We start from the raw sequence: 107192 nt of genomic DNA, 5'->3' as shown, positions 1-107192 counted from the left end.
GGGTCGCGGTCGCGGGTGAGCGCGCTTACTCCTGCGGTCTGAGTTAGGTGGGCGAGGCCGACCAATCTGTTTCGACGACGCGGCAGGTCGCTATGCTGCGGGACCGGTCCGTACAGTGATCGAGTCCGCGACGCGGTCACGATCATGTACCGACCAGTAGGAATGTCTATTCTCTGTGAACGCGACGGTGCTCGTCCTCCAGCGTTTCCCTACAAAAATCACGAAACATTCCTCACCCTCCGTCCTGCCGGATATGTTCCGGATTTCACCGGTCTGGATCTAAGATGTTCGTTAAACCGGAAGCGGCTTACCCCTGTCGTCCCGGGCTCGACACGGGATCCATGGTGCCGCGAGAGCCGCCGGTGTTGCTCTCGCGAAAGAATGGATCCCGGGTGAAGCCTGTCCTGAGCGACGCGCAGGCGGCGTCGAAGGGGCGGGGATGACGGTGAGGGAAGAGAAGGAAGCCTCTCTCCCCGAACCGTACCACCAGTGAAAAGCGGCACGAGATCAGACGCCCGAAGGTGCAAGCCGCCTTATGGGTCCGGACCCACCTTTCCCGCGAAACCCACGCCTTGAAGGTGCGGCGGCACAGTAGATCGCCAACGTCGCTCTCCTGAGCTTATCGGACTGTCCGGGGTGACGGAAAAGATTCACCGAGAGATGCTGTTCAGGCCATGATGTTGGCGGCGCCGGCATTGTCGATCGAGAGCAGCGCATCGAGCGGGTAGTTGGCGCCGTTGACCGTGACGATGGCCCGGCCGTCGAGCATCATCGCCGACGTGATCGTTCCGGCCGCTGTGATAGCGCCGTTGATCGTCGCGCCGTTGACGTCCTTGGCGACGAGCGAGAGCGTGTAATTGCCCTCGGTTGCCTTGCTGCCGAGCGCGCTCGTGCCGTCCCACACGATCTTGCCCTTGGTGGCGGGGCTAAGCGCCATCGTCTTCATGACCGAGCCTCTACTGTCCTTGATCTCCGCCAGCAGCGTCGCCGGCATCTGGCTATATTGGTACGACCAGTTCGCCGGCTTGTCCGCGGTCAGTCCCGCGACCTGCGTGTCGAAGCGCGCCTCGCGCCCGATGTAGGAAGACGCCTGCGCCAGCTCCTGCGAGGTCAGCTTGGCGAGGATCGTCTTGAGCGTGCTGTTCTGCTGGATCGACTGCTCGGTCTGCGCGAACTGCACCAGCTGGTTGGTGAATTGCGCCGTGTCCATTGGGCTGAGCGGATTCTGGTTCTGGATCTGTGACGTCAGCAGCTTCAGGAACATGTTGAAGTCGGCGCTGATCACCGGCTTGCTCTCAGGTGCGGCCGTCGCATCGCCGATCTTGTCGAGCGCGGCGCGGTCGACCGCTGCCTTCTGCGCGGCGGCTTTCTGCGCGGCGACTTTCTCGGCGACGCTGCTCGCGTCGGACGTGCTGATCGGGGCGGTCATGGTGGTAACTCCTCAGGCGAAGACGTCGATCAGGCCGCTCGAACGCAGCCGGCGGGGAGTGGGAGCGGCGCTGGGTCGCTCGGCGGTGAGGTCGGTGGGCGCGGCATATCGTTGGCCGCGCGCGACCGGCGCGTCCCACCGCTGACTGCCACCTGATTGCCGCTCGGAAAAATGGAACGACTGCGCGTCCGCGCGTACGCCCGCGTCGGTGAGCGCGCGCTGCAATTGATCGAGGTCACGGCGCAGCAGGTCGAGAGCGGCGCGATTGTCGCTCGCGACGATGGCGCGAAGCCCGCCATCCTGGCCGAAGCTCAACTGCACGTCGATCCGGCCGAGGTCGGGCGGGTCTAGGCGGATCGCGACATGGTCACGCCCGTCCGCGACGCCGCGCGCGAGCGCCACGCCCGTGTCCTGCCCGATGGTGCCGAGTCGAGCGAACGTACCGGCGCTCCCGCTCGGCGTCGGGCCGTCGTGCGGTGCGTACAGCCGCTCGACATGGCGTAGCGCGGCGACATCCGTATCCGCCACGCCGGGTCGCCAGACGGTTTGAGACAGAGGCACGGCGCCTGCCGCTACTGGGTTGATGCCGAGTGGAAGAGCGTCGAGGGGGATCGCGGGAGGGGAGCGGTGAGCGCCCGCACTCGCCGGCATGTTGACCGTGACGTCGAAGGACCGCGCCCTGTCGCCCAGCTCGCCCTTCGCTTGTCCCGCTTCCTCGTGGAGCGCGTCGGCCGCTTCGATCAGATCGTACGCGCTGACGGACGCGCTTGCCACCGGCGAGGCGGAGACCAGCCTGCCGGCCGCGACGCTCGTCTCGGCCTGCATCGAGCCGACCGGCTTGCTCGCATGCGTCGCGTCGACCAGCGCTGCGTTCACGCTTCCGGCCGGATCCTCGACGCCCGCGTCGTCCGCGGCGGAGCTGTCGAGATCGGCGGCAACGGTGTCCTCCTCGATGGACACTATGTTGCGTCGGGACACACTTCTGCCGCCGTCGCTCGCTGGTGCGGGCGCATCTTCGTCCGCGACCAGCGTCAGCCCGTCGGTCACCGGTGCGCCGAGGACCGGACCGCTGCCGAGGCTAATCGTGGCAGCCGAGGGCGTTGTGTGCGGTGGGACCATCGCGTTCGACGAAGTGGCGTGGACGGCAGCCGGCGGGGCGTGCTCGGCAGCGGTCGCGACGACCGCGTCACCGTCGCCGCTGAGCGCGACGATCGCGTCATCGGCCGCACTCACCTTCGCTGGAACGGGTAGCGCCGCTCGCTCGGTGACAAGATGCCTTGCGGACGGTGAACCGAGCCGGGCGGCGTCGCTGCCGGGCTCGACGACGCTCGCGTCCGAGGCGACCTCGGCGTGACCGGACGCTGTATCAGCGGCTGCCCCCTTGTCGCGGGAAGCCGACGCCTCATCCTGGGCGGACATCTCACTCGCGAGCAGATGATCGAAGCGACTTGTGGTCGAGCCGTCACCCTCCCCGTACGCCTTGAAGGAAGGAGCGCGCTGGCCGCTGGTCGCGGCGGAATGGACGTTGATCACCGGCACGCTCGCTCCACAATCCAAGGTTCACGTCGTATCCTCATAGGATGTCGCGCGCTCAGGCAGCGGCGGCCGTCGCGGAATCATCGTCGAGCGTGCCCAGCGCGCGCACCCGAACGCGCGGGTGGATCTCGCTCTGCGACAGCACTACGGTCGCAGGACGCGCGCGCTCGATGACCGAGCGAACGAAGGGTCGCAGCGCCGGGCTGGTGAGCAGGCACGGTATTTCGCCGCGCTCGGCCCAGCGATCGAGCGCGCGCGCCACCGTGTCGATGAAGCGCTGTACCAGGTCGGGTGCCATCGCCAGCTGCCGCTCGTCGCCTAATCCCACGATCGCCTCGGAGAAGGCCTCGTCCCAGCGCGCGCCGAGCAGCAGGACGGGGATCGCGCCGTCGCGCGTGTGCTGCGCCGAGATCTGGCGGGCGAGGCGCGCGCGCACGTGCTCGGCGATGAAGCGGATCGACTGGGTGAAGCTCACCGCCTCCGCGATCCCCTCGAGGATCGTCGGAATATCGCGGATCGAGATCTCCTCTGCCAGCAGCGTCTGCAGGACGCGCTGCACCGCCGACACCGTGATCTTGGACGGGATGATCTCCGCCACCAACTTCTCGACGTCGCGGTGCACCTCGGTGAGCAGCTTCTGCGTCTCGGTATAGGTGAGCAGGTCCGGCAGGTTGGCCTTGACCACCTCGGTGAGATGCGTCGTTACCACCGTGCCGCAGGTCACCGTGGTGAGGCCTCGCAGCGCCGCCTCGTCGCGTAGGCTGCGGTCGATCCATAAAGCGGGCAGACCGAACACCGGCTCGCGCGCCGTCTCGCCCGCGAGGCCCAGCGGCGCGCCGCCCGGGTTGATCACCAGCAGCTTGTCGATGCGGATCTCGCCGCGCGCCGCCTCGGTGCCCCGCACGAACACGAGATATTGGTGCGGCGGCAGAGTCATATTGTCGAGGATGCGCACCGCGGGCAGCACGAAGCCGTAATCCGCGGCGAGCTGGCGGCGCAGCGCGCGAACCTGATCGTCCAGCCGCGGCTCGCTGTTCGAATCGTTGATCAGCGGCAGCAGCGCGTAGCCAAGCTCGATCCGCACCGCGTCGATCGCGAGCGTCTCGGCGATCGGCTCGGCGGCCTCGGCCGCGCTCTTCTCCGCCTCGATGATCGAGACCGCGAGTTCGTCAGCGCGTCGACGTGCGGCGGTCTGGCCGAGCGTCCAGCTCAGCCATCCGCAGCCCGCCGCGAGCAGCGCGAACGGCAGGAACGGCAGGCCCGGCGCGAGTGCGAGCGCGGCGAGCAGCGCGCCGACGATGGCGAACGCCTGAGGATAGCGCCCGAGCTGCTCGCTCAGCGCCACCCCGGTCTTGCCGCGCGCGCCGCCCTTGGAGACGAGCAGACCCGCCGCGGTGGAGACGATCAGCGCGGGGATCTGGCTGACCAGACCCTCGCCCGCGGTGAGGATCGTATAGGTGCGGAACGCCTCGCCGAACGGCAGGCCGTGCAGCGCCACGCCGATCGTCAGCCCGACCATGATGTTGATCCCGGTGATCACGACGCTGGCGATCGCGTCGCCCTTCACGAACTTGGAGGCGCCGTCCATCGCGCCGTAGAAGCCGCTCTCGGCCTCCAGCTCGGCACGCTTGGCGCGCGCCTGCTCCTCGGTGATCATGCCGGCGGACAGATCGGCGTCGATCGCCATCTGCTTGCCGGGCATGCTGATTTGGCTGATCGCGACGCCCGACAAGGGAAGGCTCAAAGGCCTCGCACAATATTTCTCCACCTCCGTGACGACGATGGCACCGGCGGCGCAGGCCGACCAGCCCGAGCTGGAACCGGGCACTGGCGGTCGGTTACGACGCGCACAGGGCGACCAGATGCAAGCCAACGGCATTCTGAGCGCCGAGGCGGGCACCGCCGGCGCGTCGCACGGCGGGACCGCGAACATCCCGGCGGCGAGCCGCCGCGCGCTCGCCGACGAGCTGCGTGTCGCGCTCGAACTCGCACCCAATGCGACGCAGGGACTGCGCGCGGTGCAGGTCGAGCGGGAGCATGACGGCGTTCGGATCACGCTGATGGACACCGCGCAGCAGAGCATCTTCGCCGGGCCTACCGCCGAGTTGAACGCGTATGGCCGCACGCTCCTCGCGCAGGTCGCGCGCCGGCTCCAGCATGTCGACGCGCAGCTGGCGGTCGAGGGGCATACCAGCGCCGAGGGCGGTGCGCAGAGCGCGGCGAACTGGCGGCTCTCGGGCGCCCGCGCCGAGGCCGCGCGCGATACCCTGGTGGCGGACGGGCTCTCGCCCGATCGCTTCGCGCAGATCGTCGCGCGCGCCGGCACGCAGCCGGTCTATCCGGACCAGCCGAGCCGCGCCGAGAACCGGCGGATCGCGATCATCGTGCTGTCCGAACCTTCCGTGCTGCCGCGCGACGGCAGCCTTCGTTTCTGAGCTTCAAGGATCATCGCGGTGCCACCCTTCGCGCGTCGTCTTCTTGTCCTGCTCTGCGGCATCGCCGTCGGCAGCCTGAGTGCCTTGGAGGTCAGCCACCTCGTCGGGGGTGACAATATGTTCGCCGCCGCGCCGCGGCGCGAGTTCATGCCGATCGGTACGCTGACCGCTCCGCTCGTCGGGTCGGACGGTCATCTGCTCGGCTATCTCAGTTTCGACGCTCAGATCGAGGTGCCGGTGCGGCGCGAGCGAGAGATACGGTCGGGCCTGCCCTTGCTCGCAGACGCGGTCAACCGCACCAGCTTCGCCGCGCCGATCGCGGGCCCGGCCGAGGGCTATGTGCCGCAGCTGCAGGTGCTGCGTGAACTCGTCCATGCCGCTGCGCTGAAGACCTATGGCGCGGACGCGGTCTCCCGAACGGTGATCACGCGCGCCAACCTGACCTGAGCGGCGGATCCAGCGAGCGCTTAATGCGCGACGGCGCGCCAACATCGCGAGACGTTCCGAGGAGGAGTGCGCGTCGCCCGGAAGCTCAATGAAGGGGCGGGCAGTCGCATACCTAGCGGATGGTCAGCCGGTCAGCGCAGTTGGACGGCCGATATGATCGTCGCCACCAATGGCTCCTCGCTGCTGCTCAGTTTCGCGCGAGGGCTTCGACGCGCCTCTTCGCCCGCTTGGCTATGCCTCCGGGTCGGACAGCGTCACGTCGCAAGCGCATAAGATTCCGCTGCCGCGACCTGCGCCTCGGTCGGGCGCACCCCGGTGTAAAGGACGAATTGTTCGAGCGCCTGAAGCTTGGCGATCTCGGCGCCGGTCACCACCGGCTTGCCCAGCGCGCGCGCCAGCCGCAGCAGCGGCGTCTCGACCGGCTTAGCGACGACGTCGATCACCGCCTCGGCGGCTTCCACCTGCGTCCGCGTGAAGGCGAGCGCCTCGGCGTCCGCGCCGGTCATCCCGAGCGGGGTGACGTTGACCAGCATCGGTGCCGTCAGCGCCTCAGCCTCGGCCTGCCAGCCGCAGCCCAGCGCCGTCGCCAAGCTGCGTCCCTTCGCCTCGTTGCGCGCGACGATCACGCCCTCGACGAAGCCGGCGTCGACCAGTGCGGTTGCGGTCGCCTTGGCCATGCCGCCGCTGCCGCGGAGCAGGAACGGCGCGCGGGCGAGCGGCTCCACCAGGGTGCGCACCGCGCTGTAATCGGTGTTGTAGCCGAGCAGCGTGCCCTCGTCGTTGACGATGGTGTTGACGCTGTCGATCGCCGCGGCGGAGTCGCGCAGCCCGTCGAGCAGCGGGATCACGTCTTCCTTGAACGGCATCGACACCGCGCAGCCGCGGATGCCGAGCGCGCGGATGCCGCGCACCGCACCCTCCAGGTCCGTCGTGGTAAATGCCTTGTAGACGAAGTCGAGGCCGAGTGCGTCGTAGAGATGGTTGTGGAAGCGCGAGCCGAAGGTGCCCGGGCGCGCGGCGAGCGACATGCATAGGCGGGTGGTCGGGCCGATCGGTGGCTTCATCGGTGATTCTCCTCGTCTGACGGCGCGATAGCCGATGCTCGGCGAGTGGCCGAGTCGAGGCGTGCTGCGCGGGGCGCCCGCACGCGATGACGCGACGACGCGAGGGATTGGGTGTGCGCGGAGGCGTGGAATGTGCTCCTACGAACGCAGGAGCCCGGAGCCCTGGGCGGAGACCCGCGTGTTCCTGTCCCTCCGCTTCCGCAGGAGCACGGTGAGGTTCGGGATCGGTGTCGGGTGGCGCGCCGCATGACCGGTCACAGCAGCGGCAGCGCCGCCTGTGCGGGCGCCTCGTCGCGCTGCAACCCCGAGAGCGTCAGCCCCAGCAGCCTGATCCCGCCCTCGACCGGCAGCAGCGGCGCTAGCAGCGCACGGCCGATCGCCACCATCTGCGCGCGATCCTCGATCGGCGTCGTCAGCGAGCGCGCGCGCGTGATCGTGGCGAAGTCGGCGCGGCGCAGCTTAAGCGTCACGGTACGGCCGCGCGCCGCGGCGCGCTCGATCCGCGCCCAGGCGGCGTCGGCGACGCGCTCGAGCGCCTCCTCGATCGCGGCGCGCTCGGCGAGGTTCGTCTCGAAGGTGCGCTCGGCACCGACTGACTTGGCCTCGCGGTGCGCGCGCACCGGTCGCTCGTCGATCCCGCGCGCGGCGCCGTGGAGATAGTCGGCGTGGCTGCCGAAATGCGCGCGCAGGAAGGCGATGTCGCGGTCGCGCAGGTCCGCGCCGGTCTCGATCCCGAGCCGCGCCATCTTGGCCGCAGTCACCGGGCCGACGCCGTGGAAACGCTTGACCGGCAGCGAGGCGACGAAGGCCGCGCCCCGCCCCGGCGGGATGACACAGAGGCCGTTCGGCTTGTTATGGTCCGAGGCCAGCTTGGCGATGAACTTGTTGTAGCTCACCCCGGCGGAGGCGGTGAGCCGGGTCTCGGCGGCGATGCGCGCGCGGATCTGCTCCGCGATCGCGCTGGCCGAGCCGAGCCCGCGCACGTCCTCGGTGACGTCGAGATAGGCCTCGTCGAGCGAGAGCGGCTCGATCAGCTCGGTGTAGTCGGTGAAGATCGCATGAATCTGCTGGCTCACCGCGCGATAGACGTCGAAGCGCGGCGGCACGAACACCAGCTCGGGGCAGCGCCGCAGCGCGGTGACCGAGGGCATCGCCGAGCGTACACCGAAGGCACGCGCCTCGTAGCTCGCCGCCGCCACCACGCCGCGTGCACGTGCGCCACCGACCGCGACCGGGCGCCCGCGCAGCTCGGGCGCGTCGCGCTGCTCGACCGACGCGTAGAAGGCGTCCATGTCGATATGGATGATCTTGCGGGTCGCGGGTGCGCTCACGCGCGCGATATAGGGTGCCAGGTGGCCGCGATGCGATGACTTTCGCGCGGGGATCGGCTAGGGGGCGCGGCATGACCAGCGACCTCCAGCGACCCATCCTCACGCCCCCCGACGGTGCCCAGAAGGTGCTGCTCCACTCCTGCTGCGCGCCCTGCTCGGGCGAGGTGATGGAAGCGATGACCGCGAGCGGGATCGACTATACGATCTTCTTCTACAATCCGAACATCCACCCGAAGGAGGAATATCTGCTCCGCAAGGAGGAGAATATCCGCTTCGCCGAGGCGCATGACGTTCCGTTCGTCGACGCCGATTATGACACCGCCAATTGGTTCAAGCGCGCGCGCGGAATGGAGCAGGAGCCCGAGCGCGGCATCCGCTGCACGATGTGCTTCGACATGCGCTTCGAACGCACCGCGCTGTACGCGCACGAGCACGGGTTCCCGGTGATCACTTCCTCGCTCGGCATCTCGCGCTGGAAGAACATGGCGCAGATCAACGATTGCGGCGAGCGAGCGGCGGCACATTACCCGGGCATCAGCTATTGGACGTTCAACTGGCGCAAGGGGGGCGGCGCGGCGCGGATGATCGAGATCTCCAAGCGCGAGCATTTCTATCAGCAGGAATATTGCGGCTGCGTCTACTCGCTGCGCGACACCAATGCGCACCGCGTCTCGCAGGGGCGCGAGGAGATCCGCATCGGTGAGCTATACTACGGCGACGAGCCGAAGGGGTGAGTCAATCCTCCTCGCATGGCGGGGATGGGGACCGCCCGGCGTAGCCGGAGGTGGCGGCGGGGGCTGTCCACAAGGCCCCACGTCCGCGTGAGGCTCGGTTGCCGTTGCGAGTGGTGGAGCGCGCGCGCCTTTGAGCAGCACGCCGCCCGCGGAAGCACCCCTCCACCAGCCTGCGGCTGATCCCCCTCCCCGCGCCGGGGAGGATCTAGGGCGCTACCTCAACCGGTTCGCGGTCATCATTAACGCTTCGTCCACCCCGCGCTGGCATGCCCTGCCACGTAACAACGGGGGGCAGAGCGGCGACATGCGCGTACTCGCGATGGCATCGCAGAAGGGCGGATCGGGCAAGACCACGCTCTCGGGGCATCTGGCGGTGCAGGCGCAGCTCGTCGGCGCCGGACCGGTCGTGCTGATCGACATCGACCCGCAGGGCTCGTTGGCGGACTGGTGGAACGAGCGGGAGGCCGAGCTCCCCGCCTTCGCGCAGACCAGCGTGTCGCGCCTCGCCGCCGACCTCGACGCGCTGCGCGCTCAGGGCTTCAAACTGGCGGTGATCGACACGCCGCCCGCGATCACCATGGCGATCCAGAGCGTCGTCCAGGTCGCCGAGCTGATCGTGATCCCGACTCGGCCGAGCCCGCACGACCTGCGCGCGGTCGGCGCCACGGTCGATCTCTGCGAGCGCTCGGGCAAGCCGCTGCTCTTCGTCGTCAACGCCGCCACGCCGAAGGCGCGGATCACCTCGGACGCCACGATCGCGCTGTCGCAGCACGGTACGGTGGCGCCGATCACGGTGCATCAGCGCACCGACTTCGCCGCGTCGATGATCGACGGGCGCACGGTGATGGAGGTCGACCCCAAGGGGCGCTCCGCCGCCGAGATCGCCGAATTGTGGAGCTATGTCTCCGACCGGCTCGAGAAGAACTTTCGGCGCACCGTCTTCGCCGCGCCCAAGCCGGGCACGACGCCAGCGCGACCACAGGGGGCGGGCTTCGGCCGCCGCGTGGTGGCATGATGTTCGGGACCAAGCCGACGGCCGCGTTCAGCGCGGGGCTGCTCGCGCGCAAGGGCCAGGCGCGCCCGGCGATGCGGCGCGCCGACACGTTCAGCGCGCTGGCGCGGGCGGGCGACGAGCTCGGCTGGAACGACATGGGAGAGGGGTCACCTGCGGCGCTGCCGCCCGTCCTCGCCGCACGTGAGCTGCTCGTGGCGGAGCTCGGTGCGGCGACGGACGCGCGCGCGATGGCGCTGTCGACGGGCAAGCGGGTCGCCTTCACGCTCCGGCTCGACGGCGAGCGCCACCAATGGTTGCGCCAGGCGGCGGCAGCGCGCGGCGTCTCGGCACAGACGCTACTCACCGCGGCGCTCGACCGGCTCGCGGCGGACGCGGCATGAGGCGCGTCGCGATGGTCGGCGCACTCAGTCTGGCGCTGCTCGGCGCCGGCTTGGCCGAGGTGGTCGCGCCCGCGGCGGCGACGAGCGATGGCCGCGTGCGCGCTGCCGATGCGGCTCATCACGCCGAGCGCGCGCGCAAGGCGCTCGTCAAGCGCCGCTGGGGCCGCGCCGTGCACGAGAGCGAGATCGCGGTGGCCGACGCTCCCGAAAATGGCGAGCATCGTCGCCTGCTCGGCGTCGCCTATCTGCGCGCGGGCCGCTTCGTTTCGGCGGCGCGCGCGTTCGAGGACGCGCTGACGCTCCGCCACGACGATCACGCCGCCGCCCTCAACCTCGCGCTCACCCAGGTCGCGGTCGGCCAGTGGGACCGCGCGCGCGCCACGCTCGCCGCGCATGCCGGCGGGATCGCTGCGCCCGACCGCGGGCTGGCGCTCGCGCTCGCGGGTGACCTGCCGGGCGCGCTGCAGGTGCTGATGCCCGCCGCGCGCCTGCCCGAGGCCGATGCGAAGACACGGCAGAACCTCGCCTTCACGCTCGCGCTGACGGGCCAGTGGCCGCAGGCCCGCGCGCTCGCCGCCTATGACCTGCCCGCCGACGCGGTCGACCGCCGGCTCGCCACCTGGGCGGCGCTGGCGCAGCCGCGTGCGGCGTCGGATCAGGTCGCCGCCTTGCTCGGCATCACGCCGGCGGGCGACCCCGGCCTTCCCGTCTCGCTCGCGCTCGTCGCGCCGGCCCCGGTGGCGACGCCGATCGCGGTCGCCGCCCCGCCGCCGCCCACCTTCGTGTCGCAGATCGTCCCGCCGGCGGCGCCCCCGCTGGTGTCGCGTCCGGTACCGCCCGCCGCGCTCGTTCCGACCGCACGGCCGGTCGTCGCGTCGCGCTCACGGCCGCTCACCCCCGGCGGCTATTATCTCCAGCTCGGCGCCTATGAGAATGCCGCGGTGGCGCGCGACGGCTGGCGCGGCGCGCTGCGGCGCTGGCCCGTGCTCGGCCGGCTGCGCCCTACTGGCATCGCCGCGGACCGGAGCAGCTCGCTGTACCGGCTGTCGGTCGGCGGCGTCGCGCGCGGCGACGCGATCCAGCTGTGCCGCGGCTATCGCCTGCGCGGCGGGCGCTGCTTCGTCCGGCTCGCCGCGGGCGATCGGCCGGCACCGTGGCGAGCCGGATCACGCTTCGCGGCTAAGTAGATGGAACACCTTCTATAATCGTTCGTTGGCGTAACGAACGGGTGAAGGGGAACGGATGCCATCTGCCGGGGAGGGGCTGCGCGAGCGGGTCGACGCGCTCGCGCCATGGTTTCACAACATTGATCTTGGCGGCGGGCTGACCACCGCGCCCGATCACTTCCTCGGCGACTATCCGCGCGAGAAGTTCGCCGCCTTCGCCGGCTGCGTGCCCGACGATCTCACCGGCAAGTCGGTGCTCGACATCGGCTGCAACGCGGGGTTCTACTCGGTCGAGATGAAGCGTCGCGGGGCGGCGCGCGTAGTCGGGATCGACTGGGACGAGCGCTATCTCGCCCAGGCGCGGCTCGCCACCGAGACGCTCGGCTACGGTGACAGCGTCGAGTTCCGGCAGCTGTCGGTCTACGATGTGGCCAAGCTGGGCGAGCGTTTCGATCTCGTGATCTTCATGGGCGTGCTCTATCACCTGCGTCACCCGCTGCTCGCGCTCGACCTCATCCGCGAGCATGTCGCGCGCGACCTGATGCTGTTCCAGACGATGCAACAGGGCTCGACCGGCCTCAGCGACGTGCCGGAGGACCATCCCTTCTTCGTGCCCGGCACCTATACGCCGCCGCCCTATTTCGACGATCCGGCCTATCCGAAGATGCACTTCATCGAGCGCCGGTTCGCGGGCGACTGGACCAATTGGTGGGCGCCCAACCGCGCCTGTTCGGAGGCGATGCTGCGCGCCTCGGGCTTCACCGCGGTGGCGCACCCGCAGGACGACGTCTATCTCTGCCGCGTCGCCGACGTGCCCTATGCGCAGCATGGGCCCGCCGCCGTCTATCCGGCCCAGCCGCGTGCATAAGGCAGCCATGAGCTCGAGGGGAATGAACGCGTGATCGAAGCCGCGATGATCTGGAACGAGCCCAACAACAAGTCGCACTGGGACCCCGAGGTCGACCCCGACTGGAGCCTCTTCGCCGACACCGTGTCGCGCGCCGGCGCGGCGATCGCGTCGGTCAACCCCGACGTCACCCGCGTGCTCGGCGGCATGTCGCCGATCGATCCCTTGTGGGTGAAGCGGCTCGAGGCGCATGGCTGCCTCGACGCGGTCGACGTGCTCGCCGTGCACGGTTTCCCGCTCGACTGGAACCTGTGGTCGATCCACGACTGGCCCGCCAAGGTGGCCGAGATCGAGGCGGTCACCGACAAGCCGGTGTGGGTCACCGAGGTGGGCGTCGGCTCCTTCGGCGCGGAAGAGGTGCAGGTGTTCGGCGTCGAGAAGACTGCCGAGCTGCTTATCGGGCGGGTGCCGCGGATCTACTGGTACTCGCTGTTCGACCTGCCGCAGGAATGGGGCGCCACCACGCGCCATCGCGAGGCCGAGGGGTCGAGCTACTACCGCCACTTCTACATGGGGCTGATCCGCGCCGACGGCACGCCCAAGCCCTCGCTCGACAGCTACGCCAAGGTGGCGGGCGAGATGGGGCTGATGCAATGGTTCCACTTCGAGGACCCGCGGCTGGATGATGCGGTGAAGTGGATGAAGCGGCTGGGGACGAGGAAGCTGCGTACCGGGCTGAGCTGGGCCGATAGTTTTCGCCCCAACGCGGTCGACTGGTTCGACCGGCAGATGGAGGCGCTCGCCGACTTCGACACCACGGTCACCTTCTGCTTCACGCCCGAGCATCTCGGCATCCAGCCGCATCACACCAGCGCGGCGCGCGACCCGCAGGCGTTCGCGGACTTCTGCGCTTGGATGATCGACCGCTACGCGCCCGCCGACGTCACGCGCCAGGCGGCGCTGGCGTAACTCGGTCGAGCGTGTCGAGCACGTCCTCGGCGCGCACGTCGCGCTCGATCTCGGCGGTATCCTCCGGCGGCTCGACCCCGACCCGCTCGGCGATCCGCCGGACCAGCGCGGTAAGCCGCGACAGTTCGTGCTCGGCGAGCAGGTTGATGTGGAGGTCGAGGTCGGCGCGCGCCTGCGCCTGCGCGGCCATGCGGTTCTGGCTGATGAGGACGAAGGTGGACAGGAAGATCGCCTCCACCGACGCGATCATCGCCAGCACGACGAAGGTCGGGTCGAACTTGGGCGACAGCCACAGGTTCCACACGATCCAGCCGCCGAAGAAGGTCAGGTGCAGCGCGACGAACGTCATCGATCCGGTGAAGGCGGTGATCCGCCCCGCGAGCCGGTCCGACCATGGCGCCTCCGCCTCTACCCGGCGCTGGCGTTCGGCGAGGCGGTGGATGTTGTCGGCGAGCGCGCCGTTGAGATCACGCGGTTCATTCATGGAAAGTCCAACGATTGTCGTACGATAATGGAAGCATGATGCACGCTGCGGTGTTGGTGGCGCCGCGGCGGTTCGAGCTGCGCGAGGCACCGCTGCCGCAGCCGGGCGCGGGCGAGGTGCGCGTGCGGCTCGAAGGCTGCGGCGTGTGCGCGTCGAACGTCGAGCCGTGGGAGGGGCAGCCGTGGTCGACCTATCCTAGCGAGCCCGGTGGCATGGGGCATGAGGGCTGGGGCGTCGTCGACGCGCTGGGCGAGGGCGTCGGCGACGTCGCGCTCGGCGAGCGGGTGACGATGCTGTCGGGGCACAGCTTCGCGCCGTACGACGTGGCGGCGGTCGAACAGCTGGTGCGGCTCCCGGCCGCGCTCGACCGGCGCGCCTTCCCGGGCGAGCCGCTGGCGTGCGCGATGAACATCTTCCGTCGCAGCGCGATCGAGCCCGGCCAGACCGTGGCGATCGTCGGGATCGGATTCCTCGGCGCGGTGCTGACGAAGCTGGCGAGCGACGCCGGCGCGCGGGTGATCGCGATCTCGCGCCGGCCTGAGTCGCTCGCGCTGGCGACCCGCTACGGCGCCGCCGAAACAATCGCGATGGACGATCACTGGGCCATCATCGAGCGCGTCAAACAGCTCACCGGCGAGGCGCTGTGCGCGCGCGTGATCGAGGCGGTCGGCAAGCAATGGCCGCTCGACCTCGCCTCGGCCATCATCGGCTTCGGCGGGCGCCTGATCGTGGCCGGCTACCATCAGGACGGGCCGCGCCAGGTCAACATGCAGGACTGGAACTGGAAAGGGATCGATGTGATCAACGCGCACGAGCGCGACCCGCGCGTCAACCGGCGCGGGCTGGAGGAAGCGGTCGAGGCGGTAGCTAGCGGGCGTATCGATCTCGCGCCGCTGCTGACGCACCATTACCCGCTGGGCGACCTCGATGCCGCAATCGCGGCGACCCGGGACAAGCCGCACGGCTTCGTCAAGGCGGTGATCGACCTTGGGTAGGGCGGCCAAGCCCCGCGTCGGCTTCCTCGGGACCGGCTGGATCGGGCGCCACCGCATGGCGGCTATGGTCGCGAGCGGCTGCATCGAGCCGGTCGCGGTGTGCGAGCCCGGCGCGGACAATCTGCGCGAGGCGCTGGCGCTCGCGCCGGGGCTGCGCGCGGTGGCGTCGCTGGACGAGCTGCTCGCGCTCGATCTCGACGGCGTGGTGATCGCGACGCCCAGCGCGCTCCACGCCGTCCAGTCGATCGAGGCGCTCGAGGCAGGCGCGGCGGTGTTCTGCCAGAAGCCGCTCGGGCGCGACGTGGGCGAGGCGGCGGCGGTGGTCGCGGCGGCGCGCGCGGCCGACCGCCTGCTCGGGCTCGACCTGTCGTATCGCTTCACCGAGGGCGTGCGCCAGATCGGCGAGCTGCTGTCGCGCGCCGCGCTCGGCCGGCTGTTCGCGATCGATCTTACCTTCCACAATGCTTATGGTCCCGACAAGCCGTGGTTCTATGACAAGGCCCAGGCGGGCGGCGGCTGCGTGATGGACCTCGGCATTCATCTCGCCGACCTGGCATTGTGGCTCACCGGGTTCCCCGAAGCCGAGGTGACCGACGCCGCGCTCTACGCCGGCGGTGCGCCCTTAACCGAGGGCGCCGTGGAGGATTATGCCGTCGCGACGGTGCGGCTCGGCGACGGCGTGACATTGCGGCTGGCCTGTTCCTGGCGGCTGCACGCCGGGCAGGACGCGGTAATCGAGGCGGCCTTCTACGGGGCGGAGGGCGGCGCGGCGCTGCGCAACGTCGGTGGTTCCTTCTACGACTTCACCGCCGAGCATTTCCGCGGCACCGCGCGTGAGACGCTCGCGCTGCCGCCCGACGACTGGGGCGGGCGCGCCGCGGTCGACTGGGCCGAGCGGCTCGCGGCGGGCGCGCGCTTCGACGAAAGCGCCGAGCATTTCGTACGCACCGCCGCGCTGCTCGACTCGATCTACGCGCGGGCGCGGGGCGCGTAGCGGGGCGGACCATACCGCCCCGCGCGCCGTTCAGCTCTCCGCGCTGCCCTCGACGTCGAACAGTGAGCGATACTGCCGCGGCTGCGAGCGCAGGTACTGGTCGGGCGCCTTGACGCGCCCGCCGAGATGCGCGGCGGCGTGCCACGGCCAGCGCGGATCGTAGAGGATCGTCCGCGCCAGCGCGATCAGATCGGCGTCGCCGGTGCCGACGATCGCCTCGGCCTGCTCATAGTCGGTGATCAGCCCGACCGCGACGACCGGGATCGACACCGCCTGCTTCACCGCGCGCGCCAGCGGCACCTGGTAGCTCGGTCCGACCGGGATGTCCTGGCGCGGGTCAAGGCCGCCGCTGGAGACGTGGATCGCCGCGCAACCGCGCGCCTCCAGTGCCTGGGCGAAGGCGATCGTCTGCTCGGCGTCCCAGCCGCCCTCGACCCAGTCGCTGCCCGAGACGCGCATCGTCACCGCGCGATCGGCGGGGAAGGCGGCGCGCACCGCGTCGAACACCTCGAGCGGGAAGCGCAGCCGGTTCTCCAGGCTGCCGCCATATTCGTCTTCGCGACGGTTCGACAGCGGCGAGAGGAACTGGTGGAGCAGATAGCCGTGGGCGCCGTGCAGCTGCACCGCGTCGATCCCGAGCCGCGCCGCGCGCCGCGTCGCCGCGACGAAGGCGTCGCGCACCCGCGCCAACCCGTCACGGTCGAGCGCGGCGGGCGGGTTCTCACCCTCGGCGAAGGTCAACGGGGAAGGGGCGACCGTCTGCCAGCCGTTGCCATGGTCGGGCGCGAGCTGCTTGCCGCCCTGCCACGGCAGGTCGGTCGAGGCCTTGCGTCCGGCGTGTGCCAGCTGAATGGCGATCGGCATGTCCGAGTGGCGCCGCACCGACTCGAGCACGCGCGCCATCGCCGCCTCGGTGGCATCGTCCCACAGGCCGACATCGGCGTAGGTGATGCGGCCTTCGGGCTCGACCGCGGTGGCCTCGATCGTCAGCAAGGCTGCACCGGAAAGCGCGAGCTGGCCGAGATGAATCAGGTGCCAGTCGGTCATGCAACCGTCCTCGGCCGAATATTGGCACATCGGCGCGATGACGATCCGGTTCGCCAATGACAGGCCGCCGACCTCGAACGTTTCGAATAGCTTGGGTCCGCTCACGCGAGCCTCCTCGATGGGTGAGGGGTGAGTACGCATCAGCCGGGCATCGGTGCCGCGCGCACTGGTGAGAGAAAATTTACCCTGTCGTGGGATTAACTGTGTCGACGCACCCGGGTGCAACGGAGGGACGCGGGATGATCATCGCTGCCGGCTATGCGATCGGTTTCGGCTTCACGCTCACCGTGGTGGCGCGCACCTGCTGGCGGATGCGACGCCGCCCCGCGCGCGCCGTGGCCTGACGCGACACGGCCGCGCCACCACTTGGGATGACGCGGCCGCGATGACGTGGCGGGATCGGACGCTCAGGCGCGTGCGCTCACCGCGCGCTCGAGCATCGCCGCCTCGACCGGCGTCAGACCGGCGCGCGGATCGTCGTTGATACGCTTGGTCGTGCTAGCGGCGGGCTTGGTGCGGAATAGGCTCAGCGTCGTGCTCTTCATGGCTAACCTCATAACGGGACAGGGCATCTGCCGCTCGTCGTGGGGAGCACAACCGGTTCGCCCCCGCTTTGTTCCCGTTGCCGTCAGCCCGGCGTTGTGGAGCATGGTAGCACGTCAGCGCTCAGCTCGGATGCGCCTCAGCCTCCTGCACGTCGGCCGATCGCTCCACCGGCACCATCTCGTCCGGCGAGTCGACGGAGCGGGCGGCGGGTCGGTTCACGTCGGTTGGCTGCGGCTCTGCCTGGCGTCGGTCGTCCATCGCTGTCCTCCTGCGTATGCGGGGAGAACGCTCGGCACCGGGAAACGTCGCGCGCCGTGCCAAGATCGCGCGACCCACCCGTTCAAGCTGGATTTTGGCTGATCTCACAAGGAGATGATTGGTCGGGGAAAGAGGATTCGAACCTCCGGCCCCTGCGTCCCGAACACAGTGCTCTACCAGGCTGAGCTATTCCCCGACCAGGGTGCCGTCCGGCGCGAGCCGGCGACAGGGCGCGGCTTATATCAGCGGTTCGTCGGCGCGCAAGCGGCTATTCGCACGCCCACGACGATTGCTGCACGTGGAGGTGCGCAAGCCTCTTGGCGGCGCCGCGCCGGCGTGGAAAGACCGTGCCATGTCGCTGATCGAGTGGGACGCCACGCTGCTGGGAATCGCCTGTGTCGCGCTCGCGGCGCGGCGCAGCGTGTGGACCTTTCCAACCGCGATCGGTTCGGTGACGCTGCTGGGCGCGGTGGTGTTCGAGCAGCGGCTCTACTCGGACGCGCTGCTCCAGGGCTTCTTCGTTGTCGCCAACCTTTACGGCTGGGCGACGTGGCGGCGCGAGCGACGGCGCGCGGGCGAGGTGACGGTGGAGCGGCTCGGCGCACCGGCGTGGTTTGGCTGGGCCGGCGCGATCGTCGCGGCGGCATTGCTGTGGGGCGCGGCGATGCACCGGCTCACCGACGCGAGCTATCCCTGGTGGGACGCGGGCATCGCCGCGGCCAGCGTCGCGGCACAGCTGCTGATGGCGCGGCGCAAGATCGAGAATTGGTGGCTGTGGATCGCGGTCGATCTCGCCTCGGTGCCGCTCTACCTGGCCAAGCAGCTGTACCTCTTCGCCGCGCTCTACCTGGTGTATCTCGCGCTCGCGGTGATCGGGCTGATCGAGTGGCGCCGGGCCCGCCACCCCGGGCCGGCGCTGGCGGTTCCGGCGTGACGCTGCGCACGATCTGCCTGCACGGGCCGGAGAGCACGGGCAAATCGACGATGGCGCCGCGGCTCGCCAAGCAGTTCGACTCGGTCTGCGTCGCCGAGTTCGGGCGAACTTACTGCGAGCGCTACGGCACGGATCTCACCATGGCCGACCTGGTGGTGATCGCGCACACGCAGGACATGAAGGCGCGCAAGGCGGTCGACGCAGGCGCGCACCCGGTGATCCTCGACACCGATCCGCTGATGAGCGCGGTCTGGGCCGACATGATGTTCGGCCGCCGCGATCCCTGGTTCGCGCGCTGGGACAATGTGGCAGACCTGTACCTGCTGTTCGACATCGACCTGCCGTGGCAGCCCGACGGCACGCGGCTGTTCGGCAATCGCGCGGCGCGGCAGCGCTTCTTCGATCTGTCGAAGCGCGAGCTGGAGCGCCGCGGCGTGCGCTGGGCGCTGGTGAGCGGCGAGGGGAGCCGCCGCTACCTCAACGCGCTCGACGCGATCCACGCCGCGGGCTGAGACGAGTCATGCCCGCCGAATGGCTGGCGCGGCCGGTCACGCTGCGCTAGGCACCCGCGGATCATGGCCACCCCGCTCGACACGATCCGCAATTTCTCGATCATCGCCCATATCGACCACGGCAAGTCGACCCTCGCCGACCGGCTGATCCAGGCCACCGGCGGGCTCACCGATCGCGAGATGAGCGAGCAGGTGCTCGACAACATGGAGATCGAGAAGGAGCGCGGGATCACGATCAAGGCGCAGACCGTGCGCCTGTCGTACAAGGCGCAGGACGGCGCGACCTATACGCTCAACCTGATGGACACGCCGGGCCACGTCGACTTCGCCTATGAGGTCAGCCGCAGCCTCGCCGCCTGCGAGGGCGCGCTGCTGGTGGTCGACGCGGCGCAGGGGGTCGAGGCGCAGACGCTCGCCAACGTCTATCAGTCGATCGAGCACGACCATGAGATCGTGCCCGTGATCAACAAGATCGACCTGCCCGCCGCCGAGCCCGAGAAGGTGCGGGCCGAGATCGAGGACGTGATCGGCCTCGACGCCTCCGAGGCGGTGCTCGCCAGCGCCAAGTCGGGGATCGGCATCGCCGACATCCTTGAGGCGATCGTCCGCAAGATCCCGCCGCCCAAGGGTGATGCCGACGCGCCGCTCAAGGCGATGCTGGTCGACAGCTGGTACGACCCGTATCTCGGCGTCGTCATCCTCGTGCGCGTGATCGACGGCACGCTGCGCAAGGGCCAGCAGGTCACCTTCATGCAGGCGGGGACGCAGCATCTGGTCGACCGCGTCGGCTGTTTCCGCCCCAAGATCGAGCAGCTCACCGATCTCGGCCCGGGCGAGATCGGCTTCATCACCGCGCAGATCAAGGACGTGGCGATGGCGCGCGTCGGCGACACGCTGACCGACGCCAAGCGTCCCGCGGCGGCCGCGCTGCCGGGCTTCAAGGAAGTCCAGCCGGTCGTCTTCTGCGGGCTGTTCCCGGTCGACGCCAACGACTTCGAGAAGCTCCGCGAGAGCATCTCCAAGCTGCGACTCAACGACGCCTCGTTCAGCTTCGAGATGGAGACCAGCGCCGCGCTCGGCTTCGGCTTCCGCTGCGGATTCCTCGGGCTGCTGCACCTCGAGATCATCCAGGAGCGGCTGACGCGCGAGTACGACCTCGACCTGATCACCACCGCGCCCTCGGTGGTCTATCAGATCGAGCTGACCCATGGTGGCGGGCATGTCGAGCTGCACAACCCGGCGGACATGCCCGACCCCAACAAGATCGAGAGCATCAGCGAGCCCTGGATCGAGGCGGTGATCTACGTCCCCGATGAATATCTCGGCTCGATCCTGAAACTGTGCCAGGACCGCCGCGGTATCCAGAAGAACCTGACCTATGTCGGCGGGCGCGCGCAGGCGACGTACGAGCTGCCGCTCAACGAGGTGGTGTTCGACTTCTACGACCGGCTCAAGTCGCTGTCGAAGGGCTATGCCAGCTTCGACTATCACCAGATCGGCTATCGCGAGGGCGACCTCGTCAAGATGTCGATCCTGGTCAACGAGGAGCCGGTCGACGCGCTCAGCATGATCGTCCACCGCGGCACCGCCGAGGTGCGCGGGCGCGGCATGTGCGAGCGGCTCAAGGAGCTGATCCCACGCCATCTGTTCAAGATCCCGATCCAGGCGGCGATCGGCGGCAAGGTGATCGCGCGCGAGACGATCAGCGCGATGCGCAAGGACGTCACCGCCAAATGCTACGGCGGCGACGCGACACGTAAGCGCAAGCTGCTGGAAAAGCAGAAGAAGGGCAAGCTGAAGATGCGCGAATACGGCAGCGTCAGCATCCCGCAGGAAGCGTTCATCGCGGCGCTACGCATGGGCGACGAGGGCTGAGGGGAGGGCGGCGCTGGCTGGACGCGTAAGAACGGCGCCGCTACTCTGGGGATCGTCTCCGCCGCGCGGCGATGCTTCAGTGTCTATCGCCGTCCTCACGTACGATCCGCCCCTCACGTCCGTCATCCCGGACTTGGTCCGGGATCCACCCTCCCGCGAGAGCAACGCGCGCTGAGTAAGCGGCACGGTGGATCCCGGACCAAGTCCGGGACGACGGCGGTGGGTGAGGGCGCGCCCGAACCAACCCGGCGCGCAGCTCATCCAGAGAGCGCGGGAACGACCGCCAATCTCGGTGCAACGCCCACACCTCCCCGCGCCGCGTTCGCTACTACCGATCGAGCCCGCTTATTGTATCCGCACGGATACGGTGCGATGGCATCCCCATGCGTGTCCTTCTCTCGCTGTTCCTGCTGCTGCTCGCCACTCCCGCGCTGGCGCAGGAGCGCGTCGCGCCGCTCGTCCTCGCCGCCGCCAGCCTACAGGAGGCAATGAACGACGCCGCCGACGCCTGGGTCGCGCGGGGGCACCCGCGGCCGGTGCTCTCCTTCGCGGCTTCCTCGGCCCTGGCGCGGCAGATCACCGCGGGGGGCCGCGCCGACCTGTTCGCCTCGGCCGACATCGACTGGATGGACGAGGTCGAGCGCCGCGGCCGGGTCGTGCCCGGTACGCGCGCGGTGCTCGCGCGCAACCGGCTCGTCGTGGTGGCGCGCCCCGGCACGCCCGACGTGAGCGCGACTCGCGGCCCCGCGCTCGCCCGCCGGCTCGGTGCCGCGCCGCTGGCGATGGCCGACCCGGCGGCGGTGCCCGCGGGCAAGTACGGCGAGGCCGCGCTGCGCGCGCTCGGCGCCTGGGACGCGGTGAGCGGGCGCATCGTTCGTGCGGAGAACGTCCGCGCCGCGCTGGCGCTGGTGGAGCGCGGGGCGGCGCCCTACGGCATCGTCTACGCGACCGACGCGCGTGCCTCTGCGAAGGTGCGCGTCGCGGGCGTCTTCCCCGCGGCGAGCCACCCGGCGATCGTCTACCCCATGGCGCGCCTCACCGACGGCCCGGAACCGCGCGAGGCCGAGGGCTTTCGCCACTTCCTTCTGTCGCGCGCCGGGCAGGCAATCCTCGCGCGCCGCGGCTTCGCGCCGCGGTGAGCGACCTCGCCGCGATCGTGCGGCTGACCTTGCTGGTCGGTGGCACCGCGACGCTGGCGACGCTGCCGCTCGCCTTCGCGCTCGCCTGGATGCTGGCGCGTTGGCACTTCCCGGGCAAGGTGTTGCTCGACGGGCTGATCCACCTGCCGCTGGTAGTGCCGCCGGTGGTGACCGGCTGGCTGCTGCTGCTCGCTTTCGCGCCCGCCGGCCCGGTCGGCGGCGCACTCCAACGCTGGTTCGGGGTCTCGGTGCTGTTCCGTTGGAGCGGCGCGGCGATCGCGGCGGGGGTGATGGCGTTGCCGCTGATGGTGCGCGCGATCCGGCTGTCGCTCGAGGCGGTCGACCGGCGGCTCGAGCAGGCAGCGCGCACGCTCGGCGCGGGGCGGTGGCGCAGCTATGCGACGGTGACGCTGCCGCTCGCCGCACCGGGGATCGCGGCGGGGGCGGTGCTCGGCTTCGCGCGCTCAATCGGCGAGTTCGGCGCCACCATCACGTTCGTCTCCAACGTGCCGGGCGAGACGCAGACATTGCCGCTTGCGATCTACGCGGCGCTGCAGACGCCGGGCGGCGAGGCGGCGGTGTGGCGGCTCGCCGCCGCGTCGGTCGCGCTGTCGCTCGCTGCGCTGGTGACGGCGGAATGGCTGGTACGGCGCGCGGGGCGGGGCGTCCGTGTCCTTTGACATCGACGTCACCGCGGCAAGGGGCGACACCCTTGTCGGCGCTCGCTTCGCGGTGGGGGAGGGGCTCACGGTGCTCGTCGGTCCGTCGGGCGTGGGCAAGACCAGCGTGCTGGAGATGATCGCCGGGCTGCTGGGGCCGGTGCGCGGGCATGTTCGGGTCGGCGGGCGGACGCTGTATGACTCCGCCGCCGGGATCGAGCTCCCGCCCGAGCGGCGTCGCGTGGGCTATGTCTTTCAGGACATGCGCCTGTTCCCACACCGGCGAGTGCGCGCCAATCTCCTGTACGGAGCGCGCGACGCGGCGCGGCTGGCCGAGGTGGCGGCGATGCTCGACGTGGGTCACCTGCTAGACCGTTGGCCGCGCACCTTATCGGGCGGGGAGGCACGCCGAGTGGCGATCGGGCGCGCGCTGCTAAGCGATTCCGCCTTCCTGCTGCTAGACGAGCCACTGTCCTCGCTCGATCCGGTGCGGCGCGAGGAAGCGGCGCGCGCGATCGAGCGGGTGCGCGACACGCGCGCGGTGCCGATCCTGATGGTCACGCACGACCGCGGTGAGGCCGAGCGGCTCGGCGATCGCGTGATCGCGATCGGTTAGGATCCGATCCTCGCCGCCCCCGTCAGGCCGCGGCCGCTTGCTGCTCGAGCGTCGCCAGGGTCGAGCGGAGGCGGTCGACCATGTCTTGCAGGGTCACCGCGCCGAGGTCGGCGTCCGACGCGCCCTCGACGCGGAGCAGTGTCGCGACCGCGAGCTGGATCTGCGTGACATAGTCGATCCGCTGGATGCTCGCCATGTGGCGGCGCAGGGTCTCGCCGTTGCTGCCGAGATCATAAGCGAGCTCGTTGAGTTCGTTCGAGGCGAACACCAGCTCCTCGGCCAGCGCCAGCGCGAGCGGTCGTGAGATCGCTCCCGCGCTCATTTCGAACACATCTTGAGCACGCTCGTGACCAGCGCGTCGTTCGCGACCGGCTGCGACACCATCCCGCGCGCCAGCGTGTAGCCGCCCTCGTCCGACGGCGAGAAGGCGTAGCCGCCCGCCGCGTTGAGCGCCTTGAGCCCGCCGGCGCCGTCCTCGTTGGAATCGAGCAGCAGCACGCCCACCGCGTTGCTCGCCGCCGCCTTGGCGGCAGAGGCGAACAAGAGCGAGATCGAGGGGCGCTCGCCGGCGACCGGGTCACGCGGCAGCAGCCGCAGCGTGCCGTTGGGCCAGCTGTCGATCACCAGATGCGCGTCGCCGTGCGGGGCGAGATAGATCGTGCCCTGCTCGGGCTTCATCCCGTCGGCAGCGACCACGACCTTGGGCGCGACCTGCTCGGCGAGCTTCTCCGCCATGCTCTCCACCAGCCCCGGGCCGAGATGCTGCACCACCACCGTCGGCGGGCAATTGGCGGGAAAGGTCGAGAAGAGATCGAAAATCGACTTGGTGCTCGATGCATCGCCGCCGACCAGCAGCAGGCGGCCGTTCCAGTCGATTGGGGGCGCCTTGGCGGTCTTCGGCGGCGCCTTGGGCTTGATGTCGGCCTTCTTCGCGGCCTTGAGCCGCTTGGCGAGCTTGGCGATGATCGCGTCCAGCTCGGCCGGGGCGGCGACGCGCGGCTTGGGGAAGCAGTCGATGGCGCCGAGGCGAAGCGCCTCGATCGACTCGGCGGCGCCGTCCTGGGTGCGCGTAGAGAACATGATCACCGGCATTGGCTTGGTGTCCATGATCTCGGCGAGATATTCGAGGCCGCTCATCCCCGGCATCTCGACGTCGAGCGTCATCACGTCGGGCCAGGTCGAGGCGACCAACTCGCGCGCCTCGGCCGCGCCATCGGCCATGCCGACCACCTCCACGCCCGGGATCCGCTCCAGCGCGCCCGAGATTAGCGCGCGCATGGTCAACGAATCGTCGACCACCAATACTTTCGTTCCAGCCATGACCTCGTCCTAGGCGAAAAGCGTAAACGTAACTTTTATCACTTCGATCAGGCGGCGTCCGCCATCACGCTGCGCTCCACCAGCCGCTCGAGCGCGAGCACCAGGATCAGCCGCTGGTCGATCGTCGCCAGCCCGTCGAGGAACTGCGCCGCGGCCGCGTCGCCCATGTCGGGCAGTGGCTGCATGTCCTCGGTCTGTACCGTGACGATGTCGTTCACCGCGTCGACGATGATGCCCTGGAGCTGCTCGCCGATCCGCACCACGATGATGACGTGGCGCGCGGTCGGGTCGGTCACGCCCCAGCCGAGCCGGTGGCGCAGGTCGAGCACCGGCAGCACCACGCCGCGCAGGTTGACGACGCCGCGCACGTGGCTGGGCACGTTGGGCAGCGGCGTGGCGGGCGACCAGGCACGGATCTCGCGGATCGCCATGATGTCGACGCCCAGATGCTGGTCGCCGAGCTGGAAGGTGATGAGCTGACGGGACATGGATGGCTCCTCGGATATGCTGGAGATCAGTGCAGCACGCGCCGGATCGCGGCGGCGAGCTTCTCGGGGTGGAAGGGCTTGACGATCCAGCCGGTGGCGCCGGCGTCGCGCGCGCGCTGCTTCTTCTCCTCCGAGCTCTCGGTAGTGAGCACCAGGATCGGCAGCGAGCGGCGACCGTCGGCGCGGACCTGCTCGATCAGCCCGAAACCGTCCATGCGCGGCATGTTGATGTCGGTGATCAGCAGGTCGGGCTCTTCCTCGGGCTCGAAATTCTGCAGGGTCTCGAGCGCGTGTACCCCGTCCTCGGCCTCGACGACATTGTAGCCGAGATCGGTCAGCGCCGCGCGCAGCAGCATCCGCATGCTGGGCGAGTCGTCCACGGTCATGATCGTCTTGGTCACGGGAAAGGGCTCCTGGGCAATTCGGGAAATCAGAAGAACTCGACGTCGCCGACATGGGCGATCGCGGAAACGGGGGCGGGGGCGACTCGCAGCAGCGGCGGTGGCGCGCCCTCGGTGACGACGCGACAGCGCGCGAGACCCAGTGCGGCGCGGAACTCGACCCGTCGCGCGCCATTGCCGCCGACGTCCTCGCCGACCAGCGGGATCTTCTCGTCGCGCAGGAAGCGCCGCGCGAAGGCGATGTTGTCGCCGCCGATGTCGCGGAAGCCCGAGCGCATCGTCGCGCCGCCGAAGATGCGCGCCTTCATGCGCGACCGTACCGCGCCCATCGAGAGCATGGCGTTGATCAGCACTTCCATGGCGTAGACACCGTAGCGCTGCATCGAGGCGGGATCGGACACATTGCCTTCGGCTAACAGGTAATGGTTAAGGCCTCCCACCTTCGCGACCGGATCGTAGAAGCAGGCGGCGACGCAGCTACCCAGAACGGTGGTCAGCACCACGTCCTCGCGGTCGCTGACCTTGGTCTCGCCCTGCGCCACGGTGAGGCGACGGAAGCCGTCGCGGAGGGTGATGCTGTTCATGCGCGGCACTCTTGCAGCAGCCGCGGCGCGATGCGGCGCAGCGGCAGCTGCTGAACCACCGCGCCGATCCGATGCGCCACCGCGGGCATGCCGTAGACGACGCTGGTGGCCTCGTCCTGTCCGATCGTGACCGATCCGGTCGTGCGCATCGCCAGCATGCCCTCGGCCCCGTCGGCCCCCATGCCGGTGAGCAGCGCGCCCACCGCGTCCGACCCGGCGCAGCGTGCGACCGAGTGGAACAAGGTATCGACCGAGGGCTGATGCCCGCTCACCTTGGGGCCCTGGAGCAGGCGGCAGTGGCGCTTGCCGCCGCTGCCCGCGACCTCGAGGTGACGGTCACCGCCCGGCGCGAGATAGACCTTGCCGACCTGGAGCGGTGCGCCCGCGCGCGCCTCCTCCACGCTCGGGCGGCACAGCCGGTCGAGCCGCGCGGCGAAGCTGGCGGTGAAGCTCGCCGGCATGTGCTGGACGATCACCGTCGGCGGACAATTGGCCGGGAAGCCGGTGAGCAGCTCGATCAGCGCCTCGACCCCGCCGGTCGACGCGCCGACCGCGATCAGCGCATTGTCGCGCGGCCGATAGTCGCCGTCGAGCGGCTCGCTCTTGGGCGGCAGGGGCGCGAGCCGACGGCGCGTGCCCGAGGCCGCGCGCACCAGCGCGGGCAGGCGGATCGCCTCATTTTCGCGACGGAGGGCGAGCTTGTCGAAACACTCGAAGGCACCCAGCTCGAGCGCGGCGATGCTCGCCTCCGCCCCGTCCGAGGTGAGCGTCGACAGCATGACCACCGGGGTCGGACGCAGCCGCATCAGTCGCTCGAGAAAGTCGAGCCCGTTCATGCCCGGCATCTCGATGTCGAGCGTGACGACGTCGGGGTCGAGCTCCTTGATCTTGGCGCGCGCCTCCTCGGCGCTCGCGGCGGTGCCGACGACCTCGATCGCCGGGTCGACCGACAGCGTGCGCCGGATCAGCGCCTGCATCGTGAGCGAGTCGTCGACGACGAGGGTACGGACGCTCATGCCGCCACCTTCAGATAGGCGGTGCGCCCGACGCTCTCGAAGCGGTGCGCCACCTCGTCGGCGAGCCGCTCGGAATGGCCGATGTAGAGCATGCCCCCCGTCTCCAGATGGTCAGCGAGCCGTGCTTGCAGCCGCGCTTTCGTTGGTTCGTCGAAGTAGATCATCACGTTGCGGCAGCAGATCGCGTCGAAGCGGCCGCGCATCGGCCAGTTGCCGAGCAGGTTGAGCGGGCGGAACGCGATCGCGTCGCGCAGCATCGGATCGACCGTCTGGCGCTCGCTCGGACCGCTCAGCCAGGTGCTGCGCAGTGCCGGCGGCACGGTGCGCAGCGTCGCCGCCGGGTAGGTGCCGGCGCGCGCGGTGGCGAGCACGCTCGGCGAGACGTCGGTGGCGAGCAGCTTGAAGTCGGCACGCAGCACGCGCTGCGCCAGCCCGCGATCGGTGCCGAAGCTCGCCATCAGCCAGCTGTACGGCTCCTCGCCGCTGGAGCAGGCCGCCGACCACAGCCGCACGCGCCCGCCGCCGAGGACGCGCTGCGACAGCTTGGGCCACAGCCGCTCGACGAAGTCCTCGAAATGATGTGCCTCGCGGAAGAAGGCGGTGTGGTTCGTCGTGATCGCGTCGAACATGCGCAGCCGCTCGTCCGCGTCCTGCTCGATCAGCTTGATGTAAGCGCCGACGCTGTCGAGCCTGCACGCGCGCACGCGCGGCGCGACGCGGCCATAGACCAGCTGCGCCTTGCCGTCGGGCAGCAGGATGCCGAGCTCGTCATAGACCATCCGCGCGATCGCCTGATGGTCCGCCGGCACGAAGTGGAACTCGCGCTTGAGCGACGACTCGCTGGGCAGGGCAATCGCGGGGATCATGCCGCGTGCGCCAGCACCGGTCGCGGCGTGCGGACGCGATGCGCCGTCAGCGCGTCGACGTCGATGATCAGCGCGACGCGACCGTCGCCAAGGATGGTCGCGCCGGCGAGGCCGTCGATCGCCTGGTAATTGGCTTCCAGGCTCTTCACCACGACCTGGCGCTGGTCCTGGATCGAGTCGACCAGCAGCGCTGCTTGGCCGTGATCGGCCTCTACCACGATCAGCACCGCGTTGGCGGGGTCACGCTCGCCGCCGCCGAGGCCGAGCTGCTCGGCCACCGGGTAGATCGGCACGTAGGAGCCGCGCACGTCGAGCACCGCGCCGTCGACGCCGATCGCGGTGACCGCGCCGTCGGTCGGGCGCAGGCTCTCGACGATATGGCTGAGCGGGATCACGAAGGTCTGGTCGCCGACGGTGACGATCATGCCGTCGACCACCGCGAGCGTCAGCGGCAGGCTGAGCGAGAAGCTCGATCCCGAACCGAACTTGGACTGGATGCCGATCCGGCCGCCGAGCGCCTGAACGTTCTTGCGCACTACGTCCATGCCGACGCCGCGGCCCGAGATGTTCGAGACGGTCGCCGCGGTGGAGAAGCCCGGTGCGAAGATCAGGTTGTCGACTTCCTCGTCGCTCAGCACCGCGTCGGGCAGGATGATCCCGCGCTCGATCGCCTTGGCGCGGACGCGCGCGCGGTCGATGCCGCGGCCATCGTCGCTGACGGTGATGACGATGCGGCCCGAATGGTGCGCCGCCGACAGCGTGACCACGCCCTCGGCCGGCTTGCCCGCCGCGACCCGCTCCTCGGGCGTCTCCAGCCCATGGTCGACCGCATTGCGGATGAGGTGCGTCAGCGGCTCGCCGATCCGCTCGACCACGGTCTTGTCGACCTCGGTCATCTCGCCCTCGATGTCGAGGCGGACGCGCTTGCCGGTCTCGCCCTCGAGCTCGCGGATGATGCGCGGCACGCGGCTGAACACGGTCTTCATTGGCTGAGCGCGGATCGCCATGGTCGACTCCTGCAGCTCGCGCGTCAGGTGATCTAGGTCGGTGAGCTCGGAGATGCCGGCCATGTTGTTCTCGGACAGGCGCTGCGCCAGCATCGCCTGGGTGATCACCAGCTCGCCGACGAGGTTGACGAGCCGGTCCAGCTTGTCGAGGTCCACCCGGATCGTCTGCGCCACCGCGGTCGGCGCGGGCGCAACGACCGAGGCGACGACGGGCGCGGGCGGCGCCGGCTTCGGCGCGGACGGCGCGACGACGGGCGCCGCCGTGGCGGCAGGCGAGGGCGTCGGCGCGGCGATCGCGACGGGCGCGGGGGCGGCCGTTGCGGCGGAGGGAGCGACGGCGGTCTCAAGTTCGTCGGTCGTGGTCTCCGCGGCGGCGCCGCGCGACAGCGTCACCGCGCAGCCGTCGGTGAACTCGAAGACCGAGCGGATATCGTCCTCGTCGACGTTCGCCGGCACTGCGATCGACCAGGCGAGATAGGAGACCTCGGGATCGATCGAGGCGAGCGGCGGCAGCGCCGACACGTCGCACGACAGCACGCGCCCGCCCATGCGGACCAGCTCGCGCAGCAGCAGCAGCGGCTCGCCGCCGTTGTCGAGCGCGTTGGGAGTGGGCTTGAAGGTGACCAGCCAGTCCTGCGGTCCGGCGACCGTAGACGCGTCGTCCGCGTTCGACTCTGCCGCCGGAGCGACATCGCCCAGCATCGCCATCAGGTCGTCGAAGTCGTCGCCCAGGCTGATCGGGGCGGGGGTGAAGGAGATCTCGTCCTCGGCCACGGGCGACGCGGCGGGCGCGGCCGAGGCAGCGATCTCGGCGGCTTCGTCGCCGCTCGCGGCCGCGATAAGCCGCGCCAGCATCACCGCGTCGTCGGGCGCCTCGCCCGAGTCGCGCGCCGCGGCGACATGGTCCGCCAGCATGTCGAAGGCGGCGACGATCAGGTTGGTGAGCGCCGGGGTGAGCGTCAGCGCGCCGCTGCGGAGGAGGTCGAGCAGCGTCTCATATTGATGCGTATAGGCCTGGAGCCGCTCGTGCCCGAACGCGCCGGCACCGCCCTTGATCGAGTGAACCGCGCGGAAGATGCCGTTGATCGTCTCGGCGTCGTAATTTTCGGCACGCAGCGCGGCGAACGCGCCTTCCATGCCGGCCAGGCCTTCCTCGCACTCCTGGAAGAAGATCTGCTGGATTGCGTCGAGATCCAAGACGTCTGCTCCTGTGAACCGGGCGGCGCGCGCTTAGGCGGCGGAGAGGTCGACCGCGGCGAGCGCGGCGGCGTCGGCGAAGGGGATGCTGACCGCGGTCAGGGCGAAGCTCTGCCCCTCGGCGACCGCGGCAGCGCGCGCGGCGATCAGGACCTGGAGGCAGGCCTGCCCGATCTGCTCCACCGCGCTGCCGTCGATCGTGAGCGACTGCGCCTGCTCGACCAGCTTCTTCAAGGCGACGCGGAGCGGCGGCGCGGCCGCGGTGTCGAGACGGGGAGGCAGCACGTACGCCATCGCGAGTTCCTGGTCAGTCGGGCGGGCGGCCGCGTCGGACCGATCGCTCGCCGCGGCGAGGACCAGCCGACACCTGTCCCATCCCCCAATATAGCGCGGCGGACGACCGGGTTGGTCCCGGGCGGTGCCGCTGCGCCGACTTCCTCATGGACGTGTCGTCCTAAAATGACGTTAAACACGGTTCCGGCGAGAACGATTGCGCGAACGGGGCCGAGCTGGCACGGCCGGGAGCGGTCGGGCAAGAGATCGGCGCGATTAAGTGGATGGAAAGCACTTTCCAGCACTGTTTGGATCCGCGCGCGGCGCTGTCGCTCCAGTGGATAGACTGACGGGTGTTTGAGCAACTTCTTGATTTCGAGCCCGACGCTGGAGAGCTGCGGCGTCAGGCGCAGGTGGCGCGGGCGATCGGCTCCCCTATGGTCGCGATGATACTCGAGTCGGGCGCGCGCCAGCTGGCGCGGGCGCCCCTCACCGCGGCGGTCTTCGCGCGCTGGCCGGGCGACCGTGCCGCCGCGGCGCTGGCGATGCGCTTCAACGCCGCGCTGCACGCGCTGGCGCGGCGCGACACGCCGGCGCGGCTCGGCGCGCTGTACCGCGGCGAGCACCGCGACGTCGACGGCGCGATCGGCGAGGCGCTCGCCGCGCACGACGCTTTCATCGCCGAGTGGATGCAGCACACGCCGCAGACCAACGAGGTCGGGCGCGCGGCGGCGATCCTCGCCGCGCTCAAGGTCGTGCGCACGCGCTTCGACCTGCCGGTCGAGCTGCTCGAGATCGGCGCGAGCGCCGGGCTCAACCTCAACCTGCATCGCTACGCCTACGACCTCGGCGGAGTCGCGGCGGGCGACCGCGCCTCGCTTGTCCGGATCGCGCCCGATTGGATCGGGCCGCCGCCCCCCGACGCCCCGGTCGAGCTGGTCGCGGCGCGCGGCGTCGACCTGGCGCCGCTCGATCCGGCGGATGCCGCCACGTGCGAGCGGCTGATGGCGTTCGTCTTCGTCGATCAGTCGGCACGGTCGCGGCGGCTCGAGGGCGCGTTGGCGCTGGCACGACGGTGGCCGCCGCGGGTGGAGCGCGGCGACGCCGTGGCATGGCTGGGCGACCGTCTCGTCGAGCCGGCGCTGCCGGGCCGCTGTCGCGCGATCGTGCACTCGATGGTGACGCAATATCTGGGCGCGCCGGCGCGCGCCGAGCTCGACGCGGTGATCGCCACCGCCGGTGCGGCGGCGACGCGCGAGCGACCGCTGGTGCGCATCGGCTTCGAGTGGACCGAGGATCGCGCCGCGGTGTTGCTGACGCTCACCAGCTTCCCTGGCGGCGAGGCGCAGGTGCTGGCGGCGTGTCATCCTTATGGCGCCGCGATCACGTGGCGCGATCGTTACGTGGTTCGTTAAGCACGTACTGCGACGTATCATGATGAAATGGAAGAGTAAGGTCGCATGATCTAGGCAGAACGGGTAAGTTGCTCGCGGTCAATCCAAGATGCGAACTCGCCGTCCGTCTATCTCTCCTTTGTCGCCACCGATGCGCGAAGCGCCACGGTGCTGCGGTTCAGGGAGAAGAGATAGTGAGGATCATTCGGTTTTTATTTCTCACGACAGCCGCTTCGGCGCTGATGGTGCCGGCGTTGGTGACCGCCGAGGCGCCGCCGAGCGCGCCCAGCAACGATACGGTGAGCACCGGCGTGGCGCGCGCGCGCGACCCGCTGGACAGCGCTACCTCGACCAGCGTGCTCCACGAGGAGGATATCGAGCGGCTCGGCGCGCGCGGCGTGGGCGATCTGCTCCGCGACGTGCCCGGCCTGCGCTCCGACGCGGCCGGCGGCGAGGGCAATGGGACGCTGACGGTACGCGGCCTGCCCGCCGCCTCGAGCGGCGCAAAGTTCATCCAGGTACAGGAGGACGGCCTTCCCGTCCTGGAGTTCGGTGACATCTTCGGCGCCGCCGGGATCGATCTCGTGCGCACCGACCTGACCCTGTCGCAGGTCGAGGTGATCCGCGGCGGCTCGGCCTCCACCTTCGCGTCGAACTCGCCCGGCGGCGTGATCAATTTCATCTCGAAGACAGGCGAGGTGCAGGGCGGCGCGGTCGCGCTCAGCAGCGGTCTCGACTATCGCTCGTCGCGCGCGGACGTCACCTATGGCGGTCCGCTCGGTGACGGCTGGCGCTTCCAGGCCGGCGGCTTCTTCCGCCAGGGTCAGGGACCGCGCCGCACCGGCTATGATGCGCAGAGAGGGGGGCAGTTCAAGGTCAACGTCACCCATGATCTGGGCAGCGGTCACGTGCGCCTCTACGGCAAATATCTGAACGATCGCACGCCGTTCTACGACGTCGTGCCGTTCTTCTACGGCGGCACGGAGGACCGGCCGAAGCTGACCCGGATCAAGGGCTTCGACGCGCTGCACGACGCGCTCGCGTCGCGCTATCTGCGCGATTTCCTGCTGCTGGACCGACGCAACAATGTGATTTCCGCCGACCTGCGCGACGGGCAGCACCTGCGCGAGCGCGCCGTCGGCGTCGAGGCGCAGTTCGATCTCGGCGGCTGGCTGGTGCAGGAACGGCTGCGCTACTCGGGCGTGGACGGGGTCGTCACGGTGCCGTTCACCAGCGCCTATAGCGAGATCAACGACGGGGTCGACGAGATCACCAAGGCGTTCGATCGATCCGTCGGTGGCAGAGCCGTCTATGCCTCCGGTCCACTCAGCGGCCGGACGATCGTCTCGAGCCGTGCGAACCCGCTGAACGGCAACGGGCTCAGCGCCGCTGTCGTCATGCTCTACCTGCCGATCCACAGCTATGACGACGTGACCAATGAAGTGCGGATCAGCCGGCTCCTGGATGTCGGCACCGGCGAGCTGACGGTGACGGGCGGCCTCTACACCGCACGCCAGACGATCGATCGCGACTCAGCATGGGTGACGATGCTCACCGATCTGCGCGGCCACGGCAACTCGGCATTGACTGATGTCGTAGCGAACAGCGGAAGGCGCCTCACCGATCATGGCGTGCTCCTCTATCTGAACGCCTTCGATCCGCCGCTGCGCCGCTCCGTGCAGACGGACAATGCGATCAACGCGCCGTTCGCCTCGCTCAACTACCAGGTCGGCAAAATCTCGATCGGCGGCAGCGTCCGTTACGATCGAGGGAGTGCGGTCGGGCGAACCTGGGGGCCGGACGGCGCCGGGCGCTTGCCCGAGATCCCACTCGACATCAATCGCGACGGCAAAGTGTCGACGCCGGAGGAGAGGGTGCAGTCGACCGATGTCCTGGCGCCGGCGCCGGTCAACTATCGCTACCATTATCTCTCCTACTCGAGCGGCATCACCTATCGCGTGATCGAGCCGCTGGCCGTGTTCGCGCGCTACAGCCGTGGCGCGCGCACCCCCGCCACGCGCCTGCTGTTCCATGGCGAGCTCTACGCCGACGGTTCCCTGCGCGACGGATCGGCCGCGGTGAATAGTGTCCGCCAGGCCGAAGCAGGCGCGAAGTATCGCGGCGAGACAGTCGCGCTCAACGTCACCGGATTCTGGGCGACGACCTTCGACGACAATTATGACCAGATACGGGATCGGCCGATACAGCGTGACTATGTGGCAAAGGGGCTCGAACTGGAAGGCTCGTTGCACGTCGGCGTGATCGGTCTGCGCGGCGGAGCTACCTATACCGATGCCAAGATCGACAAGGACTATCTCAACCCGAGATTGAACGGCCACGTGCCGCGGGCGCAGCCCAAACTGCTATTCCAGGCCTCGCCCGAGATCGACCTGTCGCGAGTCGCATTCGGCGCCACCTTCATCGGCGCGACCAAGAGCTTCGCGCAGGAGGAGAACCGGCTGATCATACCGGCCTTCGTCACCACCAACGCGTTCCTGGAGGTGCGGCCCGCCGGTCGACTGCGCGTGATCGTCAATGCCAGCAACCTCTTCGACACCGTCGCGCTGGGCGGCCTCGACGCACCGTCGTCACCGTCCGCGGACAGCCAGGGCGTCGAAGGTACCCCGCTGGTCGGGGCGCGCCCGCTGACCGGGCGGACGATTTCGGCGACCGTGCGTCTCGATTTTTAACCAATTTGGGTCATCCCGCCGTCACGCGCGGGATGACCCCCGCCTCGCATCATAAAAAGGGGACGACCGAGTGAGGCAGCACGGCCGAGCGGACGAAGGGATCCTATGATGATCAGGGGAATGAGCATCCCCCGCAAGCTGGCGGTGTCGTTCTTCGTCATCATCGGCACCGCGGCGGTGATGCTCGCGGTGTTCTTCGCGAACGTCTGGATGATCCGCGACGCGACCGAGGACAACAACCGCGCGCAGACGATCTACGCCAAGGCGCTGACGCTCGAGACCTCGCTGCTGCGCGAGAACAGCCAGCTGCGCGGCTATCTGGTCACCGGCGAGAAGAGCTACCTCAAATCCTACGACGAGGCGCGCACGGAATATGATCGCGCTGCGGCCGAGCTCGGCCCGATGCTCACCGACCCGACCGAGCACCGCCTGTTCGAGACCGGGCGCGGCGAGGCGATGAAATGGCGTCGTGACTGGAGCGACCGGCTGGTCGCGATGGTCAAGGCCGGGAAGCGTGAGGCGGCCGAACAGGTGGTGCGCGACGCCGGCAAGGCGGTGCTGACCAGCGCGGCTATCCTGCCGCTGCGCGACGTGCGCGATCGCGAGACCGAGGCGATGCAGCGCAACGCCGCGCGGCAGGCGAACGCGCTCGGCCGCGCGACCGTGGCGCTGGTGATCGGCGGACTGGTGCTGATCGCGGTCGCGGTGGTGCTGGCGGTGATGCTCAGCCGCAGCATCGCGCGCCCGATCAGCGCGCTCACCAGACGGATGGCCGATCTGGCGAATGGCAAACTCGACGTCAGCGTGCCCGCCCATCGGCGCGACGAGCTGGGTGACATGGCGCGCGCCGTGATCGTCTTCCGCGACGCGGCGCGTGCCAAGCTGACCGCGGATACCGAGCGGGAGCAGGCGATGACCGCGATCGGCGAGGGTCTGCGCCGGCTGGCCCAGGCCGATCTGACCGCGCGGCTCACCGACGTGCCGCGCTCGTTCGAGCAGATCGCACACGACTTCAACGACGCTGTCGGCAAGCTGTCCGACCTCACCAAGAACGTGCGCGGCAGCGTCCACACGATCAAGCGCAACGCCGACGAGATCAGCCAATCGGCGCGCGCGCTCTCCGGGCGGAGCGAGCAGCAGGCCGCCAGCCTGCGCGAGACCGCCGCGGCGATGGACGAGATCACCGCGACCGTGCGCACCGGCGCGACCAACGCCGCCAACGCGAACAGTGCAATGGCCGAGGCGCGCAGCGAGGCGGAGCAGGGCGGGGCGGTGGTGCGCCAGTCGGTGCGGGCGATGAACGGAATCGATCAGGCGAGCCGCGAGATCGCCGACATCATCAGCGTGATCGACGGCATCGCCTTCCAGACCAACCTGCTGGCGCTGAATGCGGGAGTCGAGGCGGCGCGCGCGGGTGACGCCGGCAGGGGCTTCGCGGTCGTCGCGTCCGAGGTCCGCGCGCTGGCACAGCGATCCGCCGACGCTGCCTCGGACGTGAAGTCGCGCATCCTCTCGGCGATCGAGCACGTCCAGTCGGGGGTCGAACTGGTCGACGCCACCGGCAAGGCGCTCGATCGCATCATCGAGCGTGTGGTCAGCGTCAGTACGATCATGGGAACGATCGCGCGCTCGGCCGACGATCAGGCGCAGAGCCTCGGCCAGGTCAATATCGCCATCGCCGAGATGGACTCGGTGACCCAGCAGAACGCCGCCATGGTGGAGGAATCGACCGCGGCGTCGCAGATGCTCGCGCATGAGGCCGAGCAGCTGGCGGGTGCGGTCGCGATCTTCACGATCGAGCAGGCGGCCGCGCCGGGGCCGACGCGCGTCGCGCGAACGGCGAGCGCGCCGGCGCGCGAAACACGCCCCGTCGCCGCTTCGCGGCCGCCACGCGGTCCGATCCGTCTGGTGGCGAAGAGCGGGCCAATGCTGAAGGAGGACGATTGGTCGTCCTTCTGAGCGCGGTCGTCTGAGCGTGACGCGGCAGCACCGTCGCGAGTGGTGCGGTGCGTTGTTCCGGACGCGCCGGGGCGACGCGAAGCTGTGCGCCGCAGCATGTGAGGAGACAAAGGCGGCTCGCGCGTCAGTGCGCGTCCGCGTCCGGCAAGCCAAGCGGCCGGTCCGCTCTTGCTGCATGGTTCTTCCGGAGGGCGGGACCGTTCCCGGTCGGGCGCGTGCAGCGATGCTCGGAGATGGCACGCCGCTCGCTCGATGATGGTGACGTGCGGGGAGGAGGCAGATCCTCGACTGGTCGCGCTCGCCGGATTGTCACTCCGCCAGGATCGAACGCGCGGCGGACGGTGCGTGCCGACGTCTCGCCGGTGAGCGGCGCCAAGACCTTTCCCCAACACCACGTCGCGGCGCGCTCGCGGCGATCCCGATCGCGTCGGCGTCGGCTTCGTCACTCTGCGGCTCGCCCTCGGAGGCGCGACATCGCAGGCGAACCATGCCGGTGAGATGATGGATCGCAGTGGCAGAGCGCACCGACGGCGGTCGAACCAAGTGGATGGTGGAGCGGCGGGCGGCGGAGAGGGCTTCGTCGATTGCTATCGACCGTCGCTGCGCTCAGCGCCGCTCGGGCGTCGCTCCATGGATCATCGTCCCGCGACCGATGCGGCCGAGCGGCCGAGCGTCGCCGCGACCGCGCCTCCCGCAGCGGTGCCGACCCGCGATCAGGCCGCGCGGCGCTGGCTCGCCGCCGGCTGCGGCTGCCGCTCGACGGTTACCGACGCGCCCTCGTCCAGCCGGAAGGTCGAGACGCGACGGGTCAGTGCTTCCGCCTCCTCCGCCAGCCCGCGCGCGGCGGCGGTCGCCTGCTCGACCATCGCGGCGTTCTGCTGAGTCACACCGTCCATCTCGGCGACGGCCGTGTTGACCTGTTGCAACCCGATCGCCTGATGCTCGGCCGAGGTCGCGATCGCGCCGACCAGCGCGCTGATCTCGGCGATCCGAGCGATGATCCGCTCGAGCGCCTGACCGGTCTCGCTGACGAGCCCGACACCGGCATCGACCTGATCGGTGGAGGCGGTGATCTTGGTCTTGACGTCGCGCGCCGCGTCGGCCGAGCGCTGCGCGAGCGCGCGAACCTCGGAGGCGACCACGGCGAAGCCCTTACCGGCGTCGCCCGCGCGTGCCGCCTCGACGCCCGCGTTGAGCGCGAGCAGGTTGGTCTGGAAGGCGATGCCATCGATCACGCTGATGATGTCGCTGATCTCGTGCGAGGCGCGTTCGATCCCGCCCATCGCCTCGACCGCACGGCGCACCACGTCGCCCGACTGCTCGGCCTCGGCGCGCGTGTCGCGCACCACCGTGTTGGCGCGAGTCGCGCCGCTCGCCGTCTCGCGCACGGTGGCGGTGATCTGCTCCATCGCCGCCGCGGTCTCTTCCAGGCTGGCCGCCTGCTGCTCGGTGCGGCGCGACAGGTCGTCGGAGGCGAGGTTGATCTCACCCGAGCCGGTGGCGATGCGGCCCGCCGCTCCGGTCACCTCCACCAACGTGGCGCAGACGCGCCGCCGCATCGCCTCGAAGTCGCTCGCGAGTGCCTGATAGTCACCCGGCAGCGCGGCCAGCGGGGTGGCGAAGTCGCCGCGCGCGAGCGAGTCGAGTGCCCGACCGAGCTTGTCGGTCACGTCCTTGCGCGCGGCCTGCTCGGCCTGGAAGTAGGCTGCCAGTGCGACGTCCATGTCGAGCAAGGCGGTGCGCACCAGCAGCGCCGCGGCGGCGCGGCGGCGCGCGAACGGGCGCAGCGGCGACCAGCGCAGCAGCCGCGGTAGCAGATGATCGAGCACGCGGGCGTAGCTGCTGATATACCAGGTGGGCGATAGGCCGATCCGCGCGTGGACATGGCCGATCTGCGTGGCACGCGCCTCATAAAGCGTGTCAGGCTCGCCGCCGAACAACGCCTGCCAATGCTCGAGCTGCTTGGCGCGGGCGTGGTCCATCATGGCCTGCGAGCCGAACATCGCGGCGGCGGCCGGGTCGGCGCGGATCCTATCGTACAGCTGATCCAAGGCGGCGGGGGCGTGCGCGTCGATCGCGCGCCGGATCGCGGGGAAAAGCCGGTAGTGGGCGCGCGTGAAGCCGAAACGCGCGAGCTTGTCGGAGAAGGTAGGAACGGACATCGGGCCTCCGGGAAGTCTGCTGCCCGTCCCTAGCGATCTCGGGTTAACGATCTTTTGAGCATGGCGTTCGACCTGAGTCGAATCAGAACTCCGACCAGTCGTCCTGCGCGACCGCGAGCGCGGTACCGTTGGTGCCGGTCACGCTGCGCTGACGCGCGCCGCGCGCGATCTCGCGCCCGGCGCTGGCCGCGCGTGATTGCAGCTCATGGACCGGTGAGGCCGCGGCAACGATCGCGGTGGCAGGGCGGGTCTTGGTCAAGCGGAAGCGTGCCACCTGAGCCGCGAGCTGAGTGGCCTCGTCGGCCAGGCTACGCGCCGCCGCGGTGGCTTCCTCGACCATCGCGGCGTTCTGCTGGGTCACCCCGTCCATCTCGCTGACCGCGGTGTTGATCTGCTGTAGCCCGGTAGCCTGGTGCTTGGCCGAGTTGGCGATCGTCGCCACCAGCGTGCTGATCTCGCCGATACGCGCGATGATCCGCTCCAGCGCGCTGCCGGTCTCGCTGACGAGGCCGACTCCCGCGTCGACCTGCTCGGTTGAGGCGGTGATCTTGGCCTTGACGTCACGGGCGGCGTCGGCCGAGCGCTGCGCGAGCGCGCGCACCTCGCTTGCCACCACCGCGAAGCCCTTCCCCGCGTCACCCGCCCGCGCGGCCTCGACGCCGGCGTTGAGCGCCAGCAGGTTGGTCTGAAAGGCGATACCATCGATGACGCTGATGATCTCGCTGATCTCGTTGGAGGCGCGCTCGATCCCGCCCATCGCCTCGACCGCGCGACGGACGACGCCGCCGGAATGCTCGGCCTCCTCGCGCGCGCCGGTGACGGCACGATGCGCGCGATCGGCGCCGTCCGCGGTCTCGCGCACGGTGGAGGTGATCTCCTCCATCGCCGCGGCGGTTTCTTCCAGGCTGGCGGCCTGCTGCTCGGTGCGCTGCGAGAGCTCGTCCGACGCGCTGCGAATGTCCGCCGCGCCATTGTCGATGCCCTGGCTGGCCGCGGTCACCGCGCCGAGAACGTCCGACATCGCCTCCATCGCGCGATTGTAGTCGAGGCGGAGCCGATCGTAGTCGGCGTAGAAGGCGGTCTCGATACGATAGGTCAGATCGTTCGCGGCGAGCCGCTCGAGCCCTGTGCCGAGCGAGGTGACGACGACGCGCTGCGCCGCCGAGGACTCCTCGAGCGCGACGCCGTTGCGGCGAAACACATCCATCGCCTTTGTCATGCGGCCGACACAGTCGCCGTGATCGGTGTAGCGGATCGGCGTCGTGAAATCGCCCTTGGCGAGACCCTCCATGCGCACGACCGTGTCGACGTACGGATCACAGATCAGTTTGCGCGCGACGAGCGTCACGATCACGATAGCGGCCCAGGCTGCCCCCGCGACGCCGAGCAGACGCGTGTCCGCCGTTGCCCATGCCGTGGTCGCCACGGGGAGGGCGGCCAGCGCGCCGTAGGCGAGCAGCAGCGTGGTGAATTTCGTCCGGATCGGCGCCTGCGCCTTGAACCACTGAATCATAGGGCTTCCTTCCCACCTTTCCGGGTCGAACCGCGTGGCGGACCAACTTCTCCAAGCTGCCGGTATACCGAATCAACTAAACTTGGGTAAATGTTTCGCCTGATGGAACGAGGGCTCGATGAGCAAGATAAAGGCGGTGGGCCAGACCAAATATAGTTGGTCCGTGCTGACCCAAAGTGGCCACGCCGACAAGAATCCCCGGTGCTATTCCAAAAAATACGTAGGAACTCGGGGTTATCTTGATACAGGCTAAGCGTAGCAAATGTCGAAGTTAGTGAATGTGCGGGTAACCACGGCAACTCACTAAAGTTGATCAAGAAACCGGAAGGTGGCGCGCCCGGAGGGATTCGAACCCCCGACCAAGGAGGTAGAAGCTCCTTGCTCTATCCAACTGAGCTACGGGCGCCCGCCGTCCCGCCTAGCGCGGATTGAAGGCGGAAGGAATGGCCGGCATGATCGCGCTCATGGCCGAGCCCTCGCGCACTCCGCCGCCGACCGACGCCGCGCGCGTCGCCGCGGCGCATTTCCGCTACTATGACCTGGTGATGGCGGCGTTCGTCGCGATCCTGCTGCTGTCGAACGTGCTCGGCGCAGGCAAGGTCGCGCGGGTGGCGCTGCCCGGGATCGGCGACTGGCCGTTCGGCGCGGGGATCCTGTTCTTTCCGGTGAGCTATATCATCGGCGACGTGCTGACCGAGGTGTACGGCTATGCGCATGCGCGGCGCGTGATCTGGGTCGGCTTCGCGGCCACCGTCTTCATGGCGGCGATGGCCTGGGTGGTGGTGGCGCTGCCGCCCGCGCCCGACTGGGGCAACCAGGCCGCCTATGAGGCGGTGTTCGGCCAGGTGCCGCGGATCGTCTTCGCCAGCATGTGCGCCTTCTGGGCGGGCGAGTTCGTCAATTCCTACGTGCTCGCGCGAATGAAGGTGATGACCGAGGGGCGCCACCTCTGGATGCGCACGATCGGCTCGACGATCGCGGGGCAGGGGGTGGACAGCCTGATCTTCTACCCGCTCGCCTTCCTCGGCGCGCCGGGTTGGACGCCGCACCTGGTGGTGGTCGTGCTGTTCACGCAATGGGCGCTGAAGACGGGCTGGGAGGCGGCACTGACGCCGGTGACCTATCTGGTGGTCGGCTGGCTCAAGCGCGTCGAAGGCGTCGACGTCTACGACCGCGACACGAACTTCACGCCCTTCCGCGCACGGGTGTAAGCCGGCTCACCCGCCGGCGAGCGGTGCGGCTCAGGCGCCGACCGCCTCCAGCAGCCCCTCGAACAGCCGCCGCCCGTCGTCGCCGCCGTGCGCCGGCTCGACCCGACGCTCGGGGTGCGGCATCAGGCCGAGCACGTTGCCCTGCGCGCTGAGCACGCCCGCGATGTCGCGCGCGCTGCCGTTGACCGGCTCGGCATAGCGGAAGGCGACTCGCCCCTCGCCCTCGAGCCGGTCGAGCGTGTCGGCGTCGGCGACGTAATTGCCGTCGTGGTGCGCCACCGGGAAGACGACGCGCTCGCCCGCGGCGTAGCGGCTGGTGAAGGCGCTCTGCGCATTGTCGACTGCGAGGGTCACGTCGCGACAGACGAAGTTGAGCCCGGCGTTGCGCATCAGCGCGCCCGGCAGCAGCCCCGCCTCGGTGAGCACCTGGAAGCCGTTGCACACGCCCAGCACCGGCAGGCCGCGCTCGGCGCCGCTCGCCACCGCGCGCATGATCGGTGAGCGCGCCGCCATCGCGCCCGAGCGCAGATAATCGCCGTAGGAGAAGCCACCCGGCACCGCGACCAGGCCGACGCCCTCGGGCAGCTCGGTGTCGCGATGCCACACCATCGCCGGCGCGCGCCCGGTCACCCGCTCCAGCGCGACCGCGATGTCGCGATCGCAGTTCGAGCCCGGGAAGACGATGACCGCGGTCTTCACGCGCGCTCGATCCGGTAGTTCTCGATCACGGTGTTGGCGAGCAGCTGGCGGCACATCGAGTCGACGTCCGCGTCGGACGTGCCCTCGGCGACGTCGAGCTCGATCAGCTTGCCGACGCGCGCGCCGGCGACGCCCTGGAAGCCGAGGCCCGCGAGCGCGTGCTCGATCGCCTTGCCCTGGGGGTCGAGCACGCCGGGCTTGAGTGTGACATGGATGCGCAGTTTCATGGTCGCGCGCTATGCCGCGGTGCGCCGCGCGGGGCAACCTCCGACCGCGGCGCGGACGCGATCACTTGCCGCGTCGCTTGCGATGGCTCTCCATGTCGAGCACCGCGGTCTCGCCGCCCTCGGGGAACAGGCCGAGCCGGCGCGCGACCTCCTGATAGGCCTCGACCTCGCCGCCGAGGTCGCGGCGGAAGCGATCCTTGTCGAGCTTCTCGTTCGACTCCATGTCCCACAGCCGGCAGCCATCGGGGCTGATCTCGTCCGCCAGAATGATGCGGCTGTAATCATTGTCCCAGATGCGGCCGAACTCCAGCTTGAAGTCGACCAGCCGGATGCCAACCCCGGCAAACAGGCCGCTGAGGAAGTCGTTCACGCGGATCGCCAGGTCGGCGATGTCGTGCATCTCATCCTGGCTGGCCCAGCCAAAGGCGGCGATATGCTCGTCCGAGATCATCGGATCGCCGAGCGCGTCGTCCTTGTAATAATATTCGAGGATCGTGCGCGGCAGCTTGACGCCCTCCTCGATCCCGAGCCGCTTCGAGAGCGAGCCCGCGGCGACGTTGCGCACCACCACCTCGATCGGGACGATCTCGACCTGGCGGATCAGTTGCTCGCGCATGTTGAGGCGGCGGATGAAGTGGGTCGGCACGCCGATATGGTCGAGCAACGTGAAGATGTGCTCGCTGATGCGGTTGTTGAGCACGCCCTTGCCGTTGATCGTGCCCTTCTTCTGGGCGTTGAACGCGGTGGCGTCGTCCTTGAAATATTGGATCAGCGTGCCGGGCTCGGGACCCTCGTAGAGGATCTTCGCCTTGCCCTCGTAGATCTGCCGCCGCCGTGCCATCGCTCACCCTCGGAAAAGGAGCGCCCCGGCGGAGCAGGTCGCGCGGCCGGGGCGGGAATCATGCGGCCTATAGGGGAAGGGCGGGGTGGCTGCAAATCGCCTTAGCGGGCGAAGGCGCGCGCGAGCAGCCGCTTGGTCTCGGCCCAGGCGGGGGTGTCGGGTGCGACCAGCTCGACATGGCCCGTCGCCGGTACGGTGTGGAGCGTGGCTCGATCCCCCGCCGCCATGGCGCGTGCGACATAGTCGGTGGCGAGTCGATAGGGGATGATGCGGTCCTCGCGCCCGTTGACGAGGTCCTGCGCCACGCCGAGCGGCAGCAGACGCGGCACCGACGTGTCGGCATAGAGATCGGCGCGGCCGCCGCCGACCAGCCGCGTGACCACCTCGGTGCCGCAGCCATTGTCGGGGCTGGCGGCGGTCGCCTCCAGGTCGGGCAGGCCGCCGAGGCTGATGACGTGCGCGATCGGCAACGGGTCGGCGCGGCGCAGCGGGCTGTCCGCGGGAAGGCGGGTGCGCCCCGCCAGCCACAGCGCGAGATGGCCGCCGGCGGAATGACCGAGCGCGACGACATGGCGCAGGTCGAGCCCGAGCGCCGGTCCTTCGGCGCGCAGCAGGTCGGTCGCCGCGGCGGCGTCGGCGAAGGTGCCGGGATAGCCGCCGCCGGCACGGTCGACGCCGCGATAGTCGATGTTCCACACCGCATAGCCCGCGCGGCGCAGGTCGTCGGCGACCCAGTCCATTAGCCGCCGGTCGGCGATCCCGGTCTGCCAGCAGCCGCCGTGGACCATCAGCACGGTGCGATACGGCCGCGCGCCGCCGCTCGGCAGCCATACGTCCACCTTCTGCATCGCGTCGTCGCCGTAAGAGAGCGTGCGGTCGGGCGACGGGCGCGGTCGCGCGGTCAGGTCGGCCCAGGTGAGCATTCGGTGCGGTGCGATCGGGGCGGTCATGGGCGCAGAGCATGACGCGAGCAGCAGCGCGGCGGCAAGCGCCGCGCGCGTCACGACGAGGCCTCGCTCGGGGTCCGGGTCGGCGCGGAGGCGGGGCGCTTGCCGCGCTCGCGCCACAGCGCGGGCAGGGTGAGCAGCGCCACCCCCGCCACCGCGCAGAGCGTTCGCGCCCAGACCGGGAAGGGGCCGTAGCGCTGGTCGACGTAATAGACCCCGTAGACGATCGCGACGTGCCACACATAGACGTAGAGCGAGTGGCGCCCGAGCAGCCGCAGGAAGGGCAGCGAGAACAGCCCGCGCACAACGCCGGCGACCTGCCGTACCCAGGCGCGCGCGTGCTGCGGGCCGGCGATCATCAGCCACGCCAGCCCGATCGCCACCGCGGCGAAATTGACGAGGTAGACGAGGCTGAAATCGGCGCGCACCTCGAGCAGCTCGATCCGCTTGATCACCGTGTCGGAAAGGATGCCGCGCGCGGTGAGCAGCCGGATCGGCAGGAAGAACAGGCACACCGCCAGCGCGATCTTGGCGACGCCGCTCGCCTGTGGGCGGAGCAGCCGGTGCCACTCGATCCGGCCCGAGGCGGTCAGCGCCCCTGCGATCATCCCGGAGAAGAACACGATCTGCCAGCCGAGCAGGTTGAAGCCGGCGCGCAGCCCCTGATCGTCCGAGGCGGTGAACCAGCGCCCGAGCGGATCGGTCAGCGCGTGCTGGAAGCCTAGCTGCCCGGCGAGCCACAGCAATCCCGAGACGGTCGCCACCAGCGCGACACGCCCGTCGAGGCACAGTCTCAGAATCGGCGGCGCCACCAGCATGTACAGGACGTACTGTGGCAGGATGTCCATCACCGTCGGCTGGAACACGAAAGTGGCGATCGCGAACAGCCGCAGCGGTTCGCCGGTGAGGCTGGTATGGCCGAGCCAATTGCCCCACAGCCGGGACGCGTCGGGCAGCACCAGCCGCGCGAGCAGCACCGCGATCACGATTCCCATCGCGTAGCGGTACAGCTCGAAGGCGCGCGCCCAGACCAGCCGGCTCGCCGCGGGGGCGCCGAGCTTGAGCATCTTGCGGCCATAGACCAGCCCGATCATCAGCCCGGACAGGAAGACGAAGCCCTGCGCGTCCTCGACATAGGCGAACTGATTGTGATTGATCCGCTGCAACCACAGCTCGCCCTGGAAGACGAGATGGTTGATCAGCATGAAGACGAGGAAGAAACCGCGCAGGCCGTCGATCATCCCGTAGCGTGGCAAACAGCGGCTCCCGTGCGTGGCGTGGGTGCGCGACGGCCCGAGGCCTGCCGGCGCACCCGCGTGTAGCGCACGACCCGCGCCGATCGATCCCGCCGAGCCTCCGCTCGTCCCGGAAAGCGCGGCAATGATCGCTCAGCGCGCGCGCTTCGGGGCCGCCCGCCAAGGAGCGGCGAAGCGTCGGCGCTGCAAGGCGGCGATCCCCGCGATCAGTGATTCGACGAACGTGTGGACACCGCCGGACAGCGTCTCGTGGTGGCGGGCAAAGGCTTCGCTCTCGAAATCCATGTTCATGACCGTCCTCCATCTCTGGAGCTTCTCAGATACGCTTCGCGGATGCAGCATGCCAACAAAGAGCTGGCCCGAGTTGATAAGTGACGCTTATGCTACAAACATGCGCCAGCTCCCGCCGCTCGCCGCCGTCCGCGTCTTCGAGGCCGCTGCGCGCCACGAGAATTTCACCGCCGCCGCGGGCGAGCTGGGGATGACCCAGGCCGCGGTGAGCTACCAGATCCGGCTGCTCGAGCAGCGACTCGGCGTGCCCCTGTTCCGCCGTGAGCGCCGCCGCGTGATGCTCACCGAGGCGGGTCGCCGTGCCGGGGCGCAGCTCGCCGCGGCGTTCGACTCGATCGACGCCGCCTTCGCCGGGCTGCGCGCCGAGGACGAGGCGGTGCTCACCGTCTCGGTCACCAACACCTTCGCCAATACCTGGCTGGCGTGGCGGCTCGGCGGCTTTCACCTCGCGCACCCGTCGACCGCGGTGCGGCTGTGGACCAGCAACACGCTCGCCGACTTCGCCGCCGACGAGGTGGACGTCGCGATCCGCTCCGGGCCGGGCGGCTGGCCGGGGCTGGCGCAGCACGAATTGCTGCCGCTCGACTTCACGCCGATGTGCTCGCCCGGCTTCCTCGCCGAGCAGGGCGGGCGGCTCGATCCGGTCGACCTGCTCCAGCTGTCGCTGATCAGCGCGCAGGACCCGTGGTGGGCGCAGTGGCTGCGTGAGGCCGGGCTCGACGTGGTCGAGGCGCGGCGGACCGGCATGCGACTCGACTCGCAGGCGCACGAGGGACACGCCGCGATCGCGGGGCAGGGGGTGGCGATGCTGACGCCCTTCTTCTGGCACAACGACCTCGTCGCCGGCCGGCTGGTGCGGCCCTTCGCGCAGCTCTCGTCGATGGGGGAGGCCTATTGGCTGGTCTACCCGGAGGCGCGCGCCAAGGTGCTCAAGATCCGGCGCTTTCGCGAGTGGCTGATCGAGGCGCTGGACCGCGACCGCGCCGCCGCGGGCGGCTGAGCCGACCCGCCACCGACGCGGAACGGTTGTGGAACGGCCCCGCGCGCTGCTAGCAGCCTGTTCCATGGCGACCGACGCGACCGCTCTTCCCCCGGACAACCCGCCCGTCGGCGTGCTCGACGCGCCCTTCGACAGCGCCCTGTCCGAACGCTACCTCGTCTACGCGCTCTCGACGATCACCGCGCGCTCGCTGCCCGACGTGCGCGACGGGCTCAAGCCGGTCCATCGCCGGCTGCTGTGGGCGATGCGGCTGCTGCGGCTCGATCCGGCCGCCGGTTACAAGAAGTGCGCGCGCGTCGTCGGCGACGTGATCGGCAAGTACCACCCGCACGGCGACCAGTCGGTCTATGACGCGATGGTGCGGCTCGCGCAGGATTTCGCGCTGCGTTATCCGCTGGTCGACGGGCAGGGCAATTTCGGCAACATCGACGGCGATAACGCCGCGGCCTATCGCTACACCGAGGCGCGGCTGACCCAGGTCGCGATCGACCTGATGGACGGGCTCGACGAGGACGCCGCCGAGTTCCGCCCGACCTACAACGGCGAGGAGCAGGAGCCCGAGCTCTTTCCCGGCGCCTTCCCGAACCTGCTCGCCAACGGCGCGGCCGGGATCGCGGTCGGCATGGCGACCAGCGTGCCGCCGCACAATGCCGCCGAGCTGCTCGAGGCCGCCATCCTGCTGGTCGACAAGCCCGACGCCGACGACGCCGCGATCCTCGCGCACGTCCAAGGCCCCGACTTTCCGACCGGCGGCCTGCTGGTCGACTCACCCGCGATCATCGCCGAGGCCTACGCCACCGGACGCGGTGCGTTCCGCGTGCGCGCGCGCTGGGCGGTCGAGCGCGAGAAGGGCGGCGGCTGGACCATCGTCGTCAGCGAGATCCCGTACGGCGTGCAGAAGGGCAAATTGATCGAGCAGATCGCCGCGCTGATCAACGACCGCAAGCTGCCGATCCTCGCCGACGTGCGCGACGAGAGCGACGCCGAGATCCGGCTGGTGCTCGAGCCGCGCAGCCGCACCGTCGACCCGCAGGTGCTGATGGACGGGCTGTTCCGCCTCTCCGACCTGGAGACGCGCATCCCGCTCAACCTCAACGTGCTCGACAAGGACCGCACGCCGCGCGTCATGTCGCTGCGCGAGGCGCTGGCGGCCTGGGTCGAGCATCAGTTCGTCGTGCTGCGCCGGCGCACCGAGCACCGGCTCGGCAAGATCGCCGACCGGCTCGAGCTGCTCGGCGGCTATATCATCGCCTTCCTCAATCTCGACCGCGTGATCGAGATCATCCGCACCGAGGACGAGCCCAAGGCGGTGATGATGGCGGAGTTCGCGCTCACCGACCGCCAGGCCGAGGCCATCCTCAACATGCGGCTGCGCTCGCTGCGCCGGCTGGAGGAGATGGAGCTGCGCCGCGAGCGCGACGCGCTGGAGAAGGAGCAGGACACGCTCACCCAGCTGCTCGGCTCGGAGGCGCGCCAGCGCACCCGGCTCAAGCGCGACTTCGCCAAGGTACGCGACCGCTACGGCAGCGAGACCAAGCTCGGCGCGCGCCGCACCACGATCGAGGAACAGGCGGCGGCGCGCGAGATCCCGCTCGAGGCGATGATCGAGCGCGAGCCGATCTCGGTGATCCTGTCCGAGCGCGGCTGGATCCGCGCGATGAAGGGTCACGTCGACCTATCCGCGCCCGAGACGATGAAGTTCAAGGAAGGCGACGGCCCCGCCTTCGCCTTTCACGCGCACACCACCGACAAATTGCTGCTGGCCGCGGGCAACGGGCGCTTCTTCACGCTGGCGGCGGACAAGCTACCGGGCGGGCGCGGCTTCGGCGATCCGGTGCGCGCCTCGATCGACCTCGACGGCAGCGTGCCGATCGTGGCGCTGTTGCGCGCGGGCGCGGCCGAGCGGCTGCTGGTGGCGGCGAGCGACGGCCGCGGCTTTCTCGTGCCGAGCGCCGAGGTGATCGCCGAGACGCGCAAGGGCAAGACGGTGATGACGCCGCGGCCGGGCGCGCGACTCGTCGTCGTCCACGCGGTCTCGCCCGGCGACGATTTCGTCGCGGTGATCGGCGACAATCGGAAGCTCGCGCTGTTCCCGATGGTCGACCTGCCCGAGATGACTCGCGGGCAGGGGGTGCAGCTCCAGCGCTACCGCGACGGCGGCCTCGCCGACGCGCGGACCCTGGTGTTCGCCGAGGGGCTGAGCTGGGCGATGGGAGGGGGCAGCGGGCGCATCCGCACTGAACCGGACTTGTCGGCATGGCGCACCGCGCGCGGCGCTGCCGGTCGGATGCCGCCGAACGGCTTCCCGCGCGACAATCGCTTCTGACCTTAGTCCCGAGCGGAGGCGAGGCGTCCCGATCCGGCACGCTCGCGCGCGGCAGCTAAATACAACCGGTATGGCCCAACTTGCTTTCCGTAAGCCGGCCTTAACCGTTGCGATCTAGGACAGATCGTGATGGCAACGCGCTCTCCCCTGCTGGTGACAGCATCGGCCGACTCGACTCCCGCCGTGCACGGCCGCACCGCGGTCGCACCCGGCCTGGGCTTGTCCGCGGCAAACGGCTCGCTCGAGCTCGTGCCGATCCCGTTGGTGATCGCCCGACTGCGCGCCGGCCGGGTCGACTATGAGAACAGCAACCCCGCTTTCGTGCGCGCGGGATTGCAGCAGGAACGTGCGATCGACCCGCTGATCGCCTCGTTCCTGCGCACCGGCCACGACCAGGCCGAGATCAACTGGTCGACCGGCGAGACGGTCGAACGGCGCCACTATCGCCTCAGCTTCGCGCTGATCCCTGATCGGCCCGAGCCTACCGCGGTGGTCTCCTTCGTCGACCAGACCGCCGAGGTGCGCACCGAGGAGACGCTGCGCCGCGAGATGGCGACCGACAGCCTCACCGGCCTGCCCAACCGCGGCGGCTTCACCGACTCGCTCGAGGCGATGATCGAGGAGGGCGCGGCCCGCTGGGCGGTGCTGATGATCGACCTGGAGCGGTTCAGCCGCTTCAACGCCTGTCTCGGCTCGCTCACCGGCGACGAGCTGCTGATCACGGTGGCGCGTCGAATCAAGGGCGCGCTGCGCAGCCGCGACGTGCTCGCGCGCACCGGCGGTGACGAGTTCGGCGTGCTGCTCACGATCGACCAGCACGACCACGAGGCCGACCATGTCGCGCGTCGCATCCGCGAGGCGCTCGCGACGCCGTTCCGGCTGGGCGACTTCGAGCTGCGCGTATCGTGCGCGATCGGCATCGCCTTCGGCGACTCGGCCACCGACGATGCCGAGGATGTGATCCGTCACGCGCAGGTGGCGATGAAGCGCTCCAAGGCGACCAAGAGCGCCGAGGCGTATCAGACCCGCGCGCTCGATAGCGCGCGCGAGGAGTTCGCGATGGAGACTGCGCTCCGTCGCGCGATCGAGAACGAGCAGCTCCACCTCGTCTATCAGCCGATCCTCGATCTCACCTCGGGCAAGGTCAGCGGCTTCGAGGCGCTGGCGCGCTGGACCGATGAGCAGGGCACCAACGTGCCGCCGGTGCGATTCATCCCCGTGGCCGAGGAATCGGGGCTCATCATCCCGCTCGGCCGCTGGGCGGTCGACACCGCGATGCAGACGCTCGCCGGCTGGGACCGTCGCTGGGGTGGCGAGTGCGGCGCCGCGGTAGCGGTCAACGTCTCGCCGATCCAGTTGCAGCGCGACTCGATCCCCGGGATGGTCGAGCGCGCGCTCGGCGGCGCGGGGCTCGGCGGTGGACGGCTCAAGCTCGAGCTGACCGAGAGCGCGATCATCGCCGACCCCGATCGGATCGCGGGCGTGCTGATGGCGCTCAAGGAGCTCGGCACCGTGATCGCCATGGACGATTTCGGCACCGGCTTCTCGAACCTGGCCTCGCTCCACACGCTCCCGATCGACCTGCTCAAGATCGATCGCAGCTTCGTCACCGGCATGCTGACCGATCGCGACCAGCTCGCCATCGTTCGCGCGATCCTCGGTCTCTCCAAGGCATTGGGCATGGACACGGTGGCGGAGGGAATCGAGACGGTCGAGCTGGGGCAGACGCTGGGCGCGCTCGGCTGCACCTTCGGCCAGGGCTATGCTTATGCCCGCCCGCTCGACGCCGAGGCGGCCTATGCTTTCCTGGTCGCGCGCAACGCCTGAGCGACTTCGTCGTCGGCGATCGCCTCGGCGCGCGCGGCATCGGGGAAGTTTTCGGCGACCCAGCGATCCTCGACCCGCCTGAGCACCCGCGCGACCTCCGGCCCGCGCGTCAGCCCACGCGCCACCAGCGCGCCGCCCCCGATCGGCAGAGCGGGGGGCGTCCAGTCCTTGAGCGACGCCGAGTCCTCGCCGGCGAGCAGCAGCCGGTCGAGCGCGCTCGCGGTGCCGACACGATAGCCGAGCGCGCGCGCACCCTCGTCACCGGGGCCCGCGCTCGCCTGCACCAGCCGCTTGCGGTCGGCGTTCGAGAGCTTCAGCCGCGCACCCACACCCTCGGCGGTGGCTGGCGGGAGCAGCGCGGCGAGCCGCCGGATCGAATCGGGCGCGACCCCGGCGGCACGCTCGCGCTCGGCCAATGCGGCGAGCCGCGCCACGCCGTCGCCGTCGATCTCGGGCAGCACCGGACGGAAGATGCCGCTCTCGTGCATCAGCCGCACCACCGCCACCGCGCCGGGAGCGACGAGCAGCTTGAGCAGCTCGGCGGCGACGCGCTCGCGGCTCAATGCCATCAGGTCGTTGGCGCGCGCGACGCAGGCGGCGAGCCCCTCGGCGTCGATCATGTCGCCGAAGCGCGCATGGAAGCGGAAGAAGCGCAGGATGCGCAGGTGATCCTCGGCGATGCGCCGGTGCGGGTCACCGATGAAGCGGACCCGCCGCGCCGCGAGATCGTCGAGCCCGCCGAAATAGTCGTGGACCGCGCCGCTGACCGGGTCGGCGTAGAGCGCGTTGATCGTGAAGTCGCGCCGCGCCGCGTCCTCGCGCCAGTCGTCGGCGAAGGCGACGACCGCATGGCGCCCGTCGGTGGCGACGTCGCGGCGCAGCGTGGTGACCTCGACGATCGAACCCTCGCTCACCGCGGTGATCGTGCCGTGCGCGATCCCGGTCGGCACCGCGCGAATCCCGGCGCCTTCGAGCCGGCGCACCACCTCTTCCGGTACGAAGGGGGTGGCGAGGTCGATGTCGGCCACGTCGAGCCCCAGCAACGTGTCGCGCACCGCCCCGCCGACATAGCGCGCGTGACCGCCCGCGGCGTCCAGCGCGCGCTCCAATGCGGCGAGCCCCGGCCGGGTCCGCCACGGCGCGTCCGGCAGCGTCACGCCGCCCATCGCAGCCGCCGCGACAGGTTGACGATCATGCCCGCAGTGGCGCCCCAGATGCGGCGCTCGCCCCATAATAGCTCGACATAGGCGCGCTCGCGGCCCTGGAAGGTAGCGGTGCGCGCGGTGTGATTCGCGGCGTCGAGCAGGAAGTCGAGCGGCACCTCAAAGACCGCCGCCACCTCGGCCTCGCTCGCCACCAGCGGCAGGTCGGGGGGAACCACGCCGACCACGGGCGTCACGCAGAAGCCGGTGCCGGTGCGATAGCGGTCGGACGGGCCGATCACCTCCACCGCCTCCCGCGGCAGCGCGATCTCTTCCTCGGCCTCGCGCAGCGCGGCAGTGACCGCATCCTCGCCGGGGTCGAGCCGACCGCCGGGAAAGGCGACCTGGCCGGCGTGGCGGCGCAGGGCCTCGGTCCGCTGTGTCAGGATCACGCCGGGACGCGCGCGGTCGGTCACCGCGACCAGCACCGCCGCCTCGGTCAGCGCGGCACCGCCCGAGAGGTCACCGTCATCGCCCGCGATCAGCGCGGTCGCCTCGTTCGACACCAGCGCGACGGCGAGCCGCTCGGCCAGCGTCATCGCGGCTGGAGCGGGAAGAAGGCGCCCGCACTCCACACGCCCGGCGGCGTGTCGTCGCCCGCGAGCGCGCGCTCGGCCAGCTCATAGTAGAGCGGTCGCGCCACCAGCGCCTCCAGCCCGCCGCGCACGAGCAGATAGGGGCGGGGGCCGTCGTCGCGCTCGACGAAGCGCAGCGGATGGTCCGCCGAGGCGGTCACCACGTCGCCGGTGTTGAGCCGGAAGGCGAGGGTCGAGCCGCGGCCCTCTCCCTCGGCCTTGAGCTCGACCGCGACGAACGCGGCGTCCTCCACCGCGATGTCGAGCTTCTCGACGGGCGTGACCAGCACGTGAGCGCCGTCGGGTTCACGGCGCAGGATGCGGCTGAACGCGCGCACCATCGCGGTGCGCGTGATCGGGCTGTCCTGATGGTACCAGGTGCCGTCGCGCGCGATGCGCATCTCACTGTCGCCGCAATGCGTCGGGTTCCAGCGCTCGACCGGGGGAAGCTGGTCGGTCTCGGACAGGCGCGCGATGTCGGCGACCGACAAGGAGCTGAAATCGGGTGGGGGTGCCATCGGCATGCGTGCCAGTTAGGGCGCGCCGCGGCGGCGGTAAAGGTTCAGGCCGCGGCGGTGACGCGCGGCGCGATCTCGCCCGCGCCTTGCGGCACCCCGGCCCCGCGCGCGAGCAGCCGATGCCGCTCGACCGGGCCGGGCAGTCGCCAGTCGGCGGTGGCCGCGGCGCTGAAGCCGAAGAAGCGGCCGTAATATTCCGGGTCGCCGATCAGCATCAGATCGAGCCCGCGCGAGTCGGCGGCGGCGAGCGCGGCGGCGGTCAGCCGCCGCCCGAGGCCGCCCTGCTGCCGCTCGGGGGCGACCGCGACGGGGCCGACCAGCACCAGGGGTATGTCGGCGCCGTCGTCACCGAGGAAGCGCACCGGCCAGCACTGGATCGTGCCGAGCAGCGCGCTCTCGTCGATGAGGGCGAAACTCAGCTCACGCAGCGGCGCGGTGCCGGCGCGCAGCCGATAGGCGGTACGGGCGTGACGATCCGGACCGAAGGCGCGGTCGAGCAGCGACTCGACCGCCGCCGCTGCCACCGTCTCGATCGCCACCAGCTCGGCCACAGCATGCTTTCCCCGTGTCCGGCCGGAACGCCGGGCGCGCGCGCTTTAGCGGTACCGTACCCGAACGCAACCGCGATCCCCCCAAATCGCGACGATCTTGCTATCGCCACGATCGTGCCATCCCCGCGCCGCGCTGGACTCGCACGGCGACCGCGTCCACCCGCGTCCGCTGGCATGAGCGGCCGCGGCGCGGCCGAGTGCGGGAGCCCGAGAAATGGACGACGACACGCTGGAGCTGGAGGTTCACGACCTGGTGGTGCAGGTGCTCACCGGCATCTACTCGGAAGAGACGCACCTGCCGCAGCCGCTGCGGATCTCGCTCAACGTGCTGCTCGATGCCCCGGCGCGCTACGCTCCCGACACGCCGCTGAGCGCCTCGAAGAACTACCTCGACCTGCGCCATGCCGCGACCGACGCACTCGCCACGGCGGGTCACTTCACCCTGATCGAGGCGGTGGCGGACCATATCGCCGAGACGCTGTTTCTCCAGGACCGGCGGGTTCGGCGGGTCACGGTGAAGATCGTCAAACTCGCCATCGCCGAGGCGGGCGAGTCGATCGGCATCACCCTCGTGCGGCATCGCCGCTGATCGAGGTCGTATTCGTCCCATTTCGGCACGAACCGAGCTGCTCGATCACGTAGCGGTAATCGGCCTGGGCCTGGGCCGAATCATCCGGTTCGAGCGAGGCGGTGGCGCGTTCCGGCAGCGTCGCGGGCAGCGCGCAGGCGAGCCGGTACCACAGCAAGGTGTCGCGCCGCGGCGCCGCGGCGGCATCGTCGATGATCTCGGTGAGCGCGACCGACCAGCGCGGCTGCTCGCCCGGCCGCCGCAGGATCGACAGCGCGGCGGGGCGATTGTCCTTGGTGACGAGGAAGATCTGCGTCTCGCCCTCGCCAGGAAGTGCGCCGGGCACGTGGAAGGCGCTGCGGATGTCGGTGATGATCGGCGGCGCGTCGGGCGCACTGGCCTCCTGCGCGATCTGACGGGCGAGCGAGTCGACCGCCGGGCTCCAGTCGCGCTGCGCCCCCGGCGTGACGAGCTGGACCTGGTCGGGCCGCCCCGCGACCGGGCGTGCGAAGGCGAGCACGCGGCGCTTCTTCAGGTTGGGCGCGCGGCCCCGCCAGTCCGGGGCAGCATCGACCACCCAGCCGACGCGCTGCGGGATCGCGGCGGTACCGCGCACGAGCGTGCCGACATCGGCCTCGACGTAGAAGCGCGTATGTCCCGGCGCGAGACCGGCCGCCTCGTCGCCCTTGATCTTGGCGGCGGAGCGAATCGTCGCGTCGATGATCAGCGGGCTCTGCACCACCAGATCGGCGAGCGAGGCATAGTCCACCACGGGTGCAGTCGCGGGCGCCCGCGCCCCCTGCGCGGCGAGCGGCGCCGGCGCCAGCGAGGAAAAAGCGAGCATGATCCCGAGCAGCGCGAAGGGGGCTCGCCTCGGGGATCGAATCTGGCGTAGGATCATGGCTGCTGGGTACGTGAACCTGCCTGAACGATACAGAAATAAATCTGTCGCCGTTCATTTGTACGTTTGTTGCGCCCGAGAAAGCGTTTGCGTGCCCAAATTGGGCGCGATAGGAATCGACGGTCTGTGGCCTGCCCCTGGGGATGCTACGGAACGGTTAACAACCCAGGCCGGATCCGCTCCGGCCACCCAAGGGCCGCAGGATGAGGGAGTTTCGTTGCTGAATGGCCTATTCTGACCAGAAGATGAGCGGAGGGAAGATCGGCGCGCTGGTGATCGTCGCGCTGATCCACGTCGCTCTCGGCTATGCCTTCGTTACCGGCCTCGCGACAAATTTCGTCAAGAAGCAGGTTGAGAAGCTGAACACGTTCGACGTCGAGGAGCCACCGCCCCCGCCGCCGGACGAGCCGCCGCCCCCGCCGCCCGACGTGCCGATGACGCCGCCGCCGGTGGTGTCGCCGCCGCCGATCGTGCAGAACCCGAACCCGCCGCCCGTGACGGTCGCGACGGTCCCGACTCCGCCGCCGGTCTACGTGCCGTCGCCGGTCGTCGCGCCGCCAGCACCGCCGGCACCGCCGGCGCCGCCGAGCCCGATCAGCAAGGCGGCCGGTCTGAAGGGTAACCCCGGCCAGTTCTTCGGTGCCGACAACTACCCGCCCTCGGCGATACGCGCCGGCGAGCAGGGACGTGTCGTCGCCAAGCTGACCGTGGGCACGGATGGCCGGGTGAGCGACTGTACGGTGACGACGTCGAGCAACTCCTCGGCGCTCGATCAGGCGACCTGCCGTATTGCCAAGGCCCGCGTGCGTTTCTCGCCCGCGCAAGATGCTGCCGGCAACCCGATCGCGTCCAGCTACACCCTTCCGGTGCGCTGGGTGCTTCCGGAGAATTGATCCGCGTGAACGTGGCGACGCGGATGCGTCTGCCGACAACATTTTGGCTTAAGGAAGACGAAGAATGATCATCAACATCCTCGCCGCGGGTGGGACCGCGGCAGCCGAGAACCAGTTCGGCCTGCAGCAGGCGCTCAAGGAAGGCGGCATCATCTCGCAGTCGGTGTTCACCATCCTGGTGATCATGTCGGTGGTGTCGTTCTACATCCTGTTCTCGAAGCTGTTCGAGCAGCAGAAGATCATCAACCAGGCGAAGCGCGTGCGCTCGAACTTCTGGACCAGCAACTCGCTGCGCGAGGGCTCGGCCAAGCTCGACAAGAACTCGGCCTACAAGCAGCTGGTCGATGACGGTCTGGCGGCGCAGGAGCAGCACTCGAAGCTGACCGACCCGGTCGAGGCGCATGACTGGCTGCACGGTTCGCTGGCCCGTTCGGAGTCGGCGATCAACTCGAAGCTGGGCGGTGGTCTGGCCTTCCTCGCGACCGTCGGCGCGACCGCGCCGTTCATCGGTCTGTTCGGCACCGTGGTCGGCATCTACCGCGCGCTGATCAAGATCGGCGCGTCGGGCGATCCCTCGATCGACAAGGTCGCCGGCCCGGTCGGTGAGGCGCTCATCATGACCGCGCTCGGCCTGGTCGTCGCGGTTCCCGCGGTGCTCGCGTACAACTGGCTGCAGCGCCGCAACAAGTCGATCGCGGAGGACCTGTCGGCCTTCTCGAACGACGTGCTCGGCTTCCTCGCCTCGAACGGCGCGGTGCGCCCGTCGCTCGGCACCACCCCGGCGAAGGCCCCGGTGAAGCCCGCGACGGCGACCACGACCGCCGGGCAGGCCGGTGGCGTGCAGACCCGCTCGTAAGGCAAGGGTGTCAGGCGGGGCCGCCATCGCGGCGGCTCCGCCGATCACCGGCCGCCGCGCTACCGCTCTGTCAGGGAGCGGGACGCGGCGGGACGAAGGAATAGGAAAGCCTGATCCATGGCGATGAGCGTTGGCGGTGACTCCGCTGCTGAAAAACCGATGTCGGACATCAACACGACGCCCCTCGTGGACGTCATGCTGGTGCTCCTCATCATCTTCCTGATCGCGGTCCCGGTCGCCATCCAGACGGTCAAGGGCATCACGCTCCCGAACGTCCGGTTCGATCCGACCACGACCAAGCCAGAGAACGTCTCGCTGTCGGTCACCGCGGCGGACGGCGCCTGCAAGGTCTATTGGGGCGTCACCCCGGTGACCCACCAGGAGCTGCTCGATCGCGCCGTGGCGAAGCTGAAGGCCGAGATCGATCGGCAGGGCGGGCCGGGCAACCCCGACCTCGAGCTGCCCGAGGCCCATGTCCGTGCCGACGTCAACACGGACTGGCGTTGCGTGGCGGGGACGATCTACAACATGCAGATGGCCGGCTTCGCGAAGGTCGGATTCATCTCGCAGCCGAAGACCGGCGAGGCCGGCTAAGGCCAAGGGACAGGAGTAGCTGACATGGCAATGAGTGGTGGCCGCGACGACGGCGAGCCGATGATGGAGATGAACACGACGCCGTTGATCGACGTCATGCTCGTGCTCCTCATCATGTTCATCATCACCCTCCCGGTTCCGACGCACGCGGTGAAGGTCGACCTCCCGGTCAACGACCCCAATCAGCGCAAGCCCCCGGTCGACCCGGTCAAGAACAAGATCGCGATCGACGCGGCCGGGAACGTCACTTGGAACGGCACCCCGGTGAACTCGACGGTGCTGCGCCAGTATCTCGACCAGTCGGCGGCGATGACCCCGGAACCCGAGCTGCAGTTCCAGCCCGATCCGGCGACGCGCTACTCGGTGGTCGACCAGACGCTGGCCGACATCAAGCGCTCGAACATCACCAAGCTGGGCTTCGTCGGCAACGAGCAGTTCTACAAAGAATTCTGAGCCGATCTCCGGTTCGGAGAAGCGACAGGGCGGTCCTTCGGGGCCGCCCTTTCTGTTTGATCGCGGCGCGTTGAGCTCGTGCGTCGCGAGCTGAGCGGACTCACCATCATCCCGAGCGGCGCACCGCGACGAGACCGGGCGCCGCCGCCGGCGGGTTGAGGCAGAGGCGGTCGACTTGCCCGATCATCGTTCGCAATCGTGCGTCGAGCCATCGTACCGCCGGCAGCGCCTCCTGTACCAGCGTGACATTATCCCCGCGTCGTGGCGTCGAGCCGCGCGACCGAGCCGCCGACCTGGCGGCGCCCGAGAGAATGCCCGCGCGCGGCATGTGGGATCGCGACGACGAGGTCCACCGCGCCCGAGCTACTTCAGCATAGCGATCGCTCACTTCCATCAGCGGTATGAACCCGGGACGCAGTGTAGAACCGCGTGTTGCGCCCATGTCAGAAAAGTGACATTCTTCTGTCACAAAAACGTAACCCGGACGTTTGCCCGGAAGATAGGAGACAGGATCATGCGCATCTCGGGATGGGTCGCCGGCGCCACGCTCGCCGCGCTCGTGGCCGGCCCCGCGGCCGCCAAGGACCGCGTCGGCTATCAGGCGATCTCGGCCGGCAGTCTCGCCCAGGCGGAGCAGACGATCGATGCGGAGCGGGCGATCTTCCCGACGCGTCCCGAACTGATGCTCAATCTCGCCGCCGTGTACGCGCGCACGGGACGGGTCACGCAAGCGCGCTCGCTCTATGGCCAAGTGCTGGATCAGGAGTCTGTCGCGATGGATCTGGCGGATGGCAGCGTGCAATCCTCGCACGCGCTCGCACAGCGCGGCCTGTCGCGTCTCGGGTCGACGATCGCCTCGCGCTGATCGAGCGCGCTCGCGTGCGCCCGTGGCAGGAAACACACGGTAGTTGCCGGTACGCAACAGCCACGGTGGCTGGATCGGGCCATCTGCGACGCAGATGGTTCATGTGAGGGGAGCAGGCGCACGGGTGCGCGCTCGCTCGTCGACGGGGGCCGATCGGGCCGCCACGACGGCCGCCGACGGTACTCACAGCGGGATCGCGGTATCCGCCAACACCGCTGCATCGACGCTCGCGCCCGCGCTGACCAGCGCCTTCCCGCGGACGAAATCACGCGCCGCGTTGACGCAATCCAGCGCGATGACCCGCCCGGCGCGGCGATAGATCACGCTGAAGCGGCGGCTCGCCGGTACGCCGCGGACGATCGCCTCGTCGTGGCCGGCGGAGAGACCGACCGTCTGGAGCCGTAGGTCATATTGGTTGGACCAGAACCACGGCACCGCCGCGTACGGCTCGTCGGTTCCGGTCAAGTGTTTGGCCACCGTGCCGGCCTGGTCGGTCGCGTTCTGGACCGACTCGAGCCGCACCAAGGCGCCGCCCGCGAAGGCGTTGCGATGCGCGGCGGCATCGCCGATCGCGAAGACGTCGGGAAGGCTGGTGCGGCAGAGCGGGTCGACGATCACGCCGTCGCCGCTTTCGGCGCCGGCGGCGAGCAGCGGCGCCACCGCAGGGATCAGGCCTATGCCGACGATCACCATTTCCGCCGGTATCCGTTCGCCGTCGCGGAGGCGCACGCCGGCTGCCCTACCGTCGCGAGCGAGGATCGACTCCACCTGCGCGCCGAGTCGCACGTCGACTCCGTGCGCGCGATGCTCGGCGGCGTAGACGTCGGCGAGCGCGGCGCCGGCGACGCGGGCGAGCAGGCGCTCGCGTGCCTCGATGACGGTGACCCGGCGGCCGAGTGCGGTCAGTACTGCCGCCGCTTCGAGCCCGACATAGCCGCCGCCGACGACCGCGACTCGTTCCACTCGCGGCAGTTCGGCAATCATCCGATCGACGTCGGCGCGGCAGCGGACGGTGTGGACACCCGCGAGGTCGTGGCCCTCGCAGACGAGCCGGCGCGCGCTTCCCCCCGCCGCCCAGACCAGCCGACCATAGCCGATCGCGCTTCCATCCCCGAGGGTCACGTGCCGCGCCGAGGCGTCGACCGCGACCACTGCCCGGCCCAGCAGCAGCGTGACGTCGCGCTCGCGCCAGAAGGCAGCGGGACGGATGAGCATGCGTTCGAACGTGCGCTCACCGGCGAGATACTCCTTCGAGAGCGGCGGGCGCTCGTAAGGGAGCTCGGGCTCGGCGCCGATCAGCGCGATGCTGCCAGCGAAGCCGCGCTGGCGCAGCGCCGCCGCGGCCGCCGCGCCGCCGTGGCCCGCGCCGACGATCACCACGTCATAGCGCTGCCCATCGTTCCGCTCGCCGTCACCCACGCCTGCCTCCTCGCTCCTGGCCGGTGTCCCGCATGCGGGATGCGGCGCGCGGGTGGCAAGCGCGCGTTGCGTTCGTCGCCACGCGGGTGCTAGCCGCGGCGCGTGACGACATCGCCCGCATCGCCTGAGCCGCTTCCGACGCGCACGCAGCGCCTCCGCCTCGCCACCGACGTGGCGCACCGTCGGCTCGACGATTCGATCATGGCGCTCGACCCTTTCGGCGATCGCTCGCGGTACGCGCGCCTGCTCGCGATCCATCGCGATTTCCATGCCCTGATCGCACCGCTCTACGCCGTACCGAGCCTCGCCGCGCTGATCCCCGATCTGGCCGACCGCGCGCGACTCTCGGCGGTGGAGCAGGACGCCGCCGACCTCCACGTCCCGCTCGCGCCGCCGCCGCCGCCGCGCTTCGCCGCCGAGGTCCCGCCCGATCGCGGCACCGCGATCGGCTGGCTCTACGTCGCCGAGGGATCGAGCCTGGGCGCCGCGATCCTGCTCAAGGCGGCGATGACGCTGGGCCTCGGGCCGACCTTCGGCGCACGCCACCTGGCCGGCCATGCCGAGGGGCGCGCACGCCACTGGCGCAAATTCACCGCGGCGGTGGATGCAGTCGTCCTCTCGGCCGAGGAGGAGGAGCGCGCGGAAACGGGCGCGCGCGAGGCGTTCGACGCGGTCGCCGCGCTGGTGCGACGCGACGTGGCGTAACGCATCGTTTCGTTTCGCCGCGCTTGCCAGCGCCCGCGCGCGCCGCCACCTCCGCGCGGTAGCGAGGCGCCGGCGGCGCGGGAGTAGCACATGAAGAAGATCGGTTTCCTGTCGTTCGGCCATTGGTCGCCGACGGCGCAGTCGGCGACGCGCTCGGCCAGCGACGTGCTGCTGCAGTCGATCGAACTGGCCGAGGCGGCCGAGCAGCTTGGCGTCGACGGCGCTTATTATCGCGTCCACCATTTCGCACGGCAGCTCGCCTCGCCGTTCCCGCTGCTCGCCGCGGTGGGCGCGCGCACGAAGCGGATCGAGATCGGCACCGGCGTGATCGACATGCGCTACGAGAACCCGTTCTACATGGCGGAGGATTCGGGCGCGGCCGACCTGATCGCGGGCGGACGGCTCCAGCTCGGCATCAGCCGCGGCTCGCCCGAGCAGGTGATCGAGGGGTGGCGCTACTTCGGCTATGCGCCGGGCGAGGGCGAGAGTGACGCCGACATGGGGCGGCGTCACGCCGAGGTCTATCTCGAGCTGCTCAAGGGCGAGGGCTTCGCCCAGCCCAACCCGCGGCCGATGTTCCCCAACCCGCCGGGGCTGCTGCGGCTCGAGCCGCACGCGGCGGGGCTGCGGCGTCGAATCTGGTGGGGCTCGGCGTCGGACTCGACCGCGGTCTGGGCGGCGCGGCAGGGGATGAACCTGCAGAGCTCCACGCTCAAGAAGGACGAGAGCGGCGAGCCGTTCCATGTCCAGCAGGCGCGCCAGATCCGCGCCTACCGCGCCGCCTGGACCGACGCCGGGCACGACTGGCAGCCGCGCGTCTCTGTCTCGCGCTCGATCTTCGCGCTCGTCGACGACCGCGACCGCGCCTTTTTCGGTCAGGCCGGCGGCGACGACCAGATCGGCGTGATCGACGCGATGCGCGCGGTGTTCGGCCGCTCCTACGCCGACGAGCCGGATCGCCTGGTCGAGCAGCTGCGCGCCGACGAGGCGATCGCAGAGGCCGACACGCTGCTGCTCACCGTGCCCAACCAGCTCGGTGTTGACTATAACGCGCACGTGCTCGAGGCGATCATGACCCATGTCGCGCCGGCGCTCGGCTGGCGCTGACCCACTTCGGCGGCTCGCGCGGGCCGCGGCGGCTTGACCGGCACGTCAGCGCGCGGGATAGCACGAGGGTCGACGTGGGAGAGACCGGGGCAGACCCGGCACCGAAGGAGCAACCGCCCCGGAAACTCTCAGGTAAAAGGACCCGTCGGCGCCAACATCTGGAGAGAGGCGCGGTGATGCGTCCGCCGACGGGATAGCGATCTCAGGCACAAGGGACAGAGGGGCATGGGCCGCGCCGAGCGGTCGGGGAGAGCGCGTGCCGACCGAGTCCGAGATGGTGCCGCTCGATCGCGGCGCGACACGCCCGATCAGCGTGGCCGAGTTGTTCACGATCGGCGTCGGCCCGTCGAGCTCGCACACGGTCGGGCCGATGCGCGCCGCGCACGACTTCGCCGAGCGCGCGATCGCGGGCGAGCGCGCACCGCGTCATGTCCGTTGCGCGCTGTACGGCTCGCTCGCGCTGACGGGGCGCGGCCACGCCACCGACACCGCGACGCTGCTCGGGCTGGCGGGTTGGTTGCCAGAGCGGCTCGATCCGGACGCCGCTCCGTCCATCGTGGCGTCGGTGCGCGAGAGCAAGCGGCTCCCGCTCGCCGGCACGCGGGCGATCGACTTCGACATCGACGCCGACATCGTCTTCCACCCCCGCACCTTCCTGCCGCAGCATCCCAACGGGATCCGTTTCACCGCGACCTATGAGGACGGCGCGACGCTGGAGGAGACCTATTTCTCGATCGGCGGCGGAGCGATCCTTCGGTTCGGCGCGCCGCCCGCGACGCACAATGTCGCGGTGGCGCATTCCTTCTCGTCGAGCGCCGAGCTGCTGGCGCGCTGTGAGGAGACCGGCCTCAGCATCGGCGCGCTGGTCCGCGCCAACGAGGAGGCGTGGCGCTCGCCGGCGGAGAGCGACACCTTCCTCGACTCAGTGCGCGACGCGATGAGCGCCTGCATCGATCGCGGCATCGCACAGGAGGGCGTGCTGCCCGGCGGCCTTCGCGTACGGCGCCGCGCGCGCGCGCTGCACGAGTCCTTGTCGCGCTGCGGCCCGGAGCATCGCCCCGCCGCGGTGTTCGAGTGGGTCAGCCTGTGGGCGATCGCGGTGAACGAGGAGAATGCCGCGGGCGGCCGCGTCGTCACCGCGCCGACCAACGGTGCCGCGGGAGTGCTGCCCGCGGTGCTGCGCTACTACGAAGTGCTGGTGCCGGGCGCTACGCGTGCCGGCGCGCGCCACTTCCTCTATACCGCCGCGGCGATCGGCATGCTCTACAAGAAGCGCGCGTCGATCTCTGCCGCCGAGATGGGGTGCCAGGGCGAGGTCGGCGTCGCCTGCTCGATGGCGGCGGGCGCGCTCGCCGCAGTGCTGGGCGGCACCGACCGGCAGGTGGAGAACGCCGCCGAGATCGGGATGGAGCACAATCTCGGTCTCACCTGCGACCCCATCGAGGGGCTGGTGCAGATCCCGTGCATCGAGCGCAACACGATGGGCGCGGTGAAGGCGATCAACGCCGCCTATCTCGCGCTGCGCGGCGACGGTAGCCACGTCGTGAGCCTCGACGCGGTGATCGAGACAATGCGCCAGACCGGCGAGGACATGCGCAGCCAGTATAAGGAGACCAGCCTCGGCGGTCTGGCCGTGAACGTGGTGGAGTGCTGACGAGGGGCGACAGTTCGTGCTGACCTCCGCGATCAGTTCACCGCCATCAGCTGCGACGGGTATGGCTGTGCCAGCGCGACGGCGTCCTCGAACGGACAGCTCAGCCAGCGTTCCTCGTCCTCCTCGTGAAGCAGCACCGGCATCGCCTTGGGATGGATCGGCGCGACCAGTGGATTCGGTTCGCAGGTGAGGAAGGCGAACACCGCGCCCCGCTCCGTCGGCCGCCACACGCCCGCGAAGCTGACGATCACGCGGCTCGGCACGTCGAACCAGTGGAGCGGGAGCTTGCCGTCCCCCGCCCGGTGCTGGCCGTACTCGCTGAAGGCGGTGAACGGCACCAGGCAGCGTCGCCGCGGGTCGGCGAGCGCCGAGCGCCAGAAGGGCGAGGTGTAGTTGCGGACGTTGGTGATCTTCTTGGTCAGCAGCACCGGCTTGCCGGTCGCCTTGTCGATGCGCTTGCCCGGCACCTGGTGCGGGAAGCCCCAGGCCATCGCATCGAGCGCGCGGCCCGCGTCGGTCTCTCGCACGACATAGGCGGGGCGGTCGGGGAACAGCTCGGGCGGCGGCACCTCGAGATCGGGCGGGAACGGTACCGCGACGCCGTAGCGCGTTGCCAACGCGATCTGCGCCTCGGTCATGCGGTAGCGGTTGCACATCGTCGCTAGGCTGCACGATCGAAACGATCTCAGCAACATGGCGCGAGACGCTCGCCGCCCGGCAGCTCGATCGGGGAACCTCTTCGCCGTTGCTAGGATGCCGACCTAGGAGGGCAAGAGGTGGGCGATGAGGAGCGTGCCCGCGGTCACGCCGCGGCGCCGTAACGCATGTTGTGGCGAGACATTGATCCAGGTGTATCCCGTCGGGTGACGGGAGATGTCATGTTCAATCCGCTGGCGGCGAAGCTGAGTAGCTTCACCGATCTGGCCGACGGCGACGTAGCGGCGCTCGACGCGCTGCTCGGCGCGCCGGTGACCGGCCTCGCCCACAGCGACGTGATCCGCGAAGGCGATCGTCCCGAGCAGGTGATCCTGCTGTTGCGCGGTTGGGCGTGTCGCTACAAGGTGCTCGAGGATGGATCACGACAGATCGTCGCCTACCTCGTACCCGGTGATCTGTGCGACCCGCACGTCTTCATCCTCGACGCGATGGACCACAGCATCGGGCTGTTGACCGACGCGACCCTCGCCTTCATCTCGCGCGAGGCGATCGTTCACCTGACCGACTGCTGCCCCAAGATCGCGCGCGCGCTGTGGTGGTCGACCCTGGTGGACGAGGCGGTGTTGCGGCATTGGCTGGTCAACCTGGGCCAGCGTGAGGCCTTCGACCGCGTCGCCCATCTGTTCTGCGAGACGTGGGACCGGATGCGGCAGGTGGGTCTTGACGCGGGCGACGCGCTCGAGGTCCCGCTCACGCAGGAGCAGCTCGGTGACACGATGGCGCTCACCACGGTACACACCAACCGGGTCATCCAGCGGATGCGGGCCGAGGGCCTCATCTCCGTGACCAGGAAGATGATCCGCGTGCACGACATCGAGCGGCTTCGCGCGATGTGCGGCTATGATCCGACCTACCTCCACCTGCGCCGGCGCGCGTAGCTGCTGCGGCCGAGCGGCAGCGCGCATCGAAGAACGCGGTGCGGCGTTGAGGCGCTATGGCAAGCCAAGATCAACTCGACGTGAACACCGCGACGGCGGACCAGTTGGACGCGGTGCCAGGTCTCCAGGGGCACGGCTTCGAGATCGTCCGCTATCGCGAGGAACGAGGGCGGTTCACCGACCTTCGCCAGCTCGACGAGGTGCCCGGACTGACCGGCAAGGCCGACGATAGCCGTGCCTCGCTGACGGTCGGGAACGGCTGACGCGCGGGCCTACAACCAGCGGTCCTGGCGTGACCACGTCGACGCTCGTTACGCCGGACAATCGTTATCTCGTGGTGCGAGGCCGGCTGTGGCGGCGCTCCGATCCGCGCCTCTCCGAGCAGGAGCGCGAGCGCCTGGTCGGTGAGTTGATGACGGCACGCCGCGCGGTCGCCGTCGCGCTACGCGCCGGCGACCGCGACGCGCTTCGATCGGCACGCGCCGGAGTCCAGGCCGCCAAGGTGGCGCTCGGCGAGCGCGGACCGCCGTGGTGGGACGATGGTGCGCCCGATTACACCAGGCGCATGGCGCGGAACACACCCTATGCGGGCTGGTACGATAGTGTGACGACGTGATGCTGCCCGCGGCCGGGTCGCCTTCTGCCCCGGCGGCCTGACCTCACTCTGGGTGATGCAGGTCGTCGTCCCCCACGTGTGCGGTACGAGTCCTCACACCATAGCTGCGTCAACACGGCCGATGGAGGCACCCTCCCGGACCCGCCGAACGGCGGATGTAGGGATGCGGCGAGATAAGGCAGTGGTCGGGGAGACAGGATTCGAACCTGCGACATCCTGCTCCCAAAGCACATCGTAATGGCTGATTTCTCAGGGGTGGTTTACAATATTGGCCCTCCCGAGGCGTCGCAGAATCAAGAACTTACAGACGGGGTGTAAACCATCTTTGGCGCTTTCGGCGCCCTACGGCGGCGGAGATGCATGCGCTATGATCGGCGGCGAAAGGAATTGCCATGCTAGTACGATTGCGCTTGCCGAATGGGCTTGAGGAGCCGACGCCCTACTTCTTCGACCACCTTGAGATAGGGCAGACCGTCGCGGTCGGCGCCTTGCTCTTCGTGGTCGTCGATAAGCTGCCAACCGATGAGGAAGACGTGGATTTCATCGTGGCGCTTGGCCAGTATCGGCAGCCGCCGGGCTGAGCTGGCCTCGCCCCGTGCCCGACGACGCTAGCAGTCTCACCTCTTCTCCACGGCTACTAAGCGGCCGGGATGCGTGGTAATCAGATGCGACGAGTCGCGCGAGCCTGCGGTCACAGCGGGCCAAGAACCTTGGTCCTTGTGGGAGGCGATCTATGCTGAAAGCTGTTTTGGCTGGTACCGTGTTGTGTGTAGCGCCTTGTTCCGCTCAAGCCCTTACTGTCATTGCAACAGGAACCGGGGTCATTGAGCAGCTCGCGCCATACCTTGGCGATCCAATCGATTACAATGGCCGATTTGGTCCGCGTGGCGCATCGCTGATTGGCAAGACGGCAACCATCACAATAACTATAGATTTGACTGCTACCCCACCGCTGTACTCAGCGAACGGCTCCCAGCTTGTCAGTTCTGGTCAGTTCAATGCTTTTCCTGGGGATGATCCGGAACGAACGGCCGACATCGGCGATGGCACCATAACGATCAACGGAGTGACGTTGAAAAACGACGGCACCGCGTCATCCAATTACACGCTTGCTGTCCCGGGAGAATATGGCTGCACAGCCGCCACCAAGTGTCTGAGCCTTGGGGCCACCACCGGACCTGGCCGTTTTGGTGGCAGCGACAGCCTAGGGCTGGGCGCCGACGGCTTTCTCTCAGGCGCACCTTCGAGCCTCCTCGACGTGCCGACCGACGAAAACATCTGCGACCGTGTTTCTTCGTGCATGGGCGGCTTCACCTATAGCCAGATCGATGACCTTTACGGAGCAGTGAGGCTGACCAGCCTGCGCTTCTCGGTCGCCAGCGTGCCAGAGCCGTCCACTTGGGCGATGATGATCCTAGGATTTGGTGCGGTCGGATATGCAATGCGCCGAAAGACGGTGCTGCGCTCCTTTGAGGCCTGAGCTGGAGCTAGCAAGGATCAGAGCCGCGCGAGGCAAGCTCTTGTCGGAACAACGGCTTAGCGTACGCTCGCCCCATGCCCGACGACTCGCCCCCGCACATGCCCGAAGCCGAGAACGCTTCCTGGCGCCGATCCCTCGAGACGGTGGCTGCGCTGCAAGCCCGCACGCGCGAGGCCGGCGAGGACACCGCCGAGGCAGACGAGAAGCTGCGCCGCACGCTAGAGCTCGCGACCGACCAGGAGCTGCTCACCGAATGGATGAAGACGACGTGGGAGTCGGGCGACCCGGCGATGACCGCGCTGGCGGCCGAGGTTGAGCGGCGGGGGCTGGATTTCTGAATGAGTAGGTTGCCGAAGGCAAAGTGGCTGAAGTCGACTGGTCTTGATGGAGCGCTCGCCGCCCTTGTAGGTGGCGACCTTGTTGCAGCTTTCCCGCCACGATTGGCGAGCATCCTTGACGATATCGACGCGTGCCTCAGAGCGAAGCTGTGGTATCCCGCAATTACGGTCGCGCTTACGCTTCCGGACATATGCTCTGGGCTGCTGCTTGATCGTAGCAAGTTTGTCAAAAGGGAGCACTACGTCGCTTTCGTCGACGAGTTTCTCGATAAGAAGAAATGCAGCATTTCTGGCGAGCGATGTTTCATGCTGCGCGGCGGTGTCGTTCACAAAGGCACGGCATCCAGTCATCCACATCTCGACGCAAGCCACGTGGTGTTCTGGATCCCGGAGGGGGATCGTGCCTCGATGCATGACTTCTGGCTTGAGGGAGACGGTGACAGAGCTTTAGTTCTGGACGTCTTCAAGTTCGTCGAGGCCATGAAGGATGCTGTCTACGCCTGGCACAAGAAACATGGCACAGACGCGATCGTCATGAGCAAGGTCAACGAGATCATGAGCGTACGGCCGAACGGCATACGTAAGCTCATCGGCGGCGCCCCAGTGGTTGCGTCAGGGCCAGACTGAAGACGGTCCTTAGTCTCCCCAGCTTAGCCGCCTAATAAGAGGGATCGCGCAACCGCTTACGCTTGCCTCCAAACGACACGGTCACCGACACTGCGTTCGCCCCAGGCTCGGCGTCCATCGGGACAATCTTGGCCATGCCAGCATCTACCGTGGCCATGAGATCGCGCAGCAGACGATCGCGAGTTAGCTCCGGCGGCTGGCGGCTCATGCTTCCTCCACATCGATGCGGGGTATCCTCCCGCTGCGACCTCGCCAGCACCGGATCGCCTCGGCCGCTAGGCATGGTCTCTGCCCTTGCGCGGGGCGAATGGACGGCCAGCCGGTGGGCTAGTTCGTCCTACGGCTTCAACGCCGGTGGTGGATCGCGCTTATCCGGAGTTTTCACCGGCCCGCAGTCATCCCCGATCATGAGATTGGGTCGTGCGTTCTTCTCGGGTCACGCGACACAGCCACCTTGCCACAAGCCGAGTCGATCTGCTAGCGGAGAGTGGTCGCTGACGGTGCATGGCACCCCTCGACTGTGACAGGAGGCGGCCATGCTCCCTCGCGCCTAAAGAGCGCTGGCTGTCGGGAAAGACCGGCTTTCTTTCAGCGCCCTACGCGGCTCCGCGGCGATCCGGTATAAGAGCGGCATGACACATCGCTATTATCGTCAAAGCCCGCATGCCTTCATCCTTGAGCGCGTGGAGAGCGGTCGACCCAAGCTCAACGGGATCGTCAAGCTGCAAGACATTCCTCACCGCGTTCATCATTTCGTCGAGATTGGTAGCGTCGTGACTGTCTACGTGATGCCTGCATAGGGCTTCGCGGCTCCTTACGCTTATCGAAACTCCGCCCACACCGGGTGCCCAGCATCAACCAGCTTGGTGACGATCCACCGCATCGCCTGGAGCGCCGGCCCGTGCGGCTTGCCGCGCCCGGTCTCTGCCGCGGTCCAGAACGTGACAAGCAGCTCGCGGTCGGGCAGGTAGGGGCGCAGCACGCGCAAGGCGAGGCGGGTGGCGGGCACGCACACGTCCTCGTCACGCGCGCGCCGGCTCGCATCGTCGAGCACCGCCAACGCGAGGTTCATCAGCAGCGCCCGCGATCGTCGCGCGCGACGCTCCACGTCATCCTGGCCGAAGGGCACGCCATCGACCCGCGTGTCGGTCGAGTCGCAGTTGCGGCACGGCATGGTTCGCCGCACCGCCTCCCACTCCATCGAGAGCCGGCGAAAGCGGCGGTCGATGATCAGTTCCTCAAGGTCGTACAGCTTCACCGCCTTGCACGCGCGGCAGGTCACGCGCACCGCGCCCTCGACTCGGCGGAGGTCCTGTAGCGTCTTCGGAGGGCCGACCATGCGGCCATGATGGCGGAACGTAGAGGGAACAAAAAGCCTTGATCGGCCGCTGGAAGGCTGCAACTAACCGGGTGACCAGTGGCGCCGAGTCTCTGACCGATGCGCCGGTCCGAAAGCGAGCACCCTATGACCGATCATCCTCACGCCGGCCCCGGCCACAACTCGGGCGGCTGCATGGTCTGCACGTCGACTGATCGCGACGGCTTGGTCGAGCGACTGGCCGAGGAGCTGTGGGAGAGCCGGCAGGATGACCCACAGTGGGCGCGCAGCTGGGCTGATGCGGGAGAGCTGTGGAATATCCGCTTTCGCGAGCTCGCGCGGACCGCGATCGGCTTCCTAGAGCGGCCAGAGGTTATGTGAGGTGGCTGCGCCGGCATCTTTCGTGAGGTCCGCCGGCGCAGCCTGTCAGCGGTTTAGGTCTGACGCGACTCTCACTAACGTACGTCGGTTAAGAAGCCGTTTCGCCTGCTGGAACGTGTGCTAGTCGGCCGCCAGCCCGCGGCGTCGAATCTGCCTATTATGTCCTGACCGCCGCGGGTGATCTCATGACAGCCTTCGCCGCGGTACCGTCGGGCTCTCTCCGCGAGCCGTGAGTGACATAAAGACATCATTATATGTGCATGCGGCGGCGATGTTTTTCAGCAACGTTGCAGCAGCATCGTTGTGGGACGGAGCCTTTTTGTTCTCCTGCTGACTCGACTCCGGAGGCTGACCGCGGTTACACCTGTGGATGGCGGCCCGCCGTCATTTTTCCTTCTGCCCCAAGGCGCACTGTTGCGGCGCGGGGCGCATGGGGCGTCCCGGAGCCCGGGGCTTTCACCCCGGACCCCAAAGGAAAAACGTATGCGGATCGTATGCGCTTGGCCGAAGGCGGTGTCTGTGCAGGACTACTGGCGCTTTCGGTTCGGTCGGTGGGAGCACGTGTGCACTCACTGCCGGTCTTATCCTAGCTGAAGCTAGGGTTTGACCTACCGTGCGGCGGGTCGCCACCCATACACTCCTTTATCGCAACGGATGCAATAGCCATTCGTCTCAAAAACGTATCACAGGCGTTGCAGCGCAAGGGCTGCGGCGCAGATGATCAGTGCGCCACCCGGGCCATCACGGGTTCGGCAGGCGCCTCCTTCCACACGGATCGCCCGCTCACCCGCGGCGCCCTCGGCTCACCACCAGCGCCGCGGGTGGATCACATCGGATCGGATCATTTCGTCGCGCTAGAGAGGCGCTTCGTCGTTCCCGCCGCCATCCAAGCTGCCTATGGCGAAGTAGCTCTTTCGAGCTACCTCTTCAAAGGATTGCGGTAGGTGCAAGCTGTTCAGTCGCTTATCGCCGAAACGATGGCAAATGCCGGATCGTGGGTGCGCGCGCTTTACCTGAGGCTAACGTCCTCTGCGCGCCAAGACGCCGCCGTCGCCGCCAACCACAGTTTGCGAGGGCTGTGCTCTGGCTGCGGGATCGGCGAGGCGAAAGAGTACGGGATCTGCGACGACTGCTATTACGACAATCATCCAGGGTTCTAGCCGCGGCTCAGTGCACCATGCCTACTGTCATCGTTCCGACGGGCGCCGGCACCACGCGTGGATCCGCGATGTAGCCGAAGCCTGCGCGGCGCTTCATGATCGTGCCGTCGCAGAGGTCGCCGTCGCTGGCGTTACGCAGCTTGTCGATGCAGTTGGCCATGGCGCCGGTGAGGGTAGGCTCGTCCCAGGCCGGCATATAGTCGGCGTGCAGGGTGGTTCCGGCCTTGCCGGTTGCCGGGTCGGAGGATAGCCGCACCGCGCCGTCTGCCTTCGTGATCGTCCAGGCCATGGTCTGCGTCAGCTCCGGGATGATCTGGTCGTAGCCGGCCGGGCACCCGGGCTTGCCTGTCATCGAGTCAAAGACCTCGTGCACCACGTGCGAGCGATGGTCGGGGCTATCGGCCGCGCCGTTCCAGCACGAGCCGAAGTTGACCGTCCCGAGCACTTGGCCCGCGCCGCCGCAGTCGGCGAGCGCGTCGGTGAGGTTGTCGCGGTGCACCTGATTGGTCGCGCAGCGCCAATGAAAGACGCGGTTCTCGGCAGGTTGGGGGCCGGTCAGGTCGTGATCGAAGCCGGCGATCAGCTTCATGCCGTTCGGCAGCCCAGTGCAGCCGCGCGCGGCCATGCGCTTGCACTCGGGATCGCTGGCGGGCCGGCGCTTGTAATAGACCGAGATGTAATCGGGCCGGATCACGTCGAGCGCGGCATTGAGCATTGCCGGCATCCAATAGGCGGACCGGTTGAGCTCGTTCATGCAGGTGCTCTCGCCCTTGGCGCGCAGCGAGGCGAAGGTCGAGTTGGCGTCGCCTGAGAGGTTGCCGAAGAACTGGTGCAGAGCGTGCGCCTTGCCCGGCTGGCCCGGCCAGACGATCGGATCGTCCTTCAACAGCTGACCCGCCTGGCAGATGAAGCGGAACGCGCCGACGACGTCGGGCGCGGCGCTCGGCGGGATCGGCGCGCCGCCGAGGATCAGCGCGGTACGATCGAAATTGCTCGGGATCGCCGCGGGCAGGGCGGTGACGATCGCGGGCGCCGAGGGGGTCACGACCGGCGTCGACACCCCCGCCACCGGCGCGCCGGCGAGCAGCTTGTCGATCACCGACGCGTAGACCGCATAGACGCGGTCTTGCCCCCCGCCGCCCTTGCCGTCGCTGTCGCTCGGGTGAATGCCGTCCTTCCACAGCTTGCGGTCGGTGCACGGCGCGCGATCGCCGCCGAGCGCGTCGGCAGTCTCGAACACGGCGTCGATCTTGGACCCGACCGCGGCGCGGATCGCCGGATTGACGACCAGCCGGCGCTGAGCGTGCCGCGCGACATAGTCGGCCATGTTGGCCTCGGTGAAGCAGATCGGCAGCACCGTGCCGACCGCAGCCTTCGCGCCGCTCGCGCGCACCTGCGCAGTGACGTCCCAAAGCGCGGACAGCCATGCGTCCGGCGTGGCGTATTGGCCATCGCCGAGATCGTTGGCGCCGATCAGGATCGAGACCACCGCCGGCTTGGCGGCGAGCAGCGCTGGCAGCCGCTGGACCAGACCGTTGCCGCCGGTCGGGTCGCTGATGCGCGCGCCGCTGACCGCCAACGTGGTCAACGAGGCGCCAGGGTGCGCCTTGCGCCAGAGCCCGGCATAGTTGCCGCCCCACTCGACCGTGATGCTGTCGCCCTCGGCCACTAGGCCGGCCAGCTTCGGCGCGGACGACGCCGCGGCAGGCTTGGCGAGCTGCTCGAGGCGCGCCACGCGCGCGGCGACCTGGTCGGCGTCGACCTTGTTCGCCGCCTGCAACCCGACGATCGTGTCCTGCCGGCCCTTGATGCGCGCGGTGCGGCACGCCACGCCCTTGTTGAGCGCGGCTGTGTCGGTGCTGGTCGCGACTTTGGCGTCGGCCGGCGTGGCGCAGGTGTCCGCGGCGTGGGCGGGCGAGGCGGCGACCAGCGCGAGCGCCGCGGCGATGAGCGAGCGGATCATAGCGCCCTCCGGAAAGCGGCTGCAGAAGCGGGGCGGCGGCCGGTCGACAGCTTCGTCTGGATCGGCCCCTCGTCGCGGTCGTAATAGGCGTGGTGGTGGATGATGGCGCCCTGCGCCTTCATCCAATCGACGAACTGCGCGCCCTCGTCAGCGATCGCGTCGTCCGAGATGCCCCACTCGGAGAAGGCGACCTGCTTGCCCTTCTCGCGCGCGAACCTCACCAGCCAATCGAGGCCGCGCGGGTCATCGCGGAACCAGCCAAACACGCCCTTGGGCGCCCAGCTCGCGTCGAAGTAGATGTCCTGCGCGACCAGGTCGACCCACTCGATCCCTGGCCATGCCTCGAGCGGGTCGAACTCGTAGCGGGTGGCGTTGGGGCACCAGATTGTCTTTGCGCCGAACAGCTTGAAGAGCCCGAACATGCGGCGCAGCGCCCGCGCGAAATCCGGCAGCGCGCCGACCGCGGACTGATTCTGAAAATCGCGCTTGAGGTTGAACTCCCACGGCCCGCGGACCCACCACGGTCGCCCTTTCATCTTGTCGCGAATGTAGCGCCCCATCGCGGTGTAGAGGTCGTCCCAGTCGCCGCGGTTCACCGCGCCAGCCTGCTCCCACGCGTTGCCGGGGAACGGGATAGAGAACACCGGCACGATCCCCATGGCCGTGGCGATCTCGACGCTGCGATCGACCTGCCACTTCCACGAGTCGACCAGCATGCCGGGCCGTTGGTCCATGAAGAAATAGCCCATGTCGAGTCGGCCGGCGAAGGCCTTGAACTGCTGATAGCCCGCGAGCTCGTTGCCGCAGGATGCCGCGATAAGAGTCATAGGGATGCCTCACATAGAGAAGCGCCCCGCGCTCACCGGAGTGAGGCGGGGCGCGGGAGGAAGGACTGGCGGCGAATCAGGCGAGGCCGGTCGTGCCGGCGGGAATCTTCCGCACGGCGAGGCCGCGAATGGTGATGGTGCCGCTCGCGCCGGCGCCGTCCGCCGCCACGTCGATCTTGACGTAGGGGGTGACGCGCTGGGTGCCGGACCCGGAGTAAGCCGGGATGGTGTACGGCAGCGAGATAAGCCGGCGCGAGGCGTTGGGCGCCTCCCGCTCGGTCACCCCACCGCCGTTCAGGAAGCTGAGGATGTCGCTCTGCGTCGTGCCATCGTTTGCGCGCAGCAGCAGGTTGATGCTCTGCACGTTCACGAGGTTGGCCTGGTCGATGAACACCTCCATGAAGACGACGTCGCCGGGCGCGAAGGTGTTGGCGCCCGCGTTCACCGTGTCGCCCTGCACGCGCAGCCGCTCGCTCGCCGCGCCGCCGGTCGCGCCGCCGAGCGTCAGCGTCAGCGACGAGCCATCCGTTGACGCCACGGCGGTCGCCGTCGTGCCGCTCTCGCGATTGGCCGAGAAGCTGGTCGGGACCGTCCCGGTGACGCCGCCGCTGGCGGTGCCTGCGGTGCCGATCAGCAGCGGGTTGACGTTCATCGCACCACCCGGATTGTAGGTGGCGTCGGCGATGTCGCTCTGGCTGAGCGCGCCGAGCGTGGCAGGCGGTGCGAACGCGCTCATGCTGGCGAGCCACACCGCGCCCGCGGTCGTCGCGCCGAGCGGAGTGGCGTGGATGCCGTCCCGAACGAATCCGGCCTGCGGCTCCCCATTCGTCGTCGTCCGATCGATCAGGGCCGCGTCGTAGGACGTGAAGACGACCTGCGTCGGGCTTTTCGCGTAGACGTACTGCGCGAGCCAGCGATTGAGCCCCTCGCGAACCTTGGCGGCGATGACAGCCTGCGCGCTCGAGAGGCCGCCGCTGGTGAGCGCAGCCTGCGTCCGCGGCGGGATGGCATCGACATTGACCCGCTTGCCGGTGGCGAGGATCGCGTCGAGCATCGCCTTGTAGTTGTCGATCGTGATCTGGATCGACTGGGTGCCGTTGGCGATCAGCGGCAGGTCGTTGCCGCCGCACGCGAACGAGACGATGCCGTTCGGCGAGGTCAGCACGTCGTTGAGGCGCGCGCGAACCTGGGTGGTGGTCTGCCCGCCGACGCCGAGATTTCGCCCGAAGCGGAAGCGCCCCTTCGACAGAGCGATGCCCTGCGTGCCGCGCCCAACCGCGCGATACTGATTGGCGTTCGAGTTCTCGCCGGCCTGGCTGTCGCCGAAGAAATCGACCGTGTACGACGAGGCCGCCGACATGCCGGCACCGACCAGAGCTGCCAGGAGCGCCGACTTATCGGCCGTCGAGAGCGATGCGATGTCCTTTGCCATATCGGTCAAGCTCCAAGAGTGAGGACGTCGCCGCCCAGGGTGAGAGAGTCGTTGTTGAGGAAGAGGGCGTTCGCCGGGATCGAAGGTCCGGTGCCGCCGCCCGCGTCGATCGGCACGACGCGCGAGTTGATCTCGACCGTCGGCATGGACATGATGATCGAGTCAGCGCCGTCGACATTCTCCGGCGCGCCGAACACCCGACCGAGGAAGTAGCGGATCGCGCCGGTGGGGAAGGTGACCCGGAACGAGTAAAGCTTGGACGAGCCGTCATCAGCGGCCGCGCGCAGCAGCGACTGCCCCGCGTCGTCAGCGTCGAAGGCCATGCTCGGCTGGAGGCTGCCGAAGTCCGCCGACCCCTTCTGCTTCTGCTTCGGCCCTTTGAGAGGCTGGAACTCCACCTTCGCGAACGCCGCGCCGATGGTCCCCAGCTTCTCCACCTGGCCGATCTCCACGAAGGTGAGGGCGCCATAGCCTGCCGCGTCCTGCGAGGCCGGCGTCGTTGCGGAGATCGCGAAGGCTGTGCCCGCCGCGGTGGTAGAAGCCATGCGGTTTCCCCTGTTCTGGCTGTGGAGTGAAGGTCAGCGCGCCTTCAGCTGCTCGTCGGCAGCGCGGTCGCGCGCCTCGCAGCGGCGGATCACGTCGAGCGCGGCGCGGCGGTAGAGGTTCGACGTCTCGAGGCGGCCGGTCTGGGCGTCGCCGAAGACCTGCCAGTCTGCCACCGTCGCAGGATCTGGCGGGAGATCGGCGGGCGCAACATCAGCGGCCAGCGGCCCCTGCACCAGGTCCGAGCAGGGCAACGCAGCGCGGCTGATCGCGATACGAGGGCCGCAGGCAGAGAGCGCGCAGAGCAGCGCCGTTAGAGGGAGCAGGGACAGCAGTCGCCGCCCCGGGCGCGGATCGAATCGCATCTTCGTGCTCCTTGGAGGTGGCCGCGATCACCGCGGCGGTCGTCATGGCGCTGGCGGTGTCAGCCGCGGCGCCAATCGCGGCGTCGGCCATGGCGTCGGAGCGGGCGCTGTCTGCCTGCGCCGCCGCGGCGGTCTGCTGAGCGCGGCTGCACGCGCGCGGGCCGAAGATCGCCGCGGCGAACCCGATGACCGCGAGCAGCGCGATCGCGATGATGGCGGCGCGCATCACTGCACCTCGCCGTGGGTCAGCTCGGTCAGCGCGCGGAAGTCGCTGCGGTAGAGCGCCGCCTCGGCAGCGCGGCGCCGGATCAGGCCCTTGCGCACGACGCCGCCGCTCTTGTTCCAGAGCGCGAACTTGGTCGTGGCCTTCGGGTAATCGCCCGCGGCGTGATAGCGGGCCACGGACGAGCCGCGGAAGCCGGCCGCGCCAATGTTGTATGCTAGCGCGACCATCGCCCCGAACTGCGCGGGCGTCGTCGGCGCCTGCTCGGCCACAGCCGCGACCGCGGGCGAGAAATCGCGCGCGAGCAGCTGCTCGAACATCGCGTCGGCCTGTTCCTGCGAGATCGTGTCACCGATCTTCACGCGGCCGCCTGCGGGATAGTAGGTCATGCCCCAGCCGATGGTCGGCACGCCGGCCACGTCCCGGTATGCGGTCAGCGCGCAGCTCTCGAAGTGGTGCATCAGGGCAAGCGCGCGCGGCCCCGGTTTCAGGGTCTTCGACATCGGCAGTCCTTTCGGATCAGGTCAGCGCGGCTCGTCTGCCGGCGGGTTCGGCGTCTGCGTGGGCGTCGAGTTCGACAGACCCGTCACGAGATCGCTGCGGTCTGCGCTCTCCCAGATCGACTTGATGACCGCGAGCACCTCGCGAAAGGAGAGCAGCAGCGCGGTGAAGAGGCCCGCATCTGCCAGCGGGACCTTGCCGTCTGGGGTCATCCTCTCGATTGCGCCGTGAAAGGTGTAGCCGATCAGGAAGAGGATCGCGGCCGCGAGCAGCGTCATTGCGACGATGCCCGCGATCTGGACGGCTCGGGTCATTCTCCTGTTCCCTTCACCTTGTCGACGCTGTCGGCCAGCTTGGTCGCCCAGCCCCCGAGAGTGCCGGTCGTCGCCGCGGCGAGCAGCTCCATCGCCTGGCGCAGCGTCGGATCCTCTGGGTTGTCCGCCCTGATCTTGGCGGCGAGCAGCTGGACGGCCGCGACCGCGTGGACCAGCTTCATCTCGGCCGCGTGCGCCGCGCTGGACGCGTCATCGACCTTCTTCTCGAGTTCAGTGATACGCTGGCGCATGTCGTCCATGTCGTCCCGGCGCAGGGAGGCAACGGCCGCCTCGCGCTCGTTCGAGAGCTTCTTGAGCATCGGCCATACCTTGATGATCCCGCCGACGATGCCACCGCCGACGAGAACATTGAGGAAGGCCACGAGGGCGGCGGTCCAGGTGAACCCGTGGACCGCGACCGGGACCGTGGGGTCAGACACGGGGGCCACGCCCGTACGCGCGCGCCAGCAGCATGATGAACACTCCGTCCGCGATCGACAGGAGATAAAGGATGACGCGGGAGAGCTCGTCATCCGGCGCGATCAGGCCGCGCACGTTGAAGCCGCAGATGATCAGCCCGGTCGCGAAGCACGCGAGGCGCATCGGGTCACCCCGCCGCATCTCTCGCCCGCTCATGGCGCTCCATGCTCCGCTCGCCATGAACGGCAGCATGAAGACGCCCCACACGATCAGGTTCGCGATGCGCAGGGCGTCCATCATCCTACTTCGCCGTGCCGTCGTCGTAGGTCTGATTGATCTCGACCATGTCGGCCGGCGTGTTGCTGCGCGGCTCGTCGGTGCAGGCAGCCGTCAGGGCTGCGGCGGCCAGGGCGGCCGCCAGCAAGATCGTCTTCATGGTCGTTCTCCGGTTGGTGGTCAGGAGGGCCAGGTGACCGCCGCCGCGGCGCGCGCCGCAGCGATGGTGGTGGCGGCTTTGATCGCGGCGCAGGCCTTCGCCTCGGCCGCGGCGATCGCGGGGACCTTGTTCGATCCCTCCATCCCGCCGCGAAAGCGGGTGATCGCGTTGACGATGGTCGGCTCGCCGTTTGCCGCGGCGTCTGCCAGCGAGTAGCCGAACTTGGCCTGACGTTGCGCGGGCGTGAGCAGGTTAATCGCGGCGAGGATGGTTGAGACCGAACCGCCGAGGCTATCGTAAAAGGAGACCTCCGCGGCCTTCTGCGCATACTCCGCCTTCTTGGCACCGCCGGCCGAGAGGAAGGCCATCTTCCGCTGCTCAGCGTCGCTCTTCACGCTCGCGAGCAGCACCGCGCGCACCTTGGCGAGATCCTCGGCCATCGCGCGCGTGCTGGCGTTCCAGCTGAAGGTCTCCTCGCCGAAACCCGCCGGCAGCGCGACCCATCCAAGCGCAGCGTCGGTCGGCTTGAGCGATGCCGGCGCCATGTAGCTGAGCGCGCCGGTCGACTTGTTGAAGACCGCGATCTCGGATTTGACGAAGTTCATTAGAACGTGTCCAGCTGAGCCGCGCCGGTCACCTGCACGGATATGTTGCCGGCGATGCGCTCGATGTTGACGTAGAAGGCGATCCGCTTGTCGGCCGGGAAGCCGGGGAAGTTGAAGGCGGCGCTGACCGCGCCTGGCGTCGAGACGTAATCGGGCTCGTTCGCGGTGCCCTGGTTAACCGTCGTCGCCGCCGTCCCGTCCTGATAGCCGAGGTACTGCACCCCCCCGTTGTCGGTCTGGTTCTCCCAGTAGAGGTGCAGCCGTGGCCGGTAGCTGCCGACCACGCCGCCGAGCGGGGTGTAGTTGGCGTTCGCTGAGAGCCTCATGCCGTTCGACGACGGCACGGCGGTGGCGGTGGCGACCAGAGAGACCGCGCCGCCGCCCGCCGTCTGATTGAAGGTCGCGGAGCCGCGAAAGGCGTTGGCGCCGTCATAGACCTTCTTGATCGTGATCGTGCGCTCGTACAGCTGGCCGTTGTAGCTGGCCTGGATGATGAAGCTGCCCGTGTCCGCGGTGATGCCGGCGAAGCTGAAGGTGTCGCCGTTAAGCGCGATTCCCGCGAGATTCACGCCCGCGCGCAGCCCGTACAGCACCCCCTCCGTCTGGCGCGCGCCGCCCTTCATGAGGCGGATCGTGCCAGAGGCACCCGTCCAGCTCGGCTTGGTAGCCCCGCTGGCATAGACCGGCACGATGAAGGTCACGGACTCGGTATCGACGATGAAGCCGTCCTCGCCGCTGATCCGCACCGGCGCCGACCAGCTGCTCAGCTGGGTGGCGGCGCGGAACGTCGCCTTGCTCTGCCAGAGAAAGTCGGTGCCGGCGGGCGGTGCGTCGGTCCAGCCAGTCGGCGGGTTGCCGCTGTTGTCGAGCGGCGCGGCCGGCACTGTGGTGGAGCGCTTGAAGACGAACGAGGCGAAGGTGCCGTCGGTGCCAACAGTCCCGTTCTCGCCGACCACCCGGTAAGCCGGCCCCCAGGTCACACCCCCATCGTTCGACTGCCGTTGATAGACGTCGGCGCCGAAATAGTTGTCGTGCCAGTTGTCGACGCCGTTGATCGACCACTGCACGCGCACCAGCGGCGCCGAAGCGCCCGGCTGGCCGGTCGCCGCGTACGCGATGAAGGTCAGATCGTTGATGCGCGGCGTGGCCGAGGCCAGCGCGGCGCGGAAGAACAGCGGGTCGTCGTACTTGCCCCAGTTGAAGGTGGCGAAGACCACGCCGTTGGCGATGTAGCTGACGATGCCCGTGCCGTAGTCGTACTGGACGGCGAACCTGCCCTCAGCCGAGCTCGCCGGCCCGACGCCGATCACGTTGCCGTTGACCCGCGCGTCGATGTTGCCATTGTCCTGGCGGAAGATGGCGAAGGTGATGCTGTCGAAGCTGTTGCTGACGCTGTCGCCGTTCTGCGCCAGACCCGCCATGATGTTGTCGCCGTGGAGCGCTGGCAGCGTCCACTGCGCGATGGCGCCGCGGATGAAACTCTCCTTGGTGTGCGCCGCGTCAGTGCCCCAGCCCGTGCTCGCGGTGCCTCGGACGCTGTTGCCCTCGACGATGGTCGTCGCGCTGTGCGGCACGATCGTGACGGCGCTGCCGCCCGCGGGGCCGGTGATCCGAACCGGCGCGCTCCACGGCTCCAGCTGCGTGCTTCCGCGGAACTTGCTGACCGACTGCCAGAGCAGGTCGGAGCCGGGCGGCGGGGCGTCGTACCAGCCTGGGGGCGGGTTGCCCGTGTCCTGCTGCGGGGTGGCTGGCACTGCGGCCAACCGCCGGAAGATGATTGAGGGTGAGACGCCGTCCGCACCCGCGCCGGCGCCTTCGCCGACCACGCGCACCGCGGGGCCGTAAGTCAGGCCGCCGTCGTTGGACTGCCGCTGGTATAGGTCGCCGTCGACATAGTTCGCGTGCCAGCCCGTCATGCCGTCGACCGACCACTGGACGATCACCAGCGGCGCGTCCTCGCCGTTCCGGCCAGCCTGAGCGAACACGCGCCACCAGGTGTTCTCGGTGGTCGGAAGCAGCGGCGGGGCGTGCCCGCTGCTCGGATCCTGCGCGATGTAGTACCAGCTCGAGCCGTCATACTGGACGACGTCGCCCTCGCTGTAGACCGCCGCCGGGTCATAGTTGCCGCGCGGGCTCAGCCCGCCCACGTCCGGGACCGTGGTTGCAATCGGCGCGGCCTTGCTCAGCCCCTCCACCGAGAGCGACAGCTTGCTGACGCGCTCGCCGACCTCGATCGAGAAGTCCTTGAAGAAGCCGTAGAGCGTGATGCTGTCGAGCGCGCTGTCGGCGATCCAGAGGCACGGCCGCGCGCGGACGGCGGCGATCCGGTTGGCGACCTGGTCGACCGCGTCGGTGCGGATGAGCGCGCGCGCCGCCATGCGCTTCGCCCAGGCGCGCTGCACGACGGTGACCTCGCCGAAGTCGTCCACGTCCTTGCGGCTGTAGTCCGTGATGCCGGCGGTCGGCGACGCCTCGGTGATGCCGAGCCCGACGATGCGGCCGATCAGCAGCGTGCCGACCGCGACCACGCCGCTGCCGCTCACCGTGACCGTGATCTGGCCCGTGACGTTAGGCAGGTCGGCGAAGACGATCGCGCCCGCGCCGGCGGTCTGGGTGCGGTCGTAGCCGGCGGCTTGGACGCGCACCGAGGCGCCAGTGACGTCGACCAGCGCGATCGCGTTCACCGCAGAGCCAGTCAGCACCACAGACAGCGACCCGCTGGCGGTCGTGGACGTGCCGAGCGCCTCGTCGAACATCCGCCAGCGGTTCGTCGGCCCGATGTCGATCCAAGCGCCCGAGGTGCCATTCGGCTCATTGCCGTTGTTGCCGGCCGCGGCGCTCTCGTAGATGCGGTGCGTCGAGGACAGGATGACCCGCGCGCCCTTCGGGTAGGTCGTCGTGCCCGACCACGCCGAATAGTCGTTCTCGGCGACCGTGCTCGACACCAGCGTGCTGCCGGTCACCGCAACAGGCTGGAGGAGGCGCAGACTCGACGCACCGGTCGGCGCGGGCTCGACGCCGCTGTCCGTGACCGTCTCGCTTTCGGCCAGCCCCTCCACCGACAGCGTGCAGAAGCTATTCAGCGGATCGGCGACGTCGATCTCGAAGTCCTTGAAGAAGCCGCGGACCGCCAGCCAGGCGAGGTCGTCGCTGGCGACCCAGCGCGCGGGCGTCGCGCGCAGGCCGGCGAGGCGGCGCTGGACCGCGTCGACCGAGCCGGTCGCGAGCAGCATGCGGACCGAAAGCCGACGCGAGAACTTGCGCGGCACCACGTTGGTGACGCCGAAGTCGTCCGTCACGCGCCGGCTGTAATCGGTGATGCTGATGGTCGGCGACGTCTCGGTCACGCCGAGATCGATCGTCTCGTTCGAGTCGGTGACGACCTTCATGCGGCCTGCACGCTGATCGCGTCCCCGCCGCTCGCCGCGGTCACGTCGTCGAACTTGGTCGCGATCTTCCGGTTGCTGCTGGCCACGTCGACCATCTGGGCGAGCTGCGAGCGAAGCACGTCGGTGATCTCCTGCCGGAGCGCGTCCATAGACGCCGCCTGGGTGTCGTTGGCCGCGCCCGGCGCCGCCGCAGCCTGCGCCATCGCCGCGGTGAGCAGCGCGGCGGTGCTGGTGGCCGGTGACGCGCCGGTGAAGGCGGAGAGCGCCTGATAGGTCGCCTCCAGCGAGGAAGCCGTTTGCGCCTGGATGCGGTCGAGCTCCTGCCGGCTGGTCGCCGCGTCAGCCGCAGCCGCGAGCAGCGCCTGCGACAGGCCCGGCAGCGTCTTGGCCGCGTCCTGGTCGCCCGCGCGCGCCGCGTCCGTCGCCGCGTTGAAGCGCCCCATCAGCGTCGCGAACCCGCCGCCCGTGTCGGCTTCGGTCAGCCCGCGGATCCGGTTGACCTCGTCCATGATGCTGTCGCCGACCGAGGTCCAAGCCTGCCGCAGCTCGTCCGCCGCCTTGGCCGCGGCCTGCGCGTCCTGCACCGCCCAGACCTGCTCCTGAAGCGCGCGGTTGCTGGCGTCGAGCTTGGCGAGGTCGAGCGCGCGGATCGCCGCGGTGTCGCCGGCGAGCTCGAGCAGCTGGCGCTCCAGGTCCTGCCGCTCTGCCAGCACGTCCGCCGCGCTCTTGGCCCCGTCCATGGCCTTCTCGAGGTCGGCGAACGCCGGCGCCAGGTTAAGCAGCGCGGCATAGGTCGAGCGACCCGCCGCGGTGGTCAGGTCCTGCGCCTCGACCAGCTGGCGGAAGGCGGCGAGCGAGCCGGGCATGGTCAGACCGAGGCTGGCGAAGACGCGGTTCATCTGCGCCGCCTGCGCGGCCTGACGCTCCTTCTGCGTGTAGAACGCCTCGGCATAGGCCGACACCGCGCTGGTGAAGTCGCTTACGCTGTCGAACTGGTCGGCCAGTGCCACCTTGATGTCGATCCCGAGGTCGCGGCTGCTGCCGCCCAGCAGGTTGAGCGCGGTGGTGACCGCCTCGACGGTGCTCGCGACGCGTGTCAGTGTCTCGAACGCGCCCTCGCCGGCGCGCTGGAAGCGCGACAGGCCCGGGAACGCGGCGTTGGCCATGTTGTCGGCCGCGGCGCCGAAGATCGCGTTCAGCTTCTCCTCAATCTGCTCGCCGGTGAGACCCTTCAGGTCCACCTTGCCAATGTTGACCACGAAGCCGTTGAGCCGCGCCTGGAACGCGTCGGCGGACTGCCCGAGCGGCTCGGCCGCCGCGGTGATCGCGTCGTTGAACTGGCGCAGGATCAGCGTGAACTGCCCCTCAAGCTCGCCACTGGCGCCGGCATACTGCGTCGAGGTCTTCGTCCCGGTCTTGATGCCGAGGAAGGACGAGGTCTTCTTAATGTCGCTGTAGTAGCTGGCGTCGAAGCCGCGCCCGAGGATGCTCTCGAGGGTCTGCCCCTTGGCGTAGAGGCCCGAGCCGGTCACCTCGGTCTTGCTGCCGAACAGCCCGCCCAAGATGCCACCGATCAGCGGGATCTTGCTCAGCACCGAGCCGATCAGGTTCTTCTGGAAGCCCTCGGTGATGCCCGCCGACGCGTTCACGTCGCCCGCGCGCACCACCTGCGCCGCCACGCCGCCGATCGCGTTCTCGATCGACCGCAGCGAGCTCGCCATCTCGCGCGCGTAGACGCTGGTGACCAGGTCCACCTCGCGCAGCGCGTCAATCGAGCGCTTCAGGCTCTCGCTCTTGGCAGTCGGGTCACCCAGCACCGTGCCCGTGCCGGTGTTCGTCGGCTGCGCGCTGCTGCCGCGCCCGCCGCCTGAGAAGATCGTCACGCCCGCCGCGACCAGCGCTGCCGCGGTCGCCGCCATCGCGGCAAGGTTGAAGGGGAACGGGAGCTTCGACTGATTGGCCACGCCCTCGGCGCCGGCGGCCGCCGCGCGCGCGCCGCTGTTCGCCACCGACGAGATCGTCTCGCTGACGTCCTGCACCATCGCGCGTACCGACATGGCGAACTCGAAGGCGCGGTAGACCTTCTCCGCCGCCTGGAGCGCCGCATAGCCGCGGCTCTTCTCGCCGAAGAAGCCCTTGGCCGCCGCGGTCATGTCGCCGAACAGGCCGATCTGCGCGTTCGACTGAGCGATCGCGAACTTGGCGTTCTCGCGCTCGGCGTCGGCGCCGGCTCGGATGTTCTGATTGCGGACGAGCTGCGCGCGCGCCTGCCGTGCCGAGAAGTCGGCGAAGATGCTGGCCATGCCGCCGAGCGCGCGGCCGGTGTCGCCGAAGGCATCCGCCATGCCGCGCGCGGCGTCGGAGGCGTTCTGAGCGATGAGGTCGAGCTTGTCCGCAGTGAAGCCGAGTTCGTCGTTGAATCGGCGCTGCGCGATCGTGTTCTGCTCAGCGCGCGCGGCGATCTCGGCCTGGCGCGCGATGTAATCGTCCCCGTTCGGGGTCCCGGCGCCGGCGCCCATGGCCGTCGCCTCACGGGTAGCCCGGATAATGGCCAAGGCGCGGGCGCGCTCGACATTCGTCGCCCCGATCAGCCGGCGCTCCGCATCAAGATCCTCAAGACGCTCACGATCAGCGATCTCGGAGCGCGTGAAGCGATCGCCGATCTGCGCCGCGGCGACACTGGCCTGAGCCGCGCGCTGCTCATCAAGCGCGCGGGTGACGCGCTCCACCTCGGACCGAAGGCCACGCTGCTGCGCCGCCTCAAGCGCCTGAAGCAGCGGCAGCTGGGCTATGCGATCGCGGACGAGATCAGCCGCGCGCTCCGCGGGCGTCAGCCCATCGGTCACCATCCTGTTGACCTCGGCCTGAATCGCGGCCTCGTCGCGCATGCTGGCTGAGGAACGGCTCGCATCCGAGGTGCGCTGAGCGATGGCTAGCCGCACCTGCTGATTGACCGCCGCCTCGACGTCGGTGCGGCGGCGAATGGCCTCGCTCTCCGCTTTCACGCGCGCCTCGGCGATCAGCGCCGCGCCGCCGGAGACGTTGTAGGCCTCGGCGAGCGCATAGAGGTTGCGGATCTGCGCCTCGGTTGCCTCCGCCGCGCGGGCCAGCGACTCGGCGTGCTTGTCCGTGGTGTCCTTGGGGGTGTTGAAGCCGACCTTCTCGGCAATCCGCTCGCGCGCGTTGGTAATCGACTGCGTGCGGATCCGCGCGCCCAGCTTGGTCAGATAGCCGTCCGCCTGCTTGTAGGCGGCGCCGTAGGTCTTCTCGAGCAGCTGCGGGTCGCCCTGACCGATCGCCATCTTGGCGAGGCCGAGAACGCCGCCCTTCTCGATTTCACCGAGGTACGAGCGGGTGCCCGCCAGACCAGCGTAGATGCCGGCCAGCGCGCTCTTGGCATAGCCGGTGAGGTCGTCGAGCACGTCCTTGACGCCCTTCGACATGCCCTTCACGTCGCCGACGAAGGATGCCTGTATGTCCTTCCCGACGATGCTGAAGGTCGCCTTGGTGACGTCGCCCCATGTGACCGTCTCGTCCTTCAGCTTGTAGAGCTCGGCACGCGTCGCGTTGGCGCCGCCGGTAATTTTGCCGAGGTCGCGCGTCAGCTGATCGTTGGTGACCCCCTGGTTGATCCAGCGCACGAAGAGCGCGAAGCCGCCAGCGGCAGCAGCCGCCGCGGCGGCGAAGGGGGCAAAGCGCAGCGCGGCGCCAGCGAGCTCGCGCGCGAAGCCCTTCACGCCGCCCTCAGCCATCTGCGCGACCTGCGCGATCTGGCCGCCCTGCTGGATGAAGACCTGCATCGGCTTCTGCCCGGTCAGCAGGCCCTGCACGATGTCGGGCATCTGGATGGCGACCTGCTTGAGCGCGAAGCCGTTCCGGCCCGCCGCAGCGGCCATGGCGCCGTGCTGCTTGGTGCCGAACGCCATGCGATCATTCAGCAGCGTCTGCTCGGCACGCAGGCGCGCGGCGAGCTCGGTGAGCCCCTTCTCCTGCGCGGCAAACGCGGCGGCCTCAACGCGGGCGGCCTGGATCTCCGACTTGGTCATGCCGAAGGTAGCGTTCTGCCGCTCGAGCTGGCGCACCAGCGACTCGCCCGTCTTCTCGATCTGCGCGCGGTCGCGCGCGATCGACGCCGCGACGCGGCTACTGGCGTTCGCCGTGAGGGTGAAGCCGGCGACCGCGGCGTCGGCCTTGACCATGCTCTGCGTGGCCTGCTCGATCCGCCCCGCGCTGCCGACCACGCCACGCTCGGCGGTATTCATGGCCTGCTGGATCTGGCGCAGCTGCTCTTCCGAGTTGCCGCTCTCGATCGTGAAGCCGACCGAAAGTTCGGGGGAGCCGTCGTCAGCCATGCGCGCCTCCTCCGTCTGCAAGCCGTTGAAAGGGCGACCGTCCGACGGCATGTTCGCCGGCAAGGGAGTCGCGATGGTGTGGTATGTTGGATTTCTGGCGCTGGCGGCGCCGGCGGCAGCCGCCGCAGAGCCGGTCTATCTGACTTGCGAGGTCGCGGGGGAAAGGGATCGCGAACGGTACGAGATCACGCTGCGCGAAGATCAGGCGAGCGCTGCCGTGATCGGCAACGACGGCAGGAGCCGCAATTTCCCTGCCGTCTTTAGTCGTGACCGGGTGCAGATCGATCAGCCTATCGGGGGCGACAAGATCACGATCGCGATTGATCGAACCGATCTCACCGCCCGGCAGACGACCACCTTCAGCGACTATGTACGGACCGGGACCTGCAAGCTGACGCCCGCTCCAGCGAAGCGGGCGTTCTAGCCCAGCAGCTCCTCCAGTCGCGCCTGCTCGGTGTCGACCTCGATCTTCGTGACCGGCGCGCGCCAGATTGGCGGGCAGGTCTCATCTTCGGCGCGCCGGCTCTCGCCGAGGTATTCGACGGAGAGGCGGCGCAGCAGCCGCCCCTCCCACGGACCTATGTCGATGAAGGTTCGCCGCGACCAAGCGTCGATCTCCGCCCAGCTAAGCGGCGCCGCGCCCATGCCGGCTGCCTGGGTGATCCCCATCTCGAGCAGCCAGCCGATGAGGTGCGGCGCCGGGTTGGGTGGCATGAGGACGGGAAGCTTCTGCTGCTTCAGCTTCTCGATGCGGGAGAGTTGCGGCGTGTCGAGCTGCTTCTCGGCCCGCTTAGAGCGCGCGGGCGGCCGCGGCACGGCGTTGAGCCATGCCAGCTGCCGCACGTAGAGGATCAGCTCGCGCTCGATCCGCCGCGGAAGTTTCCCCAGTTCTGCACGAACCGCTGGACCTGATTGGCGATGAAGCCGAGCGCCGGGTCGGCGTAGACGGCCTCGAACAGCTCGGCGCCCTGCTTGTCGCCGTAGGTCAGGCCCTCGAAGCGCGCGGTGATCGCGGCGAGATCCTCGGCGGTCTCGGCGAGGCGCTGCTCGGGCGTCGGCGCGGTCGCCTTGCCGTCGTTCTCCTCGCGGCGCTTCAGCACGCGCGTGGTCTGCTTGCCCTCGACCTGGGCGAACTGCTTCGAGCTCGGGCCGAAGACGTGGATGCGGACGGGCTTGCCCTCGTCGTAGAGCGGGTTGCCGTCGGCATCCTTGAGGTGGATCGCCGCCGTATCGGCGACGCGCAGCTTGGTGACGTCCATGAGATTGTCCTTCGCGGGTTTGCACCGACCCCACCGCGCCCGCGAAGATCGCGGAGGGGCCGATGCCTGTGAGCCGGCCGGGGCCGGTATGCGGGTGAGCGGGATCAGGTGCCGTTGACGACCTTGGTGTTGATCTCGACCGTGGGGTTCTGCATCACGATCGAGTCCGCGCCGTCCACGTTCTCGGGCGCGCCAAAGACGCGGCCCTGGAAGTAGCGCTTGGCGCCGGTCGGATAGGTCACCATGAACGAGTAAAGCTTGCTGGTCTCGTCCGCGGCCGCGGTGCGCAGCAGCGTCTGGCCGGCGTCGCTCTCGTCATAGGCGAGCGACGGCTGGAGGGAGCCATAGTCCGCCGAGCCCTTGTGCTTCTGCTTGGGTCCCTTCAGCGGCTGGAACTCGACCTTGGCATAGGTCGCGCCGAGCGAGCCGAGCTTCTCGATCTGGCCGATTTCGGTGAAGGTGAGCGCGGCGTAGCCGGACGCCGTCTCGCTGGCGGGCGTTGCCGCCGAAATCGCGAGCGCCGTGCCCGCCGCGGTGGTCGAAACCATAGTCATTCTCCTGGGTGGCGAGCCGGGTTGCGCCGGCGATCATCCGCCCGCCTAGGCGGACGAAACGGGGTCAGGCGCTCTTGCGAGCTCGCGGCTTGCGCGTGGGCGCCTTGGTCTCGGGAGCGGGCGTCTCGTCCGCCGGCGCGGGCTCGATCAGGCCAGCCGCCTCATAGTTGGCGAGGAAGGCGCGGGTGCCTGTGACGGGCTCGCCCGCTTCGAACGCGGTCTCGGTGCCCGCGTCCTTGAAGGCGCGCGCGGCGACGTAGCTCTTGCTCATGGTGCTCTCCGGTCAGAGGAGGGCGTCGAACGACACCCGGAAATCCTGCGTCTGCTCGAAGGTGTCGCCGGGTCCGTTCACGTCCGGACCGAGCCCGGCGGTCAGCACCACGACGTTCTCAGCCGCGCCGACGGTGCCGACAGCCCCGCGGGGCATCTTGCGGACCGCGGCGATCACAGCGTTCTGCTCGCGGTAGCTCTTGGCGCGCACGGTGACCGATACGCGCGCGGTCGAGCGCTCCCAGCCCGCGCGCCGCAGCGGCTGCCGATCGATCAGGCTCACTACGCGCACCAGCAACGAGGGCAGCCCCGAGCCGTCCGCCAGCCGACCGGCCTTGATGTGCTTGGCCGGCACCTTGGCGATCACGCCCGCGTCGGCGAGCAGCAGGGCGCCGATGATGTCAGCTCCCGTCATGCGTCGCTCTCCGCGGCGCCGGCTATGCCAGAGCGGCTCACCCGGCTGTTGATGTAGCTCTGCGCGGCCGCGATCGCCTCGCGCTCCTTGGTGTCGAGCGAGACGCGCATGAAGGGGTGGGGGCGCGCGCCAGGGTGGAAGACCGTAGATCCGACCGGCTGACCGCCGATCACCAGCGTGCCCGACTTGGCGAGCCGGTTGATCCGCGCCGCCGACCGGCCGCCGCGCTGGCTGTCGTCGACCGAGATGTAGTGCGGCGACGTGCCATACTCGAGCCAGGTGGCCACCGAACGCGCCCAACCGGGCTTGACCGAGAGGCGCGAAGTAACGCGGCCGGGCTCCGCCTTCGACGTGACCACCAGCGCCTCGCGGACATCGTTCGAGGCGACGCGGTCGCGCGCCTCGTTGGCGATCACAGCCATGCCCGCGCGCGCGGCGCCGCGCAGCACCCGCTCCTCCAGAAGGGTCGGCGCCTGAGCGAGGAAGCGAGCGACGTCCTCCTTGCCCCTGACCGTCACCATCAGGCCGTGTTCCCGCCTGGTTCGTAGGTCTCGACCATCATCTCCAGCCCGTCACGGCGCCCGAGCTCGGCCGGCACGGTGACGATCTGCATCACGCGCCCGTCTGCGCCGCCGAGGATCTCGACTAGGCGCATCGCCGCGGTCACGTCGGCCCGGTAGCGCATCCGCACGCGGGCAGGGCGGGTCGAGACGTTGATGCCCTCGGCCAGCCGCTCACCGCGGCTCGGCAGCGCGTCCACGATGCTAGCCCAGACCGTCGCGATCGATTCCCACTCGCCAGAGCCCGCACCATCGAAGGCCGCGTCGGCGACTGGCTGCTCGATCCGCACGCGACGGTCGAGAGAGCCGGTGTCGAGGCCGAGCATTAGGCGTAGACCCGGAAGGGGCGGAGCAGGTTGGCGACAGCAGTGCTCATCGGCACCTGGGTGACGGTATTGATCGCGACCGTGTCCCGGTTTCGGTAGAGGTCGCCTGTCATCAACAGGATGGCGGCACGGATCGCGGCGGGCAGAGTCGATTTAGGCTCGGCGCCGCTCGTGTCGGGCGCATAGCCGGCGCGGTAGCGGATGCGGACGGCCTCGCGGCGGGTTGAGCCGCCAACCCATGGCCAGGCAGCGCCTGTGGCGATGATGTTGGCGCCGAGTTGCTCAACGTCCGCGAGGTCGGCCATCTGCTCGATGCCATCCCTGTCGAGGTAGCTGACGCTCACCAGCTCAATGACCGGAGGAAAGGGGAGGCTGACCACGTCCCGGCAGGATGCACTGTCGCAGCGCGCTTCAAGCGTCTGCACGCCCAACGCGCGGCCCAGCCAGCCGTCCGGCCCGTCAATGTGACCGGTCGCTGCGGCGACATAGGCCTCGATGAGCGCGTCCTCGTCGCTGCCATCCACCTTCAGGTGGGCCTTCGCCTCGTCGAGCGTGACAACGGGCTCAGGCGGAATAACGACGAAGACGCGCATCATGTCACTCGCCCTTGGCGAGGTTCTCGGCGACCGCATCGGCGCCCGACTTGTACGGGTCGTTGAAGTCGATGCGGTTCTGATCGACGGTCGTGTTCGCGCGCGGGTTCGCGTCGACGGCCGGGTGGCCCGGGTCGACATCGGACACCGTCTGACGCGGCGCGCCCGAGGGGTCGAACTCCTTGGCGTCGGCGATGTTGGCCGCGCCCGAGGTGTCGAGATCTGCCTGCGTCGTGGCGTGCGCGGGCTGCGTGTCGCTCTTCTTCACCGTCATGGTGGCTCTCCAGGAGGCGGGGCGGGCTTCTGCCCGCCCCTAGGTTCAGGCGGAGGTCTTCAGCGCCTTCATGGCGTCGGGGTTCTTGACGCCGCCGCCCACGCGCTTGGTCGTGTAGAAGCCGATGAACGGCTTGTTGGTCAGCGCGTCGCGGATCACCCGCACCCCGATGCGGTCGAGGATCAGGTAGGTCTCGGCCATGTCGCCGTAGAGCAGCGAGAACGAGCCAGCCGCGACGTCCGGCATGTCCGGCATCTCGACCAGCGGGCGGCCCATCAGGGTCGCCGGCTGACCCGCCTGGTAGCTGGGCTGCCAGAGGTAATTGCCCTGGCCGTCCTTCATCAGGCGCAGCGCGCCGTGCGTATTCAGGTTGGCGAAGAACTTCGCGTTGCCCTGGTACGCGGTCGGCAGCGAGTAGACGAGCTTCACGATGGCGTCCGACTTGTCGATCGCCGCCGCGGTGCCGCTGTTGCTGGACTTGATGTCGCCCCAGGGGTGGATCGCTGCCGCGGTGCCGCCGGTGACGTAGTTGAGCAGACCCTGCGGCTTGTTCACGCCATTACCGGAGAGGAAGGCGATCGCCTCCTGGCGATCGAACTCGGTGGCGACCTCGCCGCTAAGCCACTGCTCGATGTCGACCTGGCTGTCGTCGAGCAGCTGCTGGGTGACGAACGGGAAGGCGTAGATCTCGCCGTTGCCGAAAGTCAGAGGCGAGAGCTGCGGCGTGTTGGTGGCGGGGCGGCTGGCCGTCTCACCGACCCAGCCGGAGCCGACTGCGCGGTCGCTGAACAGCTTGACGAAGCCAGCCGTCCCGACGGTCTCGACAGTCGCATGCTGGCGCATCGGCGAGATCAGCTTCAGTCGGCCCTGGATGGTGCGATCCCATTCGACCGGCGCGGTGTAGCCGCCGTCCGGGTTCGAGCCGACCGACATGGCAGCGCTGACCTCGTTGCGGCGGACGTGCGCCATGAACGCGGCGGTGTATTCCGGGTTCTCGGGCTGCGCAGGGCCATTGCCCTGACCGAGCCGTGCCGCGGCCATCTCGGTGGCGAAGCCGTCGAGGGTCGACTGCATGGTCGAAATCGACGCGTTCATCGTTGCGATCTGCGCCACGTCGAGCGGGTCCACCTTGGCGGACAGCTCGTCCTGCTTCGCACGCATCGCGGCGAGCGTGGTGTTGATCTGGCCGATCAGTGCAACGGGATCGTTGGCGTCGGCTCGGATGCTCGATGCGGCGATGGCGCGCGGCATCGCGAGCGCCGTCGAGCCCGCCAGCATGGCGAGCGCGGGTACGTGCTTCATGGGTAAGCTCCTATGCGGTAGCGGTTGCGAGTAGGCCGCGCAGCGCGCCGACCAATGCAGTGCCACCAGCGCCGGGCGTGGTAGCGGGCTCGAGGGCAGCGCCTGGCGTGCCCTTGATCTTGTTGATGCGGGCTCGCGCCTCGGTGCGCGTGTGACCGGATGCGACAAGCGATAGCTCCATTGCGCGGAGCTCGTTGACGTGGCGGTCGGCCGCCTTCGTATCCTCGTCTGTGGTGACCTGATCTGCCGAAAGCATGGCGTCGGCGAAGCCGCGCTCGATTGCCATGCTGCCCGACATGAACGTCTCGGCGTCCATCCACTTCTGCACGTCGGCGACATCGCTGCCGGTACGCTGCGCATAGAGGTCCGCCATCGCCTGATCGAACGGCGCAAGGAACGAGGCAGTCTCCGCCATGTCGTGGCGATTGCCAATGGCCAGAACCCAGCAATTGTGGATCATGATGAAGGAGGCGGCGCCGATTTCGACCGTGTTCCCCGCCATGGCGATGATCGACGCCGCCGATGCAGCCATCCCCATCACCTTGACCGTAATGTCCTGCGGGTGCTCGCGCAGCACGTTATAGATCGCGATGCCCTCGAACATGTCGCCGCCAGGCGAGTTGATCTGAACCTCGACCGGTCGATCGCCGATCGCGCGCAGCTGAGCCGTGACCTTCTTGGCCGTGATGCCGCTGTCCGACCAATAATCCTCGCCAATTGCGCCAAACATCGTGATGACGTTGTCACCACTGGCGATCGCACGGATGCCGGCGCCGTCGTCATTCCATCGGTCGAGCACGTTCGGCTTGGCCAGCGCGGAGATGTCGCGATTGCCCGGCATCGGCAACGCGCCGGGGCGGGCCTTGGCGAAGATGCGGAGATCAGGGTTGCGGGTCATCTTGCACCTCAGGCGTCTGCCAGGCCGGGGTGTCGCCCCACGGCTGTCGGTTCATGTCCATCATGTCGCGCGCTTCGTTCGGAACGCCCCAGCCCGCCGCGCCAGGGCCGCCGATCATCTTGGAGAGGATCTCGGCCTGATCCTTGAGCGAGCCGCGGAGCAGCGCTCCTGCGTTGAATTTGACGTCGTGGGTGGCCTGCTCTGCCTCGGTCAGGAGCGAACGCTCGATCGCCTCCTCCCATGCCGTGAACCACGGCTGGAGGCAGTAGGTCACCAGGAAGATGCCAAGCACCTCGATGCCGCTGCCCCAGCTCGTCTCATCGAACATCAGCAGCGGCCGCGGCACGCCGGTAAAGCGGGAGACCTCTTCGGCTTGGTGCTTCCGCTGCTCGAGCCCTTGTGCCTGCTGGCCGTTGATGCCGAAAGCCTGAGCGTCCAGACCTTCCTCAAGCACCAGCCACTTGCCGGCATTCTCGGTTCCTGAGTAGCGCTCTTCGAACTGCTCGCGCAGCCGGAGGATCGCCTCACGGGACATGTTCTTCGGGTGCTTCAGTGCGCCGCCCACGTACGCGCCATTCCGAAGCAGCCGAGCGGCCGCTTCGTCGGCGGTGTCCGCAAGGCCGAGCGCCTCAGCCGCGACATTCAAGAGAGCGTCGCCCGTGATGCCGTCCGACGAGTAAGGCGCCGCGAGGTGCAGCACATCGTCCTGCGTCAGCGTCTGCTTCTCGCCGTTCGGCTTCGTCCAGGTGTACCGCCGGCGAAAGTCGGAGCCGAGCGCCACCGTGACGCGACGCGGGTCCATCGGAACGAGCGCTATGACGCGCGCGCCGGAGCGGATCTTGTAAGCGTAGCCGTTGCCATGAAGCAGGGCACGGCCCTGCATGTAAGCCTTGAACTGGAGCGGCGTCTGCCAGTCGTTCGGGCGCACTCGAAGCAGCCGCTGAACGTGGTGAGCCTCATCCTTCTCGGCGCCGTCTGCCGTCTTCTTCAGCAAGTTCACCGGCAGCATTCCGATCGCGCTGCTGATCAGGTTCACGGCGCGGAAGAACGTCGCATTGCTGAGCGCGGACCGCTCGGTGACAGTCTTACCCGACGCGGTCGACCGGCCTCCACGAAGGAAGTCAGCCACGCGCGGATCGTTGAGCTCCCACGAGTAAGGGGTGTTGCCGAGAGCCTGGATGCGCGGCAGGTGCATCGCTTCGGGCTCGCGGCCAATCGTCAGGCCGAACAGCTTCATCCGACCTCCTTCAGAACGACAGCAGCCCGCGCTCTTCGTAGACTGAGGGTCCAGCCTCCGCCTCCGCGCTGGCCACCCCCATCGCCATGACGAGCGCGACCATGCCGTCGATGCGGCCGGTCGACTTCGCCTTGTTCAGCTTCCGATCGCCCGCGGCGTTCTTTTCGACCACCGCGTTCGCCGCGCACATCGTCATGACCGGGTGGCCGCCGTGCGCGACCTGCCCGTTGAGGAAGGCGATCTCCGTCGAGTCCATCGCCGGCGCCATGGAGACGTGCCCCTGGCCGAATGGCTCGAACGGCAGCACCACGCCGAGCTTCTGCAGCTGCGCCTCGAGCGTCTTGAACCGATACCGGTCGAACCCGATGCGAGCGACGTCCATGCCGCTCGTGATCTCGCCGATCTTCGTCGCCACGAACTCGTAATCGACCGCGACGCCCGGCGTGGTCTCGATCAGCCCCTCATCGACCCAACGTCGGTATGGCACGCGATCACGCTTGCCGTGGTCGTCCACCGTCTGCCCGGGCTTCCAGAACCACGCCTTGACGTGCCACTTCGCCTCCCAAGAGGCCACCAGCACGAAGGCGCAGAGGTCGGTCGTCTCAGCTAGGTCGAGCCCGCCGAACACGCGCCCCTTCTCAAAGGCCTCGTCGGACACCGGCCCGGCGCAGTCGAGCCAGACGCCCGGCGCGATGAAGGGCGAGAACCGGTTGACCCGCTGATTGAGATACAGGTTGCGGAAGCCGTTCTCGGCCGACGGCATGCGCGACGCCTTCTCCGCCGCAGCGAGCAGTTCTGCCTCCGACCGGAACGTGCCCAGCGCCGGGTTCGCAGCGCGATGCCCCGCCGGATCCAGCACGTCGGCGCCGGCTGGCGCCTCGTAGACGTGACAGATGATCTTCGGGTCACCGGACCGCCGCGCGTCGTCGATCTTGACGCTCAGCATGTCGGCGTCGGTCGGCGCCTGCGTCGAGATAATCAGGCGCAGCGCGTCGTCGTAGGCGCCGCTCGCCGTCTCGATCGCCTCGACGAAGTCGTCGTGGTCGCCGCGGACCTGCCCGAGCTCGTCGAGGATCGCCAGCACCGGCGAGAGGCCGTGCGAGGTCGAGCCTTCCGCGGCCAGCGCCTTGTATTCGACATTGAGCGCCAAGCCGATCAGCCGCTTGCCCGAGGGCACGATGCGGATCAGCTTGGACAGGTCCGGCGACATGGCGACCATCTTCGCCGCCAGGTTGAACACCAGAGCCGCCTGCTCGCGCGACCGCGCGCCGCTGACGATCTGGCTGTTCAGCCGCGCCTCCGGCCCGGCGATGTGCGCCAGCAGGATCGCCGCGATCAGACCCGACTTGCCGTTCTTGCGTGCGATCGAGAGGATGCCCTCCGTCGTGCCGGCTGGGTTGTCGTAGACCTCCAAGATGAAGCGCTGCTGGAACTGCTCAAGCCGCATCGGCTTACCGACCAGTTTGCCCTCCGGCACGAGGCAGTAGCGATGGATGAACGCGATGACGCGCTCGCCCCTCGTCACTGGAGCGTTGACGGCCTCGCAAGGAGGTCGTCCCCATCACCCTCGAGCGGGTTATGGCCCGCCTCGATAGCGCTAGCGTGCTCGCGCCGCCGGTTCACGTCGCGCTGTTCCCCGTTCTTCGCCCGGTTGTCCAAGCCAAGAGCGCGCCGCAAGGTAACAATCCGCCGGGCGAGTTTGTCGCTGAGGTCGATCGTCTCGATCAGCTTGCGCGCGTTGATGTTTCCCCCGCCCACTACCGTGTAGCCGGCGACCCGCTCTGCGTCCGCCATGGCGCGCGCCAAGTTGGCGGCGACAGCTAGATCCGACTGGGTCCATTCGGATTTTGGCTTCTCCGAGATGACCGCGTCCCAGAAGGGCTGGTCTCCCTTTCGCAGCCGCAGGTGGTCAGGCGGCGAGAGGTCGCGGGTGGCCGCCGCCATCGTCGCCACTGCACCCGCAGCGCTGTCGATGCGCTGGCGACGGGCCATGGAGCAAATCCTGTATTAGCGGTGAAAGTCGAGACGGTGGTCGGTCCTGGGCGGCGGCGCCCCAGACTTTCGTACACCCCCCCCCGGGGGTCAGGCGTGCCGCGCTCGGTTCCAAGGGTGGGTCGGGTCGGTAGGAAAGCCGCTGGCGTCGGTAGCGCCGCGCGCGGTCTGCCCCTTCTCGGCCAGCGTCTTCGCGTCAGAGCAGTCCTGACACAGCAGCTGGTAGTTCGATCGGTCGCCCGTGCCGCCCTGAGCGAGCGGCTTGATGTGGTCGGCGATGTGACCCGGCGTCACACGGCCGCGCCGGGTGCACTCCTCGCAGAGGATGACGGTGGCCAGCAGATGCGCCCGCATCTTGTCGTGCGCCGTGCCGTAGCCGCGCGCGTGTCGGCTGGTACGAGGCCAGGCCATCGATGTTCCTTGCAGCCTTCGGACAACCGCTGCCACGCCTATCGGCGCCGGCTCGGTGGGGACGAGGGTGGCAGGCCACAGCTGCTCGTCGCAGGCCGCTCATGCGGCGACACCCTCGCGGGCTAGCTGCTGCTGTACCTCATCTGTTCGCAGGAGGAAAGTGGCAATCTTCACCCGGAACGAACCACCGAAGGCGACCAGCGCGAACTTGCCATCGCCATCCTCTACCACGCCAGCCATGCCGGCGAAGCTGCCCTCGGTCATCCTGATCTCGGTGCCGATCGGGATCACCTTGCGCTCTCCCCGCAGCTGGCGCAGGCGGCCGCGCTCCTCGATGCGGCGCAGCGCAGCGATGTCGCGCTCAGCTACCAACGGGATGCGGCCATGAAACCGGAACAGTGAGAAGGCGGGGTGCGGGCTCACTGGCGCGCGCATGACATCGGCAATCGCCGGCAGGTGAGAAGCGCGAGCGAACACGAAGGTCGGCATGATAGGAGTCTCGACGTCCACCCGCTCGCGCGCGCGCCCGCGCCGCCGTTGCTGCGTTTCGCCAGGCGTCCAAGCTTCGATGCCTGCCCCGACGAGAGACACCGCCAGCTTCAGCGTGCGCGCCGGCGCGCACCTCAGGATGCACCAGCCATCCGCTCTATGGTCCCGCCCCGTCATGCTTTCGCTCCCGTCATGCTCTGTCTTGCCGCCCCTCGGCCCGTCACGGTGATCGCAGTGGCTCGCCTTCATGCAGTCGTGCGGCTCGGCCATGGGGCAGTCCTCGCACTGAAAAGGCTCGTCAGCGCTCATGCCCGCTCCCGCTCGGCTGCGACTGCCGGCGGCACCCACTGGGTCGCTGTGCCCGTGCGGCAGTCCCAGCAGGGCAGCGTCGCCGGAGCATCGCCGATGCGCTCGTCACGCGCGCCGCAAGGGCAACGGTAGAAGGTGCGGCCATCGTGCCACGCCACGTCATGCCGCCTCTGCCTGCTCGCGGCGGCCGACGATGCGGGCAACCTCGGCGAGATCGTCAGCGCTCAAGGGCTCAGGATTCGGCCGCCACAGGCGGTCGTGCGTCGCGACCAAGGCGCGGATCTTCGACAGCTCCCACTGGCGCCGGGCAAGCCCACCGCACTTCGCGCGGATCTCGGCGGCTGCCGGGAAAAACTTGCTCTCGCGCAGGATCGCCATGCACGCGGTCGCCAGCACGTCGCCGGGCACGTCAGAGAGGGCGTCCGCGTAGATCTCCAGCCGACCTTCCGCCTCAAGGTCGCTGACCTTCGCCGCCGGGTACGCCAGCGCCAGCTTCGCGATCGCGCGGCGGCAGCCCTCCCGCGACGCGGGCTGCAACGCCGCTTCATACTCGGGGATCAGCGCAGCCAGCGCCGCGCGCTCGTCAGGAGAGCAGACGTGGCTGAACCCCTCGGCGTGAGTGACCAGCGTCTCGAGCTTCGGCGTTGCGGAGAGCCCGCACCATGGGGTTCTGCGGCTCGGATCGGTCGTGGTGAGTGCGGTTGCCATTGCGGTGCTCGTGCGGTCGGGGATCGTGGATCGCGGCCCATCCGGCCGCGGCGGCGTGCTCGACGAGCCGCCCAGGCGGCCACTCCTCGTCGCTGAGTTTGTCGAGCTGACGAAGCTGGTGCTCGAGGGCGGTTGGCGAGAGCGCCATCCGCTTCGCTCGGCGATTGGCGAGCAGGTCTCGCCAGTGGTCGGGGTTCACGCCGATCGGGCAGGGCCAGGTCGCGGCCTTACGCGCACGTGCGGGGTTACCCTCCCGGGCGGGGGTGGGGGCGTGGGGTTGGTTGGGGGTGCAGGGGGAAGGAAGGGGAGAGGGGGAGGGGGAGGGTTCGTCCGTGACGTCACGCGACGTCACGTTATCTAGCGTGACGTCACGTGACATCGCGTGACGGCGCCGGGTTTGACGGTCCCGATCCTTCGTACGACGGCTCTCCAGCGCTTCGCCTGCCGCTTCCGCACGCGCGATAAGCATTGCCACCTCGGCGACAAGCGTCGCGTCTGTGCCCGCTGCGATCAGGCGCGCGAGGAGGTCTGCGCTCATGCCGCCGACCGGCTCCGATCGAAGACGGGGCCGCCTTCCATCTGATCCATGGCGATCTCACGGGCCTCAGGGCTGGCCTTGTTCCAGGCGGAGATGATCGCGTTCGCTTGCGCGATGATCACGTCTTCCGGCGCACGTGCGGAAAGCGGGATGACTTCCTTCGCCGGCTTAGGATTGAGGGCGCGCTGAACCGTCCTGACACTAAGGCCGGTGTCTTCAGCGACCTGCGCCGCTACGCCTCTCTCGTGCTGAGGGCCTTTCCTTCGGCCATCCGCGCGCAGATCCGTTGCTGCGTCAATCTGTCGCGGCAACGATCGCCGAGCGTCGATCAGCTCAGCGTATCGGCGTATGTGATCATCGCGCTGCTCTTTGGTGAGGTCGAGGCGATGCAGGTTCTCGGCGATCTCCCACATCTCGGCTTTAATCGCGTCATCATCCACTTCGACACAGTCAATATGCGACCAGCCAAGCGAACGCGCCGCCGCTAGCCGGTGATGTCCAGCGACCAGAATGGGAACACCTGCGCAAAGGTCGCCGTCGACCTCCATCTCTTCGACGATACGAACGGTGATAGGCTGGCGGAGGCCGATCTCATCGAGCGACGCTTTCAGCCGATCGACAGCGCTTTCGGAGAGCGCGCGATGGCGCTCCCCGATAACGATATCGTCGACGCGGATCGAATGCTGATGCATTACAGCAGGGCCGGGAAGGGCAGCGTCGAGTTGAGGGTGTTCGTCGACACCTTCTTCAAGCCGCGCCGGTAGAAATTCCAGGCCTTGAAGATCATGGCCAGCTTGCGATCACGCGGCGTCCGCCCGGCAGCAATCAGCTTCTCGCGCAGAGTGTGCGCCGGGCTGCCGATCGCGAGATTGTCGCCGCGGCAGACGCGCTCAAGGAAGTCGTGCGCGAGCTGACGATTGACTCGCGCCAGCTCGTAATAAGCGAAGCCGATAAGCGACCCCGCGGCGAACGATCGCGAATAACCGGAGTTCGTGTGGCCGAAGGTAGCAGCCTCAGCGAGATCCTTGTCCGTCGCCACGCGGGCACGGACCTCGGCGCTCGTAATATACTGATGCCCGGTCAGGCCCGCGCCCTGCGCGCGCTCGTACGCCAGCACCATGCGCGCGATTGCGGCCACCGCGCTGGCGTTTACGACGCCTTCCATCGCGAGGAAGTCGCCAGCGCTGCGCGCGCTGCCCTGATCAACGGTGAGGCGTGTCTCGCGCTCAATCCCGAACATAAGGGCGAGCTGCACCGTCGTATTGGCGTCGATGATCGCTAGGCAACGGTGCTGGCCATCGTTGAGTTGGCCGTCCTTGCTGATGATGATCGGCTCGCCGTTCAGCGTCCACTGCTTGGCAGCCATGTCGGCAGCATACTGCGCCACCTTGGTCGTGCGGACGCTGCGGTTGCCGCCGTTAAGGTCGAGAAGCGCCTTCGCCAGCGGCGGCGAGGCATCGACGATGCGGAGAGTGGGCTCCTGAGATGACGCAATCATCTCGTGAAGCCAGGCGGGGCTCCCATAACGGGGCTGGAACAGCTGGGTCGCCATGGTATTGTCCTCTCGTTGCTGATCGTCCGCGCCCCGGTCCAAGGGGCCTCGTGCTCCAGGGGCGCGGACAATCCCCCCGGCGATCTCGTGATCCTTGCTCATGCGCGGGCCTCGACTTGCGAGGCGGCGACGAAGCGCTCCGCCCAGCCCGCCTTCCGACGTGTCGCGACTTGGGTGGGGTGAATGCCGAGGCGATACCTCGCGGCTTTCACGGTGTTCGGGTGGACGCCGAGCATGCGAGCGACGCGGTTGGCCGAGTGCTGCTCGAGCAGTGAAGCGAAGTTCTCCGGCGGCTGCCACACGTGCCCGCCGTTGTACGCGCGCGCCACCGGCTTCTCCCGGAGCCACCGCGCGATCGCGCTCTGGCTGGCTCGATAGTGGCGGGCGAGCTCCGGCATGGTCAGGCCTGGCGCTACGATGCCCCAGTCATTCGGGACGGGCCGCAGCTTGCGCTCAGCCGGCTTCCAGCCACGCGCCGCCGCGGCGCGGATCGTCGCAGGGCTCGCGCCCAGCATCTCAGCCACCGTACCGCGGTCGTACACCATCGACAGCCGCCGCGCGCGCTCGACCTGCTCAGCGGTCAGTCGGGGCTTGTGGGAGACACCGCGCTTCACCGACGCTTCTCCCACTTCGACCGGCAGGGCGTGCAGCGCATGATCCCGCCAGCGCCCTTGACCATCACGTCCTCGTCGCAGCAGGCCTCGCAGTCGCCGCGGACCGGATCGGGCTGCGCCGCCGCGGCGCGCGCCTGATCGACGAAGCGCTGCGTGAAGGCCGCGGCGAGATCGTTCGCCTCGTCAGCTGCGTCGCTCATGCGAGCACCGCATAGGTCGGAGTCAGCGCAGGCTTCGGATCCACGACACGGTGGAAGGTAAAGCGGCCGACCGGCGTCTCCACGATCGCCGACGAGAAAGGCAGAACGTACGCAGGGCGCAGTCCTCTGGCGGCGCGCACGGCCATCGCCGTGGGCGCCCGGTGGGCGGTCATCATTGTCGTCACTCCGAGGCCGGTCGTCGCCGGCGGTTGGTTCCTAGTTGTTGGAGACCAGCCGCATGGAGCGGCGATGGCGAAGGCGATCTATGTCCCGGGCGGCCTCTTCGAGCTCCGGCCACATGTCATCGAGCTCCTTGTCGTCGATGATCCCGTCGTTCTGGAGCGCCGCCGCCTTCTTCGCGAGTAGAGCGGCGAGCGTGGTCAGCGCTTGACGGTCGCTCCCCTCGTTAGCGTCCAACGGCGACAGCTTCATGCCGACGAGCGCCAGCACGCCGTTGGCGAAGCGGCCGTCCCACTCGCGGCAGCCGCGCAGGAACGAGACCACGGGCATTTCAGCGAGCCCGGTGCGGTAGCGCGCGGCAGCGTCGTCGCTCTTCCCGAGCACGGCGCCCAGGTCAGCGTCGGTTGCGCCATCCTCGCGCTTGATCGCCTCGAGGCTCTCGCCGAGCGCGTTAAGCATTTTCGAAGCGGGAACGGTCCTGAAACGACCGTGGATGTGCGGACGGGTCACTGGCATTGACCTACGTTATGAACAGGAACACCCTTCACCTCGCTCCGAAGCAGCTGCGCCTGGCGATCGCCCGCGCCCTCGTTGAGCAGGTGGTCGCCGGCGGCGCTCCGGGGGGAGGCGGCGCCGCCGGCGATTCCGCGCGCGGGAAAGGGAGAACCCGCAGCGGAACTCGGATCAGGTACAACGCCAGCAAAGATGGCGTCAGGATGGGCGCACGTCGCGCTTCCGCAGGCGGCGCAGACAATCATGCGGCGACCTGCTCAGCGGCAGCCGACACTCGGCGCACTGAGATGGAAAAGAAGTCGTTCGGCATCACCGAGCCGCGGGTCGCCTTGGCGATGAGCGGCATCGTCTCCTTGTCTGGGATCCGATCACCGGTGACATACCGGCGGACAGCCTCGGGAGTACGGCCGATCAGCGGCGCGAAATCGCGCGCCTCCATGCCCTCCTTCTTCAGCCAGTCGCGCAGCTTCATCCGGTGATCTCCTTGCAACACCAATATGGTGTCACAAGCCCAAGCAAGTCAACACCAAAATGGCGTATGGGGCGTCAGCACCAGTTCGGTGCAGAAGGCGGTGTGGCGAGCGGCAATAACATTCAGCGCTTCAGAGAAGAGCGAGGCTGGTCACGGCCGGAGCTCGGCAAGCGGATGAACACGTCTGGCCAGCAGGTCGAGCGTCTGGAGAAGGCGCAGCGCCGGCTGACGCAGGACTGGATCGAGCGCGCTGCTCGAGCACTCGGCGTCGAGCCTGTCGACATCATCGCTCCGGACCGTGGCGAAGTGCCGGATCAGCCCGTCGCTCGCTCTTTGGACGCTGGCGAGACCGTCGAGATCATCCGCCTCGACCTTTCCCTGCCGATGGGGCCTGGTGCCTCAGTGGACGACTATGTCGAGGAGGAGCCGCTGCGGTTCGACCTCGGCTACGTGCAGGCGTTCACTCGCACGCCGGCGCACCGCCTTCGCCTCGCGCACGGGGTAGGGGACAGCATGTTCCCGACCCTGCTCAACAGCGACCTCGTCTGGATCGACAGCACGCAGAACACGCTCAATCAGGCCGACAAGGTGTGGGCGGTGTCGATCAACGGCGCCGCCGCGATCAAACGGCTTCGTCCGCTGCGAGAGGGCAAGGTGCTGGTGATCTCCGATAACCCGACGATCGAAAATTACGAGGTCGCGGCTGACGAACTGCGCATTGGCGGCCGTGTAATTCGCTTCGCAAGGGATCTCTGATGCCAACTCAAGACGGCACCCTTTCCGTGGAGGAAATCAGTGAGATCGCTCGCATCATCAATGAGCGGGTCCCCGACCCAAACGACCCTTGCCCGAACTGCCACCAGCTCGCATCCGTTGTGATGCCATACCTTGGGCGGGTCGATCTTGGGTGGGTTGACGGCATGATGCGCGGCTTCTCGACAGCTATAACTATCTGCAATCATTGCGGATTTGTTAGGCATTTTTCAACGGCGCACCTAGGTGTTGAGGGTCATCCGGACTTGGTGCCTATTACGTATGAGCCGCTGGAAACGAGCGGCTTGGAGGCCAAGAATGGCTGAGCCAAACCGGGACCCGGTCGTAAATATGCGGGCCTTCCGTCAGGCGCGGCCGAGCAAACCCGTCGCGCCGGCCGAGCCAGAGTTGCCCTTGTATGGCGGCGGGAGCGGAGGCACATATGACGGCATGGACGCGGTCGATGCCAAGGTTGCCGCCGCTGAGGCGCGCACAGACACGAAGTTTGCCGAGCTGCGTCGCGATATGGACTCGTTCGCCACTCGCAGCACGGTCTGGAAGGGCGTGGCGTCAACGATCGCAGCGATCGTAACGGCAGTCGGCGTCATCTTAGCGGTAATCGCCTTCGGCGGCGACCGGTTTGATGCCGGTATGAGCGCGGGTGGCTCGATCGCCCCCATCGTCGAGCAGCAGAAGGCGCGAGACGCAGCGCAGGACGAGAAGCTGGACGAGATCCTTCGCCGCTTGCCGCAACCTGCTCCGACGAAGAGTGCGCGCCCTTAGTCTCGCCGTCGTCGGCGCAGACCACCCGAACAAGCGCGGTCCCGGGAGGCGATTTGAGCTCGCGCTGTGCAGCCCAGCCGAGCCCATCGAGCTCCGCCCCGAGCCGAAGAACCCTGTCGATCCTCAAGCCGTAGCCGTGTTCAGCTGCCGTGGCGTTCAGCTCGGCTACCTGACCGCAGAGCGGGCGCCATGGATCGGCGCAATGCTCCGTTCGGGGCGCGAGATCGCGGTCGCTTTCCAGGAGCAGACTCAGTGGGGCGCGATCGTGCGCGTGGCTTTCGACGGCGCCGCGCCGACGTTACCGCCGCCGCGGGTAAAGGAGCAGGACGATTCGTCAGGGGAGAACGACGGCTTCTGGCCTGATCCGGTGTACGACGACTAGAACACCATAATGGTGTTGACACTACGACACCGATATGGTGTTGTCTTGGTGTCACCAGATCGCAGCGCGGTGCTGCCGAAGGCGGTGACGGGGATACGTCACCATGGCGCCGAAGCGCGTACCTTCAGCAGGATGGAAGCCGCATACGGGTGGGCCGAGGCCCGTGCACCCGGGCGTACGCGTCCAAGTCCAACTGCGGTCCGACGAGGACCTGCTCGCCGCTGAGCTGAGCAACCCGGCCGCCGGCATCGCCGCGGATGCGTACCAGTGGGAGTGGGCCGGGCGGCTCCTCCGCAGCGCCAACATCGTCGCCTTCCGCGAGGTCGCGGCGTGATGCGCTCGGCCATTCTGCCGCGGTCCGCCTTCCAGACCCGCAAGCCCGCGCGCGCCGGCCGCCCGGCATGGAAGTGCGCCGAGGAGTTCAAGCGCTGGCTCCGCAAGCTGCCGTGCGCTGGCTGCCAGCACACCGGCGACGCGTTCAATCAGATCTGCGCCGCTCACGTCGATCACGCGGGCGGGAAGGGCATCGCGACGAAGGTCGCGGACCGCCACTGCATCCCGCTCTGCGATCGCTGCCACACCGAGCAGCACAGCCGCGGCTGGCCCACGTTCGAGAAGACGCTCCCTGGCGCTGACGCCGTCATGCTCTCGGCCATCTACTGGACCGAGTGGCCGGGCCGCCGCGAGTGGGAAGCCGAGCTGGCGGGGCAGGGCGCATGAAGCCCGTCACCGTTGCCGAGTGCGATCCCGAGCTTGAGACCGCGCTGATCGAGCTCCGCTTCGTGGTGCCGCAGTACCGCGCGCTCCGGCAGAAGTTCCTGCGCGCCCATGCGGACCCTGAGCGCTATCGCGAGCTTGCGGCGATCAAGCACGAGCTGGCCGACGTAGTCGACGTGATCCGTGCACATGGTGAGCGCACGAAGCTCGCATTCGAGGCGCTGGTCGCGATCGTCGAGGCCGCGGCGCCGCTCACCGGGCAGGCGCGCGGCAAGCGCAAGTCCCCGGCCATGAACGCCCTGCTCGCCAACGTGGCGACCGCCGAGACCTACGCGGCCAAGGCCGACGAGGAGGCGCGCGAGGAGCTCGCCCTCGCCAGCTACGCCGCGCGCGAGTCCGCCCGCCGCCTCGCGCGGCTGGGGCAGGGGCGCGAGTATCTGGAGGCGTCCCTTGGCTGACCGCGCCATCGTCGATCGCCTCGTCGCCGGCGGAATGCCGCGCGAGGACGCCGCAGCCGTCACCGACCAGGTCTTCGCCGCGGTGCTCAGCACCCTCCGCGAGGGCGGCAAGGTCACCATCCCGGACGTCTGCCAGCTGACTGCGCCCGCGAAGAACCGCTGGGTGCCAGGGCAGGTCGGTCGTCTCGTCCACAAGGAGCGGAAGGTCGCGCTCCGCCATGCCGGCATCCTCGAGCGCAGCGCGCCCTGGAAGCCCCACGACACTAGCCCTTTGGCTTGGAGGTAGGTCTATGATCCGTCTCAGTGCACGCCCGCGCCAGTCCGACTGGCTTGATCCGGCGCAGTGGGAGAAGGCGCGGCTTAATCGCCCCACGCTTCTCCCGATGGCCACGCACCCGTCGCCGCGACAGTTCGCCTGGCAGCGCGTCAGCGCGATGCTCGTAGGCTTCATCTGCTGGTTCGCCCTGTTCGGCTGGTGGTTCTCGTGATGGCGCAGGCTATCCACGTCACCCAGCTGGCGGCCGAGCGGTACGTCGAGCGGGTCAACCCGTACCTGACGCTGGAAGAGGCGGCAGAGGCGATCCGGCGCCACACCGCGGCCTGCTGCAAGGCGGCCGGCTTCGGCGCCAAGATCGTGATTACCAGCGAGGCCCGGCTGCTGCTCGATGGCCTCAACGTGGTCACCGTCCTGCACCGCAAGCAGCGCACTCCGCACTGGGCGCCTGTCATGAGCTACGGCACTCGTCCTCACACCGGCGGTCCAAAGCGCACCGTCTCGCGCGCCGAGCTCGTGACCATGCTGGAGCGTGAACTGGCCGCGCCTCGCTCCGCCGAGCGCACGGCCGCGCTGCGCCGCCTCCGCGGCAAGATTCGCAGCTGCGACTGCCGCAGCGAGCGGAATGGAGCCTGACGTGAGCGATCTTCAGCTCATCTCGCGCGGCTTCGCGACCGGCCTCGCCCTGGGCGGCGTGATCGCTATCGCCGCCGCGCTCTACGTCCACTTCCGGCTGCTGCTCGCCTCTGCGCGGCGGGCTGCCCGGTGCATCACGAGGTGCTGCAGGTGACCATTCGCTACCTCGACGTCTGCGCCGGCATCAGCGCCAGCACGGTCGCGTGGGCGCCCCTCGGCTGGAAGGCTGCGGCGTACAGCGAGATCGAAGCCGCGCCGCGCGCCGTCCTCGCTCACCACTACCCCGAGACGCCGCTCCACGGCGACTTCACCACCATCCGAGGCGATGAATATGGGCCAATTGACCTTCTTGTCGGAGGCACCCCCTGCCAGGACTTCTCCGTCGCTGGCCTCCGAGCGGGACTGGATGGAGACCGTGGCAACCTATCGCTCGAGTTTCTCCGCCTTGCTGATCGCACACGGCCCCGCTGGGTGGTCTGGGAGAACGTCCCTGGCGTCCTGTCGATCGACGGAGGACGGGCGTTTGGAGCCATCCTCGGGGGGCTGGGCGAGCTCGGGTATGGGTTCGCCTACCGAGTTCTGGACGCTCAGTTCTTCGGAGTTCCACAGCGCCGCCGACGCGTGTTCGTTGTCGGACGTGCTGGAGACTGGCGAGGTGCCGCAGCGGTATTTTCTGAGCGGCACAGCCTGTCGGGGTATCCTGCGCCGCGCCGAGAAGCGGGGGCGCGAGCTCCCGTCGGCGCTCTCGCGGGCACTTCGCCAGGCGGCGGATGGCGCATCGGAGCAGACGAGGCTGCCGGCGGGCAGCTGATCGCTGCTGACGTAGCCGCGACACTGCCGGCTGGCGGCAATTCGACCGGTGGTGATCGT

General features: G+C 68.9%; 129 protein-coding genes, 2 tRNA genes, 1 pseudogene and 1 riboswitch (2 of these 133 running past the window's edge). Of the genes and pseudogenes, 55 read left to right on the top strand and 77 right to left on the bottom strand.

Annotated features, from left to right (window positions below; genetic code table 11):
* Window positions 1–19, top strand: the 3' portion of a protein-coding gene (locus tag KZ820_RS14850; protein ID WP_183919679.1) for a hypothetical protein. 158 nt of this gene lie to the left of the window's left edge; the window shows 19 of its 177 coding nt (coding positions 159–177); the start codon falls outside the window, past its left edge; the stop codon is at window positions 17–19.
* Window positions 20–667: 648 nt separating this feature from the next.
* Here the strand turns inward: KZ820_RS14850 and KZ820_RS14845 are convergent.
* The 3 genes from KZ820_RS14845 to KZ820_RS14835 all read right to left on the bottom strand — a co-directional run bounded on the left by KZ820_RS14845 (window position 668) and on the right by KZ820_RS14835 (window position 4667).
* Window positions 668–1429 (bottom strand): flagellar hook assembly protein FlgD, encoded by a 762-nt coding sequence (locus KZ820_RS14845; RefSeq protein WP_219749382.1) that lies wholly within the window; start codon window positions 1427–1429, stop codon window positions 668–670.
* 12 nt (window positions 1430–1441) lie between these two features.
* Complete coding sequence (locus KZ820_RS22240; protein WP_219749381.1) at window positions 1442–2662, bottom strand: flagellar hook-length control protein FliK; 1221 nt, start codon at window positions 2660–2662, stop codon at window positions 1442–1444.
* Window positions 2663–3020: 358 nt separating this feature from the next.
* Complete coding sequence (locus KZ820_RS14835; protein WP_373369028.1) at window positions 3021–4667, bottom strand: FHIPEP family type III secretion protein; 1647 nt, start codon at window positions 4665–4667, stop codon at window positions 3021–3023.
* Between KZ820_RS14835 and KZ820_RS22235 the strand changes: the two genes are divergently transcribed.
* Window positions 4666–5400, top strand: coding sequence for an OmpA/MotB family protein (locus KZ820_RS22235; RefSeq protein WP_373369027.1), 735 nt, complete (start codon window positions 4666–4668; stop codon window positions 5398–5400). The two genes, KZ820_RS14835 and KZ820_RS22235, sit on opposite strands and share 2 nt — an antisense overlap.
* 18 nt (window positions 5401–5418) lie before the next feature.
* A complete protein-coding gene (locus KZ820_RS14825; RefSeq protein ID WP_219749378.1) occupies window positions 5419–5847 on the top strand; it encodes a hypothetical protein in 429 nt (142 codons plus the stop codon).
* Between the two features lie 254 nt (window positions 5848–6101).
* Here the strand turns inward: KZ820_RS14825 and KZ820_RS14820 are convergent, their stop codons facing one another.
* Entirely contained in the window at window positions 6102–6911 is an 810-nt protein-coding gene (locus KZ820_RS14820) for a shikimate 5-dehydrogenase (RefSeq protein ID WP_219749377.1), read from the bottom strand.
* Between the two features lie 254 nt (window positions 6912–7165).
* Window positions 7166–8251, bottom strand: a complete 1086-nt coding sequence (dinB, locus tag KZ820_RS14815) for a DNA polymerase IV (RefSeq protein WP_373369030.1) — start codon at window positions 8249–8251, stop codon at window positions 7166–7168.
* 62 nt (window positions 8252–8313) lie between these two features.
* On the opposite strand from dinB, the gene KZ820_RS14810 reads away from it, so the two are divergent.
* The 6 genes from KZ820_RS14810 to KZ820_RS14785 all read left to right on the top strand — a co-directional run bounded on the left by KZ820_RS14810 (window position 8314) and on the right by KZ820_RS14785 (window position 13353).
* Window positions 8314–8976 (top strand): epoxyqueuosine reductase QueH, encoded by a 663-nt coding sequence (locus tag KZ820_RS14810; protein ID WP_183931460.1) that lies wholly within the window; start codon window positions 8314–8316, stop codon window positions 8974–8976.
* A gap of 304 nt (window positions 8977–9280) precedes the next feature.
* Window positions 9281–9991, top strand: a complete 711-nt coding sequence (locus tag KZ820_RS14805) for an AAA family ATPase (RefSeq protein WP_219749376.1) — start codon at window positions 9281–9283, stop codon at window positions 9989–9991.
* Window positions 9988–10371 carry a hypothetical protein gene (locus tag KZ820_RS14800; RefSeq protein WP_258048216.1) on the top strand — a complete coding sequence of 128 codons (384 nt, stop codon included), beginning with the start codon at window positions 9988–9990 and terminating at the stop codon, window positions 10369–10371. Before KZ820_RS14805 ends, KZ820_RS14800 begins: the two co-directional genes overlap by 4 nt.
* Complete coding sequence (locus tag KZ820_RS14795) at window positions 10368–11558, top strand: tetratricopeptide repeat protein (protein WP_219749375.1); 1191 nt, start codon at window positions 10368–10370, stop codon at window positions 11556–11558. Before KZ820_RS14800 ends, KZ820_RS14795 begins: the two co-directional genes overlap by 4 nt.
* Window positions 11559–11613: 55 nt before the next feature.
* Window positions 11614–12405 carry a TIGR04290 family methyltransferase gene (locus tag KZ820_RS14790; protein ID WP_219749374.1) on the top strand — a complete coding sequence of 264 codons (792 nt, stop codon included), beginning with the start codon at window positions 11614–11616 and terminating at the stop codon, window positions 12403–12405.
* Between the two features lie 30 nt (window positions 12406–12435).
* On the top strand, window positions 12436–13353 hold the full coding sequence (locus KZ820_RS14785) for a glycosyl hydrolase (protein ID WP_219749373.1): 918 nt from the start codon (window positions 12436–12438) through the stop codon (window positions 13351–13353).
* Here the strand turns inward: KZ820_RS14785 and KZ820_RS14780 are convergent.
* The gene (locus KZ820_RS14780; RefSeq protein ID WP_219749372.1) at window positions 13328–13837 is read right to left on the bottom strand and encodes a DUF1003 domain-containing protein; all 510 of its coding nucleotides are present in this window, start codon (window positions 13835–13837) and stop codon (window positions 13328–13330) included. The two genes, KZ820_RS14785 and KZ820_RS14780, sit on opposite strands and share 26 nt — an antisense overlap.
* A 35-nt stretch (window positions 13838–13872) precedes the next feature.
* Between KZ820_RS14780 and KZ820_RS14775 the strand changes: the two genes are divergently transcribed.
* Together KZ820_RS14775 and KZ820_RS14770 are read left to right on the top strand one after the other, a co-directional pair.
* On the top strand, window positions 13873–14832 hold the full coding sequence (locus KZ820_RS14775) for an MDR/zinc-dependent alcohol dehydrogenase-like family protein (RefSeq protein WP_219749371.1): 960 nt from the start codon (window positions 13873–13875) through the stop codon (window positions 14830–14832).
* Window positions 14825–15826 carry a Gfo/Idh/MocA family protein gene (locus tag KZ820_RS14770; RefSeq protein ID WP_258048215.1) on the top strand — a complete coding sequence of 334 codons (1002 nt, stop codon included), beginning with the start codon at window positions 14825–14827 and terminating at the stop codon, window positions 15824–15826. The genes KZ820_RS14775 and KZ820_RS14770 overlap by 8 nt, the downstream gene beginning before the upstream one ends.
* 30 nt (window positions 15827–15856) lie before the next feature.
* Here KZ820_RS14770 and KZ820_RS14765 read toward each other — a convergent pair whose 3' ends face one another.
* The 4 genes from KZ820_RS14765 to KZ820_RS14750 all read right to left on the bottom strand — a co-directional run bounded on the left by KZ820_RS14765 (window position 15857) and on the right by KZ820_RS14750 (window position 17873).
* On the bottom strand, window positions 15857–16978 hold the full coding sequence (locus tag KZ820_RS14765; protein ID WP_219749369.1) for an NADH:flavin oxidoreductase/NADH oxidase: 1122 nt from the start codon (window positions 16976–16978) through the stop codon (window positions 15857–15859).
* A 302-nt stretch (window positions 16979–17280) separates the two neighbouring features.
* Window positions 17281–17418, bottom strand: a complete 138-nt coding sequence (locus tag KZ820_RS14760) for a hypothetical protein (RefSeq protein WP_219749368.1) — start codon at window positions 17416–17418, stop codon at window positions 17281–17283.
* 121 nt (window positions 17419–17539) lie between these two features.
* Window positions 17540–17677 (bottom strand): hypothetical protein, encoded by a 138-nt coding sequence (locus tag KZ820_RS14755; protein WP_219749367.1) that lies wholly within the window; start codon window positions 17675–17677, stop codon window positions 17540–17542.
* A 119-nt stretch (window positions 17678–17796) separates the two neighbouring features.
* Window positions 17797–17873, bottom strand: a tRNA-Pro gene (locus KZ820_RS14750).
* Window positions 17874–18029: 156 nt separating this feature from the next.
* On the opposite strand from KZ820_RS14750, the gene pnuC reads away from it, so the two are divergent.
* The 6 genes from pnuC to KZ820_RS14720 all read left to right on the top strand — a co-directional run bounded on the left by pnuC (window position 18030) and on the right by KZ820_RS14720 (window position 23412).
* The gene (pnuC, locus tag KZ820_RS14745) at window positions 18030–18611 is read left to right on the top strand and encodes a nicotinamide riboside transporter PnuC (protein WP_219749366.1); all 582 of its coding nucleotides are present in this window, start codon (window positions 18030–18032) and stop codon (window positions 18609–18611) included.
* A complete protein-coding gene (locus tag KZ820_RS14740) occupies window positions 18608–19123 on the top strand; it encodes an AAA family ATPase (protein ID WP_219749365.1) in 516 nt (171 codons plus the stop codon). Before pnuC ends, KZ820_RS14740 begins: the two co-directional genes overlap by 4 nt.
* Window positions 19124–19186: 63 nt before the next feature.
* Entirely contained in the window at window positions 19187–20998 is a 1812-nt protein-coding gene (gene lepA, locus KZ820_RS14735) for a translation elongation factor 4 (protein ID WP_219749364.1), read from the top strand.
* Window positions 20999–21381: 383 nt separating this feature from the next.
* Window positions 21382–22137 (top strand): molybdate ABC transporter substrate-binding protein, encoded by a 756-nt coding sequence (gene modA, locus KZ820_RS14730; protein WP_219749363.1) that lies wholly within the window; start codon window positions 21382–21384, stop codon window positions 22135–22137.
* Complete coding sequence (gene modB, locus KZ820_RS14725) at window positions 22134–22817, top strand: molybdate ABC transporter permease subunit (RefSeq protein WP_219749362.1); 684 nt, start codon at window positions 22134–22136, stop codon at window positions 22815–22817. The genes modA and modB overlap by 4 nt, the downstream gene beginning before the upstream one ends.
* Window positions 22807–23412, top strand: a complete 606-nt coding sequence (locus tag KZ820_RS14720) for an ATP-binding cassette domain-containing protein (protein WP_219749361.1) — start codon at window positions 22807–22809, stop codon at window positions 23410–23412. The genes modB and KZ820_RS14720 overlap by 11 nt, the downstream gene beginning before the upstream one ends.
* Window positions 23413–23434: 22 nt before the next feature.
* On the opposite strand, the gene KZ820_RS14715 is transcribed toward KZ820_RS14720, so the two are convergent.
* Genes KZ820_RS14715 through KZ820_RS14675 form a run of 9 tightly spaced genes read right to left on the bottom strand, consistent with a single transcriptional unit; the run spans window position 23435 to window position 30585 of the window.
* A complete protein-coding gene (locus KZ820_RS14715; protein WP_183919781.1) occupies window positions 23435–23734 on the bottom strand; it encodes a hypothetical protein in 300 nt (99 codons plus the stop codon).
* Window positions 23731–24732, bottom strand: a complete 1002-nt coding sequence (locus KZ820_RS14710) for a chemotaxis protein CheB (protein ID WP_219749360.1) — start codon at window positions 24730–24732, stop codon at window positions 23731–23733. Before KZ820_RS14710 ends, KZ820_RS14715 begins: the two co-directional genes overlap by 4 nt.
* A gap of 47 nt (window positions 24733–24779) precedes the next feature.
* Window positions 24780–25220 (bottom strand): chemotaxis protein CheW, encoded by a 441-nt coding sequence (locus tag KZ820_RS14705; protein WP_132907593.1) that lies wholly within the window; start codon window positions 25218–25220, stop codon window positions 24780–24782.
* Window positions 25221–25246: 26 nt separating this feature from the next.
* A complete protein-coding gene (locus tag KZ820_RS14700) occupies window positions 25247–25621 on the bottom strand; it encodes a response regulator (protein ID WP_183919785.1) in 375 nt (124 codons plus the stop codon).
* Between the two features lie 29 nt (window positions 25622–25650).
* A complete protein-coding gene (locus KZ820_RS14695; RefSeq protein ID WP_183919787.1) occupies window positions 25651–26205 on the bottom strand; it encodes a chemotaxis protein CheD in 555 nt (184 codons plus the stop codon).
* Complete coding sequence (locus KZ820_RS14690; protein WP_219749359.1) at window positions 26202–27221, bottom strand: protein-glutamate methylesterase/protein-glutamine glutaminase; 1020 nt, start codon at window positions 27219–27221, stop codon at window positions 26202–26204. The genes KZ820_RS14695 and KZ820_RS14690 overlap by 4 nt, the downstream gene beginning before the upstream one ends.
* Window positions 27218–28087, bottom strand: coding sequence for a CheR family methyltransferase (locus KZ820_RS14685; RefSeq protein WP_219749358.1), 870 nt, complete (start codon window positions 28085–28087; stop codon window positions 27218–27220). The genes KZ820_RS14690 and KZ820_RS14685 overlap by 4 nt, the downstream gene beginning before the upstream one ends.
* Window positions 28084–30291, bottom strand: a complete 2208-nt coding sequence (locus KZ820_RS14680; protein WP_219749357.1) for a chemotaxis protein CheA — start codon at window positions 30289–30291, stop codon at window positions 28084–28086. Before KZ820_RS14680 ends, KZ820_RS14685 begins: the two co-directional genes overlap by 4 nt.
* Window positions 30292–30324: 33 nt before the next feature.
* Entirely contained in the window at window positions 30325–30585 is a 261-nt protein-coding gene (locus KZ820_RS14675) for an STAS domain-containing protein (protein WP_219749356.1), read from the bottom strand.
* A gap of 332 nt (window positions 30586–30917) precedes the next feature.
* Here KZ820_RS14675 and KZ820_RS14670 point away from each other — a divergent pair, with 332 nt between their 5' ends.
* From KZ820_RS14670 to KZ820_RS14660, 3 genes are all read left to right on the top strand, one after another.
* Entirely contained in the window at window positions 30918–31979 is a 1062-nt protein-coding gene (locus tag KZ820_RS14670) for a DUF2332 domain-containing protein (RefSeq protein ID WP_308462237.1), read from the top strand.
* A 173-nt stretch (window positions 31980–32152) separates the two neighbouring features.
* A complete protein-coding gene (locus tag KZ820_RS14665) occupies window positions 32153–34648 on the top strand; it encodes a TonB-dependent receptor (protein WP_219749355.1) in 2496 nt (831 codons plus the stop codon).
* 120 nt (window positions 34649–34768) lie between these two features.
* Window positions 34769–36607 carry a methyl-accepting chemotaxis protein gene (locus KZ820_RS14660; RefSeq protein WP_219749354.1) on the top strand — a complete coding sequence of 613 codons (1839 nt, stop codon included), beginning with the start codon at window positions 34769–34771 and terminating at the stop codon, window positions 36605–36607.
* Between the two features lie 713 nt (window positions 36608–37320).
* Here KZ820_RS14660 and KZ820_RS14655 read toward each other — a convergent pair.
* From KZ820_RS14655 to KZ820_RS14645, 3 genes are all read right to left on the bottom strand, one after another.
* Window positions 37321–38769, bottom strand: coding sequence for a globin-coupled sensor protein (locus KZ820_RS14655; RefSeq protein ID WP_219749353.1), 1449 nt, complete (start codon window positions 38767–38769; stop codon window positions 37321–37323).
* A gap of 82 nt (window positions 38770–38851) precedes the next feature.
* The gene (locus KZ820_RS14650) at window positions 38852–40282 is read right to left on the bottom strand and encodes a methyl-accepting chemotaxis protein (protein ID WP_219749352.1); all 1431 of its coding nucleotides are present in this window, start codon (window positions 40280–40282) and stop codon (window positions 38852–38854) included.
* 329 nt (window positions 40283–40611) lie between these two features.
* Window positions 40612–40688, bottom strand: a tRNA-Arg gene (locus KZ820_RS14645).
* A gap of 58 nt (window positions 40689–40746) precedes the next feature.
* Between KZ820_RS14645 and KZ820_RS14640 the strand changes: the two genes are divergently transcribed.
* On the top strand, window positions 40747–41493 hold the full coding sequence (locus KZ820_RS14640) for a queuosine precursor transporter (RefSeq protein ID WP_219749475.1): 747 nt from the start codon (window positions 40747–40749) through the stop codon (window positions 41491–41493).
* Between the two features lie 30 nt (window positions 41494–41523).
* On the opposite strand, the gene purQ is transcribed toward KZ820_RS14640, so the two are convergent.
* From purQ to KZ820_RS14610, 6 genes are all read right to left on the bottom strand, one after another.
* Window positions 41524–42192, bottom strand: a complete 669-nt coding sequence (purQ, locus tag KZ820_RS14635; RefSeq protein ID WP_219749351.1) for a phosphoribosylformylglycinamidine synthase subunit PurQ — start codon at window positions 42190–42192, stop codon at window positions 41524–41526.
* Entirely contained in the window at window positions 42189–42419 is a 231-nt protein-coding gene (purS, locus tag KZ820_RS14630; protein WP_219749350.1) for a phosphoribosylformylglycinamidine synthase subunit PurS, read from the bottom strand. Before purS ends, purQ begins: the two co-directional genes overlap by 4 nt.
* 61 nt (window positions 42420–42480) lie before the next feature.
* On the bottom strand, window positions 42481–43260 hold the full coding sequence (purC, locus tag KZ820_RS14625) for a phosphoribosylaminoimidazolesuccinocarboxamide synthase (RefSeq protein WP_132907417.1): 780 nt from the start codon (window positions 43258–43260) through the stop codon (window positions 42481–42483).
* 101 nt (window positions 43261–43361) lie between these two features.
* Window positions 43362–44210, bottom strand: a complete 849-nt coding sequence (locus KZ820_RS14620) for an alpha/beta hydrolase (RefSeq protein WP_219749349.1) — start codon at window positions 44208–44210, stop codon at window positions 43362–43364.
* Between the two features lie 50 nt (window positions 44211–44260).
* Entirely contained in the window at window positions 44261–45463 is a 1203-nt protein-coding gene (locus KZ820_RS14615; RefSeq protein ID WP_219749348.1) for an OpgC family protein, read from the bottom strand.
* Window positions 45464–45595: 132 nt separating this feature from the next.
* Window positions 45596–45754, bottom strand: coding sequence for a hypothetical protein (locus KZ820_RS14610; RefSeq protein WP_183919815.1), 159 nt, complete (start codon window positions 45752–45754; stop codon window positions 45596–45598).
* A gap of 100 nt (window positions 45755–45854) precedes the next feature.
* Between KZ820_RS14610 and gcvA the strand changes: the two genes are divergently transcribed.
* The 3 genes from gcvA (at window position 45855) to KZ820_RS14595 (ending at window position 50907) form a co-directional block, all read left to right on the top strand.
* A complete protein-coding gene (gcvA, locus tag KZ820_RS14605; protein WP_219749347.1) occupies window positions 45855–46754 on the top strand; it encodes a transcriptional regulator GcvA in 900 nt (299 codons plus the stop codon).
* 64 nt (window positions 46755–46818) lie between these two features.
* On the top strand, window positions 46819–49080 hold the full coding sequence (parC, locus tag KZ820_RS14600; RefSeq protein WP_219749346.1) for a DNA topoisomerase IV subunit A: 2262 nt from the start codon (window positions 46819–46821) through the stop codon (window positions 49078–49080).
* Window positions 49081–49209: 129 nt separating this feature from the next.
* On the top strand, window positions 49210–50907 hold the full coding sequence (locus KZ820_RS14595) for a putative bifunctional diguanylate cyclase/phosphodiesterase (protein WP_219749345.1): 1698 nt from the start codon (window positions 49210–49212) through the stop codon (window positions 50905–50907).
* Here the strand turns inward: KZ820_RS14595 and KZ820_RS14590 are convergent.
* Genes KZ820_RS14590 through KZ820_RS14575 form a run of 4 tightly spaced genes read right to left on the bottom strand, consistent with a single transcriptional unit; the run spans window position 50877 to window position 53753 of the window.
* On the bottom strand, window positions 50877–52073 hold the full coding sequence (locus tag KZ820_RS14590) for a CCA tRNA nucleotidyltransferase (protein ID WP_219749344.1): 1197 nt from the start codon (window positions 52071–52073) through the stop codon (window positions 50877–50879). The two genes, KZ820_RS14595 and KZ820_RS14590, sit on opposite strands and share 31 nt — an antisense overlap.
* Window positions 52061–52648 carry a CoA pyrophosphatase gene (locus KZ820_RS14585; protein ID WP_219749343.1) on the bottom strand — a complete coding sequence of 196 codons (588 nt, stop codon included), beginning with the start codon at window positions 52646–52648 and terminating at the stop codon, window positions 52061–52063. Before KZ820_RS14585 ends, KZ820_RS14590 begins: the two co-directional genes overlap by 13 nt.
* Window positions 52645–53208: a DUF1285 domain-containing protein gene (locus tag KZ820_RS14580; RefSeq protein WP_219749342.1), complete on the bottom strand. Its 564-nt coding sequence runs from the start codon at window positions 53206–53208 to the stop codon at window positions 52645–52647. Before KZ820_RS14580 ends, KZ820_RS14585 begins: the two co-directional genes overlap by 4 nt.
* A 38-nt stretch (window positions 53209–53246) precedes the next feature.
* Window positions 53247–53753 carry a GNAT family N-acetyltransferase gene (locus tag KZ820_RS14575; RefSeq protein ID WP_219749341.1) on the bottom strand — a complete coding sequence of 169 codons (507 nt, stop codon included), beginning with the start codon at window positions 53751–53753 and terminating at the stop codon, window positions 53247–53249.
* A gap of 214 nt (window positions 53754–53967) precedes the next feature.
* On the opposite strand from KZ820_RS14575, the gene KZ820_RS14570 reads away from it, so the two are divergent.
* Window positions 53968–54342, top strand: a complete 375-nt coding sequence (locus KZ820_RS14570; protein ID WP_183919830.1) for a dihydroneopterin aldolase — start codon at window positions 53968–53970, stop codon at window positions 54340–54342.
* Here KZ820_RS14570 and KZ820_RS14565 read toward each other — a convergent pair.
* Window positions 54317–55165, bottom strand: a complete 849-nt coding sequence (locus tag KZ820_RS14565; RefSeq protein ID WP_258048213.1) for a hypothetical protein — start codon at window positions 55163–55165, stop codon at window positions 54317–54319. The genes KZ820_RS14570 and KZ820_RS14565 overlap by 26 nt on opposite strands.
* 281 nt (window positions 55166–55446) lie before the next feature.
* Here KZ820_RS14565 and KZ820_RS14560 point away from each other — a divergent pair, with 281 nt between their 5' ends.
* From KZ820_RS14560 to KZ820_RS14545, 4 genes are all read left to right on the top strand, one after another.
* The gene (locus KZ820_RS14560; protein WP_219749340.1) at window positions 55447–56115 is read left to right on the top strand and encodes an energy transducer TonB; all 669 of its coding nucleotides are present in this window, start codon (window positions 55447–55449) and stop codon (window positions 56113–56115) included.
* Window positions 56116–56179: 64 nt separating this feature from the next.
* Window positions 56180–56971: a MotA/TolQ/ExbB proton channel family protein gene (locus tag KZ820_RS14555; protein WP_183943231.1), complete on the top strand. Its 792-nt coding sequence runs from the start codon at window positions 56180–56182 to the stop codon at window positions 56969–56971.
* A 117-nt stretch (window positions 56972–57088) separates the two neighbouring features.
* Window positions 57089–57565 (top strand): ExbD/TolR family protein, encoded by a 477-nt coding sequence (locus KZ820_RS14550; RefSeq protein ID WP_219749339.1) that lies wholly within the window; start codon window positions 57089–57091, stop codon window positions 57563–57565.
* Between the two features lie 24 nt (window positions 57566–57589).
* Window positions 57590–58018 (top strand): ExbD/TolR family protein, encoded by a 429-nt coding sequence (locus tag KZ820_RS14545; RefSeq protein WP_183943233.1) that lies wholly within the window; start codon window positions 57590–57592, stop codon window positions 58016–58018.
* A 106-nt stretch (window positions 58019–58124) separates the two neighbouring features.
* Here KZ820_RS14545 and KZ820_RS14540 read toward each other — a convergent pair whose 3' ends face one another.
* A complete protein-coding gene (locus KZ820_RS14540; protein ID WP_219749338.1) occupies window positions 58125–58346 on the bottom strand; it encodes a hypothetical protein in 222 nt (73 codons plus the stop codon).
* Between the two features lie 186 nt (window positions 58347–58532).
* Here KZ820_RS14540 and KZ820_RS14535 point away from each other — a divergent pair, with 186 nt between their 5' ends.
* Window positions 58533–58883, top strand: coding sequence for a tetratricopeptide repeat protein (locus KZ820_RS14535; RefSeq protein ID WP_219749337.1), 351 nt, complete (start codon window positions 58533–58535; stop codon window positions 58881–58883).
* A 183-nt stretch (window positions 58884–59066) separates the two neighbouring features.
* Here the strand turns inward: KZ820_RS14535 and KZ820_RS14530 are convergent, their stop codons facing one another.
* Window positions 59067–60302, bottom strand: a complete 1236-nt coding sequence (locus tag KZ820_RS14530) for an NAD(P)/FAD-dependent oxidoreductase (protein WP_219749491.1) — start codon at window positions 60300–60302, stop codon at window positions 59067–59069.
* A 102-nt stretch (window positions 60303–60404) separates the two neighbouring features.
* Here KZ820_RS14530 and KZ820_RS14525 point away from each other — a divergent pair, with 102 nt between their 5' ends.
* The 3 genes from KZ820_RS14525 (at window position 60405) to KZ820_RS14515 (ending at window position 63768) form a co-directional block, all read left to right on the top strand.
* Window positions 60405–61007 carry a biliverdin-producing heme oxygenase gene (locus KZ820_RS14525; RefSeq protein WP_219749336.1) on the top strand — a complete coding sequence of 201 codons (603 nt, stop codon included), beginning with the start codon at window positions 60405–60407 and terminating at the stop codon, window positions 61005–61007.
* Window positions 61008–61097: 90 nt separating this feature from the next.
* Window positions 61098–62114, top strand: a complete 1017-nt coding sequence (locus tag KZ820_RS14520; RefSeq protein WP_219749335.1) for an LLM class flavin-dependent oxidoreductase — start codon at window positions 61098–61100, stop codon at window positions 62112–62114.
* 65 nt (window positions 62115–62179) lie between these two features.
* Window positions 62180–62267, top strand: a riboswitch (glycine riboswitch).
* Between the two features lie 121 nt (window positions 62268–62388).
* The gene (locus KZ820_RS14515; protein ID WP_219749473.1) at window positions 62389–63768 is read left to right on the top strand and encodes an L-serine ammonia-lyase; all 1380 of its coding nucleotides are present in this window, start codon (window positions 62389–62391) and stop codon (window positions 63766–63768) included.
* A 32-nt stretch (window positions 63769–63800) separates the two neighbouring features.
* Here KZ820_RS14515 and KZ820_RS14510 read toward each other — a convergent pair whose 3' ends face one another.
* Window positions 63801–64424: an SOS response-associated peptidase gene (locus tag KZ820_RS14510; protein WP_219749334.1), complete on the bottom strand. Its 624-nt coding sequence runs from the start codon at window positions 64422–64424 to the stop codon at window positions 63801–63803.
* Window positions 64425–64646: 222 nt separating this feature from the next.
* On the opposite strand from KZ820_RS14510, the gene KZ820_RS14505 reads away from it, so the two are divergent.
* From KZ820_RS14505 to KZ820_RS14475, 7 genes are all read left to right on the top strand, one after another.
* Window positions 64647–65363: a Crp/Fnr family transcriptional regulator gene (locus KZ820_RS14505; RefSeq protein ID WP_219749333.1), complete on the top strand. Its 717-nt coding sequence runs from the start codon at window positions 64647–64649 to the stop codon at window positions 65361–65363.
* 56 nt (window positions 65364–65419) lie between these two features.
* Window positions 65420–65626 (top strand): ComEA family DNA-binding protein, encoded by a 207-nt coding sequence (locus KZ820_RS14500; protein ID WP_219749332.1) that lies wholly within the window; start codon window positions 65420–65422, stop codon window positions 65624–65626.
* Window positions 65627–65655: 29 nt separating this feature from the next.
* The gene (locus KZ820_RS14495; RefSeq protein WP_219749331.1) at window positions 65656–65979 is read left to right on the top strand and encodes a hypothetical protein; all 324 of its coding nucleotides are present in this window, start codon (window positions 65656–65658) and stop codon (window positions 65977–65979) included.
* 392 nt (window positions 65980–66371) lie between these two features.
* Window positions 66372–66560, top strand: coding sequence for a hypothetical protein (locus KZ820_RS14490; protein WP_219749330.1), 189 nt, complete (start codon window positions 66372–66374; stop codon window positions 66558–66560).
* Window positions 66561–66712: 152 nt separating this feature from the next.
* Window positions 66713–67459, top strand: a complete 747-nt coding sequence (locus KZ820_RS14485) for a PEPxxWA-CTERM sorting domain-containing protein (RefSeq protein ID WP_219749329.1) — start codon at window positions 66713–66715, stop codon at window positions 67457–67459.
* Between the two features lie 74 nt (window positions 67460–67533).
* Complete coding sequence (locus KZ820_RS14480; RefSeq protein ID WP_219749328.1) at window positions 67534–67797, top strand: hypothetical protein; 264 nt, start codon at window positions 67534–67536, stop codon at window positions 67795–67797.
* Complete coding sequence (locus KZ820_RS14475; protein ID WP_219749327.1) at window positions 67798–68424, top strand: hypothetical protein; 627 nt, start codon at window positions 67798–67800, stop codon at window positions 68422–68424.
* 31 nt (window positions 68425–68455) lie between these two features.
* Here KZ820_RS14475 and KZ820_RS14470 read toward each other — a convergent pair whose 3' ends face one another.
* Window positions 68456–68632, bottom strand: a complete 177-nt coding sequence (locus tag KZ820_RS14470; protein ID WP_219749326.1) for a hypothetical protein — start codon at window positions 68630–68632, stop codon at window positions 68456–68458.
* Window positions 68633–69056: 424 nt separating this feature from the next.
* On the opposite strand from KZ820_RS14470, the gene KZ820_RS14465 reads away from it, so the two are divergent.
* A complete protein-coding gene (locus tag KZ820_RS14465) occupies window positions 69057–69224 on the top strand; it encodes a hypothetical protein (RefSeq protein WP_219749325.1) in 168 nt (55 codons plus the stop codon).
* Window positions 69225–69244: 20 nt separating this feature from the next.
* Here the strand turns inward: KZ820_RS14465 and KZ820_RS14460 are convergent, their stop codons facing one another.
* Complete coding sequence (locus KZ820_RS14460; protein ID WP_219749324.1) at window positions 69245–69763, bottom strand: hypothetical protein; 519 nt, start codon at window positions 69761–69763, stop codon at window positions 69245–69247.
* 126 nt (window positions 69764–69889) lie between these two features.
* Here KZ820_RS14460 and KZ820_RS14455 point away from each other — a divergent pair, with 126 nt between their 5' ends.
* On the top strand, window positions 69890–70123 hold the full coding sequence (locus KZ820_RS14455; RefSeq protein ID WP_219749323.1) for a hypothetical protein: 234 nt from the start codon (window positions 69890–69892) through the stop codon (window positions 70121–70123).
* A 1167-nt stretch (window positions 70124–71290) separates the two neighbouring features.
* On the opposite strand, the gene KZ820_RS14450 is transcribed toward KZ820_RS14455, so the two are convergent.
* The 14 genes from KZ820_RS14450 to KZ820_RS14390 all read right to left on the bottom strand — a co-directional run bounded on the left by KZ820_RS14450 (window position 71291) and on the right by KZ820_RS14390 (window position 86653).
* Window positions 71291–73246 (bottom strand): DUF1996 domain-containing protein, encoded by a 1956-nt coding sequence (locus tag KZ820_RS14450; protein WP_219749322.1) that lies wholly within the window; start codon window positions 73244–73246, stop codon window positions 71291–71293.
* The gene (locus KZ820_RS14445; protein ID WP_219749321.1) at window positions 73243–74073 is read right to left on the bottom strand and encodes a glycoside hydrolase family 26 protein; all 831 of its coding nucleotides are present in this window, start codon (window positions 74071–74073) and stop codon (window positions 73243–73245) included. Before KZ820_RS14445 ends, KZ820_RS14450 begins: the two co-directional genes overlap by 4 nt.
* Window positions 74074–74149: 76 nt before the next feature.
* Window positions 74150–75505: a GDSL-type esterase/lipase family protein gene (locus KZ820_RS14440; RefSeq protein WP_219749320.1), complete on the bottom strand. Its 1356-nt coding sequence runs from the start codon at window positions 75503–75505 to the stop codon at window positions 74150–74152.
* Between the two features lie 5 nt (window positions 75506–75510).
* On the bottom strand, window positions 75511–76050 hold the full coding sequence (locus KZ820_RS14435; RefSeq protein ID WP_219749319.1) for a hypothetical protein: 540 nt from the start codon (window positions 76048–76050) through the stop codon (window positions 75511–75513).
* Between the two features lie 33 nt (window positions 76051–76083).
* Window positions 76084–76224 carry a hypothetical protein gene (locus KZ820_RS14430; RefSeq protein ID WP_219749318.1) on the bottom strand — a complete coding sequence of 47 codons (141 nt, stop codon included), beginning with the start codon at window positions 76222–76224 and terminating at the stop codon, window positions 76084–76086.
* Between the two features lie 37 nt (window positions 76225–76261).
* Window positions 76262–76639: a hypothetical protein gene (locus tag KZ820_RS14425; RefSeq protein ID WP_219749317.1), complete on the bottom strand. Its 378-nt coding sequence runs from the start codon at window positions 76637–76639 to the stop codon at window positions 76262–76264.
* Window positions 76639–77139, bottom strand: coding sequence for a lysozyme (locus KZ820_RS14420; RefSeq protein WP_219749316.1), 501 nt, complete (start codon window positions 77137–77139; stop codon window positions 76639–76641). The genes KZ820_RS14425 and KZ820_RS14420 overlap by 1 nt, the downstream gene beginning before the upstream one ends.
* Before the next feature lie 21 nt (window positions 77140–77160).
* Window positions 77161–77415 (bottom strand): hypothetical protein, encoded by a 255-nt coding sequence (locus KZ820_RS14415; RefSeq protein WP_219749315.1) that lies wholly within the window; start codon window positions 77413–77415, stop codon window positions 77161–77163.
* 32 nt (window positions 77416–77447) lie between these two features.
* Window positions 77448–77891, bottom strand: a complete 444-nt coding sequence (locus tag KZ820_RS14410) for a hypothetical protein (RefSeq protein ID WP_219749314.1) — start codon at window positions 77889–77891, stop codon at window positions 77448–77450.
* Window positions 77884–78171, bottom strand: a complete 288-nt coding sequence (locus tag KZ820_RS14405; RefSeq protein WP_219749313.1) for a hypothetical protein — start codon at window positions 78169–78171, stop codon at window positions 77884–77886. Before KZ820_RS14405 ends, KZ820_RS14410 begins: the two co-directional genes overlap by 8 nt.
* A gap of 1 nt (window position 78172) precedes the next feature.
* Window positions 78173–78307 carry a hypothetical protein gene (locus tag KZ820_RS21980; protein ID WP_258048212.1) on the bottom strand — a complete coding sequence of 45 codons (135 nt, stop codon included), beginning with the start codon at window positions 78305–78307 and terminating at the stop codon, window positions 78173–78175.
* Between the two features lie 20 nt (window positions 78308–78327).
* Complete coding sequence (locus KZ820_RS14400) at window positions 78328–78912, bottom strand: hypothetical protein (RefSeq protein WP_219749312.1); 585 nt, start codon at window positions 78910–78912, stop codon at window positions 78328–78330.
* A complete protein-coding gene (locus tag KZ820_RS14395; protein ID WP_219749311.1) occupies window positions 78912–82301 on the bottom strand; it encodes a hypothetical protein in 3390 nt (1129 codons plus the stop codon). Before KZ820_RS14395 ends, KZ820_RS14400 begins: the two co-directional genes overlap by 1 nt.
* Entirely contained in the window at window positions 82298–86653 is a 4356-nt protein-coding gene (locus tag KZ820_RS14390) for a phage tail length tape measure family protein (protein ID WP_219749310.1), read from the bottom strand. Before KZ820_RS14390 ends, KZ820_RS14395 begins: the two co-directional genes overlap by 4 nt.
* Here KZ820_RS14390 and KZ820_RS14385 point away from each other — a divergent pair.
* On the top strand, window positions 86652–87077 hold the full coding sequence (locus KZ820_RS14385) for a hypothetical protein (RefSeq protein WP_219749309.1): 426 nt from the start codon (window positions 86652–86654) through the stop codon (window positions 87075–87077). The two genes, KZ820_RS14390 and KZ820_RS14385, sit on opposite strands and share 2 nt — an antisense overlap.
* Here the strand turns inward: KZ820_RS14385 and KZ820_RS14380 are convergent.
* The 25 genes and pseudogenes from KZ820_RS14380 to KZ820_RS14265 all read right to left on the bottom strand — a co-directional run bounded on the left by KZ820_RS14380 (window position 87074) and on the right by KZ820_RS14265 (window position 102319).
* Complete coding sequence (locus tag KZ820_RS14380; protein WP_308462235.1) at window positions 87074–87496, bottom strand: hypothetical protein; 423 nt, start codon at window positions 87494–87496, stop codon at window positions 87074–87076. The genes KZ820_RS14385 and KZ820_RS14380 overlap by 4 nt on opposite strands.
* 8 nt (window positions 87497–87504) lie before the next feature.
* Window positions 87505–87912 carry a hypothetical protein gene (locus KZ820_RS14375; RefSeq protein WP_219749490.1) on the bottom strand — a complete coding sequence of 136 codons (408 nt, stop codon included), beginning with the start codon at window positions 87910–87912 and terminating at the stop codon, window positions 87505–87507.
* Between the two features lie 104 nt (window positions 87913–88016).
* Window positions 88017–88460, bottom strand: a complete 444-nt coding sequence (locus KZ820_RS14370; RefSeq protein ID WP_219749308.1) for a hypothetical protein — start codon at window positions 88458–88460, stop codon at window positions 88017–88019.
* A 70-nt stretch (window positions 88461–88530) separates the two neighbouring features.
* Window positions 88531–88737 carry a hypothetical protein gene (locus KZ820_RS14365; protein ID WP_219749307.1) on the bottom strand — a complete coding sequence of 69 codons (207 nt, stop codon included), beginning with the start codon at window positions 88735–88737 and terminating at the stop codon, window positions 88531–88533.
* Between the two features lie 12 nt (window positions 88738–88749).
* Window positions 88750–89151, bottom strand: a complete 402-nt coding sequence (locus tag KZ820_RS14360) for a hypothetical protein (RefSeq protein WP_219749306.1) — start codon at window positions 89149–89151, stop codon at window positions 88750–88752.
* Window positions 89148–89672: an HK97 gp10 family phage protein gene (locus tag KZ820_RS14355; protein ID WP_219749305.1), complete on the bottom strand. Its 525-nt coding sequence runs from the start codon at window positions 89670–89672 to the stop codon at window positions 89148–89150. The genes KZ820_RS14360 and KZ820_RS14355 overlap by 4 nt, the downstream gene beginning before the upstream one ends.
* A complete protein-coding gene (locus tag KZ820_RS14350) occupies window positions 89672–90037 on the bottom strand; it encodes a head-tail adaptor protein (RefSeq protein ID WP_219749304.1) in 366 nt (121 codons plus the stop codon). Before KZ820_RS14350 ends, KZ820_RS14355 begins: the two co-directional genes overlap by 1 nt.
* Window positions 90037–90633 (bottom strand): head-tail connector protein, encoded by a 597-nt coding sequence (locus KZ820_RS14345; RefSeq protein WP_219749303.1) that lies wholly within the window; start codon window positions 90631–90633, stop codon window positions 90037–90039. The genes KZ820_RS14350 and KZ820_RS14345 overlap by 1 nt, the downstream gene beginning before the upstream one ends.
* Before the next feature lies 1 nt (window position 90634).
* Window positions 90635–90904 (bottom strand): hypothetical protein, encoded by a 270-nt coding sequence (locus KZ820_RS14340; protein WP_219749302.1) that lies wholly within the window; start codon window positions 90902–90904, stop codon window positions 90635–90637.
* Between the two features lie 45 nt (window positions 90905–90949).
* The gene (locus tag KZ820_RS14335; protein WP_219749301.1) at window positions 90950–92206 is read right to left on the bottom strand and encodes a phage major capsid protein; all 1257 of its coding nucleotides are present in this window, start codon (window positions 92204–92206) and stop codon (window positions 90950–90952) included.
* Between the two features lie 10 nt (window positions 92207–92216).
* Window positions 92217–93104: a head maturation protease, ClpP-related gene (locus tag KZ820_RS14330; protein ID WP_219749300.1), complete on the bottom strand. Its 888-nt coding sequence runs from the start codon at window positions 93102–93104 to the stop codon at window positions 92217–92219.
* Entirely contained in the window at window positions 93088–94341 is a 1254-nt protein-coding gene (locus KZ820_RS14325) for a phage portal protein (RefSeq protein ID WP_219749299.1), read from the bottom strand. The genes KZ820_RS14330 and KZ820_RS14325 overlap by 17 nt, the downstream gene beginning before the upstream one ends.
* A 10-nt stretch (window positions 94342–94351) precedes the next feature.
* The gene (locus tag KZ820_RS14320; protein ID WP_219749298.1) at window positions 94352–95866 is read right to left on the bottom strand and encodes a terminase large subunit; all 1515 of its coding nucleotides are present in this window, start codon (window positions 95864–95866) and stop codon (window positions 94352–94354) included.
* Complete coding sequence (locus tag KZ820_RS14315) at window positions 95863–96333, bottom strand: phage terminase small subunit, hendrixvirinae-type (protein ID WP_219749297.1); 471 nt, start codon at window positions 96331–96333, stop codon at window positions 95863–95865. Before KZ820_RS14315 ends, KZ820_RS14320 begins: the two co-directional genes overlap by 4 nt.
* A 90-nt stretch (window positions 96334–96423) precedes the next feature.
* A complete protein-coding gene (locus KZ820_RS14310; protein WP_219749296.1) occupies window positions 96424–96744 on the bottom strand; it encodes an HNH endonuclease signature motif containing protein in 321 nt (106 codons plus the stop codon).
* 99 nt (window positions 96745–96843) lie between these two features.
* Complete coding sequence (locus KZ820_RS14305) at window positions 96844–97503, bottom strand: hypothetical protein (RefSeq protein WP_219749295.1); 660 nt, start codon at window positions 97501–97503, stop codon at window positions 96844–96846.
* Window positions 97504–97701: 198 nt separating this feature from the next.
* Entirely contained in the window at window positions 97702–98250 is a 549-nt protein-coding gene (locus tag KZ820_RS14300) for a hypothetical protein (RefSeq protein WP_219749294.1), read from the bottom strand.
* A gap of 16 nt (window positions 98251–98266) precedes the next feature.
* Window positions 98267–98629, bottom strand: a pseudogene (locus KZ820_RS22385) (phage replication initiator YdaU family protein); the annotation flags it as partial.
* 155 nt (window positions 98630–98784) lie between these two features.
* Window positions 98785–99480, bottom strand: a complete 696-nt coding sequence (locus tag KZ820_RS14295; protein ID WP_219749293.1) for a ParB/RepB/Spo0J family partition protein — start codon at window positions 99478–99480, stop codon at window positions 98785–98787.
* Entirely contained in the window at window positions 99480–100340 is an 861-nt protein-coding gene (locus KZ820_RS14290) for a hypothetical protein (RefSeq protein WP_219749292.1), read from the bottom strand. Before KZ820_RS14290 ends, KZ820_RS14295 begins: the two co-directional genes overlap by 1 nt.
* Window positions 100341–100438: 98 nt before the next feature.
* Entirely contained in the window at window positions 100439–100954 is a 516-nt protein-coding gene (locus tag KZ820_RS14285) for a helix-turn-helix domain-containing protein (RefSeq protein WP_219749291.1), read from the bottom strand.
* Window positions 100951–101154, bottom strand: coding sequence for a hypothetical protein (locus tag KZ820_RS14280; protein ID WP_219749290.1), 204 nt, complete (start codon window positions 101152–101154; stop codon window positions 100951–100953). The genes KZ820_RS14285 and KZ820_RS14280 overlap by 4 nt, the downstream gene beginning before the upstream one ends.
* Window positions 101151–101330 carry a hypothetical protein gene (locus KZ820_RS14275; protein WP_219749289.1) on the bottom strand — a complete coding sequence of 60 codons (180 nt, stop codon included), beginning with the start codon at window positions 101328–101330 and terminating at the stop codon, window positions 101151–101153. The genes KZ820_RS14280 and KZ820_RS14275 overlap by 4 nt, the downstream gene beginning before the upstream one ends.
* A gap of 40 nt (window positions 101331–101370) precedes the next feature.
* Window positions 101371–101844, bottom strand: coding sequence for a hypothetical protein (locus KZ820_RS14270; protein ID WP_219749288.1), 474 nt, complete (start codon window positions 101842–101844; stop codon window positions 101371–101373).
* A gap of 244 nt (window positions 101845–102088) precedes the next feature.
* Entirely contained in the window at window positions 102089–102319 is a 231-nt protein-coding gene (locus KZ820_RS14265; protein WP_219749287.1) for a helix-turn-helix domain-containing protein, read from the bottom strand.
* A 102-nt stretch (window positions 102320–102421) separates the two neighbouring features.
* On the opposite strand from KZ820_RS14265, the gene KZ820_RS14260 reads away from it, so the two are divergent.
* The 12 genes from KZ820_RS14260 to KZ820_RS21975 form a co-directional block, all read left to right on the top strand.
* Entirely contained in the window at window positions 102422–103075 is a 654-nt protein-coding gene (locus KZ820_RS14260; RefSeq protein ID WP_219749286.1) for a LexA family transcriptional regulator, read from the top strand.
* A complete protein-coding gene (locus tag KZ820_RS14255) occupies window positions 103075–103398 on the top strand; it encodes a hypothetical protein (protein ID WP_219749285.1) in 324 nt (107 codons plus the stop codon). Before KZ820_RS14260 ends, KZ820_RS14255 begins: the two co-directional genes overlap by 1 nt.
* 124 nt (window positions 103399–103522) lie before the next feature.
* A complete protein-coding gene (locus KZ820_RS14250; protein WP_219749284.1) occupies window positions 103523–103855 on the top strand; it encodes a hypothetical protein in 333 nt (110 codons plus the stop codon).
* Entirely contained in the window at window positions 103842–104237 is a 396-nt protein-coding gene (locus tag KZ820_RS14245; RefSeq protein WP_219749283.1) for an HIRAN domain-containing protein, read from the top strand. The genes KZ820_RS14250 and KZ820_RS14245 overlap by 14 nt, the downstream gene beginning before the upstream one ends.
* Before the next feature lie 163 nt (window positions 104238–104400).
* On the top strand, window positions 104401–104571 hold the full coding sequence (locus KZ820_RS14240) for a hypothetical protein (RefSeq protein WP_219749282.1): 171 nt from the start codon (window positions 104401–104403) through the stop codon (window positions 104569–104571).
* The gene (locus KZ820_RS14235; protein WP_219749281.1) at window positions 104571–104957 is read left to right on the top strand and encodes a DUF968 domain-containing protein; all 387 of its coding nucleotides are present in this window, start codon (window positions 104571–104573) and stop codon (window positions 104955–104957) included. The genes KZ820_RS14240 and KZ820_RS14235 overlap by 1 nt, the downstream gene beginning before the upstream one ends.
* Complete coding sequence (locus tag KZ820_RS14230) at window positions 104954–105412, top strand: hypothetical protein (RefSeq protein WP_219749280.1); 459 nt, start codon at window positions 104954–104956, stop codon at window positions 105410–105412. Before KZ820_RS14235 ends, KZ820_RS14230 begins: the two co-directional genes overlap by 4 nt.
* A complete protein-coding gene (locus KZ820_RS14225) occupies window positions 105405–105698 on the top strand; it encodes a hypothetical protein (RefSeq protein WP_219749279.1) in 294 nt (97 codons plus the stop codon). Before KZ820_RS14230 ends, KZ820_RS14225 begins: the two co-directional genes overlap by 8 nt.
* A gap of 4 nt (window positions 105699–105702) precedes the next feature.
* Window positions 105703–105900 carry a hypothetical protein gene (locus KZ820_RS14220; RefSeq protein ID WP_219749278.1) on the top strand — a complete coding sequence of 66 codons (198 nt, stop codon included), beginning with the start codon at window positions 105703–105705 and terminating at the stop codon, window positions 105898–105900.
* Complete coding sequence (locus tag KZ820_RS14215) at window positions 105900–106322, top strand: hypothetical protein (RefSeq protein WP_219749277.1); 423 nt, start codon at window positions 105900–105902, stop codon at window positions 106320–106322. Before KZ820_RS14220 ends, KZ820_RS14215 begins: the two co-directional genes overlap by 1 nt.
* Before the next feature lies 1 nt (window position 106323).
* A complete protein-coding gene (locus tag KZ820_RS14210) occupies window positions 106324–106476 on the top strand; it encodes a hypothetical protein (protein WP_219749276.1) in 153 nt (50 codons plus the stop codon).
* A protein-coding gene (locus KZ820_RS21975) for a DNA cytosine methyltransferase (RefSeq protein ID WP_308462234.1) crosses the window boundary here: on the top strand, window positions 106473–107192 show its 5' portion. The gene runs 477 nt beyond the window's last position; 720 of the gene's 1197 nt are visible here — the first part of the coding sequence; its start codon is at window positions 106473–106475; its stop codon lies beyond the right edge, outside the window. The genes KZ820_RS14210 and KZ820_RS21975 overlap by 4 nt, the downstream gene beginning before the upstream one ends.

This window comes from Sphingomonas citri (genome assembly GCF_019429485.1).
GTDB lineage: Bacteria > Pseudomonadota > Alphaproteobacteria > Sphingomonadales > Sphingomonadaceae > Sphingomonas > Sphingomonas citri.
Note: the sequence above shows the minus strand (reverse complement) of the source record. Positions and strands in the feature narration are given on the sequence as shown.

Excerpts from the sequence above, each read along its gene's own strand:
- KZ820_RS14845 (WP_219749382.1), bottom strand. The coding sequence starts at position 1,429 with ATGACCGCCCCGATCAGCACGTCCGACGCGAGCAGCGTCGCCGAGAAA.
- KZ820_RS22235 (WP_373369027.1), top strand. The coding sequence starts at position 4,666 with ATGCTGATTTGGCTGATCGCGACGCCCGACAAGGGAAGGCTCAAAGGC.
- KZ820_RS14835 (WP_373369028.1), bottom strand. The coding sequence starts at position 4,667 with ATGCCCGGCAAGCAGATGGCGATCGACGCCGATCTGTCCGCCGGCATG.
- KZ820_RS14820 (WP_219749377.1), bottom strand. The coding sequence starts at position 6,911 with ATGAAGCCACCGATCGGCCCGACCACCCGCCTATGCATGTCGCTCGCC.
- KZ820_RS14810 (WP_183931460.1), top strand. The coding sequence starts at position 8,314 with ATGACCAGCGACCTCCAGCGACCCATCCTCACGCCCCCCGACGGTGCC.
- KZ820_RS14805 (WP_219749376.1), top strand. The coding sequence starts at position 9,281 with ATGCGCGTACTCGCGATGGCATCGCAGAAGGGCGGATCGGGCAAGACC.
- KZ820_RS14800 (WP_258048216.1), top strand. The coding sequence starts at position 9,988 with ATGATGTTCGGGACCAAGCCGACGGCCGCGTTCAGCGCGGGGCTGCTC.
- KZ820_RS14795 (WP_219749375.1), top strand. The coding sequence starts at position 10,368 with ATGAGGCGCGTCGCGATGGTCGGCGCACTCAGTCTGGCGCTGCTCGGC.
- KZ820_RS14790 (WP_219749374.1), top strand. The coding sequence starts at position 11,614 with ATGCCATCTGCCGGGGAGGGGCTGCGCGAGCGGGTCGACGCGCTCGCG.
- KZ820_RS14780 (WP_219749372.1), bottom strand. The coding sequence starts at position 13,837 with ATGAATGAACCGCGTGATCTCAACGGCGCGCTCGCCGACAACATCCAC.
- KZ820_RS14775 (WP_219749371.1), top strand. The coding sequence starts at position 13,873 with ATGATGCACGCTGCGGTGTTGGTGGCGCCGCGGCGGTTCGAGCTGCGC.
- KZ820_RS14760 (WP_219749368.1), bottom strand. The coding sequence starts at position 17,418 with ATGAAGAGCACGACGCTGAGCCTATTCCGCACCAAGCCCGCCGCTAGC.
- KZ820_RS14755 (WP_219749367.1), bottom strand. The coding sequence starts at position 17,677 with ATGGACGACCGACGCCAGGCAGAGCCGCAGCCAACCGACGTGAACCGA.
- pnuC (WP_219749366.1), top strand. The coding sequence starts at position 18,030 with ATGTCGCTGATCGAGTGGGACGCCACGCTGCTGGGAATCGCCTGTGTC.
- lepA (WP_219749364.1), top strand. The coding sequence starts at position 19,187 with ATGGCCACCCCGCTCGACACGATCCGCAATTTCTCGATCATCGCCCAT.
- modA (WP_219749363.1), top strand. The coding sequence starts at position 21,382 with ATGCGTGTCCTTCTCTCGCTGTTCCTGCTGCTGCTCGCCACTCCCGCG.
- KZ820_RS14715 (WP_183919781.1), bottom strand. The coding sequence starts at position 23,734 with ATGAGCGCGGGAGCGATCTCACGACCGCTCGCGCTGGCGCTGGCCGAG.
- KZ820_RS14710 (WP_219749360.1), bottom strand. The coding sequence starts at position 24,732 with ATGGCTGGAACGAAAGTATTGGTGGTCGACGATTCGTTGACCATGCGC.
- KZ820_RS14705 (WP_132907593.1), bottom strand. The coding sequence starts at position 25,220 with ATGTCCCGTCAGCTCATCACCTTCCAGCTCGGCGACCAGCATCTGGGC.
- KZ820_RS14695 (WP_183919787.1), bottom strand. The coding sequence starts at position 26,205 with ATGAACAGCATCACCCTCCGCGACGGCTTCCGTCGCCTCACCGTGGCG.
- KZ820_RS14690 (WP_219749359.1), bottom strand. The coding sequence starts at position 27,221 with ATGAGCGTCCGTACCCTCGTCGTCGACGACTCGCTCACGATGCAGGCG.
- KZ820_RS14685 (WP_219749358.1), bottom strand. The coding sequence starts at position 28,087 with ATGATCCCCGCGATTGCCCTGCCCAGCGAGTCGTCGCTCAAGCGCGAG.
- KZ820_RS14675 (WP_219749356.1), bottom strand. The coding sequence starts at position 30,585 with ATGGCGTACGTGCTGCCTCCCCGTCTCGACACCGCGGCCGCGCCGCCG.
- KZ820_RS14660 (WP_219749354.1), top strand. The coding sequence starts at position 34,769 with ATGAGCATCCCCCGCAAGCTGGCGGTGTCGTTCTTCGTCATCATCGGC.
- KZ820_RS14655 (WP_219749353.1), bottom strand. The coding sequence starts at position 38,769 with ATGTCCGTTCCTACCTTCTCCGACAAGCTCGCGCGTTTCGGCTTCACG.
- KZ820_RS14650 (WP_219749352.1), bottom strand. The coding sequence starts at position 40,282 with ATGATTCAGTGGTTCAAGGCGCAGGCGCCGATCCGGACGAAATTCACC.
- KZ820_RS14640 (WP_219749475.1), top strand. The coding sequence starts at position 40,747 with ATGGCCGAGCCCTCGCGCACTCCGCCGCCGACCGACGCCGCGCGCGTC.
- purS (WP_219749350.1), bottom strand. The coding sequence starts at position 42,419 with ATGAAACTGCGCATCCATGTCACACTCAAGCCCGGCGTGCTCGACCCC.
- purC (WP_132907417.1), bottom strand. The coding sequence starts at position 43,260 with ATGGCACGGCGGCGGCAGATCTACGAGGGCAAGGCGAAGATCCTCTAC.
- KZ820_RS14620 (WP_219749349.1), bottom strand. The coding sequence starts at position 44,210 with ATGACCGCCCCGATCGCACCGCACCGAATGCTCACCTGGGCCGACCTG.
- KZ820_RS14610 (WP_183919815.1), bottom strand. The coding sequence starts at position 45,754 with ATGAACATGGATTTCGAGAGCGAAGCCTTTGCCCGCCACCACGAGACG.
- gcvA (WP_219749347.1), top strand. The coding sequence starts at position 45,855 with ATGCGCCAGCTCCCGCCGCTCGCCGCCGTCCGCGTCTTCGAGGCCGCT.
- parC (WP_219749346.1), top strand. The coding sequence starts at position 46,819 with ATGGCGACCGACGCGACCGCTCTTCCCCCGGACAACCCGCCCGTCGGC.
- KZ820_RS14595 (WP_219749345.1), top strand. The coding sequence starts at position 49,210 with ATGGCAACGCGCTCTCCCCTGCTGGTGACAGCATCGGCCGACTCGACT.
- KZ820_RS14590 (WP_219749344.1), bottom strand. The coding sequence starts at position 52,073 with ATGGGCGGCGTGACGCTGCCGGACGCGCCGTGGCGGACCCGGCCGGGG.
- KZ820_RS14585 (WP_219749343.1), bottom strand. The coding sequence starts at position 52,648 with ATGACGCTGGCCGAGCGGCTCGCCGTCGCGCTGGTGTCGAACGAGGCG.
- KZ820_RS14580 (WP_219749342.1), bottom strand. The coding sequence starts at position 53,208 with ATGCCGATGGCACCCCCACCCGATTTCAGCTCCTTGTCGGTCGCCGAC.
- KZ820_RS14570 (WP_183919830.1), top strand. The coding sequence starts at position 53,968 with ATGGACGACGACACGCTGGAGCTGGAGGTTCACGACCTGGTGGTGCAG.
- KZ820_RS14565 (WP_258048213.1), bottom strand. The coding sequence starts at position 55,165 with ATGCTCGCTTTTTCCTCGCTGGCGCCGGCGCCGCTCGCCGCGCAGGGG.
- KZ820_RS14560 (WP_219749340.1), top strand. The coding sequence starts at position 55,447 with ATGGCCTATTCTGACCAGAAGATGAGCGGAGGGAAGATCGGCGCGCTG.
- KZ820_RS14555 (WP_183943231.1), top strand. The coding sequence starts at position 56,180 with ATGATCATCAACATCCTCGCCGCGGGTGGGACCGCGGCAGCCGAGAAC.
- KZ820_RS14550 (WP_219749339.1), top strand. The coding sequence starts at position 57,089 with ATGGCGATGAGCGTTGGCGGTGACTCCGCTGCTGAAAAACCGATGTCG.
- KZ820_RS14545 (WP_183943233.1), top strand. The coding sequence starts at position 57,590 with ATGGCAATGAGTGGTGGCCGCGACGACGGCGAGCCGATGATGGAGATG.
- KZ820_RS14540 (WP_219749338.1), bottom strand. The coding sequence starts at position 58,346 with ATGCCGCGCGCGGGCATTCTCTCGGGCGCCGCCAGGTCGGCGGCTCGG.
- KZ820_RS14535 (WP_219749337.1), top strand. The coding sequence starts at position 58,533 with ATGCGCATCTCGGGATGGGTCGCCGGCGCCACGCTCGCCGCGCTCGTG.
- KZ820_RS14520 (WP_219749335.1), top strand. The coding sequence starts at position 61,098 with ATGAAGAAGATCGGTTTCCTGTCGTTCGGCCATTGGTCGCCGACGGCG.
- KZ820_RS14515 (WP_219749473.1), top strand. The coding sequence starts at position 62,389 with ATGGTGCCGCTCGATCGCGGCGCGACACGCCCGATCAGCGTGGCCGAG.
- KZ820_RS14510 (WP_219749334.1), bottom strand. The coding sequence starts at position 64,424 with ATGTGCAACCGCTACCGCATGACCGAGGCGCAGATCGCGTTGGCAACG.
- KZ820_RS14505 (WP_219749333.1), top strand. The coding sequence starts at position 64,647 with ATGTTCAATCCGCTGGCGGCGAAGCTGAGTAGCTTCACCGATCTGGCC.
- KZ820_RS14500 (WP_219749332.1), top strand. The coding sequence starts at position 65,420 with ATGGCAAGCCAAGATCAACTCGACGTGAACACCGCGACGGCGGACCAG.
- KZ820_RS14490 (WP_219749330.1), top strand. The coding sequence starts at position 66,372 with ATGCTAGTACGATTGCGCTTGCCGAATGGGCTTGAGGAGCCGACGCCC.
- KZ820_RS14485 (WP_219749329.1), top strand. The coding sequence starts at position 66,713 with ATGCTGAAAGCTGTTTTGGCTGGTACCGTGTTGTGTGTAGCGCCTTGT.
- KZ820_RS14480 (WP_219749328.1), top strand. The coding sequence starts at position 67,534 with ATGCCCGACGACTCGCCCCCGCACATGCCCGAAGCCGAGAACGCTTCC.
- KZ820_RS14475 (WP_219749327.1), top strand. The coding sequence starts at position 67,798 with ATGAGTAGGTTGCCGAAGGCAAAGTGGCTGAAGTCGACTGGTCTTGAT.
- KZ820_RS14470 (WP_219749326.1), bottom strand. The coding sequence starts at position 68,632 with ATGAGCCGCCAGCCGCCGGAGCTAACTCGCGATCGTCTGCTGCGCGAT.
- KZ820_RS14465 (WP_219749325.1), top strand. The coding sequence starts at position 69,057 with ATGACACATCGCTATTATCGTCAAAGCCCGCATGCCTTCATCCTTGAG.
- KZ820_RS14460 (WP_219749324.1), bottom strand. The coding sequence starts at position 69,763 with ATGGTCGGCCCTCCGAAGACGCTACAGGACCTCCGCCGAGTCGAGGGC.
- KZ820_RS14455 (WP_219749323.1), top strand. The coding sequence starts at position 69,890 with ATGACCGATCATCCTCACGCCGGCCCCGGCCACAACTCGGGCGGCTGC.
- KZ820_RS14450 (WP_219749322.1), bottom strand. The coding sequence starts at position 73,246 with ATGATCCGCTCGCTCATCGCCGCGGCGCTCGCGCTGGTCGCCGCCTCG.
- KZ820_RS14445 (WP_219749321.1), bottom strand. The coding sequence starts at position 74,073 with ATGACTCTTATCGCGGCATCCTGCGGCAACGAGCTCGCGGGCTATCAG.
- KZ820_RS14440 (WP_219749320.1), bottom strand. The coding sequence starts at position 75,505 with ATGGCAAAGGACATCGCATCGCTCTCGACGGCCGATAAGTCGGCGCTC.
- KZ820_RS14435 (WP_219749319.1), bottom strand. The coding sequence starts at position 76,050 with ATGGCTTCTACCACCGCGGCGGGCACAGCCTTCGCGATCTCCGCAACG.
- KZ820_RS14425 (WP_219749317.1), bottom strand. The coding sequence starts at position 76,639 with ATGCGCGCCGCCATCATCGCGATCGCGCTGCTCGCGGTCATCGGGTTC.
- KZ820_RS14420 (WP_219749316.1), bottom strand. The coding sequence starts at position 77,139 with ATGTCGAAGACCCTGAAACCGGGGCCGCGCGCGCTTGCCCTGATGCAC.
- KZ820_RS14415 (WP_219749315.1), bottom strand. The coding sequence starts at position 77,415 with ATGACGCTGCTCGCGGCCGCGATCCTCTTCCTGATCGGCTACACCTTT.
- KZ820_RS14405 (WP_219749313.1), bottom strand. The coding sequence starts at position 78,171 with ATGATGGACGCCCTGCGCATCGCGAACCTGATCGTGTGGGGCGTCTTC.
- KZ820_RS21980 (WP_258048212.1), bottom strand. The coding sequence starts at position 78,307 with ATGAAGACGATCTTGCTGGCGGCCGCCCTGGCCGCCGCAGCCCTGACG.
- KZ820_RS14400 (WP_219749312.1), bottom strand. The coding sequence starts at position 78,912 with ATGAACTTCGTCAAATCCGAGATCGCGGTCTTCAACAAGTCGACCGGC.
- KZ820_RS14395 (WP_219749311.1), bottom strand. The coding sequence starts at position 82,301 with ATGAAGGTCGTCACCGACTCGAACGAGACGATCGATCTCGGCGTGACC.
- KZ820_RS14385 (WP_219749309.1), top strand. The coding sequence starts at position 86,652 with ATGCGCGCCTCCTCCGTCTGCAAGCCGTTGAAAGGGCGACCGTCCGAC.
- KZ820_RS14390 (WP_219749310.1), bottom strand. The coding sequence starts at position 86,653 with ATGGCTGACGACGGCTCCCCCGAACTTTCGGTCGGCTTCACGATCGAG.
- KZ820_RS14375 (WP_219749490.1), bottom strand. The coding sequence starts at position 87,912 with ATGGACGTCACCAAGCTGCGCGTCGCCGATACGGCGGCGATCCACCTC.
- KZ820_RS14370 (WP_219749308.1), bottom strand. The coding sequence starts at position 88,460 with ATGGTTTCGACCACCGCGGCGGGCACGGCGCTCGCGATTTCGGCGGCA.
- KZ820_RS14365 (WP_219749307.1), bottom strand. The coding sequence starts at position 88,737 with ATGAGCAAGAGCTACGTCGCCGCGCGCGCCTTCAAGGACGCGGGCACC.
- KZ820_RS14360 (WP_219749306.1), bottom strand. The coding sequence starts at position 89,151 with ATGACGGGAGCTGACATCATCGGCGCCCTGCTGCTCGCCGACGCGGGC.
- KZ820_RS14355 (WP_219749305.1), bottom strand. The coding sequence starts at position 89,672 with ATGGTGACGGTCAGGGGCAAGGAGGACGTCGCTCGCTTCCTCGCTCAG.
- KZ820_RS14350 (WP_219749304.1), bottom strand. The coding sequence starts at position 90,037 with ATGCTCGGCCTCGACACCGGCTCTCTCGACCGTCGCGTGCGGATCGAG.
- KZ820_RS14345 (WP_219749303.1), bottom strand. The coding sequence starts at position 90,633 with ATGATGCGCGTCTTCGTCGTTATTCCGCCTGAGCCCGTTGTCACGCTC.
- KZ820_RS14340 (WP_219749302.1), bottom strand. The coding sequence starts at position 90,904 with ATGACGGTGAAGAAGAGCGACACGCAGCCCGCGCACGCCACGACGCAG.
- KZ820_RS14335 (WP_219749301.1), bottom strand. The coding sequence starts at position 92,206 with ATGAAGCACGTACCCGCGCTCGCCATGCTGGCGGGCTCGACGGCGCTC.
- KZ820_RS14330 (WP_219749300.1), bottom strand. The coding sequence starts at position 93,104 with ATGACCCGCAACCCTGATCTCCGCATCTTCGCCAAGGCCCGCCCCGGC.
- KZ820_RS14325 (WP_219749299.1), bottom strand. The coding sequence starts at position 94,341 with ATGAAGCTGTTCGGCCTGACGATTGGCCGCGAGCCCGAAGCGATGCAC.
- KZ820_RS14315 (WP_219749297.1), bottom strand. The coding sequence starts at position 96,333 with ATGGCCCGTCGCCAGCGCATCGACAGCGCTGCGGGTGCAGTGGCGACG.
- KZ820_RS14310 (WP_219749296.1), bottom strand. The coding sequence starts at position 96,744 with ATGGCCTGGCCTCGTACCAGCCGACACGCGCGCGGCTACGGCACGGCG.
- KZ820_RS14305 (WP_219749295.1), bottom strand. The coding sequence starts at position 97,503 with ATGGCCGAGCCGCACGACTGCATGAAGGCGAGCCACTGCGATCACCGT.
- KZ820_RS14300 (WP_219749294.1), bottom strand. The coding sequence starts at position 98,250 with ATGGCAACCGCACTCACCACGACCGATCCGAGCCGCAGAACCCCATGG.
- KZ820_RS14295 (WP_219749293.1), bottom strand. The coding sequence starts at position 99,480 with ATGCATCAGCATTCGATCCGCGTCGACGATATCGTTATCGGGGAGCGC.
- KZ820_RS14290 (WP_219749292.1), bottom strand. The coding sequence starts at position 100,340 with ATGGCGACCCAGCTGTTCCAGCCCCGTTATGGGAGCCCCGCCTGGCTT.
- KZ820_RS14280 (WP_219749290.1), bottom strand. The coding sequence starts at position 101,154 with ATGAGCGACGCAGCTGACGAGGCGAACGATCTCGCCGCGGCCTTCACG.
- KZ820_RS14275 (WP_219749289.1), bottom strand. The coding sequence starts at position 101,330 with ATGATGACCGCCCACCGGGCGCCCACGGCGATGGCCGTGCGCGCCGCC.
- KZ820_RS14265 (WP_219749287.1), bottom strand. The coding sequence starts at position 102,319 with ATGAAGCTGCGCGACTGGCTGAAGAAGGAGGGCATGGAGGCGCGCGAT.
- KZ820_RS14255 (WP_219749285.1), top strand. The coding sequence starts at position 103,075 with ATGCCAACTCAAGACGGCACCCTTTCCGTGGAGGAAATCAGTGAGATC.
- KZ820_RS14250 (WP_219749284.1), top strand. The coding sequence starts at position 103,523 with ATGGACGCGGTCGATGCCAAGGTTGCCGCCGCTGAGGCGCGCACAGAC.
- KZ820_RS14235 (WP_219749281.1), top strand. The coding sequence starts at position 104,571 with ATGCGCTCGGCCATTCTGCCGCGGTCCGCCTTCCAGACCCGCAAGCCC.
- KZ820_RS14230 (WP_219749280.1), top strand. The coding sequence starts at position 104,954 with ATGAAGCCCGTCACCGTTGCCGAGTGCGATCCCGAGCTTGAGACCGCG.
- KZ820_RS14220 (WP_219749278.1), top strand. The coding sequence starts at position 105,703 with ATGATCCGTCTCAGTGCACGCCCGCGCCAGTCCGACTGGCTTGATCCG.
- KZ820_RS14215 (WP_219749277.1), top strand. The coding sequence starts at position 105,900 with ATGGCGCAGGCTATCCACGTCACCCAGCTGGCGGCCGAGCGGTACGTC.